Origin of the sequence: Flavobacterium sp. MMS24-S5 (genome assembly GCF_050320125.1) — a bacterium.
GTDB lineage: Bacteria > Bacteroidota > Bacteroidia > Flavobacteriales > Flavobacteriaceae > Flavobacterium > Flavobacterium tyrosinilyticum.
In genome coordinates this window covers 230,686-346,028 of sequence record NZ_CP190016.1, presented here as the reverse complement: position 1 = coordinate 346,028, position 115,343 = coordinate 230,686, and the positions used below count along the sequence as shown (strand labels likewise).

Genomic DNA, 115,343 nt, shown 5'->3' with positions numbered 1-115,343 from the left:
TGTTGCATAACTCGCATCTTCAGCGGCAAGCTGTACATAAATAGAGGCAAGTTCAGCTGGCTGTCCAGGTCTTCCCATTGGAGTCTGTGAACCAAATTCTTTGAGTTTTTCCATAGTTGCACCGCCGCTTACCTGAAGCGCTGTCCATACAGGACCTGGAGCCACACCATTAACCCGGATTCCTTTAGGTTCCGAGCTGTTTCGCCAGTGATTTTATATAATTTGTTGTGGCAGCTTTAGTCTGAGCGTAATCATACAAATCTTCTGTTGGAGCATAAGCCTGTACCGAACTGGTTCCGATGATGGATGAGCCCGGCTTGAGATAAGGAAGAGCGGCTTTAATTATCCAGAAAGGAGCATAAATATTGGTTTTCATTGTCCAGTCAAATTCTTCTGAAGAAATATCTAAAATGGACTCATGTGTCTGCTGTCTGGCGGCATTGTTTACTACTATGTCAAGTCCGCCAAGTTCTTCGGCAGCCTGCTTGACAAGCGCTATGCAGAATGCTTCGTCACGGAGATCTCCGGGAATGGCAACAGCCTTTCTTCCTGCAGCTTCAATCAGATGGATTACTTCCTTAGCATCTTCTTCTTCAGTTGGATAATAATTTATGGCAACATCTGCACCTTCTCTTGCATAAGCAATAGCGGCAGCTCTCCCCATACCGGAATCGCCTCCCGTAATAAGTGCTTTACGGCCTTTTAAACGTCCAGTTCCTTTATAACTTTCTTCACCGTGATCCGGTCTCGGATCCATTTTACTGACAAGTCCCGGCCATGGCTGTGATTGCTCATTGAATGGCGGAACTGCATATTTAGTAGTCGGATCCTGTATTTCAGTAGCATTGCTACTTTGTTCTGCGGCTGGATTTACAGTATTTCCGGCATTTAGAGCGCTTTCTCCAAGTGCAGGCGCTACAGCTGTCAGCTCAGCGTTGTGCGGTATATTGTTTTTATTTTCCATAATAATCGGATTTATAATTTATTTTTTTCACTGTTTTATCAAAAATTGATAATAATTCAAATTTAGGTCATGGCTTTGCAGCTGGTATTATAGAATTGCCTCTTTATGCTGCAAAATTTAATTTGAACACTATTTAACATCTATTGGTTTTAAATTGGTCTGAGCTGGCCCGTTGGTGACAGTTCCGTCAGAGGCAAATCGGGAACCATGGCACGGACAGTCAAAAGATTTTTCATCATTATTCCAATGGACAATACAGCCTAAATGGGGACAGACAGCAGAAAAAGCTTTCAGCGAGTCGTCATAGTCACGGTACACCGCAATTTTTTTTAAGCCTTTCGTAATGACACCGCCTTCTCCCGCGCGAACATCAGCCGTATTTTTCAAATCAGAAGAAGAAATCCAGTCCAGATACTGGGAAGCCATATTTACGGCTTCTTTTGCAAAGTCAAGAGTTGTTTTCAGCGTAATTCGAGAAGGGCTGTACAGATCTTCCCATTTATTTTTAATGCCCATAATGGCATCAGTAATAATGGCAGCGCCAATAGTGGCATGCGTCATCCCGTTTCCTGAATCTCCTGTAATGATATAAATATTCTCATCTCCGGGATTTTTTCCCATAAATCCCAATGAATCTACAGGCTCCATTACCTGTCCCGACCATCTGTATGTAATGTCTTCCAATATAGGGAAATAAGTGCGCGTCCACTCTTCCAGTTTTTCATATCGCTCAGGCTCCGCAATATTTTCCTGATCGGATTGGCCTGTTTTATGGTCTTCACCGCCTGAAATGAGCAGATCGTAATTCTCATCGAAATTTTCCACCCGTACATAATGGTAAGGCTGGGAAACCCATTTGGAATCCGCATCTCCCGTATCCCACCAGAGAGCATAAGGAAGCTTTCCTTTAGGGATTTTACCGGCTATAACATAAGTCCTGTAAGCGGCCTGTTTGGTATGCACGGTAACCAGATCGTTAATTGGGGAGTTGGTTGCCACTACGATATGGTCTGCCGTAAATTTGTGATTATTGACAAGAGCGCCTTCCTTTGTAATCTGTTCTGCATGCGATTGCGTGTAAATGCGGCCTCCCAAAGATACTACAGCAGCTGCGAGTCCGTCAAGATAGCGCAGTATATGAAATTGGGCCTGGTTGTAAAATGCTAAACAGGATGTCTGGTCTCCATTGCATATCGAAGGAGTGCTTTTTAAAAGACCGATATTAAGTCCTGCATTTTGTGTGGCTTCAAATTCTTTCTGCAGATTTTTTTCGTCGTCGCTGGGATGAAGGAACAGATAGCCGTTGACTCTTTTAAAGGAACAGTCTATATTTAAATCATTGACATTTTTCTCAATGGCGGCAATGGCTGCAGTATGGCTTTCAGCGGCCAATTTAGCGCCTTCTTCTCCGAAGGTATCTTCGAGAAAATAATAACGGTCATCCAGTGCGCTCGTAAGATGCGCCGTTGTACGTCCCGTTTCGCCGCTGCCTATAAAACCATCTTCTGCCAACACCACTTTTTTTCCTTGTTTGACTAAATTATAAGCAGTTGTAAGTCCCGCTATACCTCCGCCGATGATGAGAACTTCAGTATGTGCATCACCAGTGGGTTTTTCAAATGCAGTAATAGGAGCAGAATCAATCCAGAATGAAACATTCTCGCCCGAAGAGATGCTCCCATCATTTAATTTATCTTGATTTTCCATTTTTGTATTTTTTAGAATTGACTTTTGAAGTATTGCTGTTTAAAGTTAAACATTTGATTGTAAATGGTTTTATAGCTTTAAACGAGGGCGTTATATCATTGCCAGTTAACTGGATTATAAAACTTTGTCTGCAGTGAATGTAAAAGCCCCAGCACAGTAATAACTTAGTGGCTGGGGCTTATAATTCATACATTCTTTTTGAAATATGCTATTATATTATTCTGCTGCCGCAGTATTTACAGCATTCAGCGCTACGTCATTTAGCAGACAATCGGCTTCTTTTTCCTCAGCAAGAGTCTGCTTTAGCAACTTTGCCGCATCATTATCGCCAAGTGTTTTGGCAAATGCAGCAAGAGTTCCATCAGTGGCAATCTCATAATGTTCGATTTTTTTGTGAAGCCGCAATAATTCCGGCATCTCGAACCGGTTCAGGCTGCGTTTCTTCCAATGTCTTTACGGTTTTGGAGCTCGCAAAATTACAGCTTGGCTAAAGGATTCAAATTCATATTGTTTTGAATGTGCCGGAACTTAATTTTCTATTTCCATGCCTTCGGCAACAAGCCGGAACAGCGGTTCGTATTTCTGTATGTGAATATCCAGGTTGTGATTCAGGGCAACCGGGCCAATACTGCCCTGAAGGCAGTACAGTTTCTGTTTATCAGTGCACATAAACTGGAGCATGCGCACTTTCATTTTTTTTAAAGCTAGTTCCAGAGTCTCTTCGATTTCAACCATCATTCCGGGCATGCCGTCAATTTTGATATTTTCAGTCCGAATGAGCCTGCTTTGCGGGGGTATCATTTCTGAGACAGAGTGTTCGGTAAGAATCATGTTTTGATCTTCTTCAGAAAGTTCATATATTACGATAAGTATTTTTTCGTTTCCTTTGCCGTCGAAGCTGGTGAACTCTTGGACAGTTCCGGGCATCTCTGCTTCATCCGCCGCTCTCCAGCTTTTAGGTATGGGAAGCCTGAGCACTGCGTCTTCTGCTTTTGGATAGTTCGTCTGTGCTGAAGTTTATGATATGCCCATCGGTAACTTCCTCATGCGGCGCATCATGATAGGCAAAAGAGATAATGCCTTTTGGAACAGCGGCATTACTGCTGAATGCTATTTTGTCCTTGACCTGCTCCAGAAAACTTCCGGCATATTCTTTCTTTTCAATGGGGTTTTTCAGCTGTTCGTTAATAAGAGAATCGACATGCTTCTCCACAGCATTAAATTGAGAATCGTTGAGCTCCTGCTGCAGAAAATCTTCTATATTTCTTTCAGCCCTGCCAAAAACAGGATGCGCATTTTTCTGCAGTTCACTGACTTGTTTTGTAAATGATGGGAACTGTCCGGCCACTTTTTTCAGGGCGGCATTCTGTCCTTTTAAATAAGCGTATGTTTCAATGGCAAGCTGCACTTTTTCGGAGGGATAGCGTGTTTGCGAGCAGCAGTGCACGGCAGACAGGCAGTAAATAAAAAGCAACATGGTTTTCATTGTGTTATTCTGTTTTTTAATTTACATTCCATAGGATAATTACTTACAAAAAAAACAAAAATAATGGAGGGACTGGAATGTCGTTTATATCATTTCTTTATCTTGTTATAAAATTTTCATCTGATTTCTGAAAGATGTAAAAAATCTGGATCAAAATTCTGAAATCAAAGATTTGTGCTGCTGTCAGAATTGGAGAACTGTGAAAATTGCCTTATCTTCGATGCACCAAATCAATTAGAAGTGTATTTAGAAGACCCAGTGCCAGAACATCTATTTTTAACCAATGGAGGAGAAACAGGATCCATGATGGCAAAGCGGGACTGGAGCAGTTCGCCTTTGGGAGCTGTAGAGCAATGGCCTGAGAGGTTTCGAGCCACACTTGCAATAATGCTTTCTTCCCCTGTTCCCCTGTTTGTAGTGTGGGGTAAGGCAGCCGCTTTTTTTTACAATGATGCCTTTCGTCCTTTTCTTGGGGACAGCAGCGCACAGCCTGACTATCTGGGAAAAGAATTCAATAAAGCACTGCCTTCAGAATGGAGATCAGTTTCTGATTCATTAGCGGAGATATTGAAAGGCGGCTCAGTTAAATCAGAGTCAAACATTGTGCTTTCTCTCAATAGAAGCGGAAAAGCCCATCAGGCTTACATTACTATCGGATACAGCATAATTTCAAGTCAGAGCAATGGCATTGAGGGGGTTTTCGCGACCTGCATTGAAAATTCGGCCGTAATCCCTGATATAATAGCATCTAATTCTGTGAGATCGCAGCTTAACAGCGTTTTAATGCAGTCCAATGCCGGAATTGCGCAGGCCGATATAAAAGGGCGCGTGGTGGAAGTGAACGACCGCTACTGCCAGATGCTGGGCTACAGCCGCGAAGAAATACTGAAAATGAATTTGGGCGAACTCACGCATCCCGATGATCTGGATCGGAATATGAAAATGCTTCAGGACTGCATGGAAAATGGAAATGACTTTTTGATAACGAAGCGCTACGTGTGCGGCGACGGATCCATAATCTGGGTCAACAACAGCATTTCGATAGTCATGGATGGGCATGGGCAGAAATACATTACCGCAATAGCCATTGATATTACTGCAGAAAAAGAAAAAGAAGAGAAGCTTTTGGCCAGTGAGGCCGATCTGCAGCTTTTGAGAGATACGGTGCCGGCGATGATTTTCTATCTCGATCAGCACCAGAGATATGTTACATATAATACGGTTTTTAAAGACTGGTTTTCGATCCAGGGTGAAGAAGCAGTCGGGAAGACAGTCAGGGAGTTTCTGGGGAAGCAGCTTACGCCAAAACATTTCCTCATCTCGAAATAGCTTACGCAGGACAGCAGGAGAAATATGGGTAGTGTTACAGATTAGGTGTTTTGATAACATACGCGTGTAACTAACTGAAAAAGAATATTGAAATTAAATTATTGAATAGAAAAGAGACGGCCAGCAGGTCGTCTCTTTCGTTTTTTGTCTTTTAATAAGCTTCAAAATGCTTTTGCCTTACCTTAGTGTTTCAAATTAGGTCATGAAAATAAAATGTAATTTTTGCAATGGTAAATGCATAAAGAATGGATTTCAATCTAACGGTAATCAGCGTTATAAATGTACTATTTGTCAAAAACGACAGCAGATTACCTATAGATATAACGCTTACAAAGGAGATATCAATCAGGAAATAGTGCTGTTGACCAAAGAAGGTTTGGGAATAAGGAGCACGGCAAGAATACTGAAAATATCAACGACAACCTTATTGAAAAGAATTGTCTGCATTGCGAGGAATATAACAAGACCAATTGTCAGCAGAGGCAAAACTTACGAAGTAGATGAACTGTGCACTTATATCAGACACAAGAAAAATTATATCTGGCTGGTTTATGCTTTGGAAAAGAATTCTAAAAATGTGGTTAGTTTTAATGTTGGCAAACGAACCAATAAAACTCTGAATCGTGTTTTGGAAACTCTGAAATTGGCAGAAGCAAAAAAGATATTTACGGACAGGCTTAAAAACTACAGGTATTTGATTGATAAGAAAATGCATTCAGTAAAACGTTTCGGGACAAATCATATTGAAAGAAAGAATCTGACACTGAGAACACATCTGAAAAGGCTCAACAGACGTACAATCTGTTTTAGCAGAAGTTTAGCTGTTTTTACTGCTGTTTTGAAGATTTATTTTTGGATTTGAATTTGAGTCTTTTATTTGACTAAACAGGATTCGAACCAATTTTCCCTGAAAACACTGGTGGTTTTTATTTAAAAAAAATGAAACGAGATTTTTCGAACCACAAAAAAAGCCTAAGAAATCTAGATTTCTCAGACTTTACCTTTTTTATAGTAGCGGGAACGGGACTCGAACCTGATAACGAAATTGAATGAATAAAATAAAATAAAAACAGCCTTCAATATAGTTTTACATCTTAGATTTTGATTTTACTGGATTCTTGATTGTTCAAAATTTCTTGTGCCATGATTATGCCACAAAACTTAAGAAGGAAAAAAATCTATTAAACTCGCCTTAGATTTTTGTGGCACTTCTGGAGGCAACTCCAGTATTCTAGTACTTATTAAAAAACTGTATCTGTATCCATAAAATATATATTTACGGATCTTTATCAAAAGCTTGAATAAATGTATTTCTATTAAATGATCTGCAGGTGCGGACGGATCTGCATCGTAACGATATCGCATCTTTTTGGCTGCGAGAGACAAAACAAAGTGCTCATTGCAATATCGTAAGCTTCCAGCATCTCCAGTTTTTCGACTTTCTCGTGCTGTACTTTCTTCGGATCGGTTTGCATGTCGCTTGACACAGCGCCCGGTTCAATAAGGGTAACCTTGATGCCCAGTGGATTAAGTTCCTTTCGCAGTGAGGTGCTGAATCCGCGAATGGCTGTTTTTGTGGCTACATAAATGGTGCTTTCCGCCGTGCGGCTCTCCGCGCTCATTGACCCGATATTGATGATATGTCCTGATTTGTGTTTTTTCATTCGTGCAGCAGCTGCCTGGGCAAAGGCAAGATAACCGGTAATGTTGGTATCAATCGCGTATTTGTAATCCTCATAAGTTTCCTCTGTTAGTCCCGGGGCTGCAACGGCCGCATTATTGATTAGGATGTCTATTCCACCGAGCTTGGTATCTGCTATTGAAAGTATTTTGTCAATGTCCTCCTTTTTGGTAACATCGGCGGGAGTGCCGTAAAGTTCACTGTCCGGGAACTGCTTTTTTATATCTGCAACGGCTTTTTCAAAATCTTCCTTGTCCCTTCCAAAAATAAGTACGCGCCCGCCGAGAGAAACCAAGACGTCGGCAATTGCTTTTCCTATTCCGGTTGTTCCCCCCGTTATAACTATTTTTTTATCCTTGATGTTCTGCCCAAAGTAATTTGTTAATTTTTCCATGTTTTTTTTTTATAGTTATTATTTCCTATTCTGTCCGCATACCAAATTGAAATGTCACGGTAATACAGTGTCTTAGTATGAAAATTAGTCCGCAAATCTGGTATTATCTATGCCATTTTACTATAGGCAGATGCGCATATTAAAAAAAAAAACCGTATTTGCGATCATCCTTTCCTGTAGATCTTTATGTTCATTTTCCACATTCTGAGCCTTTAAACTGCAGGATCAAGAATTACCACTGAATTTTTATGGTACCCCGACCTGAAATTTTATACTCGTGTATATTCGCATCTGCTGTAAAAGGTTTTTGTGTTTGCTTATCCTGAAAGACCTCCATTTTAATGCTGCTGTTTTTAATTTTTATAATTTTCAAATTGCAGTTCAAGTCTTTATCACCATCTAATTTTATGGTGACTGTATTTCCCCTTTTACTTTGGTGAATAATGGGATAATCAACAAAAAGCAGAAACTCACCGCCAATTTTGATGTACTGTCTTGGCACGACACCAAAGGCCATTCCGGCGCCATAGACTTCCTGGCCTACTTGGCCGCTTTTCTCCCAGCCGTTATATAAATCTTCTAAAGGAACCCACAAATCTGCCTGTATTTCTCCTGTTTTGACTTGTTCCGACAGCATTTCTTTTGGCAGCAGCGGGGGATAATAAAAGGCAATTCTGCCGATAGCGTATTTGACGAATTCGGCAATCAATGTTTTTACAGCTGGTAAAATTGCCACATCTCGCGCCTGAATCAGATATTCTGATAAAGCGGCATAGACTTCCAATTCTTCATAGGCAGCCGTATATGGCGCATCATTTAAAGGAAATATGGAGAAGAAATTGGTGTAATTTTTGCCAAACCCGTATCTGCAGTCATAAAGCTGAATGTTTTTAAACAATCCCGCCAGACAGACATAACTTAAATCGAGATATAGCTTTTTATTGGTGATTTTGAACAATTCCAATAAAGCGCCGGCTGCAAAAGCAGTATTATTGGCCTGATATAGAATGTTCAATCCAAGGTCTTCCAGTTTCTTTGCTGCTTTTTCTGCTTCATTAAGGTAGCATTTTTCCTTGGTTATCTTAAAAAGCAGCAGCATCAAGTGCGCGTATGCACCAGGAACATCCCTTTCTCCGCCGGCTCCGGGAGCCGTTTCTTTTTTGATGACCTCAAGGGTTTCCATATTATAAAATACCGGCCACTCATAATTAAAATGATGTGCCGTCTTTATAACATATTCGATTGAATCCAGCACCAGTTTCTCTGCAGTTTTGTCGCCCTGTAAAGCAAGTCTTGCCAGATTCATCAATGGATGGTGCAGATACCAGGAATCCATCACCATTTCTTTTTTCTGCTCTTCTGATTCGTCCAGCTTGTCGGTCATTGAGGGAAGCCAGCGGTTAATGCAGTTTATTTTTTTATCATAGAATGCAGAAAGCCCCTTTATTAGATCTTCGCAGACAGGCTGTTTTTCCCCGCTCCATTTTTCATATTCTTTCAATGGAGCCAGTACTGCAAGCTGTACCATGCTTTCTGGCGGCGTTTCATAATCGCATAAATAGGCATTTAAATACGAAAGGCCATCTTTTTGCGTCCATGCACCTTTATTTTGGGTTAGATCTGCTATAACTTTTTGGGCAATATCAGGCCAGTGATTATATTCAATTATGGGCTGATGCAGGACTTTATAAATTTTTACGAGATTGTTTAAAAAGTACTCACAAATTGTGGCTGCTTCTTCAAATATCTCAGCATGAAAAATAATATAAGCATCTGAAATGATGAAAGCCCTGTCCGGCGGCAGAGGAAGCTTATCAGTTATTGGAAGCTGAAAACCGATTTCTGGCCAGTTTCCCCCGACTGTATTTTTGGATTCTGTTTTCGTGGATTCACAGTAGTCGGATAAGGAGGTAAGGTTTTGAAAATAAAAAAATGAGCCTGTCTGCGGTTTTGTTATGCTTGCAAACAGCAGTCCTGAACGGGATCCGAATTGTTCCATGTGAATTTTGCCGGCAGTATTGGCTATATTTCCATTCTGTGTCAGCGGAATTATATCACGCGGCCAAAACGGCATCATCAGCGGAACGTTTGCTGTAAAAGAGGTCGTATAATGTAAGACTGGAGTTACTGTATCGGGAAAATCCACACGCACTTCGTAATTCCCAAGCCTTGAATTCAACAAAATAATAACGCTGTCCTGATCATCAAAAAGATTGGAAACTTCAAAACAGCTGTTCATGGCAAACGCAGCCCTGAAGGCTATCTGCCCGCTGCCAGGAAGAACCGCCACAATCCAAAGCGAATCGCCCGTGTTGTAAAATTGATAGGTGTAGGCAAGAACTTTTCTTTCTAAAAGTATTTCACTATTTTCAATATCTGCGTGTGCAGTTGCGCTCCAAGGTGTAATTGTATTCATTATGATCATTTTTAATTTATACAAAAGCCAGTTGATAATTTATGGACGATGTGGCTGCAATTCCACAGCCTATATGGGATTAGGCTTTTGCTCAAGAGTATTACACTCTTTGCTGCTTTTCCCAGCCAGAGCGGAAGCAAATAAATGAATAAGCCGTATTTTTGTAAAGATTCCTCTGTCATCAGATTGATTTACAGCAAATTTCTGCAAAATGTCGCCATTTTTTCTTATATAATTTATACAAGTTTTTATAGATTTTCCGCACTGCATGAAAAAGTTAATCATATTATAGCCGTTTTTTCTAAACAGTTTGACAAGGCAGTGAATAAAAATTCGTGAGCAGCATTTCATGCGCTCACATGCGGTAACGCATAAAAGTTATGCGCTTCATCATCGCAATTTCCTGCATTTCAATATTTAAATGCTGTAAGAATTGGTTGGAAAGCTGTAAGGCATCGTTGGCACGCTCATTGTAAATTTGGCTTATTAACTAAAAAAAATAATTATGAAAACTGCAATAAAAAAAACAGCTGACTCAAAAAGCAAAACCGGAGCCGCATCGGCTAAATCCACCGCCGCTAAGACGTCTTCAAAAGGAACTGTAAAAGCCAAATCTTCTGCTGCAGAAGGCCTCAGAGAATTATTTGTGGATTCTCTGAAAGATATTTACTGGGCTGAAAAGGCGCTGGTTAAAGCACTTCCTAAAATGGCCAAAAATGCGACTTCTGAAAATCTGATCAGCGCTATCAATGAGCATCTATTGGTAACTCAGGAGCAGGTTGCAAGACTTGAAAAAGTTTTTACATCGGTAGGCGAGAAGGCGGCGGCTAAAAAGTGCGACGCCATGGAAGGACTTATCAAAGAGGGAGAAAGCATTATGGAGGAAACTGAAAAATGACCCGTAAGAGATGCCGGAATTATTGCCGCATCACAAAAAATTGAGCATTACGAAATTGCGAGCTACGGCACGCTGGCTGCCTTTGCTGCAACGCTGGGAGAGGATGATGCGGTGCTGCTGCTGGAGAAAACCTTGTCTGAAGAAAAACAGGCGGATGTGACACTGACGGAAGCTGCTTATAATACGATCAACTTCGATGCTAAAGAAGAAGATCAAAAATAATTTCAAATTGCAATTCCAAGATTAGATTTGCTTTTTTAAGGAACCTGTACCGTTTTCTTATGGTGCAGGTTTTTTTTTTAGGCCTTTGCGTAAAAGTAGTCCGTGTCGACGCTAATTTTGCCATTTTTGCCGTCATGGCGGCTGGTAAGCCTGTTGCCCAATCAGTTGGGATCCAGCGAATACAAGGGATAAGAATTTAAATGATGCAATCTGCCGCTGCTCTGTATTTTCTGTATGGATCCGCCACGCCAGTGCCTGCAATAATTGCATTTTCAATGGATAGGCTGGATGGGGCCACGAGTTGTTTTCACGTAATAAATAGAGCAGCCAATAACCGGGAGCTGCTAGTCAATGCCTTTTATTTTGGATCGGGCAAATTCATCCAGCATATCCTGGGTAGAACGTTCCGCATCCCTTGCGATCAGGGGAGATTCCAAAAGATAATTATCCACGTAATCCAAAACTGTTTTTTCGGTCTGGCCCAGCCTTTTGATATCATCAGGCTCTGTGGAAGCGTTATATGCACATTCCATGTGCGCTTTCAGATCTTTTTCGAACTGCTTTATTAAATCTTCCATAGGATTTGTTTCTTATGGTAAAAGGTTACTTTTTAGTTTCAGTAATCTCTCTTACAGAGGATCAATTTCAATCCATACCGGAGCGTGGTCACTGGTTTTTTCCCATCCGCGCACGTGGCGGTCACCGAGGCTGATTTCAGTTTTTTAGCTACTTGAGGGCTCAAGAGGAAATGGTCGATCCGAAGCCCTGCATTGCGGGTGTAGGCATTTCTGAAATAGTCCCAGAAGGTGTAGATGACCTCATCGGGATATAAGCTGCGGATGGCATCAGTCCATCCCTGTGCGGCAAGCTCAGCAAATGATTTTCGGACCTCGGGCAGGAAAAGCGCATCTTTTACCCAGCGTTCGGGCTTATAAACATCAAGCTCTGCGGGCATCACATTGAAATCTCCCGCAAGTATGACCGGGGTGTTTAAACTCAACAGTATAGCGGCCCGCTTGGCCAGCCTCTTAAACCACAGCATTTTATATTCGAGTTTAGGGCCAGGCGCCGGATTGCCGTTGGGCAGGTAAAGACAGGCAATTACAATGCCGCCTATCAGCACTTCTATATACCTGCTCTGGCTGTCGTCCTCATCTCCTGGAAGCGTTCGTGTTATTTCCTCAATTTCCATGTTACGTGCCAGTATGGCCACGCCATTCCATTGCTTCTGCCCGTGCCAGACGGCATTGTAGCCTGCATCATTAATGGCTTTTAGCGGGAATTTGCCCTGCGGTGCCTTGAGCTCCTGCAGGCAAACAACATCGGGAGCTGTTTCCTCCAGCCAACGGAGAAGGACATTAAGCCTCCCATTAACCCCGTTTACATTATAAGTAGCTATTTTCATGTAGTTTGCGTATTGATTGGGATGCATTTAAAAAAGATGCTTTTCGCGATAGCGGGCGCTTTTATCTATGTATGTATGTTTACGGGTCAGCTTAAAAGTCATTGACTGCCACAACTATATAATGCGCATATTTTGATGCAGCATTTTATTTAGTATGTAATATAAATTTTTAAGGCATTTGCTTTTGAATTCAAATTACAGGATGAAATTTCTTCAAGAAGAAAATGGGCAGGTGCGCTTGCCTGTCATTGGAGGAGGCGGCTTAACGCGGTTGTGCGAATTATTGCACCGCGGTAAAGCGGATTATTCCCAGGACTGCATAAAAAAAAACGTTATCAAGGTTTTAAAATTTTCGCTGCGAAGGTTTGTTCCTGCCGGGCGCGCCATTACCTGTTGCATTTCTGATGATTTCGTCTTCTTTAAGCTCTTCATTTCCAAGCTGCCCGATTTCGAATTCCCTGTTTATGGGATTATCAAGATCAGGCTCAATTGTTTGAAAGGCGCCGTTTTCACGCTCCTTGTTTCCAGCAGTGCCAATGTCAGTTTCAAAACCTTCAGAGGGATCATTTTCTATAAGATCCTCTTCAATGTCCTTCTCGGTAATGTCTTTGGATTCACTGTCCGATTCGTTGTCAAGATTCTCTGAATCATAAGGGTTGCTGATCTCACTGGTGCTCAGATCATCTGCGTCAGCCGGTTCAGTATTGTCTGCAATGGGATTCGCTGAAGAGAGGGAAGCTTTCTGCAGCTGCTTGCCTGGGTCTGTATTCTGAAAATTCTTGTCATCCTGACCGTAATTTTCATGTTTATCTGCCTTCATCATTTTATATTTTTAAATTGACTTTTCAATGTCGTTTTCAATAAGCGACCGTTCACCAGTTGTTCCGCGGCTTTTTGTCGTTTTATTTCTCCTTTAACAAAAGTAAAGAGGATAGGCAGTTTTTTTTTTACAGAATAATGGATTCGATTTATAAAATAGCTATCACACAGACAGGCAGATAGATGCAGCATTGCAAAACAAAATGCTGCAGGCATTGTTATTCAAATGCAAGCTGATAAGCTGGGAAAGCTCTAAAGCCATTTTGGAGATCCGTACAATAATGTCCCTCGCTCTTTATTATTGCTTCACCAGGGGCTGCATTGTGTACTGTAATAAAAGGTCTGATAGTAGTTTTCACTCTTTTCATCTTAAATTAAAATTAAAATTAAATGATGCACTAGTGCTATAGAGTGTGAAAATAATAAATAGCACTGCAGGTTTTACATTGCTGATAATAAAGCAGATTTGGCAGAAATAGCTATAGTTAGTTAGTTAGTTAGTTAGTTAGTTAGTTAGTTAGTTAGTTAGTTAGTTAGTTAGTTAGTTAGTTAGTTAGTTAGTTAGTTAGTTAGTTAGTTAGTTAGTTAGTTAGTTAGTTAGTTAGTTAGTTAGTTAGTTAGCTTTGTGTTTATTTTATTTTTGTTTTGACCGGCGATTGTGGAGTTGCGAAAAGAGTGTGGTTGATTTTACTATCAGATGTATTTGATAGTTGTCAAATTGCGAATAATTTAATTTGATTTGTTTGGTGCTGGTTCGAGTCCTCTTGCCGCTAATAAGTAAAGGACTTATCTTTTTTAAAGATAGTTCGTTTATGTCTTTTCAACAAGAACAAAGTTTTACCATACAATAAGAAAATGATTCGCAAATCCTTTTAAGTGACCTTGGCGGGTTTCGAACCAGTGCTTTTCGCTGGAGATTTGAGCCTTCTGCTGTAAAGCTTTGTTTGTTTGTTTGTTTGTTTGTTTGTTTGTTTGTTTCAAAAGCTACGGTAAAACTGACATTTTTTCGCCCATGAAAACTGAAAAATTGTCATTTTTTTTCTCTGGCATAATTTTGGTTTTTTTGTCCCTGGCACTGCAAAGGCAGTGTATGTTCAAAAATATTGTATAACAATTAAAAGTAAAATGTTATGAATCTTATCAAAAGAAATGCAAACCAGCATCGTGGCCTGCCGCATACGTTTTTTGATGACGTTTTTGGCCGCGAGCTTTTCAATTGGGAAAACAAAAATTTTTCTACAACAAGCACCACCCTGCCATCGGTAAACATTAGAGAGACTGCAGAGCATTTTGAAGTCGAAGTGGCTGCTCCCGGCCTGGAGAAAGCCGATTTCAAAGTTACCCTTGACGGAAACCTGCTGACTATTTCTTCGGAAAAGGAAAATAAGCAGACCATCGAGCAGGAGAATTTTACCCGCAGGGAATTCAGCTACCAGTCGTTCCAGAGAAGCTTTGAGCTGCCTAAAAATGTGGTGGACGAAGAAAAGATAAGCGCCCGCTATGTGAATGGCCTGCTTCATCTTTCCATACCCAAAAAAGAGCAAGCGAAGCAGAAGCCGCCTAGAATGATTGAAATCGCCTAATTTTTAATCGATTATTTTACCTTTTTTTATTTTAAAGCTGCCCCGAGGGGCAGCTTTAATCATTGCAAAAAGCTATAATCATGTTTTCGGACTTATTTTCTGCCCTGGTTGTGCTCTGCTTTGCTGTGCTGTTCCTGATACTGGTGCTGCGCCGCTTCAGACAGCCGTATTTTATTGCCTATATAGCTGCGGGCGTGCTTTTGGGCCAAAACTGCTGAATACAATTCCTGATCCTGAAATGGTCGCGGAATTGGGCGAAATCGGCATTGTTCTTCTGATGTTTTCCATTGGAACCGAGATAGACCTGCACCATTTAAGCCAGCATTTCTGCAGGCCCTTTGCAATAGCGCTGGTCCAGATCCTCTTAAGCGCCTTATGCATGTATGCCTTGGGAATGCAGTTGGGATGGCCAGCCAGCAGGATTATATTATTATCTTTTATCATAAGCCTCAGCAGTTCGGCCATTGTATTTCAGTACTTGCAGAGAACCGGCGAGATTAAAAGCCAATTGGGCATCATAACATGCGGTGTGCTGCTGATGCAGGACATGCTGGTTGTGCCCATGGTCTTATCGCTAAATTTTATTTCAGGCAGCAATGCCTCTTTTTTTGAGCTTGCCAAGGTCTGCATAGGCGGCATGCTCATACTGCTTTTTTTGCGGTCAGCCGTCAATAGGAGGATTTTTAATATTCCCATGAGAAGAGAGCTTGTTGCCGACCATGATCTGCAGGTATTCATCGGCTTCTGCATATGTTTTGGGATGGCTTGGTTTAGTTTCTGGTTTGGGCTCTCGCCAGCCTTTGGGGCCTTTGCAGCAGGAATTGTGATCGGGCAGGATAAGGCGACGCGCTGGCTTGGAAAATCGCTGATTCCCTTTAGGGTCTTTTTTATGGCATTTTTTTTTCTGGCCATAGGGCTGCAGCTTGATGTTGGGTTTTTTGCAGCCAATGCCGGCACAATTGTCTTGGTGGCTGTAAGCGTTCTGATAATCAATAGCTTGATCAATAGCCTGCTTTTTAAGCTAAGCGGAAACAGCTGGAGGGACAGCATATATGCCGGTGCGCTATTGTCGCAGATTGGCGAATTCAGCTTTGTGCTGCTTACGCTTGCCGCTTCTCTTGGGCTGGTTGGAGATTACATGCGTCAGATTACTCTTGCAGTGATTACCTCCACCATGCTTCTGTCAAGCATCTGGCTGGCCATCATACAGAAGCTGATCTATAAGCTGCCTGCCAAAGGACTGAACTGGCCAACTGATTGATGGCTCAAACCTCTTTAGGATTGCAGGACAGCATTGCGATAAAGCCTGAAAGCTCTCAGAAATGAGGGCTTTTTTTATTTTTAGTTAGTTTCTTTTTTGATTGTTTTTAGTTTTTTTGATTTGGGCCGGCGATGGTGGAGGCTGGTTTGGGTGAAAATTTTTTTAAAGTGCAGGCTATTTTTGAATATGCCGTAAAAGAGCTAATGAGCTACTAGTGGGACAGGAGTTGGATGTTCAATAGTACAGTTTCGAACCTAAGTTTCTTGGATATTGGTTTTGCCGGCTTTCTGTTTTCAAAAAACTCAATGTGCCGCGATTTGCCGCAAAACTTTGAAATTAGAGATGTCTTTAAAAAACAGCCTTAAATTTTGTTGCAGATATAGTATTGCGTTCAATCAAAAGGACTCTCAGATAATAGCCAATTGTTGAAGGCAGTTGTGTATATGCGCAGCTGGCTCATGATGAATATTTTGTAAGGTATTATTTTATAAAAAAAAAGAAAGGTGTTTTTTGAAATCATAAAGATTGTATATTTGGACTCAAATTTTAATGCCCAAATAAAAAAAGTATAATAAGCCTATGAGAAAAATTTTACAATTATTAATGCTGGCTTTAACAGTATGTGGTTTCGCCCAGGATGGATCTTTAGATTCAAGTTTTAATCCTCCCACAGGAGCTAAGAATGGAGATGTAAAGGCGGCATCGATACAATCAGACGGAAAAATTCTGGTTGGAGGCGATTTTACGCTTATAAATAATGCAAGTTCTAATAAATTAGCGCGGCTAAATGCAGATGGAACCATTGATGTAACATTTAATTTGGGTTCAGGATTTAACAATAGCGTTAATGGAATCAGTACTCAGTCTGATGGGAAAATTTTAGTTGCCGGCAATTTTACGGCGTATAACGGAATTTTAAAGAATAGAATTATCAGGTTAAATATTGATGGAACTGTTGATTCGACCTTTGAGATTGGTGCGGGATTCAACAATACAGTCAACGGAGTAAATATCCAATCCGACGGAAAGATAGTAGTTTTTGGCAATTTCACAACATATAACGGAATTTCAAAAAATAGGATTATAAGGTTAAATACAGATGGAACTGTTGATTCAGCATTTAATCCGACGGCAGGAGCAAATAATAGTATTAATTCATGTGCCGTACAATCTGATGGTAAAATTATAATAGGAGGAGATTTTGGAGCATTTAATGGAGTTGCAAGAACCAGACTGGCAAGGCTGAATGCGGACGGATCCTTAGATGCCGCATTTATTTCTGGCATCACCTCTTATATGTCTAACAGTATAAAAACAGTCTGCATACAGCCAGACGGAAAAATAATAATTGGCGGTAATTTTAATTCTTATAATGGCACGCTTGCTAATTATATAGCAAGATTAAATTCTGACAGCACATTGGATGCCACATTCAGCATAGGTGATGGCTTCGACTCTTCTGTAAATTCTATCGCTATTCAAGCTGATGGAAAATTAGTTGTCGCGGGAAATTTTTCCGCATATAATGGAACTTATTCTCAGCGGGTAGTCCGATTAAATATGGATGGGGCAATAGATTCGCCTTTCAGCTCAAGAAGCAATTTTGGAACTGATGGATCGGTTAACGCTATCGCAATCCAATCCAATGGAAGAATAATGATCGGAGGTTCTTTTTCAAAATGTAATAATTTCTCACGAAACAGGATAGCAAGTTTAGACAGTAACGGCAACATTGATAATGGTATTTATCCTTTCTTCGAGAATGGCATTTCCGCTGATGGCCATGTGAGGGCTGTCGCTGTGCAGCCAGACGGAAAGATACTTATAGGCGGAGGATTTTTAACTTATAGAGGCATATCCCGCAAAAGTATTGCAAGATTAAACCCTGACGGAACGCTTGATGCTGCTTTTAATGTCGGTACAGGAGCTGATGGCCTAGTAAAAAAGATTGTAGTGGCGCCAAATAATAAAATTATTATTGCGGGAGATTTTAAAAGTTACAATGGCGCAGCGGCTAATGGCGTAGTGCAGCTAAATGCTGATGGAACTTTAGACACTGCTTTTAACGCCGGTGGCTCTGGCGCTAACAATATGGTCAATGCCCTTGCACTGCAGGCGGATGGGAAAATCATTATTGGAGGAACTTTCAGCATGGTCAACGGAACCCCAAGAAACCTATTGGCCAGACTAAATGCAAATGGCACATTAGATGCTTCTTTTATCCCTAAATTAACGGCGGGAAATGTCTGGACCATTTCAGTGCAGGCGGATGGCAAAATCGTTATTGCAGGACTGCTGCTGCAATATAATTATGCGGGCAATGGGGAAATTCTAAGACTAAATGCCAACGGAAGTTTAGATACGATTTTTAATCTTGGCGGGGTAGGCACTGATTATTTTGTCTATTCCAGTGCAGTACAAACTGATGGCAAAATTATTTTAGGCGGTTCGTTCAGCAAATTTAATAATATTCCCGCCAAAGGAGTAGTTCGTCTTAATGCCAACGGAAGTTTAGACTCCTCATTCAAGGTTCCTGAATTATATGGAAATGTTACTATCAATGACATTGCAATTCAGAATGATGGAAAAATTATTTTGGGCGGATCTTTCGATTCATTTGGCGCCGCTGTTGGCAATAGCATAATGCGAATAGATATGGACGGCACTTTAGATCCTGCTTTCGCAACAGGCACAGGATTCGCTTACATTTCAGCGCTGGCTTTGCAAAAGGACGGCAAATTGCTGGTTGGAGGAAATTATGTTTCTTATAATGGCAGCAGTGATGTAAAATATATTGCACGATTGAATAGTTCAAACAATTTAAGTATAGAACATTTTATTACTGATATTAAAATTAATGCATATCCCAACCCGGTAACTGATTACCTTAAGTTCAATGTTCAAAACAATGTCAATATCTCAGGGTTTGAAGTATTCGACGTCACAGGAAAAAAAATTGATTCGAATATTCTTAGCACAAATTTTATAGATGTTAAAAATTACCTCGCAGGGATTTATTTCCTTCGAATAAAAACAGATAGCGGTATTTTGGCTTGTAAATTCATAAAAAAATAATTGGGTTTCAGGCGTCGCTGCTAGATATATAATAGCCGATCTACTCAAGTCAAAAAAATGCAAGAATCTATGATGAAGGGTCAGAAACTAAAAAAGAATTCAGAGCAGGCCTTATTGCTTCGTCAATTTTAGTGTTTGCTCTAATAATATGGCCAGGAAATAAAATAGATGCTTGACAAGATGATTTCATTAGAGAAACCGTAATCCTCCGGTCAAAGCCGGTAGTGTTTCAAAGTTAGTGATAGGAGATTTTGAAATTCTAACCTTTTGAAATTGAATAAATTTTAGAAATAAATAATTTAAAGATGAGCGGCAATGCTCATCTTTTTTGTTTTAATACTGCCGTAAATGGGCTAAACATATTGAAATAAAGAATTTGACGCTCGGCCATCTGAAGAGACTCACCAGACGTAGAATCTGCTTCCGTAAAAGTTTAGATGTCTTTACTGCTGTTTTGAAGATTTGCTTTTGGATTTAAGCAATAAAACAGCAAATTTCTTTGGCTTTGTTTCCAGCATGATTTTGGCCGGTGGGGGAAGATGGCTGCAAAGGCCAGTTTGCTAAATGGGGAGATTATTAAAAAGTTAGTTAGTTAGTTAGTTAGTTAGTTAGTTAGTTAGTTAGTTAGTTAGTTAGTTAGTTAGTTAGTTAGTTAGTTAGTTAGTTAGTTAGTTAGTTAGTTAGTTAGTTAGTTAGTTAGTTAGTTAGTTAGTTAGTTAGTCGTATTTCTTTTTATTCGTATACACAGTTTCGAGCCTAAGTTCGTTAGGGATTGATTTTGCTGAATTTTTGTTTTTCAAAAACGTATTTTGCCACGATTCTGTCACAAAATTTGAATTGCTAAATATTTATAAAAAACTGCTCTAATTTTTGCAGCCCAAAAAATAGCAGCTCCGCTTTTAAACAAGAAAATAAATGACGCTTTTCTGGTTTCTGTTTTTTTTGGGGATATAGTTTATATAACCGTATTCATTTAAATCCTTTATGCACCTGTGATACGTGGCAGGGCCGGTTATCTTTGCTGTTTTCATAATTTCGTGCCTGCAGGCTTTAATAGGATTGATGTTGCCTTCATTTGCCCTGAACTGGAGCAGTGCCGCAGAAATTCCAATATGGGTGGTCTTTGCGGGCTTTCCTTTATGAGATTTAAAGCGGGCAGGGGCGGTTTTTTTTGGGCATAAAGGGCTGTGTTTACAGGACTGCAGTGAGGTGATCATGGGGGGCTTTTTTTTGCTGTACGCTGCACTGAGCCCCAGTGAACTGTCGAAGCAATCTTTTATGACCGGCCCTGGCAATTGTAAATAATATTATTTTTTTGGAGCTATTCCCGCTATCCGCTGTAATCTTTTGTGCCGAACCCGGCACAAAAGGATTTCCGCTTCTGTCGGGGCTGGGGCTGCTGCTGAGACAGCAGAAGCTTCAGGCAAATCTGCATCAACTGCAAAGCACGATTAATAAACATTGATAAAAGTGGTTCTAATATCGCAGCGATCAAAGTCTATAAAAAGCGCTCATTCTCAAAGATTAAAATCCGACAATGTAAATATATTAGCCATATTGCAGAACAAGATCATCGTTTTATTAAGTGGCGAATACAAAACGGATTGGGTTTTAAAAGTTTTGAATCGGCAAAACGGCAACCTTAAGCGGAATTGAAGCTGTCAATATGCTTAGAAAGAATCAGATGATTGGACGGGGATCTTTATATCATTCTGTAAACTGGCGGACTAAATTTTAAATTGCTTAAATTTTTATATTTGATTCTGCGAGATGCTTCATGCTCTAAAGTTAATATTTGGTTCTTAACAGCAGCTTCATGCTAAGCAGGTACATCCAATGCTTTATCAATTGCATTAGGTGCATACAGCGAAATATTACTTATTGACAGTTCTCAATGCCTTTTTGACAATGTGCCTTGTTTCTTTTGTACCGCTTTCTGTTTCCCAACGCTTACAAAGCTCCTTTACAAAATCGGGCTGTGTTTTACTTGCATCATTTAACCAATTTCCAACACTGTCTTGCACATATTTTGCTGAATCGGATTTTAGAGGTTCTAAAATTGGCAAAGCCAATTCGGGATTTTGTTTTAGCTCTTCGATATGAGCGCACCAAACGCCTCGGGCCGTGTCGTCTCTGTGGTAAACCGTCTGATGTTTTCATCTTGGTTTGTCGTCCATTTGGAAAGTATTTCAATGCTTTTGGTAAGATTTTGAGCGACTTTCGCTCTTACAGCCAGCCAGCATATTTCCCTTACTCCAAAATGTTTATCGGCCGAAAAAGGCTTAATTTGATTAAGGGTTTCTTTTATGTCTAGATTTTCATTTCTGCCAATGGCATAAGCTGCCCAGCAGCGGACTAAATCAGCTTTGTGATGGGATAATGCTGTTAGGAAATCGCTGTCATTATTCTTTATTGCCTGCTCAAGAATCCCTGTTCCTACAGCTTCGTTTATGGTGTTTACAGTCTGCTTTTTGAGTTGGTCGATTTTAGAGAGAATGGGGTTTAAATAATCCATTCTTTGATTCTCTGCAAGTAAATTTTCCAATAAAAGCCGCTGGTCAACTGCTAACCATTCCACAAGGCTGGCAGTTTCAATTTCACCACTATTGAGCTGCGCTAAAATATCTGTCGGAATATCCTTTGCGCTTCTTGCTCCTTTTCTTTTTATCTCGTTCATAATTGTTTAATCAACTCCTGAATATCCATCCTGTTCATATAATCGGCATCAGCAAATTTGTACGTAATGCTGCCATTTGTATCTATTACAAAAACGGCGGGCACAGGCAATTCGCTGCTCCCGTTTTCGTTGTATTCCGACAGGTCAATGCCTAAACTGCTGTAAGTGGGAAGGACATAGTCCTGAAGCCTGAATGAAATGCCAAGCTGTTTAGCCAAAGCATTGTTTTTATCTGTCAATAATTCAAAATCCAAATTGTAACTGCTCTTTAATTCTTGGCTATAATCGAGCTTTTGCGGTGAGATAGCCACAAGGGTTGCTTTTCTGTCTGCAATCTGTTTTAGGCTGTCTTGCAGTGCTTTTAATTCAAGGCTGCTATAAGGGCACCAGCTGCCGCGAAAAAGCTGCAATCACTTTTCCATTTTTTAGAATTTCTTTTAACTGCACCGTTTCATCATTTGTATTTGGCAGTTTGAAATCGGGAAACATATCCCCTGTGCCGATGCTGTTTCCTTCAATGTTGCTGGCTCTCAAATCCTGAATGGATCTGCCGAATGCTTCTAAGGCTTCTCTGGGAAGCTGATGCGCTAAACTTTCATTCAGTTCCTGAATCTGCTGTGCTAAATTTTTCATATATTGTTTTATATTTTTGCAAAGTTTTGAAAGTAAATTCAGAACTGCAATACCGCATATAATTATCCCTAGGAGAGAAAAAAGTCAATTTTATGAAAACAAAGCAGCGAGCGATAGAAGAAAAAATTTGCCCATTGGAATTTGCTGTAAATGCTATTAGCGGAAAATGGAAAATCCCGATTGTGTGGCGTATAAACGAAGGCGAGAAACGTCCGAGCGAAATGCTTCGGGGCATCGCAAAAGTGGATAGGCGGGTTTTAAATCAACAGCTCAATGAATTAGTTGCTGATGGAATTTTAGTTAAAGAAAGTTTTAATGAATTGCCTCCTCGTGTTGAATATTCGCTTACACCGCTGGGCGAGAAATTGGTAGATGTGCTTTGGAAATTGAACCATTGGGGTGAAATCCTTTTGTCTGAAAAGCATGAATTGGCTAATTCAGATAGCGGCGTGTAACAAATATTTTTTGTTTCTGTTTTTTCAAACAAAGCATTGAAGGACTGTTCTTTTGGAACAGCCGACTGCTCGGGAAATTGAACGTTGGTTTTTATTTGACGATTGTATGGCATAGTTTGCATTTTAGTTTATTCCTGTTTTAGCGGTTTTACTTTTGCAATCATGCAGCCGGGCCTTTCTGAAAGCGCTTTTTCTCCCAAATCAAGTCATATTCCCGCTGCTGGTGATGATCCAATAATTAATTTGGGGTGTGGGCCGCATGCGGAAATTGCATTATTTCGATAATTTCGATCTTTAAGCTTCATTTTAAAACTATGTCAGAACCTGCCTTTTAAACGAGAAAATAAATGACGCTTTTCTGGTTTCTATTTCTTTTGGGGACATAGTTTATATAACCGTATTCATTTAAATCCTTTATGCACCTGTGATACGTGGCAGGGGAGTTTTTTTTACATCATAAGGGGCTGGATTTATAGAACAGCGGTCAGGTGATCGAGTGTGTGTAAGGGGGGACGGTTACATTATTTTAGGTTTAAATGTTGTTTTTCAGGAGCTTTTTTCCGCTATCTGCTGCACCCGAGCGCTAGCGAACTGGCGAAGCAATCTTCTGCGCCGAACCCCGGCGCAGAAGGATTTCCGCTTCACACGAGCGAAGCGAACTGGCGAAGCAATCGGGGCTAAAAAAATGCTAACGGCTGTTAGAGATAAATCAATTTTAAAGCTCAGTAGAATAACAGTAAAACTGCGTAATACAGTTTCAAACCTAAGCTCATCATCAATTGATTTGCTGGGTTTCTGTTTTTCAAAAACGCAATGTGCCACGATTTTGCCGCAAAACTCAGATTAATGATTTTTTATAACAATTTTGATGTAGTAATGTTTCGAACTTGGGTATTTAAATAGTTTTAATACAGTGTTTTAAAATAGTTTTAAATCTAAATGCACCGATTCTGCATCTTACATCCGACGTATGTAATTGGAAATTTTATCAGTCCAAAGTATTATTCTAATACAGTTTCGAACCTATCCTCCTTAGACCTTAATTTTTCGAACTTTTTGGATTTCAAAAACATTATGTGCCACTATTTCGCCACAAAACTTAGAATGGTAAAATATCTTTAAAACCGCTTTAATCTTTTGTGGCAAAATTAAAGGCAGCTCCAGTCTGTATTTTGTAATATGATCTCTTTATTTTTTATAGGTTTAGGAATTAATCAGTTGTATAAAGCATATCAGAAATATTTCAAATCTCATCAGATTAATTTAATGGATTGATAGAAGTGCCCTTTGAGGATTATTCAGACCAGTCCCGAATCCATTTACTCACTGTCCGGCACCATTGGTCGTCGTCATTCAAACATGGAATTGCCAAAAACTCTTCTCCTCCTTTTGCTTCAAAATCTTCTTTGGCACGCATAGCGATTTCTTCGAGTGTTTCTAAACAGTCTGAAACAAAAGCCGGAGTAACAACTGCCAATTTCTTGATTCCTTTTGCCGGCATGCTGTCAATTTCAACATCAGTATAAGGTTCTAACCATTTATCTCCCGCTAAACGCGATTGAAATGTCAGACTGTATTGATCTTCGGAAAGACCTAATAATTTAACGACTTGTCTTGTAGTTTCATAACATTGGTGGCGATAGCAGAATTCGTGCGCCGGAGATGGCGTGGTGCAGCAGGATCCGTCAATTTTACAATGCGATTTTGTTACGTCGGTTTTGCGGATATGACGTTCTGGAATTCCGTGATAGGAGAACAACAAATGATCATATTCAAAACCAACTACATGTTTCTGGATTGAATCGGCCAAATTCTTGATGTAATCCGGTTTATTATAAAATGCCGGAACATCAGTAAATGTCATGTGCGGGAATTTCTTCTTGCGAATTTTTTCAGCCTTTACCAAAATAGTCAAAGTCGAAGCCATCGCATATTGTGGATACAGTGGAAAAAGCATTACATCTGTAACTCCTTTATCGCTCAATTCCTGAAGTCCTTTTTCGATGGTCATGCTTCCGTAACGCATTGCTAAGGAAACGGGAACATTTACTAAAGGCTGTAGTTTTTTCTGCATTCTTTCTGAAAGAACAACTAATGGCGAACCTTCTTCCCACCAGATTTTTGCGTAAGCGTGCGCAGATTCTTCTGGTCTTTTTCTTAAAATAATGCCGCGAACTAGTAAAGCTCTTAATAAATACGGAACATCGATCACGTATTTATCCATTAAAAATTCATCTAAATACGGTTTGACATCTTTTGGCGCGGGACTTTCGGGAGATCCTAAATTTACTAATAATACTCCTTTCATTATCTTTTTTGTTTTAAGATTTGTTCTAATTTTTGCTCAAACTCAGTGCTTGCCGCTTCTTAGAAATTAATTAATATATTTTTATTTATGCTCTAATCTATAAAAGCGATACTGTTTTTATGATTGGTATTAATGGACATCAGATATCTTTTTGGGGTTGTGGAAAATTTCTTCTTGAATCCCGCAATAAAGTGGCTTCCGGTGCTATATCCTATTTTCAGGCTGACTTCATTTACATTGTAAGAACCGCTGTCCAATAGTTTTAGAGCAAAATCCATTTTGTAATCAAAGAGAAAACCATAAACCGTATCACCATAAATTTGTTTGAAGCCTATTTTTAATTTTTTCATATTCAGTCCAATTTCATCTGCCAACTGCTGCAGCCCTGGCGGTTCGGCCATATTGGCGATAAGTATTTCTCTGGCTTTTTTGATTTTCAGAACGTTATCTTCATCAATCAAAAAAGGACATTGCACTGCGTTTGGATCTTCCATTTTATTGAAATACAAGCTCAATAATTCATATCCTTTTCCTTTATAATAAAGGTTCTTTAGGGAAGGATGAAGGCTGTAATGAAACAGCTGGCTCAAAACAACAGCCATAGAAGGACTGATGTTCCCTTCGGTATAATACTTTTTTTTCTTCTTATCGGGGCTTAAAATAGAAATATAATCTGCCTGAACGGAAAATAACGAGTGAAATTTATTAATCGAAACAATAACAGAAATAACCCATGAATTTGGAGAAAGTTTTAACTTAAGCAATGACTGCTGCTGCAGATTGCACAAAATCAGTGATTTTTCCTCTTTCAATTCTAAAGTGCAATGATCCTGACTGGACAAAAAAAATGCATTGCCTTTTAGTCCGAAATGAAACTGTATCAGGCCGGCATCTATTTCGTGCTGTGCAGAAAAAGATTCTGAGCTGTCGTTCTGGAAACGAATAAGGGTAAGACCGTCCTCAATTTGTATTTCTTCCTCCATTTTTTTGATATAAAAATTACTGACTTTTCAAGATAGTGTTTAGGAGGTTATTGTCTTTTTGTACCTAAGACCGCGGCAACCTGGATATTTATTTTATTGGAAAGCTTGCTTTTAACCAAATTTGGGATTTCAATATTAAAATCACTGGCATTTACGCTGAAATTACATGAAATGCTGACACCTGATGGTGATCTGCTTATCTTCGCAGCTGCATTTATATCCCTGGATTTACCGTGAAGTTCTAATTTGCCTTTAATGATAAAATCCTTAGCATCTTCGCTTAAACTTTGAAGATCAAATCCTTCTATTTTTCCTTTAAATATGGCTTTTGGATATTGGTCACTTTCGATGTAATTTTCATTAAAGTGTTCTTCCATTAAAGCAACCTTAAACTGGAAACCTTTCATCAGAGCTAAACTTGCAATCTCTCCTGTTGCTGAATTCAAAACAAGAGTAACATTCCGATTTACTGCTTTAACTTCTTCAAAAGAAGGAACGGAAGCTTCAAAAATGACTTTTGCCGATTTACTGACCATTTTTTCTTGTGATACGCCAATGGCGCAGACAAATAGCATTGCAATAAGTATTGTTTTTTTCATTATTTCGCCTTTATTTTTTTATAAAATCATCCTGTTTTGCGCAGTCTTATTTTAAAACTGCAATAATTTGAATTTTGACTTTATTATCCAGTTTATATTTAATAAGCGCTGGAATTGGAATGTTAAAATCACTTGCATTTATTTCAAAATCAGATATAAGGGTGACTCTGGAACCCGATCTTGTAATTTTTGCATCGGCACTTATATCCTTGGATTTTCCATGCACTTCTAATTTTCCTTTTATGATATAATCTTTATAATCTTCAGTTAGATTTTTAATGTCGAATCCTTCTATTTGCCCTCTAAAAATAGCTTTTGGATATTTATCGGTTTCCATGTAATTTTCATTAAAATGTTCTTCCATTAATGCCATTTCAAATTCAAATCCTTTCATTAAAGCCAGACTTGCCACTTCTCCAGTTGCGGGATTCAAAACAAAAGTTACATTGCTGTTAGTTCCTGCAACCGGCTGAAAAGAAGGTACTGAAGCTTCCAGAGTTATTGCTGCAGATTTAGTTACTATTTTTTCCTGTGAAAAAACAATAAAAGAAGCCAATAGCATTGGCATTATTATGATTTTCTTCATGTTGCTGTTATAGATTATTTTTCTAATAATCCATCCTGATTCCATTTTTTTATAATGTCGATAGTAGCTTGAGGCAATCTTGGTTCACCCTGTGGCATTAAGGAACTATCTCCATTTTCTAAAGAAATTCGTGTAAGCAATCCTCGGTTTAAAACTGCATTTTTCACCTGTTCATAAGTAACTAAAGACATTGGCGCGCCATTTTTAGGAACTGCCGCATGGCATACAACACAGTTATTATCAATAATAGATTTTACATTTTGGTTGTATGTTACCAAACCATTAATTGGTGTAGAGTCAATTAAAGTACTTGGATCATCGTTGGCACAACTTACAAAAATTGATGCTAATGATGAAATGGCGAAAAGGGTTTTTAAATTCATAAGATTGGTTTTTAGTTATAAATAAATGCATGATTTTTTTAAGGATCATCAGGCATTTCAAAATCATATACGTTGAAAAGAATAATACAGATTTGGCAAGAGGCATATTTAATGTTTTAAATCCAATAGGTATTTTTTAACGTAGATAATTTGAAATACTAAAAACCAGTTATGAGAAAAAAAATACTAATTACAATTTTCCTTTTTATAATAATCGGAATTTCAGCGTACCTCTACATCTACAAAGGGCATAGAAATATAGAATCAGAAACTGCCGATTATGTTGTAACCGTTAACGAACTAGAAAGAGAGTTTACTTCAAACGACAGCCTGGCTTACATCAAATATCAGGACAAAACAATTGAACTATCTGCACGAGTAACAAGTATTGATAAAGCCAGTAATGGAATTGTTATGGGCGAAAAAGTATTTGTGACATTCAAAGACCGTATGCCGCAAAATATTATATCTGGAAAAACCCTAAAAATTAAAGGGCGTTTTTTAGGATATGACGAATTGCTCCAGGAATTTAAAATAGACCAATCTTCAGTTGTGCACTAATACAAATAACAATTTAAAACTAACCTCATGAAAAACTTTATTCTACTACTTTTTTTATTTCCGCTGTTAACCTTCGCTCAAACCGATTTATTGTCTGGAGTAGAAACTCCTTCTGCAAAAGAAAAAGTGACATCTGCATTCAAAGCCTTAAAAATTGTTAATCTTGAGTCTACAAAATTGGCCGCAAAAGGGGATTTGTATTTTGTTGTCGCACACCGATTCGGTTCTATTAAAGATGGTTTTGAAGGTTTCTACGGATTGGATAATGCCAATACACAAATAAAATTTATTTACGGTTTAACAAATGGACTTAATGTAAGTGCAGCCCGAAGTGAATTTGCTTATGACTTTGCAACAAAATATATGCTGTTTCCTCAAATAAAAGACGGCTTTCCTGTTACTATTGCCGGATTTAATAGTTTGTCTATTAATAACACATTAAAAGAAAGCCTTTATCCGAAGCTTCAATTTAAAGACAGGCTGACTTATGTAGCACAGCTGTTAATTTCCAGAAAATTTTCTGAAAAGCTGTCTTTAGAAATTGTGCCGTCATTCTTTCATCAAAACTTTGTTGATGATGTAGACCAAAGCAATTCCCAATATGCCATAGGATTTGGAGGAAGATATAAATTCGCTAAGCGCTGGTCCTTAAATATGGATTATGCGGCGCATTTAAACAGAGCGCCAAATTCACTTTATAAAAATCCGCTGTCTATAGGTTTTGATTTAGAAACCGGCGGACATGTTTTCCAAATGCATTTTACCAGTTCACAGGCAATTGATGAGGCTGGGTATCTGGGAAGAACCACTGGCGACTGGACAAAAGGAGATATATTTTTTGGATTTAATCTTGCAAGGGTTTTCTAGTATCTTCTTTATAATTAAATTATTAGGTAATTTCTGTATTTAAAATGATTCTAAATTGATTGTTTTTCTATTATTTCTAAAACCGCAGCGATGAAGTGCACGTAGATAATTTTAAAACCATAAAAATTATGAAAACTAATAAAATAATCAAAAAAGGACTTTTAATTCTCAGCGGCATATTTGTACTGTTTGCCGCGATTTTGCTTTTTCACATTATAACGGCCAAACCCCCAGTTTATGATACTCCAAATCTGCAAGTAAGCAGAATCGATTTTAAATCAGACATCGATTCTCTGCAGGCCAGAAAAATCTGTGCCGACCTGAGAAGCATAAAAGGCCTCACATCAGATTCTATCATCGTTAAAAGAAATGTTGTGGTGTACTTCCACAATAATAAAATTACAAACTCTGAGAAAGTTTTCAACGAGCTGATGGCTAAAGGACGTTATGATGCGCAGCGTTATATTTTACCAGCAAATTTAGCAGACAAAGAAGTGTGTCCAATGAATCAAAATAGTTTGAGCTATAGACTGTCTCAAAAGATAAATCGTTTTTTTAATTAACCCTTTAATACTTTAAATTTATGAAAGTTTATTCAAAACTTACACTTAGTGTACTAATTGCTGCATCGGCAGCTATGATTTCCTGCAGCAGTAATGACGACGAAACCCCAGCACCGGTTAAGGCTTCTATCTACGAGCGATTAGGCGGAACTAAAATGGTTTCTGATCCTGATAATTGGGCCAGATGATCGAGCAGGGACGTTTGAGTTTCCGCAAAGTGGTAAATTCAACTATCGGATTGATTGTTGCTGATATCCAATCGAACGCGTCAGGTAATCTGCAGGCACATTTTGCCCCTTTATTAGCAGAAACGGGAACTACCCAGTCTACCAATATTGCTAAATTATCAGATAACCTTACTGATTTCTTTTCGTTTAATACGGGAGGAACAAATGCTGTAAATACATATTCTGGTTTGAGTATGTCTGCTGCGCATGATCCTGCGAAAAATCCTCGTATGGGAACAAAATCCAGTAATGCAGATTATACAAAATTCGAAGGATATGTTGGAGCTGCGGCCAATGCGAATGGTGTTGCTTCAAATACAGAACTTTATACTGATATTGTTGCTGTTTTGGAATCATTGAGAACTCCTATAGTTCAAAAATAAATTTCTTCTCAAAACGCTGCCTGAAAAGGCAGCGTTTTATATTTCAATACTATTTGAAGTATATAAATATTTTTCAAAACCTGTCAGCTTTATAATACCTGGAAATTATATAAAACCGCAGTTTAAATCCATTTATTCCATAGTGATGTAAAAAGCACTTCCGGCGCTGTTATATAAATTCTGCAGGCAATAATTTTTGAACCTTTTAAGGAAACCATAAATATGGAAAATTTTAATATGTCCAGATCCTCCACTTTTTATGCATTGGGGTTAAGCTACAAGAAAGCAGATGCAGTTATAAGAGGAAAATTTAGTCTAGATGCTAAAGCACAATCTGATTTATTGCTGCAGGCCAAGGCAGAAGGCATAGAATCATTGGTTGTTACTTCTACCTGCAATAGAACTGAAATTTATGGTTTTGCCCATCATCCTTATGAACTCATCAAACTGCTTTGCGAAAACAGCAATGGTTCTGTAGAAGATTTTCAGCAGGCTGCTTATATTTATAAGAATGAAGAAGCTGTCAGCCACATGTTCCGGGTAGGGACAGGTTTAGACAGTCAGATTCTGGGTGATTTTGAAATCATCAGCCAGATTAAAACCGCCTTCAACAATAGTAAACGGGAAGGTTTGGTCAATACATTTCTGGACCGGTTGGTCAATACTGTTATCCAGGCGAGCAAAAAAGTTAAGACGGAGACGAAAATTTCTTCCGGTGCAACTTCAGTTTCTTTTGCATCAGTGCAGTATATTATGCGTAATGTGGCGGATATTGGAAACAAAAATATTTTGTTATTCGGAACTGGGAAAATAGGAAGAAATACGTGCGAAAACTTAGTAAAACATACTAAAAACAGCCATATTGCCCTTATAAACAGAACAAAAAACAAAGCCGAATTACTGGCTGGCAAGCTGAATGTTATTGTAAAAGATTATGCTGATTTAAAACAGGAACTGCAGCAGGCCGATGTGCTGGTTGTAGCTACAGGAGCACAAAATCCGACTATTGACAAAGCATTGCTTGCGTTACAGAAACCCTTATTGATCTTGGATTTATCCATCCCGCGCAATGTAGATACCAATGTAGAAGAAATCCCCGGTGTAACTTTGATACATCTGGATGATTTATCTCAAATTACTGATGACACGCTGGAAAAGAGAAAACAGCATATTCCTGCTGCGGAAGCCATTATTGATGATCTAAAATTAGAACTGAATACCTGGGTGAACGGCCGAAAATGTGCTCCGACTATTCATGCCTTAAAATCCAAGCTAAATGATATTGTATCAGCAGAATTTGCTTTTCAAAAAAAGAAAACAACCCATTTTGATGATGCACAGATGGATTTAATCTGTTCAAGAATTATTCAAAAATTAACAAACCATTTTGCCAGCCATTTAAAAAATGAAAACACTTCAGTGGATCAAAGCATTGAATTCATTGAAAAAGTATTTCAGATAGGGCATCTTGCGCCGAATAAGGCTTCTTCACCAATAGAAGAAAAATACAAAATCAATCTATCATAACTGCTTAATCAGCTTCAGTTTGAAACCTACAACAAAGTTCTGAGCAAGCTATACAAAAATAGAACCCGTCAGCTGCGCTGCACGCTGCGACGGGCTTGTCCATAAACATAATCTTCCAAAAAATGTTTACTTAATTCTGCATGGGAGTAATCAATTCCTCATTTTGTAAAGTTAGACTAATTAATTTAGTGATAATTAGATGATTATTAATTAATTTTATAATTAGCTTTTTTACTATAAACTGCCTCACATCATTGATCGATGTTATAAAAGAAGCGGCGTACCAAACGCTTGAGCAGTAAACTAATTTTCTGCCTCAGCTGAGCAACAATTGATAATCAGAGAATGAGAGCGGAAAATTCAATAAATGATAAATAGTGAACCATTTTTAATTGGTTGTCATTATTTCAATTAATAGAAATTTAAAAAAAAGGAGGATGTAGGCTATTCCATTTTTGGTGTTCGAATCCTGTTAACTTTTAACTTACGGTAAGCTACAATTTATCTTATTTTTCAAGTCGATTAAGAGATGATTATTTGAAATTGTTAGTCAAAAACAGTTTATAAACATCCTCGAGGGTTAAACACTAAAAAAAAAACTTAAGCTTAAACTTTTTAATCAAATAAAGTATCAGTCGAAAGTATCTAATTATTGAAAACATGCTTTAAAATTCTACTTTGGCGGCACAGATTTAAACTATTATCATGAGAGAATATTCAAATCAAAATTTGACGATGATTTTAGATTTTTTTACTACGGCTAAGGGGTTTGGATAACGTTCCGCCAGAGTATAGTTATAGTATTGAATCCCAAAAAGCGCATATTGAATAGGATCAATATGCGCTTTTTAGTTTGGACTTTTTATGGAATTAGACTTTTCCTAAAGTATAAAGCTGCTCCATTGTAGGTGTCGGGCTTCCCCCTGCAGGTTCCAGCGTGATGCCAAAAGCTTCAGCGGAATCGGTTTGGCTTACAGCGAAGATTTTTTGAGAGTTTTCTTCAAAATTATCCAGCAGACCAATACTTGTCGGGGTAAGCACCGGACTTAGTTTTAAAGACCAAACCTGGTAAACCATTCCTTTTGGAGGGTTTGGCAGACCTGCCGCGTCGATATAAGTCGTTTTTGCTTCCTTGTTCCAGTACACTTTTGCAAATGATGCCGGAGATACAGATTGTCCGCCCAGAGTAACGCTTGTGTTTTTAATGTCTCTCACAATGCTTAGGTTTTTCTCAGTCTGTTTATTCTGCTGGTCTAAAAAAGCATATTCTCTTTCAATTTTATTTTTTTCGCCTCCGGCCTCAGAGACTGCCTGTTTGGATTTTGCCAGTTCTAAAGTCTGATATCCAAAACCTAGCAATAATAATACTGCAGCTGCCCAGCCCAAGTATTGCGGCAGGTTTGATGCTGGTTTTATAGTGACAACTTTAGTATGTTTAAGCTCTAATAGCGCTTTTGTTTTTTCGAAATTGGCAACCGAATGGAAAGGTGAGAAGCTTGATGATAAGGCTGAAACAGCTTTTTCTATAGCAATGATTTCACTTTCAACCTCGGGGCTTTCTCTGGCCAGTGCGGCAATTTCCAGGTTCTCATTTTCTGTCAGCAGGCCGTAAACGTACAGTTCTAAAATGCCTGATTCAATATATTGCTTCGCTTCCATTTATATCTTTAAATAATTTCTTAAATCGTTGATACAGTTTCTATTTTGTGTCTTTACAGTTCCCAGAGGTATAGCTAGCTCTTCTGAAGCTTCCTGCTGGGTATATCCTTTAAAGAACAGCAGATCAATAATCTCAATGCATTTTGGTTTCAGTTTTTTAACGAACTCCTGAATACCAATTGCATCTAGTTTATTAGCTAATTTATTGCTGTCATCTAACAGATTTACGAAATTATCCGAAGAAAGGTTTTTTTGGGTGTTGTTGAAATTTTTGGATCGCAGCTTATCAATCGATGTATTCCTTGCAATATTAAGGATCCATGTGTAGAACCTGCCTTTGCTTTCACTGTAGCTATCGATGTTTTTCCAGATTTTCACAAAGACTTCCTGCAGGACATCTTCGGCTTCTTCCCGGTTTTTTACCAGAACATTTATGACCGAAAACAAGCTTTTTGAGTACATATCGTAGAGATGGGTGAAAGCTCTTTCATCTTTTTTGCGGATTAATACCAATAATTCTTCTTGGCTCATAGGATTGGATTTAAAGCTTAAATAAATTTTAATTTCTTATAAAGTGGTAATGCCGGATAAAGGTAATTTATTTTTTATGCAAATAATCCAAAAGCAGAAATAAAGGGCATCACTTTAAAAAATCCCAATTTTAAGGGTGTATGCTGTGCTGCTGTTTTAATCTTGCAGAAATCGATAATTTTGCCTCTTTCTTAATGCAGGATGCAGAACTTTTGTCTTGTTTGGCTGCATTCATTTTTTTGCGGCTCCTTTCAGTAGAGAGTTACATTCCATTAGAGATTGATTTTTTTTCATGCAAATAGGATTATTGCTTTTAGAGATGCACAACGGCATTGAACTGATCTCCTTCTTATATTTTGAGGACATCCTTTGAATTGCTGATTTTTTGAGCCGCTTCCGCTGTTTTTAGAGTTGGAATAACAGTTTTTAAGTTTTAAATTTGTAAATATGACAAAACTGATAAACTTAAAACTATTTATGCATTTTTTCCGCTCATCTTCGGCAGGCGGCATTTTTTTGATAATCTCGTTATTGGTATCACTGCTGATTGCCAATTCAGGCTGGTCGGAAGGTTTTAAAGAGATCCTTAACTTTAAATTGGGATTCAATGCAGCTTGGTCCATTTACAATACCCTATTGTGCTGTGGATTAATGACGGGCTGATGGCGGTTTTCTTCCTGCTTGTCGGACTTGAGATTAAACGGGAGGTGATAGAAGGAGAGCTGTCATCATTCTCCCATGCAGCGCTTCCTGTTCTAGCGGCTGTAGGTGGTGTAGTGGTCCCCGCTTTTATCTACGCATCTTTTAACAGTCCAGATCCGGTTGCAGCTAAAGGCTGGGGCATACCCATGGCTACAGATATTGCTTTTGCACTTGGCATTTTATCTCTTTTAGGGACCAGAGTGCCGTCAGGGCTTAAAATTTTTCTGGCTGCTCTGGCCATTGTCGATGATCTGATTGCTATTCTGGTGATAGCGCTGTTTTATTCCTCAGAGCTTAATTTCATCTATCTTGGATACGCGTGCGCATTGTTTGTTTTATTAATTGTCTTTAATCGGGCAGGAATTAAAAACCTGCTGTTTTATCTGCTTCCCGGGATTATAATTTGGTATTTTATCCATCATTCCGGGATCCATGCCACCATAGCGGGCGTATTGGTCGCGATGACCGTACCCACCAATGAGGACGCTACCGAGTCACCGCTTGAAAAGCTGGAGCATTTCCTGACAAGGCCTGTTAATTTTGTCATTATGCCCATCTTTGCGCTTGCCAATACCAATATTACTTTTGAATCTGCCATGATAGAAGGGCTTGTCAGCAATCTGGGCCTTGGCATCATGCTGGGATTATTTCTTGGAAAACCGATTGGGATTTTTGCTATGTCCTGGCTTTCTGTAAAATTAAAGATAGCAGAGCTGCCGGAATCCGTCTCCTGGGTGCATGTTCTCGGGCTGGGCCTGCTGGGAGGAATCGGCTTTACTATGTCCATATTTATTGCACTATTGTCTTTTGAAGATCCGCTGCTGCAGAATGGAGCCAAATTTGCCATACTGGCAGCATCAACGCTGGCAGGTATTCTCGGGTACTGCATTCTGAGCCTGTATAACAAAAGAAAAAGCAGGACTTTTCAGGAGCGTTAACGTTTCCTGAAGAGTTCAACGTTGTTTACCAATAATCTTTCGTTAAGCCATTTCTGTAATTTTTCAGCATCCGTTTTAGAAAGGTCTTTTTCTGCATCATAGATAACGGCCGTAACAGCAGTTATGCTGTCTTTTTGATTGATTAAAGCGGTTCTGCTTACCGATAATGAGGTGATGGCAGGATAAAGCACTCTGGATTCTTTTAAGATCTGGCGGCTGTCAAATTTATTTCTGCTTAGTTCTTTCTCCAGCTGCATGATTTTAACATCCTTTAAATTCATTTCATTTTCGCTGCTTTTGATCTGGTTCAGGATGTCTCCCTTCAGGGCATTCAGACGATCGGTGCTGTCCTGCCTGATAATCAGCCGGGTGTCTGAAAGGTATTTGTTTTGGTTGAGTCTCTTTGTGAGAGCTGTAATTTCTGCCTTGGAAAAACGTCTTGAAAGAAAAGCCAGCTCTAGTTTTCTTATTTTGGGCCGAAGTCGGTTTTTTTATAAACGATGGTATAGCCTTTATCGGTGAATTCATTCTCAATGAAAAGATCTGCATTTTTTTTAAACTGCTGTTCCCTGTAAAGCGAGTAGGCCAGATAGCTGCTGGGCAGCAGCATGACAGTGATCAGAAAAGCAATGATGTATTTTACGCGCTTCTGATGGGTTTCATCAATCTGCTTAACGGCAGGGTAATTCAGGTATTTTATGATTAAAAATGTGGCGATGCCTATAAAGACGCAGTTGATGCTGTAGAGGTAGAAGGCCCGAGAAAAAATTTCCATTGTCCGGTTGCCAGTCCATAGCCGGCGGTGCACAGCGGCGGCATGAGCGCTGTTGCAATGGCAACGCCGGGAATCGGGTTTCCTTTTTCAGATCGTGTGACGGCTATAACGCCGACCACGCCGCCAAAAAAAGCTATAAGGATATCATAGATATTGGGAGAAGTTCTGGCCAGCAGTTCAGACTGCACATCCTTGAAAGGGCTTAGGTAAAAATAAAGGGTGGAAACCGCCAGACTCACCACAGTTGCCGTAAGCAGGTTGTTTAGTGATTTTTTGAACAGTGAAAAATCGTAAATGCCCAATGCAAACCCGGCGCCTACTATTGGTCCCATCAGCGGGGAAATAAGCATTGCCCCGATAATCACGGCAGTGGAATTTACATTCAGGCCAACCGAAGCCACAATAATGGCACAGGCAAGGATCCAGAGGTTTGCGCCTTTAAAGGTTATGTTTTTCTTAACGGCTTCCAGCGTTCTGGCCCTGTCATCTTCTCCGTCTCGAAGATTGAGCAGATCAGTAATTTTTCCCATTGTCTTTAAAATTAGTGTGGTACAAAGTGCCTGTTCAGGGCATGTACTGCTAAGATAAGACTATTTCGGCACATTCGGAAACAAGCCCGCACAGGATCCTGTCTGAATCAGCTTAAGAAAAGACTTTATTCAAAAATCATTGATTTGAGCCTGTTTCGGTAAGATTCCAGCACATCTGATTTGGTAATGAAGCCGTAGTATTTTCCATTTTTGAGCACGGGGAGATAAGCCCTGCCGCTTTTCTCAAATTTTTTCATCACGGTTTCCATGCTGTCAAACAGATGTACGGTCTGCATGGGCTGGGCCATTATATCTCTGACCAGGATGTTTTTTGATTTTTGATTATCGAAAATCACTTCCCTTATATCATTAAAGTAAACCAGTCCTTCGAGTTCATTTTGATTATCGACTGCCGCAAAAATTACCTGATCCGAATGGGCTAACAGTCCTGCTACATCTTCAAGCTGCCTGTCCGCTGCCGACAGTGAGATAATCTTTTCTGATAAGCTCTTCAATTTCCAGTGTGCAGAGAATATTAGCGTCCTTGTTGCTGGTAAAGGCATTTCCTTTTCTGGCCAGGTTCTTTACATCCAGGGAGTGCTTTTCAAAACGTTTGGAGACGGCAAAACTTACTGATGCCACTATCATCAGGGGGATCATCAAATCATAGCCGCCCGTTATTTCAGCAATAAGGAATATGGCAGTCAGCGGCGCATGAAAAAGACCGCTCAGTATTCCGGCCATGCCCACCAGGGTAAAATTGCCTACAGGCAGATCGGTCAGCCCGGTGAGGTTTAAAAATTTTGAAAAGAAATAGCCTGCATAAGAGCCCAGAAACAGGGAAGGTGCAAAGTTTCCGCCGTTCCCGCCGCTTCCCAGCGTAATTCCCGAGGCAAAAGCCTTGAGCAGCATTGAAGTGCCGACAAAAAGCAGCAGCATCCAGTCATTGGAAGCGAAATCTGAAAACAGCGTATTTTCCAGCAGTTTTCCGGGATCTTTATCGGCCAGGGTTTTGATGCTTTCATAGCCTTCGCCAAAAAGGGTGGGGAATATAAAAATCATCAGCCCCAGAATAGAGGCGCCTATTACGGCTTTTTTATACGCCGTACTTCAAGTGCGCAAAAGTGTGTTCTGTCTTTAAAAAATTACGGGCGTAGAACACGGCGGTAAAACCGGTAAAAAGCCCCATCAGTACGTAGAAGGGAATATTGTGGTAATCAAAGCTCTGCTTTTCGCGGAAAGCCAGCAGTATGTTTTCATTCAGTACAACGGCAGAAACCAGGGCGCCTGTGGCGGCAGCGATCATAATGGGGGTGAAAGCCGAAATGGTCACATCGACAAGCAGCACTTCTATGGCAAATAAAACCCCGGCAATCGGCGCATTAAAAGCGGCTGCGATACCCGCTGCGACCCCGCATCCGATAAGCAACGTGCGTTCCTGGTAGCTCAGCCGGAACTGCTGGGCATAGTTGGATCCGAAAGCGGCGCCTGTGATTACAATAGGGCTTTCCAGTCCGGCAGAGCCGCCAAGTCCGACTGTCAGTGAGCTTGTCATTATCTGGGCATACATCTGTTTTTTAGGGATAATGCTTGCCTTTCTGGCCACTGTATGTAAAATTTGGGAGGTTCCTTTTTCAAGGCTTCCTCCCAGTATTTTCTTTACTACCAAAACAGTCAGCAGAATGCCGATAACAGGCAGTATGCTGTTAATGAAACTTAATTTTAATGTTCCATTGATGTAGGTAGCAGATGAATAGACCCAGTGCGCGAAGGCTTTTAAAAAGATTACGGCAAAGGCCGCAGTAATTCCAATGAGTACGCTTGAGAGAAATATAAACTGTTTTCGGGACAGCTTCTGCTGGCCCAGCAGTAAAAGCTGTTTTGTTTTTAAAAATTGTTTTTTGAGCATTGTCCTGAATGGAATGGTGTGGAAATGCAAAGTTAAACCGCCAATGCGGTTCACTCTAGAATAAATTGTTAATATAATGCCAATTTTGAAAAACCTTTACAGGTATGCCGGCAGAACCACCGGCAGTTCAGCAATAAGCTGATGCATTTTCATAAAGTGCTCAAGGTGGCTGCAGGAAAGCAGTGCCCAGATTTATTGGATAAAAGCAGCCTGAGCCATATGAGGCTGCTTTTATCCAAAGGTAAGGCTTAAAGATATTAGCGGTATGGCCGGCCTTGAACATTCCAGCTAAATTTTAGAAAATGGGGTTTTTAATTTTTTGGCCTTTTTCGAATATCAATATCGCCTGGAAAAATAGAAGAAAAATATTTTTTTTTATAAGCCTAAGGGGCAGTCTTTAAGGCTTTTGTGCTTTTTTATTTTATTTTTTTCAATACTCATTTTTTTTCATGAAAACCAGAAAGCAGTTTAAAGCGTAGATGACTTTATAACTTTATAAAAAATGTAATTATGAAAACTAGAAAATTTTTAGCTTTGGCAGTTTTAACATTGGGATTCGGATTTACGATGAACGCCCAGAAAACCGTGATGGTGGGAGGGGCAGCAATGTATCCAAATAAAAACATAATAGAAAATGCAGTCAACTCTAACGACCATACCACACTTGTGGCGGCGGTAAAAGCGGCGGGACTGGTAGAGACGCTTCAGGGAAAAGGCCTTTCACCGTATTTGCGCCGACAAATGAAGCCTTCGGCAAACTTCCTGCAGGAACAGTAGACAATTTACTGAAACCGGAAAACATGAAAATGCTGCAGACTATTCTGACCTACCATGTGGTTGCAGGAAAGATGAACAGTTCCGATATTGCAAAAGCGATAAAAGCAGGAAAAGGAAAAGCAGTGCTGAAAACAGTAAGCGGCGGTACGCTGACAGCCTGGATGGAGGGTAAGGATTTATATATCAGCGATGAGAACGGCAATAAGTCTAAAGTTAGCATAGCGGACGTAAACCAGTCAAACGGTGTAATCCATGTGGTTGATGCTGTCCTGCTTCCAAAGATGTAATACTGTAAAGAGATTGTATGTGATAAGCCCCTTTTTTAAAGGGGCTTTTTTATGCTTTTCAGTGTTTGGATTTCCCGGCGGAAAGAAGTGAAGACCGGCAGGCTTTAAATGATGCCGCTTTTTTAATTTTATGCAGTTCTAAAGCCTGCGGCTGGAGATCATGTTTCTTATCTGAAAAGGTAGAAATCAAAAAAGACATATCAATTGAAATATTTTTATTTTATAATCCGACTGACTCGTTTTCCAGCAGGTATTCTTTCCTTATTTTCTGGTTCATTTTACTTAGCACCGATGTAAACAGATCATCGGACTCTTCAGGTCTGGTTTCTTTTAGTATTTTAGCTTTTACCAGAGAAAAATAGATATGTTCGGCCGGAAGCTCTTTTTCAATCTGAGAAAGAATCTGCAGCGCCTGCTGCGTTTTTCCAATTTTAGCCAGACAAAAGCAATAGTTCAGTCTTGCAACAGGAGACAGGCAGACCTGCTGCATGATTTCATGTAATTTCACAATATCAAGCCAGTCATTTTGTGTTAGCTCCGCAATGGACATGTACCTGCTGATAATAACCGCTTCAAGATAAAAACGGTTTAAGGTTTTGGGTTTTTTAAGATAATGAAAGCCTAAAGCGATCAATTCCGTATTCCATTTTTCGCGGTCATGGCTGAAAAAAGAAATGAGCCTGCCATTGACAACCCGGGCTGCACTTCTTGCGGCATGAAAGCAGAAAAGGGCCAGCAGACTGCCTGTGGAGCCATACTTATAGCGGCCGTATAAAAGTTTAGTCAGAGCCATTGCGTCCAGGCATAAATCTTCATTGAAAACCCCTTGGGCCTTTTCATCAAAACAGTCGTAGCCTATATTAAAAACAGCGTAAAATATTTCTTCTGCCCTTGCGATATCTTCCCTGACGGCTGCTATTGAATCCAGTTCGACAGTTTTGCCCTTAAATTGGGACTGGATATTTTTCTTTGTCCTGGCAATACTTTTGTAAACGGCTTCTTTACCCATCAGGGTGCAGCCGCTTATTTCAGATATGCTTAGTCCAAAAATATCCTTAAGAGCAAAGAGTATTTTGGCTTGGCTGGAAATATTTTCTACAGCAGATATAAAGAGAACGGTCTGAAGCCGCAGGTCAGTCTGGCAGCTTTCCGCCGCAGAACCTTCCATATGTTGCGCAGAAAAACTGTTTTTTTCTTTATCCTTTTTGATCTGGTTCAGCAGGTCATTTCGGGCAACGATGAAAAGCCAGTTTTCCATATTGTTCAGGATGGTATTCTGGCTGCGTATTTTTAAGGATTTTAATAAGGAATTATGAATGGCATCCTCAATTTCAGAAATATAATCTGCACCAAACTTATTTAATAACGCTGCAAACAGCTTTCCGTACAAGGCCCGGTAATTCCTTTCTTCCCCGAAAAACATTTCATTGCCCATAATCTTCCATTTCCATTATCTGGCGGATTTCGGTAGTGCCTCCGTAAAGATGCGTGGGACATTCCTTGGCCAGTTCGACAGCCGTTTTTAAATCCTCTGCCTGCAGTAAGTAATATCCCCCAATAATTTCTTTGGATTCCAGATGAGGCCCGTCTTTGATGATGCAGTCTTTCCCGCTGATCAAAACACTTTTTTCCTGCAGTCCGTCGCCTGAAATCAAATGTCCTGCCGCGGCTAATCTCTCTGCCCACCTCATATGCGCATCAGCCAGCTGCTGCATTTCTTTTGAAGAGAGCTCGTTTAGTTTTTCAATGTCTTCATGAAGTAATAATAGGAACTTTTTCATAATAAATTATTTTTAAAATTTCATTAAAGACATCTGGGTGTTCCGGTTTTGGACATTTATTTGTTTTTTTTTCAAAATAAAAAGCCATTTGGCCCTTGTGTGTGATGGATGTACAATTCCAGCTGTTAATTGGCTGCATTTGAATTCAAAAAAAACTAATAAAACTAAGGAGATTTTTTTAAATCTACTTAGTTTTTATGCTTTAGTTATGAATCTGCTTTTAAATTTCTTTGAATCGGTAAACTCAAATAGGATAGGATGAATTCTTGCTTTTAGGCCGCTGAAAAAACAGCTTTAACTTTTTGCCGCAAAGTTGAGAGAAGCTTTCCGCTGTTCGGCTTGCAGCAGAGAAGAGTCTGCATTTAATGAATTAAACCCCATGTGAAGAGTTCAAAATTTAAAAAAGGGCATGTTTTATAAAAAACAATCCCTTTTTAATAGTTGTAAGCAATGCAATGGAAATCTGCAATTTAGAAATTCTTTATGGCTGCCATAATATCCTTTCGCTGCTGCTGCAGCGAATATTGTTTGGTCAGGAAAAAGGCGGCCTTGTTTTCCATGGCAAAATTCCTGTCCAGATCACTTGAGGATGTCGTATATATGATAACCGGTATATCCTTCAGGTCGGGATCCATTTTAATGTGCTGCAAGAAGGTACGCCCGTCCATTATGGGCATATTGAGGTCCAGAAAAATCAAATCCGGCTTTGTAAAGTTTTCTGATTTAAGTTTTTCAAAGGCATCTGCGCCATTTATGGCTTGCTGCAAAACAATTGAGGGATGGTCTTCGGCCAGCAGTTCAGCAAAGATTTCGCGGTCGTCTGGATCATCATCAATTAAAAAAATGGTCGTCATATGTATAATAATGGAGTGTAAATATACTATTTTCCCTCCTAATTTTTTATCATCCCCCCATTTTTTTCGCGCAGTTCAGGCATAATAATAGTAAAAACAGTGCCTGAGCCTTCCTGCGATGCGGCAGTAATTTCACCATTGTGGTTCTGCATGATCTTGCGGCACATGGCAAGGCCGATTCCGGTGCCTGAATACTGGTCGTTTCCATGCAGGCGCTGGAAGATATTGAAAATCTGTTCGGCGTACTGCTGTGAGAATCCAATGCCGTTATCGCGCACTTCTATTTTGATATAGGGAAGTTCCAGATCCAGTGCATGCAGCCTGAGTTGAGCTTCTGGAACAGGCTGTGCGTTAATGCTGATTTCGGGCCTGTTGCCGGGCTTGGTATATTTCAGGGCATTGGAGAGCAGATTGCCGAAAAGCTGTGACATCTGAAGCGGTATGGCCTGCACGAGGGGAAGCTGCCCGATGCTTACCTGGGCATTTTTCTGTTCGATGACCAGGTCAAAATCTGCCAATATTTCGCTGAGCACTGTATTGAGGTTTACCGGTACAAATTGATGTGAAATATGGGTGAGCTTTGAAAACTGCAGCACATCCTTAATGAGGTTCTCCATCCTTCTGGAAGAAGAGCTGATCTTGTCGATATAAGTATTTACCTTCTCGGGGTTCTTTCCCAGATTGTTCTGCAGCAGATCGGTAAAAACGCTGATCTTTCTTATAGGTTCCTGCAGGTCGTGGGAGGCGATATAGGCAAACTGCGAAAGCTCGCGGTTGTTGGCCTCCAGTTCGGCATTTTTAGTCTGCAGCTCGGCGGTCTGTTCCTTTACCTTGAAGGTAAGCTCCTGCTGGAGTTCCTTTTCTTTGGTCACGTCCTGTGCCGTGCCGCTGAGTGATTTTACCACACCATCCTTGCCGTACTGCACCTGGGCGTTGGCATGGATAATGCGCTGCTGTCCTGTTATTTTGTTTACAATCTGAAATTCATAATCATAAAATTGTTCGGCCGAACCGCTGACGGCTCTTCCAGGCCACGGCAACTTTATGCCTGTAGGGTTCGCTGATGCGCTGCAGGAACTCTTCCCGGTCTGCGGTGCCGGCGCTTAAACCGAGCCACTCCTTGAAACGGTCCGAACAGGTAATGGTTTTAGTTTCGGCGTCGAGCGTCCAAGTGGAGAGTTCGGCCAGTTCAATAGCCCCTGCGAGCGCCATCCTTGTCTCTTCGAGTTTTTTGGTGGCGATGACCTGATCGGTAACGTCAATGGCAATGTCCATAACCCCGTAAATCGTGCCTTTGGAGTCGCGGATCGGGGTATAGGTAAACTCAAAATAGTAGGTGCTGATTTTTCCGTTGAGCTTCAGGTTCGCCGGTACGGAATGGCCGTAATAGGTTTCGCCTGTGCTGTAGACCTGCTGCAGGATATCCATAAAAGGCTGCCCCCTTAATTCGGGAACAGCTTCTTCCATGGGAAGCCCTATCACGGAGCTGTCCTTGCCCCAGTATCCAATCATGATATCATTGGCAATTTCGATCTTCATATCCAATCCTGTAAAGAGGCAGATCCCCACGGGGGACTGCTGGATCATCGAGGTGAGCTGGTTCTGGCTTTCAATAACGGCCTGGCGCACGGAAATTATTTCATCGATGTCCATGCAAAACCCGGCGTACCCGCCGTACTGTCCTTCGGCATCATAAAAAGGGTCGCCGGCGGCGCGGCACCAGATCAGCTGCCCATTGTTTTTCCTTGCCCGGAAAAGCACATCGAAATGGCTTTTCTGCTCCAGGGCCTTAAGGTATGCTTCTTTGGTTTTTTTATAGTCCTGCTCGGCAATGACCCAGGTTACATTTTCCCTCCAGCAGTTCCTGGTAGGGCACCCCTGTGAAATCAATAAGGGTTTTGTTGAAATAGGTAAACATTCCCTGCGGATTGGAAAGCCATAACCCGGTAGGGGAGCTGTCGGTTACATTTGAAAAATGGCGGTCTGCCTCCCGCTTGGTCATCTCAAGTCGTGACTGTGCCTGCTCAAGGGCCAGACGGCTGTTTTCCTTCTCGGTGATGTCGGCGACCGTTCCGGAGAACATCGGTGCTTTTGCTTCGGAATTGATGATGCGTGCCGCTGATATGGCAATGTGGTGTATGCTGCCGTCGTCCCAAATAACCCTTGGGGCATAGTTAAAGGTGCCATTTTCCATGCCGCTTTTGATGGCGCCGGTCATCAGATGCAGGTCATCGGGATGCACGTATTTGAGGAAATCCTTCCTGCCCAGGCCGGGTTTAAAATTCCCGGTGAGTATCCTGCTGAATTCATCGGAATATTCCAGGGTATCAGCGGCATAATCCACGCTGAAAAGTCCCAGAGCCATGCTCTGTATGGTAAGATCGGTGAGCTGTCTTGATTTTTGAAGCTCTTGAGACGCTTTGCGGTGCTCGGTGATATCCTGCAGAATGCCGTTAAAGCGGTAAGCGGTTTTAGTATTGTCAAACCATGCCTTTCCAAGGGCATGCACAATCCGCGGTATTTTGGTAATGGGGTGGATGATGGTATACTCAATATCGTATCGCCCGCCTGATTCGTATCGGAGTGCATAATTAATTGATTCAGTGACACGCTGACGGTCATTCTCTGCGACTGCCCCCAGGGCATGTTCGAGTTTCACCTGCTGATCGGCTTTGAGCCCGAACCAGTCCTTGAGCCTTGCATTTGAAGAAAAGCGCCGTGTCCTTGGATCCAGATCATAAGTCCCAAATTCGGCTGCGTTGATGGCAAATTCCAGCTCGTCGCTGCTTTGCTGCAGATGAAGTCTGCTGTTTACTTTTTCAGTGGTTTCATTGCAGATTACCAATACACCCTTGATCTGGCGGCGGTCGTCCCTTATCGGGCTATAGCTGAAAGTCCAGTATACGTCTTCCATTTTGCCGTTTCGGAATATTGGCAGCAGCAGGTCGTCGTACCAGATGCTTTCTCCCGTTGATAGCACTTTTTGAATCAGCGGATGGATAAAATCCCATATTTCAGGCCAGCAGTCCACGGCTTTCTGTCCCATGGCTTTGGGATGTCTGCCCTCATTTCCGAAACTGGGACGATAGGCATCATTGTAGAACTGTATCAGCTGATCACCCCACCAGAGAAACATCGGAAATTTTGAGCACACGATTGTGGCAATGGTGTTTTTGAGGTTCTCCGGCCAGGTGTCCGGAGTGCCCAAAGTATGGCTTTCCCAGTCAATATTTTCAATTAGCTCGGCGGCTTCACCTCCATTTTGAAGAAAGTAAAAGTCTGAAGTATTTGGGTCTTGATTCAATTTTCTAGTTTTAGGAAGGGCTGCTGCATACAGGATAACAGTTTTGGTTTTTGTAAAAGTAAGCAATTTTATTTTTTGTTGCGGTTCCGATGGAACGGACTTCTTCATCCGGTATGCTGTTTCTGCCTAACAGGCAGCGTAAAAAAATAGTTTTTGTCTTGCGTAAAATTAATTTTTCCGCTGTGGCAGCTTTTATACAATTTTTATGGAAAATTTTAAAATTGTCACTTTTAAGGCTTTAGTTTTTCAACTGCATTTGCGGCATAAAACTTTAGTTAAATAATGCCAAACACTACATCTGCATACTGCAATGGCATTTTTAAGGTTTTGTCTGTGGGAAGCCGGAGCCGACTATTTTTTTAAACCATTTTTTTTGGATGTGTTAATTTAGAATCCTGGCTGTTTTAAAAACATTGATCCGCATCGCTTTTAAAGAGTGTCTGATGTCTTACTGCTTATTTATTTCTAAAAAAACGCATGGCGGATGCTGTTAGATTTTTTATCTTTGAAATATTCAATTTTTATTTAGGCCTTTAGCTGAAACTTTTAATAAAAATTGTGATGATTTCAACTAAATTAGAAGCCCTGTAATTTGGTTAAGCATGATGGGATACTATGGCAGAAAATATAAATAATACAGCGTTTATTGAAGCGGATTTAATCAGCGAGTTATCCCGTCTTGCCGAACAGACCCAACAGCAGGCTAACGGTTCTTCAGTGCTGCTTTTTTGGGAAATTGGATTTAAAATTAATGAAACAATACTTGATAAAAAACTATCAGAAAACGCACGACAGATCGTGACTGCCTTGTCGTTGGAAATAAAGAATAAATTCGGCAGCAATTTTGAAGAAAAAAATCTTCGGACAATGATGCGGTTTGCTGATGAGTTTGCAGACAAAGAAATTGTCGCGAGACTGTCCCGGCAATTAACATGGTCCCACTTTTTAGCTATTCTGCCTATCAACAATACAGAGGCTAAACTCTTCTATGCCAATCAGATTAACGACCTGCTGATGAGCGTCAATGATTTAGGAGAGCAGATAGCGGCGAAAACTTTTAAACGTACTGAAACAGGAAAATATTAACAGAATCATCTCCATTTGATGGACAGTACTCTTTTAAAGAACCTCTTGGGATGTTTTTTAAAATATAGGAAATGTTTTTTTAGAAAAGATTTGTTACAGGAATACTTGGTTAGGTGAAAAATATGGAGAAGATTTAATTTAGTTTTACTTTTTATCATCGAAAATCAAATCGCCAGCAGATAGAATTGCATTATCTCATTATCAGTCTCTGATAGCTTTTATAAAAAATAGAGTATTTTAAGGTAAATTTTTATTACAGTCAATAAAAACCTCTGCAGACTGCTATTGCAGAGGTTTTGTACTTTATAAATCCTCTCTCTGATTGATTATGGATTGCCTTCACCGCCGCTTGAGCCATAAATCTGCCCAGTTGCATAGCTGGCATCTTCAGCGGCGAGCTGTACATAAATGGAAGCCAGTTCGGCCGGCTGTCCTGGTCTCCCCAAAGGAGTTTGGGATCCAAATTCTTTGAGTTTTTCCATACTGGCACCTCCGCTTACCTGCAATGCAGTCCACACTGGTCCTGGGGCTACACCGTTGACTCTGATTCCTTTTGGTGCCAGCTGTCTGGCCAGTGATTTGATGTAATTTGTAGTGGCGGCTTTTGTCTGGGCATAATCGTATAAATCTTCGGTGGGAGCATAGGCCTGCACAGAACTTGTTCCGATGATGGATGATCCCGGTTTCAGGTAAGGCAGCGCCGCTTTGATAATCCAGAAAGGAGCATAAATATTGGTTTTCATGGTCCAGTCAAATTCTTCTGAGGAAATATCTAAGATGGAGTGGTGAGCCTGCTGTCTTGCCGCGTTGTTGACTACTATATCTAATCAGCCAAGGGCTTGGGCTGCCTGATCGACAAGAGATCTGCAGAACGTCTCATCGCGGAGATCCCCGGGAATGGCAGCAGCCTTTCTTCCTGCGGCTTCAATGAGCTGGATCACTTCCTTTGCATCTTCCTCCTCGGTAGGGTAATAGTTTATGGCAACATCAGCTCCTTCTCTTGCATAAGCAATTGCGGCGGCTCTTCCCAAACCGGAATCGCCTCCTGTAATGATGGGCCTTACGGCCTTTTAATCGTCCTGTGCCTTTGTAGCTTTCTTCACCATGATCCGGTCTGGGATCCATTTTACTGACAAGACCCGGCCATGGCTGCGACTGCTCATTGAAGGGCGGTACTGCATATTTGGTGACAGGGTCTTGCATTTCAGCAGCATGGCTGTTTTGCTGTGCGGCTGGATTTAAGGTGTTTTCGCTGTGCAGCGCGCTTTCTCCAAGTGCAGGTGCCACACCGGTCTGCTCAGCATTCTGCGGTATATTGTTTTTGCTTTCCATAATCATTTACTTTTTGCATTTTTAAAAATCATCTTCTTTTTTCCTAAAAAAATGGAATCAAATTTAAAAAACGAACCAGCCTTCATTTTTATAAGATTACAGCAATTTTTTGCAAGATATAGAGTATCGAATGGTAATCTGCGGTTTTCAGCTGTGCATTGCGATCTGGCGCTTCTTGGGAAGCTCAAAATTTAGATGGTCCTCTTTTACAGCGTTTTGTGTTTTTTGTCCCGCTTTTTAATTCTCTATCCGGGCAGCTTGGGCCACCATTCGAAACAGAGGTTCGTATTTTCTCAGCTGGTGATCCAGATTATGGTGCGCAGCAGCAGGGCCGATGCTGCCCTGCAGGCAGTATAGCTTGCCCCCGCTTGCCGCCATAAACTGGAGCATGCGCACTTTCATATTTTTTTGGGGCTCGTCCAAAATTTCCTCTATTTCCGCCATTATGCCCGGCATATCATCGATGGTAACCGGCTCTGTGCGGATCAGCCTGCTTTGCGGGGGTATCATTTCCTGCATGGATTTTTCATTAAGTGCAAGGTTTTGGTATTCTTGGGGCAGATCATGAATTACGATCAGTATCTTTTCATTTCCTTTTCCCTCACAGCTGGTAAACTGCTGCACGGCTGCGGGCATTTGGGCTTCCTGCGCCTCCCAGCTTTTGGGTATCGGCAGTACAACCACGCTTTGGTCTGCTTTGGGATGGCCCTTTGTGGAGAATTTTACCGTATGGCCGTCGATTATTTCCTGATGGGGCGCGTCATGGTAGGCAAAGGCGAGCAGGCCTTTGGGAAGAGGGGCAGCCGGGCTGAACCCTATTTTGTCTTTGACGGCCTGAAGAAATTTGGCCGCATATTCTTTCTTTTCAATAGGCTGCCGCAGCTGCTGGTTTATCAGGGAGTCAATGTGTTTTTGAAAGCTGCTGAACTGCGGATCAGCGAGCTGCTGCCGCAGAAAGAGTTCCGCATTTTTCTCTGCCCTTCCAAATACCGCCTGAGCCTTTTGCTGAAGGTCGGCCGCTTCTTTTGCAAAGGCAGGGAATTGGCTGGCGGCCTTTTTCAAGGCGGCGCCCTGTCCTTTCAAAAAAGCATAGGTTTCCATGGCAAGAAGCACTTTAGGATCATGGTGCTGCTGCGGATAACAGCCCCAGACAGCCAGTGCACAAAAAAGGAACAGTAGGGGTCTCATAGTCTGCAGTTCTAATTTAAAACCAAAATAAAACAGATAGGCAAGGATGAAAAATCCTATAAAAACGCAAAAATAATCTTCATGGCGGCATTGTTTTTATATAATTCCAAAATAGAGTTGTAAAATTTCCACATCTGGCGGCCAGCGTCCATTTGCCGCAGAAAATCGCCGTACCTTTAAGGGCGGCTGTATAGGTGATTTATCTTTTTTTGCCTGCCGCGCCAAACCGCATCGGGCTAAAAACCGTATTTAACTGCAGCCGAGGAGCTTAAAAATGTATGTGCCATGTTATATAGAAGTATTCTGCTTATCGATGATGACCGTGAAGATGCCGAGCTGTTTATGGAAGCGGTAGACCAGCTCAATAAAAACATACTGCTGCGATGGGAGAGCAGTCCGCAGACTGCCTTGGAAGAACTCAGGGGGTCTGATAAGCTGCCCGAACTGATTTTTCTAGATTATAATATGCCCAGAATCAATGGGCTGGAGCTGCTGGTCTCTTTAAAAAATGACGCAAGGCTGAAGGATATTCCTGTAGTGATGATCTCGACCCCCTCGGCGGATTTCATGAAGAGCAAAATCGGGCAGCACAACATCCTTGCCTATATCAGCAAGCCCAACAGTTTTGGCGAGCTGCTTTCCCAGCTGGATTCGCTTTTGCAGCCAAAGCCATTTTGATGTTTCGAGCAAGAAAAAAAATAGAAAGCCGCAACAGATTTTACCTGAAGTTCAGCGGGCGGATTCGTACAATATAAATAAAGCAGAGGTGTTTTTTACAGTGCTGATCCCGGAGTAAGGCTTAGGCGCCAGTATTCCACAATGTTTTTTATCATGGCTTGATAGACTGAGAAGTCTTCTTCTTTCCTAAAGTATCCCTGTACTTGGCAGCGGTACGCCCTGAGCACATTTTCCGGGTTTTTCGAGGTGGAAAGAAAGATGTAAGGAGTACATTTCTCGCGGATTTCCGCCAGGGCAAGTATCTGTTCGCGGAGTTCAAAGCCATTAATCTTGGGCATATTGATATCTGACAAAATAAGGAAAGGCCTTACCTTCGAATTGGAAAGGTAAGAAAGGGCATCCATTGGGTCTTCAATGAATTTTATTTTGTTAGGATAGTCCAGGCTTTCAAAAATATCCTTAAGGAAGAGCCTGTCATCCTCGTCATCTTCGATTATTATTATTTCTCCGTTTCTTCTCATGTCTTAAAGATACGCTTTAAATTGGGTAATTTAGCTTTGTCCAGTTTTGATTTTCCATTGTGAGGGCTAAAAGTTTTTAAGATTCTGCCTCCCTAAAATTAAATCATTTTATTGTTTTTTTCTTACAGTAAATTTTATTTTTCTTACTAAATTAACATGTGAGGTAAAATGCTGCTTGTCTTTTTTTAACAGTACCCGGTGCTGCGGCTGCGGTCTTAATTGCTATATTTGATAGGAGAATTACAACTACCCTAACATACAGATCTTTCACAATGGAAAAAGCAATACAATTAAAGGTGAGAAAAGATTTAGACCCGCACCAGCAGCTCACCGTGATCAAACTCAAAGGGAGCCTGATTTCGAAAGGCTATACCGAGATTATCCATATTCTGGACCAGGACGAGGAGTATCATCTCAATACCTTTGAAACGGATCTGGAGAAGCGCGGTGAAGCCCGGCAGTATATAACGGCCTTTATCGATCAGGAAAACCTTGCCGATGCGATTACCTTAAAGTAATGCGGCTTTGGCAGGCATTGGAATCCAGAGCCCGCCGTCCAGGAGGACGGCGGGCTTTCGGGCTTTGATTTCACTGCATAAAAAAAGCCGATATGCTTATCGGCTTATAATTTTGGGTTTTCTTTTTTTCATGCGCTCCTTTATCTGATACAAGTTTTGGCTCAGCAGCTGCAGGATCTGTCTGTGATGTCTGGAGGGCTTGTTTTTCATTCCCCTGCACTGCAGGATTTCCATACGGCTGAGTGAAATTTCGATGGTTTCTACGGACTTATCGCAGACCTTTGCCGAGAATATCAGCGAATCTTTTCTAACATAATACTCATTGGTGAACACGCAATGCCCCAAGTCGTCGCCCTCGGCCATAAAATCTTTTACTTCTTCAATAACGGAAATGCTGAGCTGCCCATCGCGGAAAGACAGCCCGAAAAAGCGCTTTTTGTCGCTTGCGTATCTTTTCTGCGCCTTTTCGATTTCAAGGCGCAGGTCGCGGAGTTTTTTCTTGCGAAGCAAGTCCCTTTTCTTTTTTACTAAATGGTCGTGCGCTTCACTGAGGTTATCGGGGCATACATAGAGCGCACACGAAAGGTCTTTTTTGAAATACCGCAGCAGTTCGAGATAATCCTCCCAAACGGGGACATCTGAAATTTTGTAATGGTTTCGGATGACGGTCTTGACCGCCTGCCAGTTGCGGCGGATGTTCTGCCGTGATGCGCAGAGGTAATACTGCAAAAGGTGCAGCTGTTTTGCCTTTAGCAGGGTCTCGGCGATGGGGTCGCTTAGAAGCGATGAAAACAATAAGTGCGGTGCAATGTCATATACCGAAGTCTTGAATCCGTTGCGTTTTAAAATCGGAAGCACTTTCATCTGCGGATAGACCTTGAAAGGATTGATATAGAATCGGGCGTTGCGGACGAAGTCCTTTGGCTTTATTTCAAGCGGGGAATAGAATTTCCAAGCATCTAGCGTGCCTGCAAATGCATTGGTGCTGCGTGCAAGGGTGCGCACTTCGCCCGCAGGACTAATCCAATGCTGCATAACCTCTTTATGGAAATAAGTCGGGATGAAATTCTTTTTCATATGCTTGCGGCTGATTATCATGCGCACCACCTGAAACCCCGCACAGCGCTCGAAAAGGGCGAAATATTCTGTTTCCTTAAAATGCACCTGATTATAAGGCATCATTTTGAGTCTGCCTGCGCAGGCAGGGCAGGAAGTGAACCTGGCGCAGGTGGTTGGATAGGAAGGTTTCCAAACGTGGGCGCAGTCCAGGCAGTAGAACCTGCTGCGGGACAACACACCCCATTTGAGAAAAATAGTCTGCTCTGCCCAAGTAAATACCTCTTCTCTGATAGGCGCAAGCGAGGCGCTCAGCGCCGTCAGCTGCTTTTCGATGATGGTTTTGGGTGTCATAGGTCAAAGAGTGTCAGGGCGGTCTGCGCCGCAGGTTTTACGTCTTTTTTTACGGTTGGAACAGGTTCGGTTTTGACAGGCGCAGCAGGGATTTCAGGCTGCGTAAAAAGGTCGGCGGCGGCAGGGGTCTGCACTATGGCTTTGCAAGCCACAGATGCGGGCAAGCCGATGGAATCATCGGTGTAGTACTTGACTGCCATGTCGAAGATTTCCTGATTGTCAAAGGCGCACAAGCCTGTTTTTTTGACCTCCCCGAAAATGTAATTCAGACAGCTGTCCAAGTTTTTAGAAGCTTTGGCAAGCATAGGCGCAAAGGCGGTATCGCCCTGCGCCAAAGTGCTCAGATAGTTCCCTATGGCATTTTTAAAATTTTCAGAAGCTTTCATAAGAAGATATTTAAGGTTGAAAATTTCTATTCAAAGAGCCTAGAATAGAGGTCGTAACAGTATTCCTCAAAGCAGAGCCAGCAGACAAAGGTGTAATGCGGGGCTTGAAATCGGTTTTCGATCGGCTCGCCGATAGCTTCTTCCAATTCAGTACGTATATTTTCAAGGTCATCGATATGTTCGATGTAAAATTCCCTGCAGTCGTCGTGATAGATAAATTCCGAAATCATTCCGCTGATGCACCCGCCCGTCTGCAGGTCAAGAAAAAAGGATTTCAGCTGTTCCCTGCGCTTGCCGTCATAGGAAGTGATGCTTCGCAGGATAATCTGATTAAAGGCACCGCTTACACGATACCCGCAATAAGAAGATTTTTGTAAGGCTTTCATAATGTTGTGTTTAGGCGTGTATAAAAATTAAAAGGAGATAGGATTTAGAAAGGCAGGTCGTCGGGATTCTCAGAATCCTCCTGCTTTTTGAGGGCGGGTGCAGGCGCACTATTCTGCGCTTGCGCAAATACGAGTATCTTGATGTCCGAGGTGTGAAAGGTCAATGACCCGTGCGCCTGAGCGTCATTTCCGATATAGACATTCAATCCGATGCGCCCGAAGAGCTGCACCAAAGCCCCTTTTTTGAGCCACTGCGCCAATCCTGCGCTCAGCCAATAGGAACAGTCGATATAGGTTAAAATCTTTTTGGTTTCGGTGCTTCCTTTGGGCTTGTAGCTGTCGTTGACCGCTATGGAGAAGTTCACCACCTCACGGTTTTCTTTTACCTTAAAAACTGAGGCATCTTTTACAATTCGTCCTGTGATTTCCATGACATAAAATTTTTAGTGAATACTTGTTTGAGTTTTCTTTCCCCGTAACCCGCAAATGCAATTTTTCAAAAGAAAAAACGGGAAAAAAGAAAGCAAAGAACCAGTGGGCGCAAGGAGCCGGAGTGCTATAAGTCCCGAAGGGCGGCGGGGAGCCGTTATGCGCATGCAGGTGAGGGCGGACACTACTTTGGCTGCCCTTTTAACCCGTTTTGAATTGAAAATCAATCCCTATTTTTTTGTGTTTTTGAGATTCCGCTCCAGAATAGCTACCTTAGCGGTAAAGAAGAAAAAACAAACAGCAGCAGACCCTAAAAATATATGGGACCCGAACAGTATATCAGACTCTCACAGCTCAACGACCAGATTCAGGACACGATCAATTCCCGCTTCAGGGGACAGACGTACTGGGTGGTGGCTGATATCACCAATCATTCCTTCAAGGCCGACAAGAAGATTCATTACTTTGAGCTGGTGGAAAAATCAGCGAACAGCAGTGCGATAACAGCCAAGATACTGGGCAAGAGCTGGGGAGCCGGAGCACTGAAGATCCTTGATTTTGAAATCACAACCGGACAGCGTTTCACCAACAACCTGCATGTGCTGGTGCAGGTGAGCGTGGATTTCCATCCACTGTACGGCCTGTCGGTAAACCTTCTGGACATCGACAGCAATTTCATGCTCGGCATATTGGAGCAGCAGCGCAATGCCACGCTGGCAAGACTTGTAAGGGATAATGATTTCATACACAAAGAGGGAGAACTGTATTCCACGCTGAACAGCCGCCTGAAGCTTCCTGCGGTCATCCAGAGGGTTGCGGTGATCTCTTCGAGCAGTTCAGCCGGTAATGAGGATTTCCGCCATACGATGCAGCATAACGATTTCGGATATGTTTTCCAGATTGATGACTATTATACAGTCGTCCAGGGCGATAACAACGCCAAGCTGTTCCTAAACAAGCTTATTGAGGTCTACAACACGGACATTCCCTATGATGCCATTGTCATTACAAGGGGAGGCGGTTCGCAGTCGGATTTCCTGATTTTTGACAACTACAATATCGGAAGGGCTGTCGCCAAATTCCCCATTCCAGTAATAACCGGCATCGGTCACCAGAAAAACGTCAGCATCACCGATCTGATGGCGCATACCCATACCAAGACCCCGACCAAGGCGGCGGAGTTCATCATAGCGCACAACCGCAGCTTCGAGCAGCATATACTTTCCCTGCAAAGGACCGATAGCCATGAAATCGCAGCAGCTTTTCCTCGGGTATTACAAAGAGCTCAGCGAGCTTAAAAGCACAATCAGCCACAATGCAAGGGAACTGATTGCCGCGCAGAAAGAAGAGCTGCTATTGCAAAAGCAGCATATTTTGCAGTCAAGCCGAAGCATGCTGGCAAAAGAAAAGCAGAACCTGCTGCTGAGTGCCCAGAAAACACTGCAAAGGCCGCAGAGCATCATCCAGCAGAAAAAAAGCGACCTGGAATATTTAAAAGGCAATTTGAAGATCTTTACCGGCCAGTACCTGCGCAGCCGCAGACTGCAATTGGAAGAGCCACCGGAAAACCATAAAACTGCTGTCCCCGCAGAATGTGCTTAAAAGAGGGTATGCCGTGATACGGAAAAACAGCAAAATTGCAAACGGGGCGGAGAACATACAGGAAGGAGAGGAGATAGAAATAGTAGTAAAGGATGCCATACTGAAAAGTACGGTCAATGAAAAAATACAATACGATGGAAAACACACTGACTTATGAGGCTGCAGCCAAGGAACTGGCTTTGATTGCAAAAGAAATGGAAGATGAGAGCATCTCTGTGGACGAGCTGGCGGCCAAAGTGAAAAGGGCATCAGAGCTCATCGAGTTCTGTCAAGCCAAGCTTAAATCGACGGAGGCTGAAGTGGCCAAAATCATCAGCGGGATGGAGAGCCCAAAGGAGTAAAATCGGCTCCTGCATACTAAAAAGGCATTTTCCGGCGTTATAGTATCAGATACAAGCCGATCAAGCGCCTGCATAATTACTATTGTGCAGAACCGATACAAGCCGAAAAACGTACAAAAGCCCAGTCGCCGATAACAGCACTGGGCTTTTGCATTGATAATGATCAAAAAAATAAACAAAAAAGCTAAAATAGAAACAAAGAAGCTAAATGATAAACAAAGAAGCTCAAAATAAATAAAAGCCAATCTTAAGGTTTCTTAAAGCTTCCACCACTTTTTTGTGTCCTTCTTCTCTTTTTCAGTATTTTCATCCGGCTCCGCATCAAAAACAGTATCAGGGGAAAATTCCGGATTGTCTTGCATTTCCACTGCAGGGTCATGCCCAAAAGGGTCAGGAGCTGTTTTCAGATGCTCAGCAAGCTCCAGAAGCTCCTTCGGCCTTTCAGAATCCCCACTGTCCTCGGAAAAGGCGGTCAGATGCCTGAAGCCGAAATCGATGGGCTTTACTTTTCCAATATCTAAAAAATCCACCAGATATTCCTTTTTCTCCAGATTCACCGTCTGTATTCTTCCCTTGTTCCAGACTGGGTGCATGACCAAATCACCTTCGCTGAAGGCTATGTTTTCCGAAGGCTGTGCAGCGCCCAGACTGTTTCTGCTGTTTTCTATGATCTGCTGGGAGAGCACTCCTTTTCGGACATAGAATTCCTCCTTGATTTCAAAAAGAAACCTTGAAGGGTATTTGTTGAGTCCCGTAGTGAAATTAAAGCCTTCCGAATCGGTCATATAAAATCTTTTTTCTGCGCGCGTAACGGCCACATACATGAGCCTTCTTTCCTCTTCAATGGCGCGTGCCCTTCTTTCCTTGACGGACAGCGCGCTTGGCAGCACGCCTTCCGTGAAGCCGCACAGGAATACATACGGGAATTCAAGCCCTTTGGAAATGTGGATGGTCATCAGTTTGACCTTGTCCTGATTGTCGGTATCGGCGTCCAGATCGGTATACAGCGATACTTCCTGCAGGTATTCGACAATATCCACCGGAGCGTTGTTTTCCTTTTCGAGCAGCAGCATTGAATTTACAAGCTCCTTGATGTTCTCCAGCCTGTCCTCGTCGCCGTCTTTGCGGTAGAGCTCGGAAAGCCCGCTTTTATCGAGTATGATCTTCACAAGGTGCCGATATGGATTTTGTTTTGGCTGTCTCACGCAGCCCTTCGATCAGCTCCAGTAATTCAACAGCGCCTTTTTTTGCCAGTTCCCTGTCTGTGATATTGTTTTCAAGCGCCTGCAGGAGCGAGAGGTTCTGTTCGCCAGCCAGAAGGCTCAGCCTTTCAAGGAATTTTTTGCCCAATCCCCTTGAAGGATGGTTGTGCATGCGCAGGAAAGAGAAATTGTCCCCCTGTACGATGAGCCTTAAAAGGGAGAGCACGTCCTTGATCTCTTTTCTTTCAAAGAAACGGATGCCCCCAAAAATGGCGTAGGGAATATTGTCCTTGATCAGCGCCTGCTCAATATTTCTGGAAAGATGATTGGAGCGGTACAGTATGGTTATATCGGAGTACGAAGCCTGCTCGGCCTGCAGTATCTCTTTGATTTCACCCGCTATCCACCGGCTCTCCTCAAAGTCATTCTTTCCGTGGAAGTGCACCACTTCAAAGCCTTCAGGCTTGTCGGTGACCATGTCCTTGTCCACCCTTACCGTATTGTTCTTGATGATGTGGTTCCCGATCTTCAGGATGTTCGGCGTGGAGCGGTAATTGCGGTTCATGATGATGGTCTGCGTATCGGGGAACATGCTGTCAAACTCCACCAGATATTCGGGTTTGGCGCCGCGCCATTCGTAGATGGTCTGGTCGGGATCTCCGACAAGGAAAAGATTCTGGTGCAGTCGCGAGAGCATTTCCACCAGATGGAACTGGTTCTCTGAGCTGTCCTGCGCCTCATCCACTTGGATGTAATGCAGGTTTTCCTGCCATTTCAAAAGCACATCGTGATTATTGTCCAGAATAAAAGCCGTGAAATGGATCAGATCGTCAAAATCCAAGGCATAATTGCGTTTGAGCTTGTCCAGATAGATCTGGAAGATGCGGCTGGAAAGCGAATCGCTCTGATCGGGTTCAAAGCCTTTGTTTTCAAGGATGTAGCCCAGGTAATTTGAAGTGCTTTTCTGCTTGGATATAAAGCGGAGCACCTGTTTGAAGGTCAGGTGTTTGGAATTGATCTGCAGCTCGTTGAAAATATCACGCAGTATGCTCTTCTGGTCTTCGGCGTCCAGTATGATAAAGTTCTTCGGGTAATGTATCTTGTTGATCTCCTCGCGCAGGAACCTAACGCAGAATCCGTGATAGGTAGTGATGAAAGCCAGGTCATAGGTATCGCCTATGAGCGTCTTGACACGTCTTTTCATTTCCTGGGCGGCCTTGTTGGTAAAGGTCACGCAGAGGATGTTGGAGGAGTTTATTCCAAGCCTGTCCACAATATAGGCAAAGCGGGAGGTAAGCGCCTTTGTTTTTCCGGATCCCGCACCTGCAATAACACGCACGTATCCTTCTGTGGTCTTCACGGCCTGAAGCTGGCTGGGATTAAGGTTTTCTAGAATCGGGTCGTTCATTTTCTGCAAGCAATAATTTTTTTGGTCTCGTTGATTAAAACAGGCAGACCAATACCTGTTATGCAAATTTAGGCAATTATTTCCAAGCTGTGCCCGGAGGCTTTAAGGCAATCGTGATTTTGGATAAAACCCACATATGTACAATTGTAAAGTATTTATGTAAAGTGGTTTATGTTGTTTTATCTAAACTGTCAGTTTATTATATGATATATAGCAGCATCCTAAAAAAGGAAAAGACAAACGTAATACAAAATAAAATCCTGAAGGGAACCTGCAGCCCATAAGGCCGGTAAATTCTCTTCAAGATTTTATCTGGTGTTTAAATTTTCCAATCGTTACGATCTTGTTTTCTTAAGCCATATCCATGCGATTTGCGCTGCTTATTTGTCATCAGCCTGATTCCTGTTCAAAAAATAGTTTTATGTCCATCACAGGACGTAAAAAACGCTTTAACCTGAATGACATCCAAAATTCAGGGAATCAATTATCCTCATCGTCATCCTCAACAGCTTTTTCTTCGTCAAGGGTTCTTCTGTCGGCATCAGGATCACGCTCATCCGGACGTGGATTGTGATGTTCTGAATCTTCGCTGTGAATTCCGGTGGTATCATTTTCATGCTGGTTGATGGCCGGATCTTTTTTTTCCAAAAGTTCTGAGTTTATGGAATCATCTGCTGCCTGATAGCTATGTTCGTCCCGATCATAGCTGTCGTAATTTTCTCTAGACATAATCTTCTTTTTTAGTGTTGTATTAAAATTCGGTAAATCACTCAATATGTTGATTCATAATGTATTGGTTTTTTATTGTTCATTTAAAGCTTTAATATGAATAATTAAAAAAAATGAAACTATAAATCAATTAATACTGCTTTTAAAAAGCTTAAAGCTGCGATAATTTTGAAGGGTCTGTAGCTTCTTCAATGCTTTTTCCTTCGGGATTATGGTGATGGTCATCATGCCACTGGCTGTCTTTCAGGCGCTAACGATTCCGAGGCGCTTTCCCTTGAAGGGGGATTTTCGCTAAGATGATCCACAACTTCCACTACTGTTGTGCCTGCAGCCCTAACGGCATCTTTTAAGATCTCTTCAGGCACATTGAGCTTTTCTGCCCACTGCTGTATTTCGTTTTGATCGGAGATATCAACATGGGCATTTTCCTCTTGCCCCGTTCTGTTTATATTTTCCATGATTCTTAATTTTAATGGTTTATCCAAAGTTACTATCAGCAGACCCAAAGCTGTTATATTATAAAACAGGATTTTTATAGGATTGCTATGATTTTCAATGAATTATAATCGCTATGTAAACCAATGAATCAATGGTAGCAAAATGGAAAAATAAGAGCGCTGAACATAAAACACTAAAAAAACGTTAGACTTCCCTGATCTGGCGGAAGGTCAGATTGATCCTTGGCAGCACAGGACGGGCGGTTTTGGGCACCTGGTGCTCCCAGCAGCTATTGGTATGGCCTGCCATGAGCAGAAAGGTGCCCGTGGTGCAGGGGAATTTCTATCGGCGCAATATGTTTGAGGGTTTTATGGCGCAGGCGGAACAGGCGCGTTTCCCCGAAAGTCACAGAAGCGATATTCATGTCCTTGTTGCTCGATGAAGTCTTGTCGCTGTGCCATCCCACGCCGTCAGTGCCGTCCCTGTAGAGGTTCAGCAGCACGGCGTTAAAGTTTATGCGGGTTTCCTTTTCCACACGCTCCCTGATCTGGAGCAGCTCCAAGGGCCAGTCGGGATTGGATCTGCGCTCGGGCCTGCCCGAATCCCCATACCATGAGATCATGCGCGGAGCCGTGACCACCTTGTCATACATCGGCATTTCATATTCCCTCCACTGTGTGCCATGGTATAAGACATTGTAATAATGATCGGACTCGGCTTTGCTGAAAAAATTATCAATCAGCAGCAGGTCGGCATCGGGGACGTCAAATATTCTTCTGCCGCCATTGCCCGATGAAAAAATTTCGGTATCATCAAAAAGCATCATGTTCTTTATTTTTTTAGTTCATACTCAGTGCAGGCCTAAAGTCTAAGCTGAAAGGAGTCTGTCAATTGCTCATTCTAAGCCTTGGAATATTGATTTCATGTTCCTGCGGATAGGGTGCGCGATGGGTCATGCTCACATCTTCGCGTATTTTCTGCTGCGTCCTGTATTTCCAGTCGTTCTCGTGCTCGTAGCGCGGATCGGGTATAAAGGGCATCTTGGCCATCTTGGTGACCGTTATGGTCGGGAAATGGTAATCCACCTCGACACTGCCCAAGAGCAGGTAGCATCCTCCTCCCTGAAAAGGATACGACGCTAGGCTGTCTGTAAAATGCGCCGTATCAAAAAGCTGCCCTTCAGCATCTATCCAGGTCCCGAAATACATGGCGCCCATCTTTGTGGGCACATGCTTGCGCGAGATCAGATAGGCCAGCATGCGAACCTGTTTTTTATGATGGTCAGAAAGTGCCCTTTGCCATGACATTTCCCCTGAAAGGAGTCTGCAGCAGGTCAAAAGGGGAGCAGGAGACCGGAAAGCCCAGCAGCTCGATCTCATCAAAGGCATCCTCAAAAGGGGAGCGTTCCAGCTCGGGTAGCACAAATTCCTTTACAGGCTCCTGAAGCAGCATCGGGGTGCGGTTCTCGGGCTTGAAGTTCACTAGGATAAGGCGGGCAATGACCAGCAGCTGGTTTTTTGTTTTTTCCGTGAACCGGAATGCGCCTATGAAAATCAGAATCTGTATAGCCTCAATTCCAATGGGGATGCGGTTGATGAAATCCTCCAGGGATCTGTAAAGCCCGTTCCTTTCGCGTTCCTGCTGGATCAGAAGGGCTGTTTTGGATTCAAGGCTCTGCAGGTGCATGAAACCCAAGTATACATCAGACCCATACAGGGTGGTTTCAAATTCGCTTCTGTTCACGCAAGGGTTGTGCACTTGAGCCCCCGACATCTTCGCCTCATGCACATACACTTCAGTACGGTAGAAACCGCCCTGATTGTTGATCACCGCCACCATAAACTCGATGGGATAATGCACTTTCAGATACAGGCTCTGGTAGCTTTCCACGGCATAGGAGGCCGAGTGAGCCTTGCAGAACGAATAGCCGGCAAAGGACTCGATCTGGCGGTATATTTCCTGGCTCAGCGCCATGGAATGCCCCTGTGCCGCGCAGGATGCAAAGAAGTTGTCCTTTACTTTCTGCAGGGCGGCCTTTGAACGCCCTTTTCCCGACATGGCACGGCGCAGGATATCCCCGTCGGCGGCCGGAAGCCCGCCGTAATGCAGGGCAATCTTGATCACATCTTCCTGGTAGACCATAATGCCATAGGTTTCCCCGAGCTGCTCTTCGAACACCGGATGGAAATATTCAAACCTGTCGGGATGATTGTGCCTGAAGATATATTCCTTCATCATTCCCGACTGCGCCACACCGGGACGGATAATGGAGGAGGCGGCCACAAGGGTTTTGTAATTGTCGCATTTCAGGCGCCGCAGCAGACCCCGCATGGCAGGGCTCTCGATATAGAAACAGCCTATGGTCTTTCCCATTGAGAGATAGCTGTTGCAGCTTTTCTCGTCCTTTGAAATCGTGGTATCACGGATATTGAGACGCAGCCCACGGTTTTTCTCAATCAGCTTGACGCTGTCATCGATATGTCCGATGCCGCGCTGGCTCAGGATATCAAACTTCTCAAGGCCGATATCTTCCGCCGTATGCATATCAAAAAGCACTATGGGAAAGCCCTTGGGAGGCATCTCCAGTACGGAATAATGGGTGATGGGCTCTTCGGAAATCAGGATCCCGCAGGAGTGCATGCTTCTCTGGTTGGGGTATTTCTCCAGCATCATTCCATAGCGCTGCACCTCTCGGACCACTTCATTTGTCGGATGCAGCGTCATTGGGTTTTTGGCCAAGGCATCGAGCTCTTCCTTTGGAAGCCCGAAAACCTTGCCGACCTCACGGAAGATGGATCGGTATTTGAACTCCACATTGGTGCCGCAGAAAGCCACATGCTCATAGCCATAGCGGGAAAAAATGTATTCGAGGATCACATCGCGTTCCTTCCAGCTCCAGTCGATATCAAAATCGGGAGGGCTTTTTCGGTTCAGGTTCAGAAAACGCTCAAAATACAGGCTCAGCTCCAAGGGGCAGATATCGGTAATGCCAAGGCAGTAGGCGATTATGCTGTTTGCGCCGCTTCCTCTCCCGATATGCAGGAACCCCTGAGAGTTGCTGAAACGGATGATATCCCATGTGATGAGGAAATAGCCGCTGAATTCCAGCTGGTCAATCACCTTGAGCTCGCGGAACATCCTTGATTTTGCTTCTGCATTATTTTTTCCATAGCGCCATTCCAGCCCCTGCTGGGCAAGGGTTGTGAGCAGCTGCAAGTCATCTTTTTTATTGTTGGTATAGTATTTCTTGTTTTTCGGCGTTTTGAAATCAAACTCAAAATGGCATTCTTCAATGATTTTTTCCGTATTGGAAATGATCTGCGGATATCCTTCGTAACATTTAAGGATCCTGCGGGAATCCACCATAACCTCCGTCTGCCTGCAATAGTCTGTGGCAGAAAGGCGCGAAAGGATCACATTCAGGTCAACAGCCCTCAGTATCTTATGGAGCTTGTATTCCGTTTTGGTGCGGAAGGTTACCGGCTGGAGCACGACCATCTTGTCTGTTTTGTCCTTCCAGCTGCTCAGCACGAGCATCGGGTGCTGTTCGGGGCGCAGGCCGATGAATTCATGTCCCTTTAGAACGGCGGGCACATTCTCCAAGGGATAAACCACAAAAACATTTTCAAAGTCCGGAGCGGACAAAGGAAGCGGGGTATTTTCAAAATTATGTCGGGTCAGAAAACGGTTCATTTCTGCAAGGCCTGCGGCATTTTTCGCCAGTCCGATATAGCGAAGCTGATGTTCTGAGCGGAATTCGATCCCCACAACAGGCTTGATGCCCGCAGCCTGGCATCCTTTCATAAAGTCATAAATCCCAGTAATGGTATTAATATCAGTGAGTGCCATAGCCTTGACACCCAAGGCCGCAGCCTTGGATATCAGGTCTTCCAGCGGTATGGTGCCATAACGCAGGGAGTGGAAGGAATGGCAGTTGAGATACATGACTTATTTTTTGCGTTTTAAGATTTCATTTTTGGTATTGGGTTTGAAGGATGCTCCTGCGCAGCGCATCACCGCATCAAAGCCGTAGCGGTTTTTCATGCCGTGTCCATGGCCTGGTAAAGGGCGAGCATTTCTTCGGTATCATTGAAGAGGTCAATCTGGTAGGTTCCCCGCACCAGTCCGCTGAAGCGCACCCCGATAAGGCGCAGCCTCATGCGGCGCTGGTAGAGCTTGTCAAAAAGATCCATTGCGGTCTGGGTCAGGATATGATCGGCCGAGGTGTACTGGACCCTGCACTGCTTGGTTTCGGTATCAAAATTGGCATACCTGATCTTCACCGTTACGGTCGAAGTCAGCCACTGCTCGGAGCGCAGCTGATAGGAAAGCTTCTCGACCATCCCAAGGATAACCCTTCCCAGTTTGTCTATATCGATTGTATCCTGGGAAAAAGTGTGTTCGGTGGAAATCGACTTTCTTTCCGTGTAAGGTTCTACGGGATTGTTGTCAATGCCGTTTGCTTTTTTCCAGAGTTCGATCCCGTTCTGTCCGATCATGCGCTGCAGGGCTTCGGCAGGCATTTCAGAAAGGGTCTTGATGGTGCGTATCCCGATGCGGGACAGCAGCTGGAAGGTCTTGTCGCCCACCATCGGTATTTTGCGCACTGAGAGTGGGTTCAAGAAAGACTGCACCAGATGTTCGGGGATCTCGAGGTTCTGTTTCTGTTTTCCTTCACCGGTTCCGATCTTGGATACGGTTTTATTGACTGAAAGGGCAAAGGTGAGGGGAAGGCCGGTTTCCTTTGTGATGCGCTTTGCGAGCTCATCGGCTGATTTGTAGCTGCCGTAGAACTTGTCCATTCCGGTGATGTCAAGATAAAATTCATCAATGGAAGCTTTTTCCACCACGGGGGCTTTCTCCTGAATGATTTCGGTAACATCATGGGAAAGCTTTGAATAGAGTTCCATATCGCCTTTCATGACTTTGGCCTGCGGACAGAGCCTGAGCGCCATCTGGATCGGCATAGCCGAGCGCACTCCGAAACGGCGCGCCTCATAGGAGCAGGATGCCACAACGCCGCGCTCGCCTCCGCCTATAATGAGAGGAATGCCGTTAAGTTCGGAATTGGTAAGCCTTTCGCAGGAGACGAAAAACGTGTTCATGTCTATGTGTACAATTGCCCGGTTCATAATCTTGATCATTTTATACAAACCAAAATTAGTACAGGTAATAACAATTTTTAAAAATAAAATGTTCTAAATAGTAACAAAATTTAAAACCCCTTATTTTTCAGGACATCCAAAAAACAGCTTTCTGACTCATAAACCTCTTTATTCAGAATTTTCAGAAGGCAATGATAATTTGAAAAGAACCATTTATATTTTCAAAATACTGCGCGGGCTTTTTGATTTTTATTCAATGGAATTGGCAAATTGTCTTATTATGCTTATTAATCAGTCTTCCATTTTGGCTTTTTAAATATAATTCGTACATTTATTAGGTATTAACCGCCCTACGGATATAAATCAATCCTTTATAGATTTCCGAAGACTCATAAGTTTGATTGTCATTTGGAGATTCTTAAATTTTGTTTTCTGTTGCTGCAAAAACTATTTAAAGATGTCCAAACTCACCGATTCTAAGAAAGTTATTTTTATAGCTGACGATGATGAAGATGACAGACTGCTGTTTTTGGATGCTGTCGAGGATCTGGATCTGCCGGCCGCCGTCCAGGCTGCGCGTGACGGGCAGGAACTTCTCCACACACTTGATAATAATAAAGACCGCCTGCCTGATATCATTTTTCTGGATATCAATATGCCGATCAAAAACGGGTTTGACTGCCTGGAGGAAATCCGAAGCAGGGAAGATGCTTTGAAAGAAGTAAAGATCGTTATGCTCTCCACCAGCAAAAGCCCCGATAATATAGAGCTTTGCTATAAGCTCGGCGCTGACTTCTATGCCGTGAAGCCAAGCACTTTTCAGGGACTGAAAGATCTTCTTAAAAAAGTATTTGAAATAGACTGGAGCAGTTTCCAAAAAAGCAGCAATAAATTTCTGCTTGCCTAAGCAGAATATCCGCATTATACCTAAGGAAACAAAAACTTTAATCGTTCGGAAATTCCTGCTAAGACTGAAAATGTATGCATCCATTTTTTTAACCTGGTTACCTACTCTTGTTTTGATTTCCTAAAGCGAAACAAAGACAAGGGTGAATTCCAGCTTCGCTTAATTTCAACAATCAGAAAATCATAAGCTCCTGCTTAGATAAAATTTGAATTATGATAAATGAAAAAGTAAAACTGTAAATGTTTTTCCAGCGTACGCAATAATTTTGCGCTATTCAAATAATTTAAAATTGCAGATAATGAAAACGCACGAAAAGAAAAGAACCAATGAAATAGAGAAAGCGCAGGATTCAGTAAAAAGAAAAAGCATAATCATCAATGCAATGGTTTTTTCAATACTCTCTTTCATAGCAGTCCTTCTGATTACACAAATCGCCTAAAGCATTTCCCTGCCAATTAAAAACTAAAAAGAATAAACTTTATGACTCTTGCTTCTGTTCTTCAGTAGCGGTTCGCTTAATCAGGAGATAAAAATCTTTAAGATGCCACCAGGCAGGGCACATTTCCAATCGGCCGTTGAAAGTCCTGATCCCTGTATAGCAGCTTTTTAAAAAAAGCTGGGAATCGGTAATCTTTGCCCAAGGCTTCCAATCCACCTGTAAAGGAGGCGGCGTATTGTCAAAATATCGTTTAATTTCTTCGTGATTCATAAGGCAAAATTAGCCAAAAAGCAGAAGTCTGTCAAGGTGTAAAACCTATTATGGCTGCAATATCTTTAACGTTTCGGCGACGATTTTATATAGCAGACTGAGCGCCACAGATTTGTCGCTATTGAGATAAATGATACTTTTTGTAATCCCAAATAAAATAATTTAAATTGGAGTAAAATCATGTCTGAGTTTTTTGTTTTTTTATTATCAGGTGGACTAGAGATGGATTATGAAACATACGCTGAAGCTCTGAATCTATAAGTTCTGAGATGTCCTGTTTTACCTGAATGTAATTACGCTCTACCATTGTCCTGTTGATGGTCCTTATAGGAGCGATATCTTCAAAAGAATCCTGTTCTTTTTTAAGCGCTTCATGGTCATTTATGATATCGCAATGAAACGCTTTAAGGTCTATCCTGCAGTCCGGATCATCTGCAACAATTCCCACAAATTCTCCAGAGCTTAAAGTGGAAATGGTAGAAGCGGGAACTGCGGATTCCAGTTGTTTGGAACCTGCTGATGGAAGTATCGGACCTGTTGATGGAAAGGCTTTCACGATCCTGCATTATTTTGCCAAATCGCTCCGACAGCTGTTTTGCAGTATCGCCAGTCACCTGTCCGCTTATGATATTTCCTGTAATGTTCAGTATTACATCTGCCTGCTCTCGCCCGTAATCCTTACGGAGCTGGCTGAAGTCCTGAATGCCCAGGCAAGTGCTTACTTTGTTACTTCTAGCAGTGGCAATAAGACTGTCCATATTATTGAGGTAAATAGTCGGGAATTCGTCGAAAACCAAACTGCTTTTCAATTTCCCTTTCTGGTTAACCTGTTTGATAAGCCTGCTGACAAATAAAGAAAGAACTGCTCCATAGGTCTGTACTTTCTGTGGGTTGTTTCCCATACATACTATTTTGGGTTCTAATGGATTATTGATATCCAATGTGAAATCATTTCCAGATAGCACATAATACAGCTGGGCGGAGGAGAGCCTTGCCATTGAAATCTTTGCAGAAGCTATTTGTCCCTCAAGCTGCTCCATCACATCGTTAAGGTAGGCGCTGACAAATGGATTGATGAGCACCTCAATTTCCTTTTCAGTACGCAGCAGTGTAAAAAGACTGTCATAATCTGCCTGCATGAGTTCAATTACATGCGGCAAGGTACAGAATTCCCCGTCATTATACCTACGCAGGTACCAGATAACAGCAGTAAGGAAATTAATGGGGGATTCCACAAAAAAATCGCCCTGCTTTTTGATCCATTCCCGATTCAGCCCTAAGAGAATGGTACGGGCTGATTCGGCGGCATCGGTTATATCGTTCATAGATTTCGGATCAAGAGGATTGCAGCGGTGCGAGCGGCTCAGGTCATCAAAATTGATGATGTAAAATTTTGGCTCAATAGCATAAAGATGTTTGAATTTCTTCCAGGTGTTCCATGCAATAAGGGTAAGGTCATCAAACTTAAAATCATACACGAACATACTGAACTTTTTCCGGATATGCTGGGTGATGATATGGCGGATTACAAAGTAGGATTTGCCAGAACCGGGTGTACCCGCAACCAATATGCTTCGGAAAGGATTTATGATATTAATCCAGCTTTTGCGAAGCTTATTCTTCAGATAATACTGGGCAGGAAGATTGATGGAGTATTCATTTTCCAACAGCCGTTCTTCCTGTGGGAAAGTCTCATTCTCCTTATTGAAAATATCTTTGGAATTGAGCTTTCTCTTTATCAGACGTGATAGGAGCGTGCCGCCTGATAAGATCAGGAGAAATCCCGCCGAAGTGATAATGATATACCAGACAAAATCAGTGAATGCAATTAATATGAAATAACTGCTAAAGTATAACATTAAACCTAAAGCAAGATAGTAAACTGCGCCTCTAAAGGTCAGCTTTTCATTTTTTCTGCCCTTTGCACCTAAAAGCGAAATGAAGAGAAAAATAAGGGAAAGCAGTTTTGAGATATGAAAGCTGCCAAATAATCCCGTACGGAAAACATTTCCCAGCAGTTTATCGCTGAAGGTAAATGCAAGGTTCCATTCTTTAAAAATGTCATATCCATAATAATAGAAGTGCAGGCCTAAAAGCACAATAGCTATTAGTCTTGTCATATCTAAAATCTTTCTAAGTGCCTGTTCGTTCTCTCCCGTCTGCATGCTTTCCCGCTTTAGAATTATTTAGAAAAACTAAAATTAGAAAAGAGCTATAGAGAATCCTAACCCCGTTAAATTTTGCATAGAAAGGATTATTGAATTTCGCTGTTTTTTAATGGATAAAATGATCTAAGAAAGATTTAGAACTGATATTAGGATATGCAGCTATTTTAATTCTTATCTGAATTCCCTGTGAACTTATCGATTTCAGATGAAGTAGAAACAGTCTTTGCATTTCCCTTAACCATAGTCTCGGTAACGAAAATTACTTCTCCCTTTTTATTGGCAAAGTAATCGGAGTGAAGTACTCTAAAATGTCCTTTCCTAAAGTGAGGTATTTTTGATAGTGGTGAGTTTTGATTTTCTTTAATCTTTTCTGATGATTGAAAAGTAAAGTTTTTTGCCAACTTATTTTCGTTTTTTTCTAATAGGTTTTGTGGCACTCCATTAGACACACAATCCGGGAAGCACTTCATATAAGCAATCGTATTGATGGCAAGACGAAATACTTTTGCTTGAGTTAGAGAAATTGCATCATTTTTTTTATTGACATCTGCATAGAATCTATCCGACATACGACCGCCATTTTCTCCCAGCGCAAAGTACAGGTCTACACCGCCATCATCTTCAATGCTTAAAGAAAAAGCATAACCATCAGCTTCATAAGGTAAATGCAAAGCAAATTTATACACTACCGTCTCCCTTTTTTCATTGGAGTATAAATGAAGAATTTCTCTTTTCTTTCCATTTTCGTAAAGGAATTTTTTAATGCCTTCTATATCCGATAATGGAGTTTTTTCAAGGAAGTCACGCAATTCCCTATCCAGAAAGAAAATATGCAAAAGTTCTCCCATATAATCATCCCTCCACAATTCCAGCCCTGATATTATGAGTCCTCTAGACTGCGGAGTTTCAGATAGACCTAAAGGGGCGTTTAAAATATTTCGCCGAAGTACAGTAAATATCTGGTCATTGGTAAAATCAGGGGTGAATTTTTTTTGAGTCCCATAGTAATGATGCCAAAAATATTTTAATGGTTTGCTGTAATAGATTTTTTTCCCCATATCAATTTACTTAGTTTAGTAATTAGAAATATTTAGCTGGCAAATGTGATGTTAGAATGAAATATCATTCCAATCAGTTTTGTTTTCATCCTTTGATTTATTTATGCGATTTTCTAAGGCTTCAATAAATTTTATCATACTCGAAATACTATTGAAAACTAGTACACTTTCTTCATAATTAAGGATAGGATTGTCGTGAGCGAAACTCTTGTTATTTCTTATATCATTAAAAGAATCCAAATTACTAATTGAAGTTTTGAGAATTCTTTTGGACATTTCAGTTTCGAGGAAGCCCGTTTCAATTAAAAATTTGATATACTTTCCAAAGATACTATGTAAAGCTTCATCAGCTGTATATTTGATTCCGTGCTTTTTACATAACTCTCTTATATATTTCATTACAAAAGTATGTAGTCGATCTAACGCAATTTCAGGCAAATTTTTTTCTATACTCTCTCTAATTGATTCAGAAAGTTTTTTAAAATCCACATCGTCTGAATTGGGTTTTATGGCACCTATGTCATCCACTATATTACCTTGTAGCCTTTGAGTTATTTTTAGGGATTCCTGATAAAGCTCTTCACTATTTTTAAATTCTTTCTCATCTTTTTGATACCATGAGGTTGATTGTTGTTCTTTCAGCTTTTCAAAATAGTGATGAGACATTTCTTGAAGAAGCTTTCCAACAGTATTATCGTTTTCAACTTTAATAAACTGTCTTAATCTATTTGCCTTTGAGTTAGATGAATAGTGGTATTTTGGATTGTCAATATCTAACCCTGTAACTGCCCCAACAAATTCTTGAAAAGTTCGGTCTGAAAAATCGGCAACATATCCGCTACCCATTCCTAAAAATTTTTCAATTTTAGCTTTTTCTTGAATGCTTAAATCTGCCATAATTTGTTTATTTGAATTATCGACGGTGTTCCTGTCATAAATGGTTTATAATTATGGATTTGTTGATTGACAAACAAATCTATAAACAATATTTTTATTACAAATTAAATGATTTTTGCTCTATTAAATGTATTTAATTCAATAGATTCATAGTACAAAATTTGGTGTAATGTTTTATAGAAGTGAGGAATTTTAGTCTAATTTATAAATTTGAGAAAGCAGAAAAAGACTTATAGATAATATTTCGAAAAAAATTGAATCCTATTATATTTTTCTTCTATTTCGTTTTTTCTTTTTAAACTGCTTAGGCAAATACTCAAGAGTCATTTCAGGTTTAAGTATTGAATCTAATAATTGTATAATAACAGAGGAATCGAAAGTTTTTACAGAAGCATTTTCAGAAGAGAATGTTTCCAGCCGTTTATTAATCCAATCTCTTTTATCCAGATTGAATTTATTTCCACAGCGTCCTATTATTGCCTTTGCACTATACTTTTTACCTAAACTTGATCCATTAAAAACATTTTTTGTAGTATGGTCGATGTAGGTAATGCCATAAACTAATCCTTCACTACTTGTTCTAAAAACGGTTTTTATTCCTTCCTTTTCCAAAAATAGGGAAAGCTGATTTACATTATTAATGTTTTCGCGTAAAATGGCCATGTCAATTACATTTTTCAGTCTTGCTTTATCGGATTCTTTTCTGGGTTTATTGCTTATAAATTTAGACTCCAAAAATTTTAATGTAGGCTTAAAATAAAAATCGCTGGCTTTAATCGGAACACCAGTCGGAATTCCTTTTTCATTGAGTATGCGGTACACTATTCCCTTATTCAAAAACACTTTTGAATTCTCACTGCCACGATCGGCCAATACATTATAACATTGCAATACAGCATTAAGTTCGGCAAGACTTGAATATCTATAACTGTATAAGACTTGATTGAGAACTGCTGCAAGAGCTTTTTTTGATTCAATTTTTCCATAACAGACTTTTCCCATTGAGATAGGCAGTAAGTTAAACTGTTTATTTTTATTGAGACTTTCAGCTTTAATAAGTCTGAAAGTTTCCTCAATTTCTTTTCTTGCCGGTTCAGATTTTCTTATCCCTAAATGGTGCAGGTCAATCCTTTTTCCGTCCCTTTCAATATTAATGGTTATTACATGGATGTGCGGATGCCCTGCGTCAAAATGCTGATAGACAAGGTAGGGCTGTTTCCCAAAACCTATCTTGTACATGTAGGTATTTGCAATTGCCATCAGTTTTTCTTTTGAATGATTTTCTGATGGGTCAAAATTCAGAGAAATATGTACGCTGTTGCGCTTGGTATTATCATTTAATTGAATCCTTTCAGTAAAGCGGCTCAGCTTCATTGCATCGCTCATTTGAGATATGTCTAAAAGAAAATTTGCTGCCCCGATGCATTCAGCCTTGCCAGTTTTAACTTTGTTTTCATTGTAGTTAAAAATACTTCTTATAGAATTACCTGTTTTGATTATTGAAACCATTGTTCGGAGATTTTTTGAATATGATTATGAATCTCATTTATCTTTTCAAAGAGCTTTCTCTGCTTTAATTCAAAGCCAATTGTCCATTCTTTTGCATCGTAAATCTGACTTAATGTGTGAAGTTTTCTGGTGGTCTGATTTAGGTTGTTTCCTATAGCATTAAGCTCATTTCTAAGGACGATTAGCTCTTCAACAAAATCATCTAATGACCTGTTTCGGTAAGTACTAATAATTGCTTTCCCAAACAATTGTTTGCGCATGTATTCACTTAATTTCCGGCAGGTTGTCGTCCTAAATTTTGACTCTAATACTGTATATTCCGAGGGTGTCAAACGAATAGTGATTTTTCGTGTTTTGTTTGAATTTTCTCTTTCCATTCTCGCTGTCATAATTATTCATCAATCTCATTTTCTAATAAGAAATCTGCTGTATTTTTTTTTGTATATGGATTTCATTTTTAAACTTCCAGCAGCTTTCATGTATCTCTGATCCCGAGTTCCGAGGATAGATCAGCCAGATCCGGTTGTCCGACAATCGTTCATCTGGCCGATTGCAGGAACGTGGCAATCCTGAACCCTTTTTAAGAAAAACTAAATTAGAAAAGGCTTTAGCAATAAGCAATCCCCGCTAAATTATGACTGGGCTTAATTCTTTAAAGCTTTTTACATTTACTATTTCTAATTATTAATTAAAAACGTGGAAGTTATGATTACAAAAAATGAAGTGTCCAAGGTTTATGATACGGTATTGAGTATCCCTGGAATGAATGAAATGGTGAAGATTGATTTGAGGATTTCACGAAAAAATGTTTTACTGTTGTGCCGTCTTATAGAGCAAGGACTCTTGGCTGAAAAAGATGCCGCAAGTCTGATAGGTATTCTTTCGAATGAAAGTGTCAATGAGCTTAGAAATTTTTCAGACGACTGCCTGCAGAAATCTGGTCTTGTCGAGCTGAACCAAAAGCTTTTGGAATTAAGCGCCGGCCTCAAAGATTGATTTTAAAAATAATTTTTTGTGCTTTACAGATCTGCAAGATTTGTAAAGCACATTTTTTTTGCAGGAAATTGGCTTGATTTTGAAAACTTTTGGCTTGATTTTGTCAACAGTTTTTTTTAGTGAACGATTTAAATTTGTGTAAGCATTTTCAGTAAATGAATTACGATACAAAATTTCAATTATGAAACTACAGGAAAATTATAAGAAGCTGATTATTGAATTGATATGTTTTCTATATGCACTTTTGTTTGTCTATGCCGCGATGAGTAAACTTGTTGATTTTGAAAGGTTTAAGGTGCAGTTGGCACAGTCTCCCGTACTTAGTATTTATGCTGAATGGATTTCCTATTTTGTAATTGGTTTTGAGCTGATTATTTCGGGGATGCTTTTATTTTCGGCTACCAGAATCATCGGTTTGTATGCAGCATTTGTTTTAATGAGCATGTTTACCAGCTATATTTTTATCGTACTTCATTACAGTTCTTTTATACCCTGTTCATGTGGAGGCATCCTGGAGAAAATGAGCTGGAATACCCATTTGATATTTAACTCGCTTTTTGTCATGCTGGCTATCGTTGCAATTATAATTCATAAAAATAAGCGTCAAGATGATTTTCCAATAACAAAAAACAGCAGTAAAATCTGGATTCTATTGGCTTCTGCTATAATGGCTACAACAGCTGTTGTTATCTTATTCCTTTCCTCAGAGCAGGCTATTCATCATAAAAATCCCTTTGTCAGAAGATATCCAAAAAAAGCAATCGAACTTGATAAGACTATTGATCTAAGATGGAATTCCTATTATTTTGCAGGTTATGAAAAAAATATCCTTTATCTGGCAAATTATACAGATCCCCTGCATCTTCTTTCCATTGACAGTGATGGAAAACAAAAGAGGATAAAACTGTATTTAGATTATCGTAACCAATCTTTTAAATCAATAAAAATTGTAGTTCAAGACGGCTGGTTCTACTTGTTTGATGGTACACTGCCGTGCATATACAGAGGAAATACCAAAGATTGGAAATTAACGGCAGAATTGAAAAGAACCCCAAAATTTAGCCTGGCGCAGCCCATGGACAGCGTTACTATTGCATTTCGGAATAACACTGGTAATGACAGAGCGAATGTAATAGGAATTTTTAGTGCAGAAAAAGATACCGTTTTGTATTCGCAAAACCTTCTTACAAGGCAGATTGACGGAATATTTGATACAGACGGCATACTGCTCTACAACCAGAACAGGAAGCAGATCCATTACATTTATTATTATCGCAATGAGTTTATCACAGCTGACCGAAATGGGGAGCTTATGAGAAGAAGCAATACTATTGATACCAATAAACAGGCTAAAATTAAAGTAGCATATCTCAAAAATAATACAGAAAGGCAGATGGCAGCTCCTCCCTTAAAAGTGAACTCGATCAGTGCAGTTAGAAATAATCTTTTGTTCATCAATTCGAAAGTGCCCGGAAGATTTGAAGATGAGAAATTTTGGAAAAAATCTTCAGTAGTAGATGTTTATAATTTGGATAACAATAGTTATGTCCTTAGTTTTTATGTCCAGGAAATTCCAAACCAGAAAATCCAGAACATTTTTGTAACCGATGATCATCTTTATGTTACAGCAGGTACAAATCTGATGGTTTTTAATCTCGGATATTTGTTAAAAAGTGAAATGAAACGCGAATCAGAGCTTAAAACTGACCGCTGAAAAATATATTGGCCGATATCAGGAATTAGATCGAAAACCTGTAGAAAAAAGTAGATCACGTTTAATTTAAATTTATAGTTATGAATACGATATTTTTAAAAAAAATGATGCCATTTGCCATAGTAATGGTGACCGGTACAGCTGGGGCTTTTTTAACCACTTCCATGCAGAAAACTGCCGGTAGTGCTGCTCCTGAAATTGGATATGTTACAGACGATAACAACATCCCTTGTAACAAAGAAGTGGATTGCAGCACAGACTTTAATTTACAACTCTGTCGTGTAAGCTATGCCCCTCCAGGACAACAAGCTAAAGGCAAGGATAATAATTGTGATGAAACGCTTTATCGTCCTTCCAATTGAATCATGTTTAACCAGAAAAGCAATGCAGTTCTTGGAACTGCATTGTTTTTTTGAGATATCAATTTTTATCAATCCATTGCTCGGGTGTTTCATCTTTAAGATAAAACCCAAACCACTGTATTATTTTGCGTGTCAAGTCTCTTTGATTTATGGGATTTGTAATAGTGTGTCCTTCATTTGGAAACAACAGCATTGTGTTTTTTTTGCCAAGTCTGCGAAGTGCCATATGAAATTCTACTGTCTGATGCCAGTCAACATGATTATCTTCCTTTCCTGCATAGGATAGTAGAGGAGTCGTTATATTTTTAACAAATTCAATAGGAGAATTTAGATTATAAATTTCGGGAATTTCAGATGGAGGCTGTATCATTTTCAACTGCCCGTGTATGAAATAATTCATAGTAGGACGGCCAGTGTCCCAGTCTACTGTATGGTAGTAACTTTTAATGTTTGTAATTGCCGCACCTGCTACCGCCGCCGCAAAAATTTTTGTCTGTGTTATGATATAACAAACCTCAAAACCTCCGAAAGAATGCCCCATCAAAGCAATTTTGTCCGGCTTAACAAGTCCTCTGGCGATGATTTCTTTTGTGGCTGAAATTGTATACTTTAAAGCGGAAAGGCCTTCATTCTGTTTTTCGGATATTATATCGGGACAAAGCACAAAATATCCCTGACTGGTTAATACCACAGGATTGAAGCCTGCTTCATTTTCTAAATCCGGTAAAGAGTATTTGTAAAGATTTTGAGTCTGCTTTTCATAGATATTTACAATCATAGGGTATTTTTTATCCGGATTATATGATGCAGGATAGTAAAGCAATGCGCTCATTTTTATTCCATTCTCGTTTTGGAATTGAATTAGTGAGGCGCTTCCCCAATCGTAATCTGCCTGATGCGGACTGCTTTGAAATACAGTACGGGTAACTTTATCCTTTTGGAATATAATTTTTGGAGGTTTGTCAAATCTTTGCTGCTGATAAAACAGTACTTTTCCTTGGTCTGTAGTGTGGAGTTTGTCAATATAACAGCTGTCATAGACAAGGGGTATTTCTCCAGTAATTTTTTTCCATTTAAAAAATCCTGTTCTGCCATCCTCGCCAGTAGCTGTAAGCAAAATTGGATTGGAAAAATTAATTGATTTATATCTATAGCCATCATAGCTTTTCTCAATTTCCGAAAATTTTCCCGGTGCATATATTCTGAATTGGATTTGTTTTTCCCTCCCTCTGGTAAGTCTTTTTAGAGTAAAATTCTCAGGTGAAATTGTCCATATATCATAATTATCATATACTACGAGCTTATTGTCGTTTGCAGTCCATCCAACTGGAGTCAGTATAAAGTTTCTGCTGTTTTTTTGATTGGTCAGCGAAAGGTATTGCGAAATAATTCGGCGGGTAATGTTTGTGCATTTTTTTGAAGCTGTATTATAAATCCAGCAGCTATCATTAAGTATGTAATTTATATATTTACCTTCAGGGGAAGAGATAGGAAGTGGTTCAGATGGACTTATTTTTTTATTTTGAAGCAAGAGTTTTTTTTCCCCTGTCAGCAGATTTAAAATATAAAAATCGCGGGGGGCATCATATTCAAACTGAGGCTCATACTTTTTTGGATCAGAAAGGACTGCATATTTTTCATTGCCGCAAAGCATTACTTTGGATAATTCATCAGAGGTGAGTTCGGAAAACTTTCCCGTTAAAGGGTACCATAAAGCAAGTCTATTTTGCTTTTTAAAACGTAAACTTTTCTGCATAAAAGGGTAGATGTATGTATCGCTGCTTTTCCAAATTTCTACTTTAGATACAGCATCTTCTGTACTGTTAAAAGAATTCTCTTTTTTATGGCTTATTGAAAAAAATACCCGTTGAAAATCATTGCTAATAGTTATAGCATATTCTGCACTTTCATTAATAACTGCTTGAGATGGAAAATTATCTTTCGTCTTTGGATCAAGGACGTAAAGGCTTTTATTCTCCAGTATATAATAATAAAGTTTTTTGTTTTCTGTGCCAGAATTGGGTTCCGTCAAAAAAGATACTGCCCTTTCTTTCTTATCCCATGTCAGCATCTTAAAATTCACAGGTTTTTTCTCATGAATCCATGTGGTTTTAGTTTTTTGCCCTAATTCTAAGACGCCAATCGAACTTAAATTTTGATCTGCAATGGAAAAGAGAATTTTTTTATTGGCAGGCCCATTTTCATGCTGGTAACGTTTTCAATTGTCGATAAAATCTTTCCATTTTGATCAAACACACTAATGGACTGCTTTTTTGTGAGTTGAGATTTTGTCATTACTACTAATCTCTCAGAGTCTGGCGAAGAAAAATAACCAGCAACATTGGCTATTGTTTTTTTGTTGCCATTCTGAAGATCTAGAATATGAATTCTATCAGCATCCTGATAAACAAAACTATTATCTCCCAGAAAATCAGGTTTAGTGCCAAGCGGAAAGGAGTACAGTTTGTTTTTTAATGTATTTTTTACGTATAAGGTATCTTTTCCGTTTTTATAGAACATTGAAAAACCGACCCAGTTTCCATTGCGCGAAGGTTTATGGAATAGAAAATTACCAAATGAATCATAATCTGATGCCGTAAGGCTTTTTTTTTGCAATGCCTGCCCCCGTAGGGGACAGACTACTAATAGCAAAATAAAAAATAAAAATAAAACTGCAGCAGGTACAGCGGTAAAGCCGCCCCTGTTTTTTAGATATGAAATATTCATGTGATGTATCTTTTAATAGCCTTCATTCTGCGGCAGAAGATTTGGATTGAGTTCCAATTCGGTCTGAGGCAGTGGAAATAAGATGTCGGTTGTGTTCCATCCCGGCTTTTGAGCTGATAGAAAGGTGTTTATATCTCCTGAACGTTTAAGGTCAAAAAAGCGATGGGCGTATTCGGTAAAAAGCTCATGTCTGCGCTCTTCGGCTACAGCCTGAAGCAGTTCTTCTTTTGTGGAAATATCCGTACTTGTAAGGCCTGCACGATTTCGTATTTTGTTAAGATCTTCTCTGGCACCGATAATATCGCCCTGCTTTGCACGTGCTTCTGCACGGATGAGATATTGTTCAGCCAGACGCATCACAATTGAATACTCGACAGAAGACGCAGTAGTGCTGTTTTTCTTGTACTTATACGCAAAGTACCACTTAGAGGCACCGCTGGAAACTGAACCCATCCAGTGCGTTTTTCGCAGATCATCCGAAGAAAAGGAATTTACCAGAATGTTGTTCAGACAAACTGTTCTTGGAAGACCGCTGGCAAAAATAAATGCGACCGCTTCATCCGTATTTTTTCCTGAAGCTGAAGGCTGCAGCTGCCAGATTGTTTCTTTTGACTCCTTTAAAAATGCACTATCAATATTTTCAAGTGAAAAAGTTCCAGATTCATTGAGCACGGCAGATGCGCTGTCGGCAGCCTCTGCCCATAAACCAGAATAAAGATATACCCTTGAAAGCAAAGCTCTTACAGTAAACTTAGATGGACGTACCCTTGTACTGCTTAATTCAGCTGTATTTAAATTTACAGCAGCGAGCTGAAGATCAGTCTGAATCAATTTGTAAATTTCTTTAACAGGAAGTTTGCTGACAACAGTATTGATTTTATATTCTGTTGTGGTGACGTATGGGATATCCCCATACAGATTGACCAGATAAAAATGCAGCAGTGCCCTAATAAAAAGAGCTTCCCCTTCAAGCTTTTGTTTATTTGCTGTTGACAGGGATACAGAACTCCTGCTGCCTTCAAGCACGGCATTTGCTGCATATATATTGCTATAGGCTGCTTTCCAGTAATCGTTCACAGAGGAAGTGGAAGGCAGCAGATTATTGGTATAAAAATTTTCAGTAGTACTGAGCGGGTTTCCAAACCATGTCAGTTCATCTCCATAACAGCCTAGCTGGAAAGAGATTCCCACTCCAGAACCGGTCAGTATTCCGGTATCCCTCATTTTGGAGTAAATACTGGTCAAAGCGGCATCTGCGGTCTGATTATCTTCAAAAACACTTTCTTTGGTCAGCTGGTTCTCCGGCAAATCAATATCTAAAAAAGAATCGCAGGAAACAATTAGAAATGCCAATGACAGTACCAATTTATTCATGGATATTCTAGAGTCCCTTGTGAATGAGTTTGTGACTATTTTTTTCATGGTCTATTTTTTAAAAAGTTAGCTGTATGCCAAAAGTCATTATTTTTAATGGCGGAAGAAATCCTGTGCTTATGAATTCGGGATCTCCATCTTTGTATTTGGTAAAGGTGAGCAGGTTCTGGCCCTGGGCAAACAGTCTGCACTGAGTCTTAAATCCTGTCAGCGGAAGATCATAGGATAATGAAATATTTTTAAGCCTTATGAAGGAGGCATCACTTACTGCTGCCGTGCTTTCACTAAATCGTGATCCTGCAGTTACCGCGGCTGCGTTATATCCGGCAGTAAAAATCTGGTAAGAAGCTGTATCTCCGGGATTCTGCCAGCTGTCTTTCAGTTTCTCTGGCTGGTTATACATCTGTCCTGCAGTGGCCTACCCGGATAATTGTAGTTTTTCTGGCTAGCAAATTGAAACAAAAAATCAAGCTTTATGCCTTTATAGCTCAGCTGATTCTGAAGCCCGCCGAAATATTCCGGATTCAGGTCACAGATGATCTGCTTATCACCAGCGGCTGTTATTTTACCGTCGTTATTCAGATCATTAAACTGATAGATGCCAGTGAGGGGATCAATGCCTTTATAGTCGTATAAAAGAACAATGTTCAATGGTTTATTAATGCGGTATCTCTGGCTGTAGGTTGACCCTTCAAGCCCCGGAAAACTAAGCAGTTTGTTTTTTGAAAAGCTGATATTCAGATTTGAAATCCATTGAAAAGCTCCCTTGTTTAGATTTACAGTACGAAGCGTAAATTCTAAACCGGAGTTTTCCACTTCGGCATCAAGGTTTGACTGAAGGCTCTGAAAGCCTGTAGTTGAAGCCATTGGTATACCTACCAGCTGATTAGAAGATCGATTTCTGTACCAGGCAGCCGTCAAAAAAAGCTTATCCTGTAGAAAACCAGTTTCAATTGCTGCTTCCAGTTTTCTATTGGTTTCCCATGCAAAATTCGGGTTATAGAGGCTCGTTGGCTGTAAACCTACATTTCCATTGTATAAGACTCCTGATACAGAATAAGTATCAAGGAATTTGTAATCACCGATTTGATCGCTGCCGGTTGTTCCGTAGCTGGCTCTTAATTTACCAAATGAGAGCCAATGGAGACCTTTGGCAAAGTTCTCTTTTGAAAAAAGCCAAGCAGCTCCTGCGGCTCCAAAAAAGGCAAACTGATTTCCCGAACCAAAACGGCTGGAACCATCGCGACGTGCCGTAAGGTTTAAAATATAACGTTCTTTATAGTTATAATTGGCTCTTCCAAAGAATGCCTGATATTTGTACAGGGTCTCGGTATCTGCAACTGCACGTACTGTGGTAGCAGAAGAGAGGTTATAAATTAGGCTATTGGATGGGAATCCTGTCCCGGACTGTACAAGCTGATCTGTTGACTGGTTCTGAAAAGTAGCTCCAAGGAGAAGTTCCAGTTTTCCTGCACTGAGATTTGAGTTCCAAGCGAGCTGCGGTTCCACAATCCATGAATTCCGGCTGGTATTGTTCAGAAATAGTGTAGAGTACGAACTATTGTAATTAAGTTTAGGGTCATATACTGTAGAAGGCGAAATCCTTGTTTCGGTATGACGCAGATCGCTGTACCCAAAACTGCTTTTTATTAGAAGCTTCTCTGTTATTTCATAAGTAAGTACCGTATTGGCAAGGAAATCATAGCTTTTGGATTCGAATTTTGCCAGTAGATTAGCAAGCGGGTTCTGCCATGTACTGCCTTCCCAATTGAGGCTTCCATCCTTATTGTACAAAGCAGGAGCGTTTGGAGCCAATGTCTGTGCTACAATAGTAAGATCCGAAGACGGCTGGTCATTATCCTGAACTGTATATCCTGTTGAGAATTGTATTTTGAATTTCTGATTTTCTGACCGGTGGTTCAGACTAAACTGTGAACCGCCTTTTTTATACAGGAAATCACCGGGATAAACGGTAGTTTCAGTATGATAGTTTCCGCTGAGAAGAAAATTGGTATTTTGTGATCCTCCAGAAACTGTACCCTGAAGATCTGTAAAAACAGAAGTGCCTCCAAGCAGCTCTTTCTGCCAGTCCGTATATCGGTTCTGATCCCATTTTCCATTAATATCATAGGCAGAGGCAGGATAGGTTGTTATACCGTCATTGGCATAAGCCTGACGGCGCATTGCTAAATACTGGGAAGTATCCATTAGTTTTATAAATTTGGTAACACTCCCGGTTCCTGTGGTCGCATTTACCGTAAATGTCGTTTTTCCGCTTTTTCCTTTTTTTGTAGTAATCAGCACAACACCGTTTGCACCACGTGAACCATAAATAGAGGTTGCATCGGCATCTTTAAGCACTTCTATGCTCTCGATCTGGTCCGGATTGATTCCGTTAAGAGGGCTGGTCAATGTTGGGAAAAGAGTCGCGGTCTGACCGTGACCGACAGTGTCAGAGGAATAGGGCACGCCGTCTATAACATATAGGGGAGCATTTCCTTCAGCCCGCAGACTGTTTTGACCTCTTATTTTTATATCAAAATCTCCGCCGGGCACTCCCGTTGTCTGCGTGATGGAAACCCCTGCCATACGACCCTGCATGGCGGCAAGGAAATTGGTTACCGGCTGTATTTCAATATCCTTGGAAGTAATACGGGCAATGCTTCCCGTGCGTTCGCTTTCCTTTACAGAATAATAACCGGCATTCACCCTGACTTCCTGCAGGGTAGTAGTATCGTATTCCAGCTTAATATCAATTTTATTTCTTCCGTTAACTGGAACCAGTTTCGTTTTGAATCCTATAAAAGATACCATTAGTGTATCGCTGGAAGAAACTGCAATGGAATATTGACCATTGTAATCTGTGATTACGGCATTATTTCCCCGTCCCTTTATAGCAACGGTGACACCGGGAAGGGGAGCAGTTCCATCACTGACGGTTCCATGAACCTGATGCTGCTGATAAGAGAAAGTGAAATGCCGATTCGAATTTCCGGCGATTGATGATGAGAAAGACAGCAGTATGCCAGCAAAAAATAGGCAATAAAGCGCTTTCCCATCCTTGTAAAATGAAAAATAATTCATAATATTGGGATTGGTTAGTTAAATATGATTTGATTAGCTATAAGTCCTCTGTTACAAGTTGATCGCTTTGCAGGGGGCTTTTAACATTAAATAATCAATAGAGATTGAAAATATGTTTTGGGTTTATTGCATATTCTAGATAGTTTAAGTTAGACGTATAATTTTGCAATACAAAAATTGTAGATTTGCTAGAATCGTGAAGAGTTTCGGAAAATAAAAAAAAGGCGTAGAACTCAGCTTATTGCCTTAGAGGTACTGGTATACCGTTGCAACAATAAGTGAGCCCACGCCAGAAGACGTGAGCATCTTACTTATCATCTCGTTGCAAAAATTACCAGTTTTCTAAGGCGAGATTCAAAGCGAATGCTTCAAATATTTTTTATGAAGGATCGCAAAAATAATATATTTAAAATAATATATTGTCGTAAAGATAAAAAATAAAATGACAAATATGTCATTGTTTGTGATTTTTTTTCTTGGTTGCTTTGATATACTATGGGACAAGTTAAAAATGACAAACTACTTATTGCTGTAAAGCTAGTTCTCAAAGAGCTACGTTTAAAGACTGGTTTGACCCAAGAACAAGTATCTAATGATATTAAGGCAAATAAAAATTTGTCTATACATATAGCAAGAAACGAGTCTGCTAATTTGAATATTACCATTAGCACGCTTTATGAATTATGCGATTACTACCAAATATCAGTTTCAGATTTTTTTACTAGAGTTGAAGAGTTGGATAAAGAGTTAAAAATTAAAAAATAATTAGTATCCTAAGTCTTTTTACAATTTTCTTTTGCAAATATTTAAATACCTAATTGCATTTCATTTTTTAATGTTATTAAAATTTAAAAAATGTTTATATTTATTTTAGCTACACTTACTAACTAAAAAAAATTACTTTTGTATGGAAGCAAAATAAACGAGAAAAACTTGTGATTAAAAATAAAACAAAACCATTTTTGAAATGGGCAGGTGGTAAAACACAAATGCTAGATGAACTTACTAACTATATTCCAGAAAAATACAACAAATACATAGAACCATTTCTTGGCGGAGGTGCCATGTTCTTTTATATTCAACCAAAAAATGCAATTTTATCTGATTTGAATCCAGAACTTATTAATTGTTATATCACAGTTAGAGATCGTGTAGAAGAGTTGATAATTGCTCTGAAAAAATATTCTAATGATGAAGAGTTGTTTTATAAGATCAGGTCTCTTAAAGTGGAAAATCTTAATGAATTAGATAGGGCTGCTAGGTTTATTTTTCTCAACAAAACATGCTTTAATGGACTTTATAGAGAGAATAAGAAAGGAGAATTTAATGTCCCTTATGGTAAAAATAAAAATGTAAACATTGCAAATGTAGATGTTCTACGTAATGCTAGTTTAGCACTTGCTAATGCAAAAATAATCTGTGCCGATTACAAATATACTTTAAGAAGATATTCGGAAAAAGATGATTTTGTATTTTTGGATCCTCCATATGATGCAGTAAATGCTACTTCTGATTTCCAAAGGTATACAAAACATTCATTTTATGATGATGATCAAATCAACTTAAGAAATGAAGTAAACAGACTTGTGAAATTTGGTGTAAAAGTTTTGTCTACAAATTCTAATACCGATTTTATTAATGAACTTTATAGTGTTTATAATAGAGATGTTATAGAAACTAAAAGAATGATAAGTAGTAAAGTAGATAAACGTACAGGACAAGATTTAATAATTCATTCACTTTCGTCGAAAAAAAAAGTCAATACTGCTGATGAGCTATTAGAAAATTTTCCCGGAACACGGTATATGGGGAGTAAATACAAAATACTACATTTTTTATGGGATTCTATAAAAGGTTATGATTTTGATAATGTATTAGATGCGTTTTCAGGAAGTGGTTGTGTTTCATATATGTTAAAACAAAAAGGAATTGAAGTTTACAGTAATGACTTTATGACTTTTTCTTCAAATATTACAAAATCGTTAATAGAAAATTCTAACGTTAAACTAACTGACAAGGATTTAGATTTTCTATTGTCTAAAAATAAAAATTCTAAAAATTTTATTTTAAATACATTTGGAGGTTTATACTTTAATGATGAAGACAATAGATTTTTAGACAATTTACTTGAGAATATTAATCTTATAGAAGACGAATTGAAAAAGTCTATTGCATTCTCTTCTATAAGCAGAGCGTGTATGAAAAAAAGAGCAAGAGGTATATTTACATATGTAGGACAAAGATATGATGATGGACGTCGTGATTTACAACTTTCTCTTGAGGAACATTTTATAGAAAATGTTGAAAATTTCAATCAAGCAATTTTTGACAATGGAAGAAAAAATAAATCTTTCAATTCTGACATTTTCGAATTAGATATTAAAGCTGATCTTGTATATTTTGACCCGCCATATTTAACTTCTAACTCAGATAATGATTACGTGAGGAGATATCATTTTGTAGAAGGATTATCTAAGAATTGGAGAGGAGTTGAAATACAGCATGAAACAAAAACTAAGAAATTTAAAAAATATCCATCTCCATTTGATTCGAAAAATACTGTAAATGAAGCTTTAGACAGAATGTTTAATTTGCACAAAAACAGTATATTAGTGGTGTCTTATTCTTCAAATTCGATTCCAACAAAAGAAGAAATGATTCAACTTTTAAAAAAGTATAAAAGTAAAGTGGAATTAAAAGAGATAGATTATAGTTACTCAATTGGTAATCAAAATAAAAATATAGGAAATAACGCCAATAAAGTTAAAGAATATTTATTTATAGCTAGTTAAAAATGAGAATATCGATTACACAAGTACCACAAGCGGATGAATTAAATAAAGTGATCAATACTGTTGAAGCAATATATAATGGCTGTATTACTGACTTACAAATTGCCGATTATGTGGGTTTTACAGACAGACAAGGGAGGTATTATAGACTTGCTGCTGAGATTTTAGGATTAGTTGAAAATAACAAAAACAACGCAAATCTTACACCGCTTGGAACAGAGCTTATAGTTCTCGATGATCAACATAGACAGAAAAAAATTCGAACAATTTTAAAAGAAAATGAGTTATTTAAAAATGTATTGAAATTTATTGAAAGCTCAAATGAGGGAAAAAAACGAAACGAGATTTTAAACTATCTAGGAAATTTAATTGAAGGGGCTGAATCAACAATAGCGCGAAGATTATTTACAATTATTAACTGGCTTTTAAGCTCAGATCTTATTGTGCTCGATATTATAGAGTTGGGCGAAAACGAAAAAGAAACAGTTTATAAAGTTAATGAAGAACTCGAGGAAGATGATTTCATAGAAGATTCTGATTTTAAAGATAGTATTTATCCGGCAAGTTATAATAATGATGACGAACTTGACATTAAAGAAGTTCACATGCAGGTTGTAACTCTTTTGAGAAGAAATGAACAAGATAAAATTGTTATTCCTCCTTTTCAAAGAAATCAGGTTTGGAAGCAGCAACAGAAAAGTAGGTTTATAGAATCATTAATTTTAAATATTCCCATTCCACCTTTTTATATTAGTCAGGATCTGGAAGGTAAAATGATAATTGTTGATGGATTACAGAGATCATCAGCAATTTTTGATTTTCTAAATGGAAAATATGCATTAGTAGGTCTTGAGGCTCTACCATCTTTGAATGGCAAACACTATTCAGAATTAGATGAATTACAAGCCAGAATTGAGGATTGTGAACTATTACTATATATTCTTAAACCTTCCGTACCATTATCAATAGTTTATGATATTTTTAATCGCATAAATTCTAACGGAACGCCATTAACAAGACAAGAAATTAGAAATTGTATATATATAGGCAAAGCCACAAACTTATTGAAAGAACTTTCTGAGAAAGATGAATTTAAGATGGCTATTGACAAAGGAATACCTTCTTTAAGAATGAAAGATAGAGAAGCTATTTTACGTTTTTTTGCCTTTTCGGAAGCCAGTGCACAAGAGGATTATAAAGGAGATCTTGATGACTTTTTGGGTAAAACGATGAGGAAAATTAATAGAATGTCGGATGCTGAAATTAATTCTTTGTCAGATAGATTTTTTAGAGTAATGAAATTAACATTTGATTTTTTTGGATATACTAATTTTAGACTTCCGACTCAAAATAGTCGTGGTAGAATTAATATAGCTTTGATGGAATGTATTTCGGTTTATTTTGATAAAAAAAGTGACAAAGAGCTACTATATAGGAAGTTGAAAATTGTAGAAAATTATAATAATATTCTTTTGCAAGATCATTCATTTAGAGAATCGATAAGAATTTCCACTGGTAGCGTAAGTAATGTGAAAATAAGATATAATAAAACATTTGAAATATTAGACAAATAATGATAAAGCAAGTATCAATAGACAATTTTAAATTATACAAGGAGGATGTAAAAATTCCTTTGTCAAATTTGAATCTGTTTACAGGAATTAATGGTAGAGGAAAATCTACTGTTTTACAAGTTTTTTTACTTTTAAGTCAATCTGCTTTTTCTAATAGAGCGACAAACAGAATATTTCTGAATGGTGAAAATGTCAATCTTGGAAGTTTTGATGATGTGAAAAATAAAGAAGTTTCATTTTCTGAAAAAATTCATTTTGGATTTGAATTTGATAATTTTTCAATTGATTACTATTTATATAATAATTCTACAGATGCTTCTGAAGTTTACATAGACGAGATTAAAACCAAATGTGACAAAACGGAGTTGGTCTTAAAAAGAATAGACGAATGGTATAAAGCGAACTTAAATTCAAAAAATGTAATAAACGGAGCAGGAACAGCTTTGCAGTATCCGCTATTTGATTTATTTATTAGTGACGCAACTATTGAACAATATTTTAAGGCAACAAATATCTCAGAGATAAAGTCAGGAATTAATTTAGTAGGTATTCATTATGTTTCTGCAGATAGAATTGGACCAAAGAATTATTATGAAAACAAATCATTAAGTCATTTTGTTAGTGTAGGAGCATTAGGAGAAAATACTGTAAATGTATTACATCATAAAGGAAGTGATAAAGTTAATGAGATAATGCTTACTCAATATTCAAAATTGTTTAGGGAAAACATTGAAGAACTAAGCTGGACGATACTTGATAATACTAATTATTGGATTAACAAAATTTTTCAAGGTGCTAGTATAGATATTACTAATATTAAAGGAGAAGATTTAATTAAGCTTCGTATTAATTCAGACGGAAAAAGTTCATACTTTAAACCTACGAATGTAGGATATGGGTTTACTTATTCTCTTCCAATTATAGTTGCTGGATTGATAGCTAAACCAGGAGAAATTCTTATAGTTGAAAACCCAGAAGCGCATTTACACCCTTATGCCCAATCTATATTAGCAAAATTTTTAAGTTTAATTTCGCTATGTGGAGTTCAAGTACTAGTTGAAACGCATAGTGAGCATATTTTAAATGGATTTAGAATTGCAATAAAAGATAGTATAATTAAACCTAACTCTACAAACGTTTTGTATTTCGATCATAAAAATGTCGATTTCTTCGAGAAAATTATCATTGATGAAGACGGTGGTGTCGATCGTTGGCCAACTGATTTTTTTGATCAAGCAGTGAAAGATTTGAATTACTTATTAGGGATATAGTTATGGAGCTGTTTATTAATGAATCCTCGCTGCATGGTCAATATAATGATAATAATCAATTTTTCAAAGCTTTTAAAATATTTCTTTCATCTCTGAACAAAATATCTGAAATTAAGAATCATAAAGAAATTTTTAAAAGTGATTATTTTTTCTATTTTTCCGGTATCGAAGGCATTTTTCTCGAATCTTTGATAAAAAGCAATCCAGCGTTAAATCAAACTTTTGCTCAGAATTTACAATTACTTAATCCTAAAAGCTGGCAAAAAAATCAAATACACATTGGCGATTGCAGTTACGAATTTAATAAAGAAAATTTTGTTGGTACAACGGTTGCAGAAATTTCAGAAAGATCTTTAGTGACCAAAGATTTTTTTGGTTTTCTTTTGAATTTTAGTGAGTCAAAGTTTGGGAGTAATGATAATATAAATGTTCTAAAAAATAGGGAAGAAAAGATATTTATTGACTCTGTAGTTTCTTCTGAAGATATAGAGAACTGGCTTATAAATAGAGGGTTTATTATTCCTGCTGAAATATATGATGAAAATTCAAGAAACCCTCCGACAGATTATCAGACCGTTTTAAAAGATAATTTAATTTTTGAAAAGACAAATTATCCTAAAAATAATGGACGTACAGTATATAGGAAGAAGGATTCAAGTGAGCTTTGGGTAGTAGATAGTGCATCAAAACATGCTGGCTCGAAAGCACACATAGAGGTATTTGACGAAGGAACAAGAAAACACTTAGGAACATCTTTATATAATGTTGTAAAATTAAATACAGATTTTAAAGTTGATAATCGAAAAATAGATTTAGGGTAGTATTGACTTATATATTTACACTAAGTTTATTCTACTTATTAATTTCAGCAATAAAAAAATTTACAGGCATTTCAGTCCTTGTTTTAAATGCATTTACAAACTGCTGCGTACTACTAAATCCAGCTTCAAGAGCTAGCGCAGAATTAGTATAGTTGCGAGCCAGTTTATTTTCTTTTAGCATTGAAATAATGAAATCAATTTTCAAATCATTGATGTATTCAACAAACCGTTTATCTTTATAATGTGATATTATTTTATATAAGTATTTTGAATTCGTGTGAAGCATAGTTGCAACGGCTGTCAATCGAACGTCTTTGGCTAGAAATTTCTTCTCTGATTCAAACTTTTCAAGTTCTTTCAATACAAAAGCGATAGTTTCTGCTGGAATGTCCAAAACTTCTGCTTTTTCTTTTTTTAGTTTTGAGGTTGGTTTATCTAATGAAGCAGGACTTAGCATAACTTCGTCGAACTTCTTTTTATAAAACTTTTTGTTTTTATGATAACGATAGGTTAGGAACACTGAGAAAGTAAAAAGTATTAGAATGATTGAGATTAAAATAACATCATAATATTTCTCCTTTTTAAGCTGTTTATGGATTTTTTCCCTCTCAAGAAGCAGTTCTTTGGTATCGTACTGTTTATGGATTTTTGTAATTAGATATTTATTGGTTTCATTTAGCAATGAATCGGCATTTAATAATTGATCAACATATAAAAGCTGGTTTTTTAGGTCTTTTTTACCTTTGTAGTAATTAATCAATATTTCGTAGACCTCACGAATATCAGGCCGCATATAATTTTTCTCCTTAAAAGTTTTGTCAACTTTTAAAAAAAAGGGCAGGGCTTTCTCTTTTTTATTGACTTGCAATAACTTTTGCCGATGAAAAAATTGCCCACGGCCTCATTTGCGAAATCCTTATTTTCGTGGATACTATCAAGAGAAGATTCTATGTTGGATATTGCAGCACCATAATTTTTTTTAAAATATAAATTGATCCCTTCTGAGTGCTTGAAATAAGGAATCATTTCCAAATTTTTTAGTCTTTCGCTCTCAGAAATTCCCTTCTTATTAATTTCTGAGCATAATCCATAATTCCCAATTTTGTTATTAAGGACGCCAAGTGAATGAAGGCAATTCAAATAGGCTCTTGTATCTTCTTTTTTATAATATTCTAAACAATCCCGAAACAGTGAAATTGCCTCATCATAAAAGCCCAAGAAGTATTTGATCTGCGCCATATGATATTTCACCTTATTATGTTGGTATTTATCATCAGTTAGGGAGATGTAACTATTTGCTGTAATGTAATTATCGAAAGCACTTTCATATTTTTTTTGTCCATAAAACACAATCCCTTTTGAAAGGTACGCAGATCCTATTAAAGCATCATCTGTACTTTTTTTTGCTGCATAGACCATACTATCTGCATAAATAACTCTGATTTTATCAGGAGACTGATGCATTATGTTTTGGTACGCATAGACAACTTCCTCCCAGTTTTTTTCATTAATAGCTCTGTTAAGATAGGTGTATAAATACGGCGCAGCCTTGGAACTGTCTTTTCTAAAGCCGTATATCTTATCATCCAGATAAGTATAACTTTTATTTTTAAGGGAGTCAGGAACTCTAAAAGAGTTTTTCTGACTGAAACTAGAATTAGAAGAACACAGTATAGACAATAGGATTAAAAATTGTTTCATATGTTAACGTATGTAGGGGAGATATTTCTTTCGACAGAATTGATCCTGAAAAATAGTTGTCACTAGAGGATAATCTCATAAAAAGCAAACTTCAAATGTAAACTAAATAATTGAATTGTAGGTAATTATGTATGTTTAAAAGTAATATGGAATTCATGGAATTCCATACTATAAATTCATGGAAACCCATAGATATAGGCTTGTGGGAGGATTTTTATCGAAATAGATTTGCTTCGAATTCAAAGGCAAAATGTCTAGCAGGGCGCTGGATAAAAGTTCTGCCAATCCGGATGAAAAGAACTGAGGAACTATTCTCATTTACTTTCAAAACAATTTAATCATGAAAAGTTTATTATTATGCATTGCAATTTCATTTTCAATGTTTTCTTGTACAAATGACCAAGAATCAGCAACTGAATTATCCAAAGATTTTAAACACGAATCTAGTTTTAAAGTGACAGATGTAGCAAATCCAAACAACCCATTTGATCAAATCGGATTGGATTATTATAATCATTTAAAAAATTTTGAGTTGGAAAACGGTACAGTAAAGAGCCAATCACAACTTCTTGAACAATTGCTCTATTTGACCGATAGAGCAGACAAAAAACGTAAAACAAATAAAAGTGTTATTACTATTACACCTGAAATGATAGCGGTAATACTTGCTGACCCTCAAAATAAATTAATTGAGCTTATTGATAATGCATCTATAAGTATTTCGCTTAAAAGTAATTTGACTGCTTTCGTTGGTGAGCTAGTTGATAAACAAAATGATGATTACGACGATGTTTATAACTACATCATTGATTATGAAGACAGCGTTATTTCAGATTCTTTACTAGTAGAGGAGGAAAAAGATACGATTTTGAAGGTTTCTGCCATATCAAGATACTCATTGTATGCAGAAGCGCGTAAGCGAGACAGAGATTGGGAAACTTCTGTAACCAATAAGCCGTCTAAAGAAACTGATCTCAAAGTAAATGAGATTACACTGGCAACACTAGCTGTTATTTTCAATAATCTCTACTAAAGAATTATGTTAAGATCTCTTAATATGAAACTGCAGCTTTTTTATATTCATGTCTGATCTTAATTAATCTGGCAAGCCTCTATTTCATCATAGCTCTGTTCAGATATGATGAAATAGAGCGCCTGCTTCGATCTGCACAGGAGGGTGCAATATCTGTCCGAATCCTGGCTTACCTGTTTTTCATTACCTGTCTGCTTAATCTATATTTATTGTCTTATCTCATGATTAGGATAAGATTTAAGGATTAACAAAAAAGCATCAAACAACTAATCAAGATGATAAAAGATCTCATTAATACTGAATTAAAAAACCTTCCAATAGAAGGGCTAGATGTCCACATTATAAAAAAGTATGAAAAAATAACTTTAAACGATGAATTGTTTAAAGCTGAAAATTTATCGATTTTATTGATTCGATCGGGTAATTTAAAAATTAAGCTTAGGGAAATAACACAAGACTTAACATCTCATGACCTTATTGTTATCCCAAAAGACTCCTATTGCACTTTTTTAGAAGTTCGTGATAATGTACAGCTCTATGTAATATTGTTTTCGTCGGATTTTGTATGTAAGAACTGTCTTAAAAAAGATTTACTAGACTCCTTGTATTTTTTTATAACTAAAGAACCTCTTAAAATTGCATTGGAAGAGAAGGAATATCAGGTTTTGTCACTCATTTACAAGCTTATTTATTATGTAAATCTAGATGTTACTCGAAATGGCAACGAGAGCGATCTGCCTCGAATAAGTTTAAATTTATTTCTCTACGAACTTAAACTAATTTATTCGAAACATTCGGCAAATACAGTAATCAGTTTTAACAGAAAAGAAAATCTTGTGATGCAGTTCTTAACAATTTTGTCAATACATTATAAAAAACAGCATTATGTCAAGTTTTATGCTGGCGCATTGTTTGTTACTGCCGGATATTTAGATAAAGTAGTAAAAGAAATTACCGGAAAAAGCCCTAAAAGTTTAATAATCGATTCACTAATTAGCGAAGCAAAGATCTTACTAGAAAATCCTCATTTTACAATTGCTGAAATAACGCAGGAAATGGAGTTTAGCAGTGTTTCAGTATTTAGTAATTTTTTTAAAAAACATACCTCGACCTCCCCATCTATTTACCGCTCGAAATCTACGGAAGGATTTACTGCTCTATAGTTTTCGTTGTCTTGCCTACATTAAACAAGTGTACTATGAATACTATATATCCTTTAGAATGGTTAGATTATGTTATACTGCAAATCCTAAATCCAAATAAATCAGATGTTACCCTTTTAACTAAAACAGATGTAACATTAATTACAGACAATGTTTTAAAAGAAGCAAATCGCATTCAGGTTCGCATGAAGAATGAAATTTTTTCATTAGTTAAAAAGAGGCAGATACGTTTGCAGGTGCGCAAGTACCATTCTAATTTAATATATCTTCTTGATAGTGCAGTTGAAAACCAACAGTGCAAGGAACTACAAAAAAATGACTTGACGAAAGTTATGGAAATTATCATAAGTACTCTTGATGAACTTCTCTCTTTTGTAGAAAGTAGATTTTCTAATTTTCTAAGTCTTGATGAAAGAGTACCCATAACGTATCTTGTTGTAACAAGAAAAGACTTGATGCATAGAATAAATATGTTAGAAAAATTGTTTTTGCACAAAGAACAGGATAACAGGAAAGTTGCTATTGTTAAAGATGAACTATCTGAATCAGCTAAAATTTCACATAATAAAGCTTCTTTTAGACAAATCTTCTATGAACGCCAGCTTATAAATCGACTATTGGAAACATCATACATTAATCAATCCTCATCAATATTTTCAATATTGGATAAAGTATTGATTGAAGTTAATTTCAACAGCAAGAAATATATAGATTTCCTTATCGACGAATTATCTGAAAATACAATTTTTATAGAAGACCCAATTGAAAGACTGAAATCGCTTATGGAATATTCTAAGGAATTAAATCAGCTATATTCTAATGAGAATGTAACTTTTAATCCTGCGACAAAAAACATTAAAAGTATTCTATTGGACTGGTTTAGTTATGAAATTACACACCTTGAGAGACAGATTAATGTAGGATATTTAGTTCCAGAGCAAATAGGCAAATCTAATGACAAAGTAGAATGCAATCTTTCAACAGATCAGATGGCGTTGATTTTACGAGCAAGTGATGAATCCAGGGTCATAAAAGCACGATCAATGAACTTGGTTTTTAAAACTATTGTGCCTTTTTTATCTACGCCTTTCAAAAAAAATCTTTCATATCAATCTGTACGAAGTAAATCTTATAATGCGGAAGACAGAGATAAGGAGATTGCTATCGAAACGCTTAAAAAAATTATTGAAAAGATTAAGACATACTGAATAATCATTACAAGTAACAAAACTTAGTATTAACGACAAATTACTAAACATTATAGATCATGACATTAATAGCAATATTTTTCCCGTCACTTTCCTTTTTCTTAAGGGGCAAGATTTTTACAGCAATCATTTGTCTCATTCTGCAGATTACTTTGATTGGCTGGATACCAGCGGCAATCTGGGCGGTTTTATCGCTTCAGAATTCAAGAGCTGACAAACGAAATTCCAAATTAATTAAAGCTATGCATTCGAAATAAAATCGACTAATCTTTTTTGAAAGGCTTCTGTAGTTACATTAACCGCAGAAGCCTTTTTTATTTATTAGGGCGAATATATAATTTTTATCTGCTTCGTACCAACAAAATCAGGGGGTACAAGAGGGTACAAGAAAAGTTGTACTTGTAGAAGCCTTATTGTAGTCGTTCCTTTGACATGTAAAAATAAATCATATCTCTAAAGATTTTGATTTGAGTAGATGAATGTTGAATGATAAATGAAGAAGACTATGTTTACAAATGTTTCATGGGGCAGCTACCTTACTGTCATAGGTGTAATTTTAGTACTATGGTATCTAGTAGTACTGCTTAAATTCTATAAAGGTGATTTAAAGGAATTTTTCTCTAGCGAAAAAAGAAACTGCCAGTTTAAAAAATCTGCAAATTCTACATCTTTGCTACAAAGAAAAACTCACACAGGTTTGTCATCATCTTTTTTGGAATCTTTTGACACGTTAGATGATGCAGAAGAACTTTCCTCCAGAATACTTCAAGCTGTGAAGGAGAGTGCCGAGAAAAACTTATTAAAAGAACAATTCCAAAATTACCTGCGAATGGTTCTTGAAGAATATCCTTATGTGAAGATCTCTTCACTGCGTGAAGATATAAACTACTTAATAGTCTCCGAAAGCGAAAAGCACCCTCAGTTTTCTTTAACGTTTGCCGAAGCGGACCTGCTGTGGGAGGAGACTATTTCTTAAAACTCAGCGGAGGAATAATCCCTGTTCTCTCTGGTGCGGTATGGCTTTGTGTGACAAGATGATAGAGCTGTAACGGCGGTGTTCCTCTGCTTTTTAACTATAAATAATTTTTAAAATGATGTGTGATGAAAAAATGTTGGTGGAAGTTAAAGGAATTAAATGAAGAAAAAGTATTGTCCTATTGCATCTTGGTATTACTGCTAGTGTATGAAACTAAAATTCATGCACAAGATGGCGTAGCAGGAATTAACGAAGCAAATCAGAAAGTAAGAAGCTATTTTGATGCCGGTACGGAGCTGATGTATGCAGTAGGCGCAATTCTTGGCCTTATTGGGGCTGTGAAAGTTTATCAAAAGTGGAATGCCGGTGATCCTGATACCGGAAAAGTAGCTGCCGCCTGGTTTGGCAGCTGTGTATTTCTTGTTGTGGTGGCTACTGTTATCAAATCTTTTTTCGGAGTCTAATGAACAGTGTGTATCAGATTAATAAGGGAATCAATCAAAGTATTGAATTTAAGGGCCTCAAAGCGCAATACATCTGGTACCTAGGTGGTGGAGTTGTATGTCTTATGATACTGTTTGCAATTCTCTATATCGTAGGTGTTCCTTCTTTGACATGTGTAGGTATTATTGGTGCGGCAGGTGGATTTATGGTTTTTAAAATCTATAGGATGAGCAATCAATACGGCGAATATGGAATGATGAAAGCACTTGCAAGAAAACAGATTCCAAAATTTTTAAATGTAAAGAGTAGGAAAGTTTTTGTAAAGATATAGCTGTAGAGCGTTAATTATAAAAATAAAGAGAGATGGGGAAGAGGATGGAAGATCTATTGCCAATTATGGCTGTAGAACATGATTGCATATTATCAAAGCAGGGAGATGTCACGGTGGTGTTTAAGGCGGAGCTTCCCGAAATTTTTACGCTCTCGGACCGAAGAGTATGAAGCCTTTCACCAGTCTTGGATAAAGGCATTGAAATTGCTGCCCAAACACTGCATTTTTCACAAACAGGATTGGTTTCTAGAAAAGAAACATGTGGCGGACTTTTCAAGCGATGACAGCAGTTTTTTGACAAGTAGCAGTGAGCGCTTTTTTAATGAAAGACCTTTTCTAGATCATACCTGCTATATCATGCTTACTAAGAAACCGGCAGGGAGGAAAAATTCCAGTTCTTTATTTTCAAGTCTTTTGAGGGATACATTGGTGCCTCAAGAAACATTGAACCCTCAAATACTGCAGGATTTCATTGACTGTACGGGACAGTTTCGCAGGGTTATGGAAGACAGCGGATTTATAAAGCTTGAGCGTCTCAAAAACAAGTCGCTTAAAAGTGAAAGCAGAAAGATCGGTATTATTGAGCGGTACAGTCTTTTATCAGAGAAAGAAGATTCTTTTGTTTTTAACGACATAGTTTTTGATGAAGGGCTAAAGGTTGGGGACAAATACTGCCAGTTGTTTACTTTAGGTGATGCAGCAGACCTGCCCGGTTTATGCGGCTCGAGGATTAATTTTGACCGTTATTCGACCGATAAAACAAAATTCAGCATTGGTTTTGCATCTACACTGGGACAGCTGTTGTCCTGCAATCATATTTATAATCAGTATCTGTTTATTGAAGATGCGCAGAAAACAATTCAGAAACTAGAGAGTAAAAGATTGAGGCTTCAGTCGCTGTCTGCCTACAGCAGGGAGAACATGATTGCCAGAGATGCTACTAATGATTTTCTTAATGAAGCTATATCCCAGCAGAGACTGCCTGTAAAAGCACATTTTAATGTCCTTGCCTGGAGTGCAGATAAAGAAGAACTAAAAGATATTAAAAACAAAGTATCATCAGCATTGGCTCAGATGGATGCGGTTGCAAAGCAGGAAACTATAGGTGCACCGCAGATTTATTGGGCAGGAATGCCAGGGAATGCCGCAGATTTTCCAATGAATGACACTTTCGACACTTTTACAGAACAGGCTGTATGCTTCCTGAATATGGAAACTGGCTACAGATCATCTCTTAGTCCATGCGGAATAAGGCTAGGAGACAGGCTGACGGGAAAACCGGTTCATGTGGATATAAGCGACGAGCCTGTAAAAATGGGAATCTGCACCAATCGGAACAAATTCATTTTAGGGCCTTCAGGAAGCGGTAAATCTTTTTTCACCAACCATATGGTAAGAAGTTATTACGAGCATGGTACACATATTGTTCTGGTAGATGTCGGGCATAGTTATAAGGGGCTTTGCGATATGGTTGGCGGCTATTATTTCACCTACGATGAAAAGAATCCGATTCGTTTTAATCCATTTTACATATCAGAGGGAGATAATCTCGATACTGAAAAAAAAGAAAGCATTAAAACACTGCTGTTGGCTCTTTGGAAGAAAGATGATGAAACTTTTAACCGCAGCGAGTATGTAGCACTTTCTAACGCCCTTCAGCTGTATTATGAGAAGTTAGAAATCAATTCAAATGTCTTTCCCTGCTTTAATAGTTTTTATGAATTTTTAAAAGATGATTTTGTTCCCATTCTGGAAAGCGACAAGGTTAAAGAAAAGGATTTTGATGTCAACAATTTTCTCTACGTACTGCGTCCCTATTATAGAGGAGGTGAGTTTGATTATCTGTTAAATGCCACGGAAAATCTGGAACTTTTAAAAGAGAGGTTTATTGTGTTCGAGCTGGACAACATTAAGGATCATCCTATTTTGTTTCCGGTAGTTACCATCATTATTATGGAGGTCTTCATTAGCAAGATGAGAAAACTGAAAGGGTCCGTAAAATGATTTTAATTGAGGAAGCCTGGAAAGCTATTGCGAAGGAAGGAATGGCGGAATACATAAAGTATCTTTTCAAGACTGTCCGTAAATTTTTTGGTGAAGCTATTGTAGTCACTCAGGAAGTGGAAGATATAATTTCATCACCTGTAGTAAAACAAGCTATCATAAACAACAGTGACTGCAAAATCCTGTTAGACCAAAGCAAGTACCAGAATAAATTTGATCAGATTCAGGAGCTGTTGGGACTGACTGAAAAAGAGAAAGCGCTTGTGCTTTCGGTCAACAAGGCAAACGATCCCAGCAAGAAATATAAAGAAGTGTTTATCTCGCTGGGCGGCATGCTATCAAAAGTGTATAGGACAGAAGTTTCTTTAGAGGAATACTTAGCTTATACAACAGAGGAAAGCGAAAAAGTGAAAATGAATGCCTACGCCAAAAAGTTTGGCGGGGATATTAAAAAAGGGATTGCCGCGATGGCTCAGGAAATTCGAAGTGGAAATTAAATGAAAAAAGAAAATGAAAATAAAATTAGCGGCTTGTTTTATTTGTTTTCTGCTGGTTGCAACTCCAGTCAGACCAGCTGAAAAAACAGCAGTACTGCCAATACTGGAAATCGTTAAAGCAGTGACAAAGAAAGTAATAAAAGCTATTGATCTTCGGATCCAGAAACTGCAGAACAAAACTATTTGGCTTCAAAATGCCCAAAAAAAGGTCGAAAATGTGCTCTCTAAACTTAAACTCGACGAAATCTCAGAATGGACGCAAAAGCAGAAAGACCTGTATAAAGGTTATTATGAAGAGCTCGCGAAAGTGAAATCTATTATTACTTACTATCAGAGGATAAAAGAAATCACTGCGAAGCAGACAAAGTTGGTTCAGGAATATGAAAGAGCATGGGATCTGTTTAGACAGGATAAGAATTTTACAGAAAGTGAGATTCGGTACATGGAGCAGGTCTATACCGGTATTTTAGAAGAAAGCATGAAGAATATCGATCAGATATTTTTGATACTTGATTCGTTCAGTACCCACATGAGTGATTTGAAAAGACTGGAAATTATTAATAAAGCTGCCGACCAGATTGATGCTAATTACGATGATCTTACTATGTTCAATCAGCAGAATGTTTTACTGAGTCTGCAGAGGGTAAAAACAGAAGCAGATGTAAATCGTGTTAAAGAATTTTACGGAATACCATAATTCAGATAAAAATCATGAAAAAATTATTAATACCCTTGTTTCTAATACTTGTATTTCAGCAAGGACTGCAAGCGCAAGCCAAGCAGCGCAAGGAACTGCTTCTGCAGATTGCAGCACTTCAAGTTTATATTGATTATGCTAAAAAAGGTTATTCTGCAGTGTCAAAAGGACTCAATTTTATTGGAGATGCCAAAAGAGGAGAAGTAAACCTTCATGGTAATTATTTTGCATCTCTGGCAAAAGTTAATCCAAAAGTCAGAACCTACTACAAAGCTGCTGAAATTATTTCGCTGCAGTTTCAGATCTTGAAAATCTGTAAAGAGACTTTAGTCAGTTTAAAAACACACGGTTTATTTCATGGAAGTGAGCTCGATTATGTGGAACGTTCTTTTGTAAGACTCCTTCAAAGCTGCGACGACACACTCGAACAGCTTTTAGTCCTCACAACTGATTCGAAACTGGAGCTAAAAGATGACCAGAGAATTGAACGGATTGATATGCTGCATAAAAAAATGACAGATGATTACAATTTCTGCACTTCATTCAGCAATGATGCAAAACTGGTTTCTCTTTCTAAGAGAGCAGATCTAAATGATTCTAAAAGCATAAAAGCCTCATATGGATTAAATTAAAATTCATGAAAAAGATATTAATTCTAGGAATAATCATCATCTTTTTATTTGTACCGGACAAATCAAATGCACAGTCAGCAGAAATCCAGCAGCTGATATTGAATATTGAAAAACTATCGCAGTTCAAAAAGATACTTAGCGATATGAAAAAAGGTTACGAACTTCTATCTAATGGATACAAGAGGGTTAAAGATATGTCCGAGGGAAACTTCAGTCTTCATAAGGCTTTTCTAGATGCCCTGATGCAGGTCAGTCCAATGGTAAAGAATTACAAAAGGGTGGGAGATGTTGTCAATTATCAGATTTTGCTGGTAAAAGAAAGCAGGAACGCACTAGGCAGATTAACAACAAGTGAGAGTTTTAATGAGAAGGAAATAAAATATTTTGATCAAGTTTATGGCTATCTCCTGAGTGAAAGCCTCAGGAACCTTGATGAGCTGACAATGGTTATTACCGCCGACAAGTTGAGAATGTCGGACGACGAAAGATTGGAAGCTATTGATAATATTTATCTGCAGATGCAGGATAAGCTGTTTTTCATGAGAGATTTCACTGCATCTGCAAATCTATTGCTTCTCCAGAGAGCAAAAGAAAAAAAAGATGTTTATGCCTCCAAGGCAATACAGGAACTTAAAAACTAGGGGTATGAAACTTTCAATAAGAAATAAAATCCTTTTCGCTATTCTGGTTATAATTCCTCTTTTTAGTTCTGCTCAGGGATTGGGAGATGAAATGCAGAGTCTTCATTCCGTTTTGGATCGGCTTTATGATGAAATGATGCCCTTGTGCTCAAATCTTATCGGTGTAGGGCAGGGAATTGCGGGTTTTGGTACCATCTGGTACATAGCTTCAAGGGTTTGGCGACATATCGCCAATGCCGAACCAATAGATTTTTATCCCTTGTTCAGACCTTTTGTGATCGGGTTCTGCATTATGATTTTTCCATCTGTACTGGCACTCATCAACGGCGTTATGAAACCGACCGTAACTGCAACGGCTGCCATGGCTGCGGGATCGAATAATGCAATTGCTGTTCTTTTAAAGGAAAAGGAAAAAGCAATCAAAGAAACAGACACATGGAAAATGTATGTCGGCGGGACTGGCAGCGGTGATAGGGACAGATGGTACAAATATACCCACGATGGCGCTGATCCTTCAGATGAGGGTATGCTTGCAGGAATTGGGAACGATGTGAAATTTGCAATGGAAAAAGCATCTTACGGCTTTAGGAATTCAGTTAAAGAATGGATGAGCGAGGTACTTAGGGTATTGTTTGAAGCGGCTGCACTATGTATAGATACGCTAAGAACATTTCAATTGGTAGTTCTTTCGATATTGGGACCGCTTGTTTTTGGAATAGCAGTGTTTGATGGATTCCAGCATACCCTCACAGTATGGCTGGCAAGATATATCAATATCTACTTATGGCTTCCTGTCGCAAATATTTTTGGAAGTATTATCGGAAAGATACAGGAATTAATGCTGAAACTAGATCTTTCACAGGTACAAGCAACTGGAGATACTTTTTTTAGCAGAACAGATATTGCATACCTGATATTTTTGATAATAGGTATTATTGGCTATTTCACTGTACCCTCAGTGGCTAATTATATAGTGCATGCAGGAGGCGGGGGAGCACTGGCGCAAAAGACTACGAGCTTATTTGGCGGTTCAACCAGTTCGGTTATTTCCAAAGCATCACAAGGAACCGCGATGGTTATGGACAGCATGGGAAATGCGGCAGGGAAGATGTCACAGAGTATGTCCACATCTTCAGCTTCCTCCCCCTATTTTCAAGATAAAGGAAATTACATGGGTGACAAGCTCAAAGGAAATTCATAATAAACTTAAAAAAACAGATGATGTTTACTAAAATGAAGAATATTGATTCAGCTTTTAAATATGTAAGAAGCTTTACAATGCTTGTAATTGCAGGCTGTGTTGTTATCTGTTGTTTTGCGCTTTATAAAAGTTTCCAGACTGTAGCCAGAATGCAAGACAAGGTTTACATACTGGCAGCGGGCAAAGCACTCGAAGCGTATGCTTCTGACAGGAAGGATAATGTACCAGTGGAAGCCAGAGATCATGTCAAAACATTTCACAAATTTTTCTTTACTCTTGACCCTGATGACAAGGTAATTAAAACAAATGTGACTAAGGCGTTATATCTGGCTGATGAAAGTGCAAAAAGAATTTACGACGACCTTAAGGAAAATGGATTCTATTCAGGCGTTATATCAGGAAATATCAGCCAGACTATACAAATAGACAGTATCAAAGTCGACACAAAAGATTATCCATATCGATTTAAATGTTTTGCCAGACAAAGTATAATTCGAACTACAAGCATTTTAAAAAGAAGTCTAATCACCGAAGGGAGCCTTCGAAATGTATCAAGAAGTGATAATAATCCTCACGGCTTTTTGATAGAGCGTTTCAATACTATTGAAAACAAAGACCTTGGTGTAGAAAACAGAAAGTAGATGAAATCGCTATTTAAAAAAAGAGAAGCTCCATTTGTATACAACAGATACTATCTGATTGTACAGGAAAAATGGGTGCGAAAGATGGAGATTCTTACGCAAGGATTTTCCAAAAAGCATTTGATTCTTTTCTTGGTATTATTTATTGCTTTTAGTTCTGTTTATTTCCTATTTATCGTTTATGAAGCTTTAAACTGAAATATTTTCAGTCGAGGAAAAGGATGGTAAATACTTCAACAATAATTGAATTCATTTTAAAAAGTAAAAACATGGAACAAAAAAATATTTCTATAAAAGTAGATAAAAAAAGAAAAATGCTTTTAATGCTGCCTTTGATAACTCTTCCCTTCATATCTATTTTGTTTTACACATTAGGTGGAGGAAAGATGAGTACATATGCGGCAGAAAATAAAATTAAAAAAGGTTTCAATTTTAATCTGCCCATTCCAAAGTTTAAGGAAGATTCATCTTTAAATAAAATGAGCTATTATGACCAGGCGGCGGTAGACTCCATTAAACTGCAGGAACAAATTAAAAAAGATCCTAATTACTCTAATAATAAGTTGCTTGAGCAATCTCAGAGTCCATTTGTAGAATCAGATGTGACGTTAAAAGAATTTTTAAGTAACGGTCGAGGGCTAAATTCAGAGCCGCTGCAGAAAAGGAATGAAAAAAAGATATATGAAAAATTGCATTTGTTGCAGAAAGAAATAAGTCAGCCATCTACAGTAGACAAGTATGGGCAAAACATGAGCGAGTTTGAGAATTATGGTTCATCCAACGAAGTTTCTACTCAAATTAAGGACTTAGAAAAAATGATGTCTACGATGGGGGAATCTCAGCCAGATCCCGAACTGCAGCAATTGAGCGGTATGCTTGAGAATATACTCGATATCCAACATCCTTCAAGAGTTGCGGAAAAGATGCTTAAAAATTCAGAAAGCAAGAAAGGAAAAATTTATAACCTAGATAGCAAAAAAGCGTCAGTTAATATTACTTCACTTCAGGAAAATAAAATAGAGAATAATTCTCAACAGAATGCTTTTTATACAGTGGAAGAGGTAACAAATGAAGATTCGCCTCAAAATGCTTTGGAAGCATTTGTGCATGAAACCCAGACTATTGTCAACGGATCAGTTATAAAATTAAGACTCGGAGGTGATGCGACAATTCAGGGTACAGTAATTCCAAAAAATACTTTCCTATATGGTGTTGCCGCTTTGAAAGGGGAAAGACTTGAAATAAAGATAGAAAATCTGCAATACCGAAACTCAATATTTCCTGTTCAGCTTACTGTTTATGATATTGATGGAATTGAAGGGATAAACATTCCAGGTGCAATTGGCAGGGATGTAGCGAAGGCTTCTGCTGACCGTTCAATACAGACTTTAGGATTGACCGGTGTTACAGATTCATGGGGAGCTCAGGCAGCAGGAATGGGTATCGAGGCGGCAAAAAGCCTTTTAAGCAAAAAAGTAAAACTCATCAAAGTAATAGTTAAAGCAGGATATCAGGTACTTCTGTATGATGAAAAACAAAAGAATCTAAAACCTTAAAGTGAAAAAAAATGAAAAGAATTAATTATTTATTTAAAATGAGTTTATTGCTGTTTTCTGTTTTAGCCTATCCTCAGTTGAGTGTAAAAGAGACGATAGCCAACGAAGACGAGTACAAAAGCGTTCAGATCGGATACTCCAAAACAACAAGTATTGTTTTTTCCTACCCAATCAAGAGCATTGATAAAGGTAGTGATGAGGTACTGGTACAGAAAGCCAAAGGTGTGGAGAATATATTACTGATTAAAGCAGCTAAACAGCATTTCATTCAGACCAACCTGACTGTTGTCACTTCTGATGCGAGATTATACGTATTTGTACTGAATTATGATGATGACTGTCCGGATTTGAATGTTAAAGCCGTGAATTCTATAGCAGCCAGTAGAGATGTTTTATTTTCACTTGAGAACGAAAACCAGAAAAAAATAGAACAATGTGCCTCCCTAGCATTATCTAAAAAGAATAAGATCGGCGGTTTTAACAAATCTAAGTATCAGATAAGACTGGAGATAAACGGTATTTTTATTTATCAAGATGTTTTGTATTTGAGGATAGTATTTGAAAATAAATCAAAGATTAACTATGACATTGATCAGTTCCGATTTTTTATCAGGGATCAAAAAAAATCAAAACGAACTGCATCGCAGGAAATAGAAATTGAGCCGCTTTATCAAACTACGTCATCCACTGTGATTCCCTATAAGTCTGTGGTAATAAAGGTCTATGCACTCGAAAAGTTTACTATTCCTGAAAACAAATATCTCACACTTCAGCTAATTGAAAAAAGCGGTGGAAGACATCTGGAACTTGATATCAGCAGTAACCTGACCGATAAAGTTTTTCCAATCGAGGCATTTAACATGGATAAATTTTAAACTAGATATATCATGAAAATAAATGTAGCAGATGCAGAAACGCTGTTATCATATGTGGAAGAGATGGTTTCTTACGGTTATCAATTTGCAGCATATCCTTTGAAATTAATTACTGACAGTGATACTATTCAGTTTTTTAGAACATCGATGGCTGCAGAGGATTATTGCCTTGTGGGTCCTGAATGATGTTGATTATTTTAAGAATATTCCAATAACATCTCTCATCGATGATTTAAACATAATTCTACAGAGTGGTATTGATACTTCTCGAATAGAGACTGTTGATGTAAATGATTTTATGCATCTGTATAAAGAAAAAAATGAATTGAATGAAAACAACTTAAATGCAAATACAATGAACGAGAAAAATTTAGAATATCTAAAGTGACCAGTTAAAATACACTGGAATGGGGGAGACGTTTGAAACAGAACTTAAAGAGAAAATGCAGAAAGGTGATAAGGATTTTAAAATCATCCATAGCGGGATTATGAATAACGGGGTGCCAAACAACGATACTTTGACAGTTGAATTGAATTTCAAGAAATCAGATCAGAGTGACATTTACTTCTTTAATTCTTATAATGTGAATCTGCAGAAAGAGGAGAACAAACCAGGACTGGAGCAAACATTTTATATAAATAATGATGGCACGAGTATAACTCTTAAGGAAGCTTACAACTTGATGGAAGGCCGTTCTGTGAACAAAGATCTTAAAACCAAGGAAGGGGAATCATACAACGCATGGTTAAAAATGGATTTTAAAGAATCAGAGAGCAATGGCAACTTTAAAATAAACCATTTTCATCAAAATTATGGCTATGACTTGGAGGCCAGTCTCGAAAAACATTCTATTAAAGAGCTTCAGACTCCGAACTACAAAGAAAATTTGATGAGCTCACTTAAGAAAGGAAATCTGCAGTCTGTAACTTTTGTTGTCAATGGTGTGGAAACTAAAATGTTTGTGGAGGCCAATCCTCAGTTTAAAACATTAAATGTCTATGAGGGCAGTCTGCAGAGAATCAATCATAGAGAAAGCAAACAGCAAAAACAGTCGGAATCCAAAGATAAAAATGTCAGCAAGGATAGTGATGGTGAACCAGCACAGAAAGAGCAGAACTCAACAGCCCGCAAAAGAAAAGTGGGTAAATCTGTGTAGCATTAATAATCAAAAGTAAAAAATGATGGACAATCAGTCCCTTACCAATAGACTTGCAATTGAAATAAACGATTGGAATAGTAAAGAGGAAAACCTAAAAAAACTTTTCCGTTCCAGTCCTTCAATTGAAACTTCTCTTTTAAAGGAGAAGTTAAAATGGTATGAAAGCGTGCTGGTTAGATATCGTAAGACAAATAGTGTTTATGAAAACCTTATTCTTCAAGTTGTAAAAAGCGAGCACAATAATCTTGTGAATCAGTTATATCCAGAAAAACTAAGAAGGTTTATTTATAAAAACATTGTTCTAAAGATGACTGTGCGATTAAAATCTGCTGTTTACAGCAAAACTGAAGCGAAATCTAACAATGAGCTTAAGGATAAATTGGAAAGAATAGGTTTTAAAGAGGCATTCAAAAAAGTCGAGCGATATATGAATATAGGAGAAACGAAATTTATTGTGCCTGTTTCTTACTATCTAAATGAAAAAGAGAGACTAGATCATTCTCTTAATTTTAAAAAAGATGAGTCCGGCCAATATCAATTCGAAGGATTTAAAACCAGTCTTTATTCACAATCCAAAAATGAAGATAATAGACAGCACTTTTTCGAAGGAGAAGATTTTAATGCCAGACATTCTTATGAATTACTTTCAGGCAGGGCAGTTTTGATAGATGGAATCTGGAAGCAATTAGACTTAAATGATAAAGATGCATCTGGCAGTTATAGAGTAAAAGAATTTCCTCAAGAGTACAACTATGATTTAAAGAAGGCTTTAGAAGAATTACCTTTAAATTCTTTGGATCAATTACAGGTAGGGGAAATGTTGAGATCTTTAAAAAATGGAGGCAGAGAGCTGGTTAAATTAGAAAGAAATGGTAGTTCTCAAAATTTTTATGTAGAAGCTAATCCACAAAACAGAGGGCTTTTGATCCACAATGAGGATTTAAAAAAAGTATTGCTTTCGGATCTTTTAAATCAAAATTCCAAAACTTCAAACAAGCAAACAAAGAATTTAGCAACAAAGTCTTCTCAAAGACAACATAGATCAGCTAAAAGTCAAAGTTTATAAATTATTCAAAATGGAAAATTTAAAACCGCTATCAGATTTTTTTACAGCAATTGAAAATGATTTTCGGATAAGCTCAACGCATATTGCTATTTATATGTCTTTGCTTCAATATAGGACGCAGAATCAGTTTGTAAACCCTATACAGGTTTATAGACATGATATTACTCCGATAGCAAAGATTTCCTCACCGCATACTTATCACAGATGCATCCAGGAATTGAGTGATTATGGATATCTTAAATACGAGCCTTCTTTTAAGAAAACACAGGGAAGCAAGATTTACTTTTACGATTGAACACATAAACATAACCATAAAAGCCCGTAAAAGGGCTTTTATTATTTTAATTAAATGATGATGGAAAATGAAGAAGAAAAAATGAGAGGAAAAATAACTCCAGAGAAAGCTATGCAAATGTTAAACTCTGAGGGGATGAATGTTACAATTGAAGAAGCAACTGAAATTTTGCTATTTTTACGAAAATTGGCCCATGCGGTCGTTTCAAAATTTTTAGAATCATGAGTATTATTGCAGATTTATACATTCGTGTAAGCACAGACGAGCAAGCTGAAAAGGGATATTCACAAAGAAATCAGGAAGAAGTCCTACGTAAGTATTGTTCTATAAATTATATTGAAGTTCGTAATGTTATTTACGAAGATCATTCAGCTAAGACTTTTAATAGACCTCAATGGAATAAACTGCTTCTTAATCTTAAAAAGCAGAAAAACGATTGCGATTTTGTGCTGTTTACAAAGTGGGACAGATTTAGCAGAAATGCTGGAGATGCTTACCAAATGATCAGCATTTTAAGAAAACATGGAGTTGAACCACAAGCAATTGAACAGCCACTTGATTTATCAATACCGGAAAATAAAATGATGCTGGCATTTTATCTTGCTGCACCTGAAGTGGAGAATGACAGAAGAGCACTTAATACTTTTCACGGGATGAGGAGAGCTAAAAAAGAAGGCAGGTATATGGGAATTGCCCCATATGGCTATGCCAATAAATCGAAAGAAGACGGAACTAAATATATAGCTCTTGTTGAACCAGCAGCATCTGTAATGAGATGGATTTTTGAGGAAATTGCAAGAGGTGTATTTAATACTGAACAGGTTTATCATCTTGCATGCAGGAGAGGATTTAAAAGAACTAAAAGCAATATGTGGCTATTAATTAGAAATCCTGTCTATTATGGAAAAATTTTTGTTCCGAAATATAAAGATGAAGAAAGCATGTTCGTTAAGGGACAGCATGAACCTCTGATATCTGAGGGGCTTTTTTATAATGTTCAGGATATTCTGGATGGTAAATCACGCATTTACAGGCCTAAAATAAAAACAATAGTGGAATTTCCCCTTAGAGGATTCTTTGAATGTCCTAAGTGCCAGAAAAAGCTTCAGGGAAGTAAATGTAAAGGAAGGCATAAACATTACTATTATTATCACTGTGAGGCTCAATGCAAGTTCAGGATTAACTCGGAAGTAGCAAATGAACTTTTTATGGAAAATTTTAAAAAGTACCGGCCTTTACCTGAAGTCAAGAAATTATACACCTCTCTTTTGTATGAAACTCATCGAGATTTAGCTAATAATGCCGGCGAGATGAAAAAAAGACTTTTAGAACAGATAAAAGATTATGAACTTCGATTAAGTAATGCAAGAGATCTTCTTTTAACATCCAAAATTGATCCGGATGACTACAAATTAATGAAAGAGGACTATGCAGTACGAATTACAAATCTAGAACGTGAATTATCAAACGTTGTGAAAGACAAGCATAGTATTGAAATGCTACTGGATAAAGGGATTGAGAATCTAATAAAAATAAATAGGGCTTATGCAGACATGGATTTATCGGAAGCTCGAAGCCTAATTGGTTTAGTTTATCCTGAAAATTTTACAATTCGAGAAAATAAAATACAAACCGCTAGAATCAATAAAATCGTTGAGTCTATCTATTTGATTAATAGCGAATTAAGGGCTAAAAAAAACGGGACAAAAGATGATTTTTATCTTTTGTCCCGAGAAGTGAGCCTTACGATACAAATTACAAACCATCATTTTTTGGATGATTTGGAAAGACTTTTAAGTATAAATAAAACATCTGATAATGTGTTGTTATATAGTGAATTAAGTATAGCGGCTTAATTGATTTTTTTTACTTTCAGACAGCTTGAAACCAGCAAAATTAACAGTGATGCAAACCTTTTTGCATCTAGAAAAACTTATGCATATTATGAAACCATATAAATTTGAAGATTTGCCAGATATTTTAGGAACACTTTCTTTACGTATAGAAAATATTGAAAGGATTTTAAAAAATAACGCGAAAGAGGATAAAGAAATTGATGATAATTTACTTACTATCCAGGATGCTTCAAAACTCTTGAAGCTTTCTGTTGCCACTATATATTCTAAAGTATGCAGAAATGAACTGCCAGTAAGTAAAAAGGGTAAACGGCTATATTTCCAAAAGACTGAACTGCTTGACTGGATTAAGTCGGGGCGAATTAAGACGATAGCAGAAATCCAAAAAGAAGTAAATAACAGGTTGGATAAAAGATATTAAAATTAAGAACTGCGAATTTTTTGCAGTTTTTTTATTTGTACCCGATTTGCACCTCTTGTCAATGCATCCCTTACAAATTCTGTAAAGTGAATTTCCGGAACTTTACCAACATCAAAAAATGAATTTAAGGATTTGAAGATTAAAATTAAAAAGTCTGTTTTTGCTGCAATGCTTACGATAATTTATTAATTGTTTTTTTGTTGTCTTGTGTAGATACTTACTTAGATATTAGAAAACCTAATTCCTTTAAAACTACTCTTGGATTAATTTTAACTAGAGATTTACAGCTGTTGTTCATGACAAACAACAGCTGTAAAAATAGAGAGAATAGAACTGACAATTTATTACCAGAACTTAACATAAAGCGCAGCAATAATCAATAATGTAATTACGATTAAGACTGTTGTCTGCGGTTTTACTTTAAACATTTCAGAATCAATTTCAAATGCTTTAGGGTTTACTTTCGGACCAGCGAAACTTATTAGAATCATGGCAATCATTGTAAATAAAAATGATAATCCCATACAGATGTGGAACGGAATTTCGAAAGCTCCTTTTCCGTTATTGTAAGCTGTGTATAAAAGTGTGTCGTTTCCAAATAAAGCTGGAGCATATTCGTTGAATAAAACAGATAATAAGAATCCTAAAATTACCCCAACGATTGCTGCTGTTCCGGTAGTTCTTTTCCAGAACATACCTAAGAAGAACATGGCAAAAACTCCAGGGCTGATGAACCCTGTGTATTTTTGGATGTACGTAAATCCTCCAACACCACCAATTCCTAAAACGTCATTCCATGTAAATAAAACTGCTAAAAGCATGGCAGCAAAAATGGCAAGTCTACCAATGTTTACCTGCTGTTTTTCGCCAGCATCTTTTTGGATGTATTTTTTATGAACATCTAATGTATAGATTGTAGAAATACTGTTTACTTTTCCAGCTAAAGAAGCTACGATCGCGGCAGTAAGAGCGGCAACAGAAAGACCTTTTAATCCAGTTGGAAGGAATGTTAATACAGCAGAATATGCTTCATCTTTTACTCCTCCCTCCAATTGTGGCAAATGTCCGTTTGTATATAAAACATAAGCAGCTATACCAGGAAGCATTACGATAAGCGGCATTAATAATTTAAGCATACCCGCAAACAAAATACCTGTACGAGCGGTTTGCAAATCTGCTCCAAGTGCTCTTTGTGTAATGTATTGGTTACATCCCCAATAATTTAGGTTGATAATCCAGATACCAGCGGCATAAGATAACAATCCAGGGAAAGTTAAATATTTATCGATTTCAAGTTGAGAAGAGGTCGCAGTTGGTTTTGGAATAATCATTTTGAAATGTTCTGGAGCCTGCTGCATTAGAACTTTGAAACCGGCAATTGCGTTTTGGCCAACACCAAAAGCTTCTGCAACTGTTGTTAAGGCAATATAAGAAGTTACCAAACCTCCAATAATCAATACAGCAACCTGAATAACGTCTGTATAAGCTACAACCTTCATTCCGCCAAGAGAAATAAACAAAGCAAAAATAGCCAATCCAAGCATGATTACGTGAAGATATTCTCCACCAGCAAGTTTGTTAATCGCAACTGCTCCTAAATAAAGAATAGAAGTTAAGTTTACAAATACATATAAAAACAGCCAGAATACTGCCATGATAAGTGCAGTGGATTCGTTGTAACGTGTTTTTAAAAATTGCGGCATCGTGTAAATCTTGTTTTTAAGATAAACAGGAATAAACCATACAGCCACAATAATAAGTGCAACGGCAGCAAGCCATTCGTAAGCAGCAACAGCAATTCCTAAAAAGAAACCTTCCCCGCTCATCCCGATGAATTGCTCTGCCGAGATGTTAGAAGCTATAAGAGAAGCTCCAATTGCCCACCAGGTTAAATTTCCTTCAGCCAAAAAGTAAGCTTTAGCATCATGTTCGTCCTGTTTACGTTTGCGGTAAACCGTGTAACCGTAGACAGAGACTACGATAAAGTAAATAATAAAAACCGCATAGTCTGCGAAAGCGAGGTTTTAGTTCATTGTAAATAATAAGAATGGTTAATAGTTCGTTTTATAGTTTGTAAAATCTATTTTTCAAGAGTTATGGTTTTTCCGATGAAATTTATTCTTCCGCTTTGAATGTCACTAAATCCGTCCGGCTGTTTTCCTCCGACGAAAATAGTAAACCAGCCAGGTTCTACAACTCTCTGTTTTTTCTTATTGATCATAGAAAGCTGTCTTGGAGCAATGGTAAAAGTAACGGTCTTTGTTTCTCCTTTTTTAAGATGGATTCGCTCAAAACCTTCTAATTGGCATATTGGACGAGGAGTAGTGGCTTTTTCGTCTTTAATGTACAATTCAGCCACTTCATCTCCATCGCGTTCCCCTGTATTGGTTATGTCAACAGAGACTTTAAAATCTGCATCAGAATTGAAATCTTTGGGAAGCTGTAAATTGGAGTATTTAAAAGTCGTATAGCTTAAACCAAATCCGAAAGGATACAGAGGCGTTTTATGGAAATATCTATACGTTCTGCCTTCCATGTCATAATTTTCAAATTTAGGAAGCTGATCTACAGATTTGTAATATGTTACCGGAAGCCTTCCAGCTGGATTGTAATCTCCAAAAAGAACATCTGCAATCGCATTGCCGCCTTGCTGCCCTGGATATCCTGCCGTTAAAATAGCAGGCAGATTATCATTTGCCCAATTTACAGAAAGCGCGCTTCCATTAATTAAAACTAAAATAACAGGTTTTCCGGTAGCTTTAACGGCTTTCATAAGCTCTTCCTGATTGGCTGGAAGATCCAAACTTGTTCGGTCTCCGCCATTAAAACCATCCGCTTCCACTTTCATTTCTTCGCCTTCAAGACGCTCATTAAGCCCTAAGACAAGAACCACGGCATCTGATTGCTCTGCTGTCTGGACTGCCTTTTGCAATATGTCTTCTTCAGATTCTGCCCATAACAGCTGTGCAATGGCGTCTCCATAGAAGTTCTGGTATTTAACTTCTATTTTATATTTTTTTCCCGATTCTAAATCTATTTTCTGCGGACGAAAACGCGGATGATGGTTGTTTTTTCCTCCAGTAGTTTTTCCCCCTTCAATTTCGACAGTCATAAAAGGTTTCGACCATTCTGAAATATTATAAGTTCCCGTTTTAGGAACCGTTAGATAACCAGTCCATTTCACGCTGTAACTGCCCATTTTCAAACGGGGATCCGGCGTGTTGATGTCCCAATGAAAATCAACATTGTCATCTATACGGGTGAAAAGAGGTTTTCCGTTCCATTCGCGGTTGTCGTAGTATTCTCCAGTTAAACCCTGCGTTCCGTTTTCATTCTGAAAATATATTGACGGTATGATTTTCATTTCAGGAACCCCTTTTGCCAAATCGGTTCCTTTAGCATATAAAACTTTTGCATTTGGCTCCAGTTTATTCTGAATTCCTTTTAAAACAGTAATCGGATTGCTTGGAACTCCGCTGTAATTCCCCCATAAGGACTGAATGTCATCAGCATTCGGTCCAATAACGGCAATTGTTTTGATGTCTTTAGAAAGCGGCAGTGCGCTATTTTGGTTTTTCAAAAGAACAATGCTTTTTTGCGAAGCCGTTCTGGCCAGAAAATCGTTCGCTGCATTATTATTGGTTGAAAACGGAATCTGTGCAAAAGGGACAATCTCATCCGGATCAAACATTCCTAACTTAAAACGAGCTGTAAATAAACGTTTTACAGCAATATCAATGTCTGCTTCAGCAATTAATTTGCGGTCAACAGCTTCTTTTAAAGACTTGAAGCTGCTTCCGCATTCCAAATCTAAACCATTTTTTACTGCCAGTGCCGAAGCGCTTGCAGCATCATTTGTTATTTTATGGTATTTCCAAATATCCGTGACAGCGCCGCAGTCTGATACGATATAGCCATTAAATCCCCAGACATTTCTCAAAATATTGAAAAGAAAAGGGCTTGCACTGGCCGACTCCCCTCTAAAACGGTTGTACGCGCCCATTACAGAATAAACATGTCCCTCTTTTACCAAAGTTCTAAAGGCAGGAAGATAGGTTTCATAAAGATCAATATCGCTTGTATTCGCATCAAAAAAATGGCGGGACGGTTCCGGACCGGAATGCACGGCATAGTGTTTGGCCGTTGCAACCACTTTCAAATATTTTTCGTTATTGCCTTGAAGTCCGTTTACATAATTAAGGCCTAACTGGCTTGTCAGAAACGGATCTTCCCCATAAGTTTCATGTCCGCGCCCCCAGCGTGGATCGCGAAAGATGTTCACATTAGGTGACCAAAAAGTCAATCCTTGATACATTCCGTGCTGTCCTCTTCGCAGATATTCATGATGTTTGGCACGAGCTTCATCAGAAATTGCGCTTGCAACATCCAATATCAGCTGGCGGTGCCAAGAGGAAGCAATTGAAATGGATTGGGGAAAGACAGTCGCATATCCTGCGCGAGCAACGCCATGCAGCGATTCGTTCCACCAGTTGTATTCCGGAATCCCTAAACGGTCAATTGCGGGAGCAGAATCCATTAATTGGTTTATTTTTTCATCTAATGACATTCTCGATACCAAGTCATTGACACGCTGTTCGGTTGGCAGATTTGGATTTTTGTACGGAAAATTTTCTTGCGCAAAGGTGGTTAAAGCAAAAAAATGTAACGCAATCACTATGGATTTTCTTTTCATAGGTTTTGGATAGTGTTAGATTTATTATTTTTTGATTCGCTGTTTCTAAAACAGGAATGCAAATGAGCAAACATCAATAGTAAAGTAAAAAGCTATTTTGTTTTCTGCTGACTTGCAAAATTAGATTTTTATACCTCTCAAGTTGGGATAAATTGCTATTTAAAGTATGTTATAAAGCTTTACATTAATATTTTATGATTTTTGCTCAAAATGAAGAAGGGAGACAAATTACTATTTTTATGGTGTCATTTTGCTGCAATAGTCAATTCTCCTAGGTTAGGAAAAGAATTTTGATATTTTTGTGATCCACTTAATTTTATAAAGTTTTAAATGAAAAGAAATCTACTCGCATTCTTTTTTTGCTGGATAGGCGTTTTGTGCGGTGCACAGCCTTCCGGTACGCTGACTCATTTTGCAAACGATTTAAAATTAAGGCAATCCCGCATTCTTGATATTCAGCAGGACAAAAAGGGATTTATCTGGCTCTCTACTTTTAACGGATTGATACGTTATGACGGAAGCACATTTCAGAAATTTAGAGTAAAACAAAACAGTTCGCTGAATTTGATTTCAAATCGTGTTTTTAAATTTAAGTTTGACAATAGCGACCGAATTTGGATCCAGTCTGAGAAAAATGATATTTATTATTTTGATACTCGAGAGCTGAGTTTTCATTATCCAATAGAAGAAGGAACTTTAAAGAATGCTAATATTGCCTTTGTAGATTTCAAAGTAATGCCTTCAGGAAGAGTTTGGCTTTTTCCCGAAGAAAAAAATTACGCGATTGCTTTTGAAAAAAATAAAAAAGTTAGAAAAATTGCCTTTGATCCGGCAAAGCGCTGTGGAAAAATCAGTGATATTTATGAGGATAAACAGGGAGCTACCTGGTTTTTTACCGAAGCAGGCACGTGCAGATTAGACAAGTCTGGTAAAGATCCCCAATATTTCTTTTTTAATGGAAAACCTTGCGTGTATAATTCATTTTTAGAAACTAAAGAAGATATCATTTTTGGAGGAAACAATGGAGAACTGGCACGTTATAATAAAAAAGCAAGCACATTTTTTGACTTTCTGCTTGATATTAAAGAAGATATTATTTATACCGAACTTGTTGCCAATACAAAAATGCTTATAATAACGGCAGGGCAGGTTTTTTATTTTTATGATCTGAAAACAGGAAAGTTAGATGCATATAATGGCAAAACTTTAGCGGGATTTCCAAACAAAAAAATCAATTATTTGGGCTCAACACGTTCCAGACAATTTTGGTTTGAAGCTCAGGGCGAAGGGGTGTTTCAGTTTGATCTTCTGAGCAAGAAAATTAAACGCATGCCTGTTGATTATAGCGATTCAGCAACAGCTGGCGGACAAAGGAAGAGTTTTATGATTACTTCTCCAAATGGAACGGTGTGGATACAATCTGGAAACGCTCCATTTTCTTATTGGGACGAAAAAAACAATAAACTTTCTTCTGTAATCAGATGCATTAAC

At 38.9% G+C, this 115,343-nt stretch carries 104 protein-coding genes and 12 pseudogenes (2 of these 116 only partly in view); 56 read left to right on the top strand and 60 right to left on the bottom strand.

Going from position 1 to position 115,343, the window contains the following annotated elements; translation table 11 throughout:
• The 6 genes and pseudogenes from ACPWTF_RS01620 to ACPWTF_RS01595 all read right to left on the bottom strand — a co-directional run.
• A protein-coding gene (locus ACPWTF_RS01620; protein WP_427874116.1) for an SDR family oxidoreductase crosses the window boundary here: on the bottom strand, positions 1 to 165 show its 5' portion. 42 nt of this gene lie to the left of the window's left edge; only the first 165 of its 207 coding nucleotides appear in the window; it begins with the start codon at positions 163 to 165; the stop codon falls past the left edge of the window.
• A 19-nt stretch (positions 166 to 184) separates the two neighbouring features.
• A complete protein-coding gene (locus tag ACPWTF_RS01615; RefSeq protein ID WP_427874115.1) occupies positions 185 to 964 on the bottom strand; it encodes an SDR family NAD(P)-dependent oxidoreductase in 780 nt (259 codons plus the stop codon).
• A gap of 129 nt (positions 965 to 1,093) precedes the next feature.
• Positions 1,094 to 2,671, bottom strand: a complete 1,578-nt coding sequence (locus ACPWTF_RS01610) for an FAD-dependent oxidoreductase (protein WP_427874114.1) — start codon at positions 2,669 to 2,671, stop codon at positions 1,094 to 1,096.
• A gap of 216 nt (positions 2,672 to 2,887) precedes the next feature.
• Positions 2,888 to 3,119: pseudogene (locus tag ACPWTF_RS01605) on the bottom strand (ferritin-like domain-containing protein); the annotation flags it as partial.
• Between the two features lie 80 nt (positions 3,120 to 3,199).
• On the bottom strand, positions 3,200 to 3,649 hold the full coding sequence (locus ACPWTF_RS01600; RefSeq protein ID WP_427874113.1) for a hypothetical protein: 450 nt from the start codon (positions 3,647 to 3,649) through the stop codon (positions 3,200 to 3,202).
• The gene (locus tag ACPWTF_RS01595; RefSeq protein ID WP_427874112.1) at positions 3,627 to 4,157 is read right to left on the bottom strand and encodes a hypothetical protein; all 531 of its coding nucleotides are present in this window, start codon (positions 4,155 to 4,157) and stop codon (positions 3,627 to 3,629) included. Before ACPWTF_RS01595 ends, ACPWTF_RS01600 begins: the two co-directional genes overlap by 23 nt.
• Before the next feature lie 174 nt (positions 4,158 to 4,331).
• Here ACPWTF_RS01595 and ACPWTF_RS01590 point away from each other — a divergent pair, with 174 nt between their 5' ends.
• Positions 4,332 to 5,486: a PAS domain-containing protein gene (locus tag ACPWTF_RS01590; RefSeq protein WP_427874111.1), complete on the top strand. Its 1,155-nt coding sequence runs from the start codon at positions 4,332 to 4,334 to the stop codon at positions 5,484 to 5,486.
• Positions 5,487 to 5,688: 202 nt separating this feature from the next.
• Complete coding sequence (locus ACPWTF_RS01585) at positions 5,689 to 6,348, top strand: IS1 family transposase (protein ID WP_379799528.1); 660 nt, start codon at positions 5,689 to 5,691, stop codon at positions 6,346 to 6,348.
• 454 nt (positions 6,349 to 6,802) lie between these two features.
• Here ACPWTF_RS01585 and ACPWTF_RS01580 read toward each other — a convergent pair whose 3' ends face one another.
• Entirely contained in the window at positions 6,803 to 7,561 is a 759-nt protein-coding gene (locus ACPWTF_RS01580) for an SDR family oxidoreductase (RefSeq protein WP_379799533.1), read from the bottom strand.
• 232 nt (positions 7,562 to 7,793) lie between these two features.
• Positions 7,794 to 9,977, bottom strand: a complete 2,184-nt coding sequence (locus ACPWTF_RS01575) for a hypothetical protein (protein WP_427874110.1) — start codon at positions 9,975 to 9,977, stop codon at positions 7,794 to 7,796.
• 505 nt (positions 9,978 to 10,482) lie between these two features.
• On the opposite strand from ACPWTF_RS01575, the pseudogene ACPWTF_RS01570 reads away from it, so the two are divergent.
• Positions 10,483 to 11,097 (top strand): annotated as a pseudogene (locus ACPWTF_RS01570) (ferritin-like domain-containing protein).
• 344 nt (positions 11,098 to 11,441) lie between these two features.
• Here ACPWTF_RS01570 and ACPWTF_RS01565 read toward each other — a convergent pair.
• From ACPWTF_RS01565 to ACPWTF_RS01555, 3 genes are all read right to left on the bottom strand, one after another.
• Positions 11,442 to 11,675 (bottom strand): hypothetical protein, encoded by a 234-nt coding sequence (locus ACPWTF_RS01565; RefSeq protein ID WP_427874109.1) that lies wholly within the window; start codon positions 11,673 to 11,675, stop codon positions 11,442 to 11,444.
• Positions 11,676 to 11,713: 38 nt separating this feature from the next.
• Positions 11,714 to 12,502, bottom strand: coding sequence for an exodeoxyribonuclease III (locus ACPWTF_RS01560; protein ID WP_427874108.1), 789 nt, complete (start codon positions 12,500 to 12,502; stop codon positions 11,714 to 11,716).
• 343 nt (positions 12,503 to 12,845) lie between these two features.
• The gene (locus ACPWTF_RS01555; protein ID WP_379799545.1) at positions 12,846 to 13,325 is read right to left on the bottom strand and encodes a hypothetical protein; all 480 of its coding nucleotides are present in this window, start codon (positions 13,323 to 13,325) and stop codon (positions 12,846 to 12,848) included.
• A 1,126-nt stretch (positions 13,326 to 14,451) separates the two neighbouring features.
• Between ACPWTF_RS01555 and ACPWTF_RS01550 the strand changes: the two genes are divergently transcribed.
• The 4 genes and pseudogenes from ACPWTF_RS01550 to ACPWTF_RS01535 form a co-directional block, all read left to right on the top strand.
• Positions 14,452 to 14,904: an Hsp20/alpha crystallin family protein gene (locus ACPWTF_RS01550; RefSeq protein WP_379799946.1), complete on the top strand. Its 453-nt coding sequence runs from the start codon at positions 14,452 to 14,454 to the stop codon at positions 14,902 to 14,904.
• Positions 14,905 to 15,142: 238 nt separating this feature from the next.
• Positions 15,143 to 16,165, top strand: a complete 1,023-nt coding sequence (locus ACPWTF_RS01545; protein WP_427874107.1) for a cation:proton antiporter — start codon at positions 15,143 to 15,145, stop codon at positions 16,163 to 16,165.
• Positions 16,166 to 16,768: 603 nt separating this feature from the next.
• Complete coding sequence (locus ACPWTF_RS01540; protein WP_427874106.1) at positions 16,769 to 19,240, top strand: T9SS type A sorting domain-containing protein; 2,472 nt, start codon at positions 16,769 to 16,771, stop codon at positions 19,238 to 19,240.
• 358 nt (positions 19,241 to 19,598) lie between these two features.
• Positions 19,599 to 19,718, top strand: a pseudogene (locus tag ACPWTF_RS01535) (IS1 family transposase); the annotation flags it as partial.
• Between the two features lie 421 nt (positions 19,719 to 20,139).
• Here ACPWTF_RS01535 and ACPWTF_RS01530 read toward each other — a convergent pair.
• From ACPWTF_RS01530 to ACPWTF_RS01515, 4 genes and pseudogenes are all read right to left on the bottom strand, one after another.
• Entirely contained in the window at positions 20,140 to 20,457 is a 318-nt protein-coding gene (locus ACPWTF_RS01530; protein ID WP_427874105.1) for a hypothetical protein, read from the bottom strand.
• Positions 20,458 to 21,114: 657 nt separating this feature from the next.
• Positions 21,115 to 21,917, bottom strand: a pseudogene (locus ACPWTF_RS01525) (DNA alkylation repair protein).
• Entirely contained in the window at positions 21,914 to 22,327 is a 414-nt protein-coding gene (locus ACPWTF_RS01520) for a peroxiredoxin-like family protein (RefSeq protein ID WP_427874104.1), read from the bottom strand. The pseudogene ACPWTF_RS01525 and the gene ACPWTF_RS01520 overlap by 4 nt, the downstream one beginning before the upstream one ends.
• On the bottom strand, positions 22,293 to 22,550 hold the full coding sequence (locus ACPWTF_RS01515; RefSeq protein WP_427874103.1) for a hypothetical protein: 258 nt from the start codon (positions 22,548 to 22,550) through the stop codon (positions 22,293 to 22,295). The genes ACPWTF_RS01520 and ACPWTF_RS01515 overlap by 35 nt, the downstream gene beginning before the upstream one ends.
• Positions 22,551 to 22,642: 92 nt before the next feature.
• On the opposite strand from ACPWTF_RS01515, the gene ACPWTF_RS01510 reads away from it, so the two are divergent.
• A complete protein-coding gene (locus tag ACPWTF_RS01510; RefSeq protein WP_427874102.1) occupies positions 22,643 to 23,005 on the top strand; it encodes a winged helix-turn-helix transcriptional regulator in 363 nt (120 codons plus the stop codon).
• A 1,294-nt stretch (positions 23,006 to 24,299) separates the two neighbouring features.
• On the opposite strand, the gene hemH is transcribed toward ACPWTF_RS01510, so the two are convergent.
• From hemH to ACPWTF_RS01485, 5 genes are all read right to left on the bottom strand, one after another.
• A complete protein-coding gene (hemH, locus tag ACPWTF_RS01505) occupies positions 24,300 to 25,313 on the bottom strand; it encodes a ferrochelatase (RefSeq protein ID WP_427874101.1) in 1,014 nt (337 codons plus the stop codon).
• Between the two features lie 92 nt (positions 25,314 to 25,405).
• Positions 25,406 to 26,296, bottom strand: a complete 891-nt coding sequence (locus ACPWTF_RS01500; RefSeq protein WP_427874100.1) for a helix-turn-helix transcriptional regulator — start codon at positions 26,294 to 26,296, stop codon at positions 25,406 to 25,408.
• 47 nt (positions 26,297 to 26,343) lie between these two features.
• Entirely contained in the window at positions 26,344 to 26,895 is a 552-nt protein-coding gene (locus ACPWTF_RS01495) for a YceI family protein (RefSeq protein ID WP_427874099.1), read from the bottom strand.
• A 46-nt stretch (positions 26,896 to 26,941) separates the two neighbouring features.
• On the bottom strand, positions 26,942 to 27,526 hold the full coding sequence (locus ACPWTF_RS01490) for a YceI family protein (protein ID WP_427874098.1): 585 nt from the start codon (positions 27,524 to 27,526) through the stop codon (positions 26,942 to 26,944).
• The gene (locus ACPWTF_RS01485) at positions 27,496 to 27,864 is read right to left on the bottom strand and encodes a hypothetical protein (protein ID WP_427874097.1); all 369 of its coding nucleotides are present in this window, start codon (positions 27,862 to 27,864) and stop codon (positions 27,496 to 27,498) included. Before ACPWTF_RS01485 ends, ACPWTF_RS01490 begins: the two co-directional genes overlap by 31 nt.
• 171 nt (positions 27,865 to 28,035) lie before the next feature.
• Between ACPWTF_RS01485 and ACPWTF_RS01480 the strand changes: the two genes are divergently transcribed.
• From ACPWTF_RS01480 to hemA, 6 genes are all read left to right on the top strand, one after another.
• Positions 28,036 to 28,425, top strand: a complete 390-nt coding sequence (locus ACPWTF_RS01480) for an OB-fold protein (protein WP_427874096.1) — start codon at positions 28,036 to 28,038, stop codon at positions 28,423 to 28,425.
• A gap of 27 nt (positions 28,426 to 28,452) precedes the next feature.
• Positions 28,453 to 29,292: a DUF5777 family beta-barrel protein gene (locus ACPWTF_RS01475; RefSeq protein ID WP_427874095.1), complete on the top strand. Its 840-nt coding sequence runs from the start codon at positions 28,453 to 28,455 to the stop codon at positions 29,290 to 29,292.
• Positions 29,293 to 29,420: 128 nt separating this feature from the next.
• Positions 29,421 to 29,855: a hypothetical protein gene (locus ACPWTF_RS01470; protein WP_111290880.1), complete on the top strand. Its 435-nt coding sequence runs from the start codon at positions 29,421 to 29,423 to the stop codon at positions 29,853 to 29,855.
• A 20-nt stretch (positions 29,856 to 29,875) separates the two neighbouring features.
• Complete coding sequence (locus ACPWTF_RS01465; RefSeq protein ID WP_427874094.1) at positions 29,876 to 30,043, top strand: hypothetical protein; 168 nt, start codon at positions 29,876 to 29,878, stop codon at positions 30,041 to 30,043.
• Positions 30,040 to 30,465, top strand: a complete 426-nt coding sequence (locus ACPWTF_RS01460) for a hypothetical protein (protein ID WP_427874093.1) — start codon at positions 30,040 to 30,042, stop codon at positions 30,463 to 30,465. The genes ACPWTF_RS01465 and ACPWTF_RS01460 overlap by 4 nt, the downstream gene beginning before the upstream one ends.
• A gap of 222 nt (positions 30,466 to 30,687) precedes the next feature.
• Positions 30,688 to 31,992, top strand: a complete 1,305-nt coding sequence (hemA, locus tag ACPWTF_RS01455) for a glutamyl-tRNA reductase (protein ID WP_427874092.1) — start codon at positions 30,688 to 30,690, stop codon at positions 31,990 to 31,992.
• An 870-nt stretch (positions 31,993 to 32,862) separates the two neighbouring features.
• On the opposite strand, the gene ACPWTF_RS01450 is transcribed toward hemA, so the two are convergent.
• A complete protein-coding gene (locus ACPWTF_RS01450; RefSeq protein ID WP_427874091.1) occupies positions 32,863 to 33,651 on the bottom strand; it encodes an anti-sigma factor in 789 nt (262 codons plus the stop codon).
• Positions 33,652 to 34,182 (bottom strand): RNA polymerase sigma factor, encoded by a 531-nt coding sequence (locus ACPWTF_RS01445; RefSeq protein WP_109193296.1) that lies wholly within the window; start codon positions 34,180 to 34,182, stop codon positions 33,652 to 33,654. It abuts the gene before it with no gap.
• Positions 34,183 to 34,629: 447 nt separating this feature from the next.
• Between ACPWTF_RS01445 and nhaA the strand changes: the two are divergent.
• Positions 34,630 to 35,822, top strand: a pseudogene (gene nhaA / locus ACPWTF_RS01440) (Na+/H+ antiporter NhaA).
• Here the strand turns inward: nhaA and ACPWTF_RS01435 are convergent.
• Both ACPWTF_RS01435 and ACPWTF_RS01430 read right to left on the bottom strand, forming a co-directional pair.
• Positions 35,819 to 37,127, bottom strand: a pseudogene (locus tag ACPWTF_RS01435) (DUF389 domain-containing protein). The pseudogenes nhaA and ACPWTF_RS01435 overlap by 4 nt on opposite strands.
• A 125-nt stretch (positions 37,128 to 37,252) precedes the next feature.
• Positions 37,253 to 39,036 (bottom strand): annotated as a pseudogene (locus ACPWTF_RS01430) (chloride channel protein).
• 510 nt (positions 39,037 to 39,546) lie between these two features.
• Here ACPWTF_RS01430 and ACPWTF_RS01425 point away from each other — a divergent pair.
• Positions 39,547 to 40,100 (top strand): annotated as a pseudogene (locus ACPWTF_RS01425) (fasciclin domain-containing protein).
• 220 nt (positions 40,101 to 40,320) lie between these two features.
• Here the strand turns inward: ACPWTF_RS01425 and ACPWTF_RS01420 are convergent.
• From ACPWTF_RS01420 to ACPWTF_RS01395, 6 genes are all read right to left on the bottom strand, one after another.
• Positions 40,321 to 41,535: a DUF6596 domain-containing protein gene (locus tag ACPWTF_RS01420; protein WP_427874090.1), complete on the bottom strand. Its 1,215-nt coding sequence runs from the start codon at positions 41,533 to 41,535 to the stop codon at positions 40,321 to 40,323.
• Positions 41,525 to 41,881 carry a YciI family protein gene (locus tag ACPWTF_RS01415; protein WP_149207815.1) on the bottom strand — a complete coding sequence of 119 codons (357 nt, stop codon included), beginning with the start codon at positions 41,879 to 41,881 and terminating at the stop codon, positions 41,525 to 41,527. Before ACPWTF_RS01415 ends, ACPWTF_RS01420 begins: the two co-directional genes overlap by 11 nt.
• 470 nt (positions 41,882 to 42,351) lie before the next feature.
• Positions 42,352 to 42,735, bottom strand: a complete 384-nt coding sequence (locus ACPWTF_RS01410; protein ID WP_149208524.1) for a response regulator — start codon at positions 42,733 to 42,735, stop codon at positions 42,352 to 42,354.
• 38 nt (positions 42,736 to 42,773) lie between these two features.
• Positions 42,774 to 43,775 (bottom strand): ATP-binding protein, encoded by a 1,002-nt coding sequence (locus tag ACPWTF_RS01405; RefSeq protein WP_427874089.1) that lies wholly within the window; start codon positions 43,773 to 43,775, stop codon positions 42,774 to 42,776.
• Positions 43,726 to 44,625 (bottom strand): PAS domain-containing protein, encoded by a 900-nt coding sequence (locus tag ACPWTF_RS01400; RefSeq protein ID WP_427874088.1) that lies wholly within the window; start codon positions 44,623 to 44,625, stop codon positions 43,726 to 43,728. Before ACPWTF_RS01400 ends, ACPWTF_RS01405 begins: the two co-directional genes overlap by 50 nt.
• Complete coding sequence (locus ACPWTF_RS01395) at positions 44,549 to 46,147, bottom strand: PAS domain-containing protein (RefSeq protein WP_427874087.1); 1,599 nt, start codon at positions 46,145 to 46,147, stop codon at positions 44,549 to 44,551. The genes ACPWTF_RS01400 and ACPWTF_RS01395 overlap by 77 nt, the downstream gene beginning before the upstream one ends.
• Positions 46,148 to 46,654: 507 nt before the next feature.
• Here ACPWTF_RS01395 and ACPWTF_RS01390 point away from each other — a divergent pair.
• Positions 46,655 to 47,125 carry a DUF1016 N-terminal domain-containing protein gene (locus tag ACPWTF_RS01390; protein ID WP_427874086.1) on the top strand — a complete coding sequence of 157 codons (471 nt, stop codon included), beginning with the start codon at positions 46,655 to 46,657 and terminating at the stop codon, positions 47,123 to 47,125.
• Positions 47,126 to 47,451: 326 nt separating this feature from the next.
• Here ACPWTF_RS01390 and ACPWTF_RS01385 read toward each other — a convergent pair.
• The 3 genes and pseudogenes from ACPWTF_RS01385 to ACPWTF_RS01375 all read right to left on the bottom strand — a co-directional run bounded on the left by ACPWTF_RS01385 (position 47,452) and on the right by ACPWTF_RS01375 (position 49,645).
• Positions 47,452 to 48,156, bottom strand: a pseudogene (locus ACPWTF_RS01385) (SDR family oxidoreductase).
• On the bottom strand, positions 48,113 to 48,457 hold the full coding sequence (locus ACPWTF_RS01380; protein WP_427874085.1) for a hypothetical protein: 345 nt from the start codon (positions 48,455 to 48,457) through the stop codon (positions 48,113 to 48,115). The pseudogene ACPWTF_RS01385 and the gene ACPWTF_RS01380 overlap by 44 nt, the downstream one beginning before the upstream one ends.
• A 237-nt stretch (positions 48,458 to 48,694) precedes the next feature.
• Positions 48,695 to 49,645: a hypothetical protein gene (locus ACPWTF_RS01375; RefSeq protein WP_427874084.1), complete on the bottom strand. Its 951-nt coding sequence runs from the start codon at positions 49,643 to 49,645 to the stop codon at positions 48,695 to 48,697.
• Between the two features lie 285 nt (positions 49,646 to 49,930).
• Between ACPWTF_RS01375 and ACPWTF_RS01370 the strand changes: the two genes are divergently transcribed.
• Positions 49,931 to 50,323: a response regulator gene (locus tag ACPWTF_RS01370; protein ID WP_179005241.1), complete on the top strand. Its 393-nt coding sequence runs from the start codon at positions 49,931 to 49,933 to the stop codon at positions 50,321 to 50,323.
• Positions 50,324 to 50,418: 95 nt separating this feature from the next.
• Here ACPWTF_RS01370 and ACPWTF_RS01365 read toward each other — a convergent pair whose 3' ends face one another.
• Positions 50,419 to 50,844 carry a response regulator gene (locus tag ACPWTF_RS01365; protein ID WP_179005243.1) on the bottom strand — a complete coding sequence of 142 codons (426 nt, stop codon included), beginning with the start codon at positions 50,842 to 50,844 and terminating at the stop codon, positions 50,419 to 50,421.
• A gap of 272 nt (positions 50,845 to 51,116) precedes the next feature.
• Between ACPWTF_RS01365 and ACPWTF_RS01360 the strand changes: the two genes are divergently transcribed.
• Entirely contained in the window at positions 51,117 to 51,362 is a 246-nt protein-coding gene (locus tag ACPWTF_RS01360; RefSeq protein ID WP_149207808.1) for a hypothetical protein, read from the top strand.
• A gap of 96 nt (positions 51,363 to 51,458) precedes the next feature.
• Here ACPWTF_RS01360 and ACPWTF_RS01355 read toward each other — a convergent pair whose 3' ends face one another.
• The 4 genes from ACPWTF_RS01355 to ACPWTF_RS01340 are packed head-to-tail and all read right to left on the bottom strand — an operon-like array spanning position 51,459 to position 53,975.
• Complete coding sequence (locus tag ACPWTF_RS01355) at positions 51,459 to 52,772, bottom strand: PcfJ domain-containing protein (RefSeq protein ID WP_427874083.1); 1,314 nt, start codon at positions 52,770 to 52,772, stop codon at positions 51,459 to 51,461.
• The gene (locus tag ACPWTF_RS01350; RefSeq protein WP_427874082.1) at positions 52,769 to 53,158 is read right to left on the bottom strand and encodes a PcfK-like family protein; all 390 of its coding nucleotides are present in this window, start codon (positions 53,156 to 53,158) and stop codon (positions 52,769 to 52,771) included. Before ACPWTF_RS01350 ends, ACPWTF_RS01355 begins: the two co-directional genes overlap by 4 nt.
• Positions 53,159 to 53,184: 26 nt before the next feature.
• A complete protein-coding gene (locus ACPWTF_RS01345) occupies positions 53,185 to 53,544 on the bottom strand; it encodes a DUF7222 domain-containing protein (protein ID WP_427874081.1) in 360 nt (119 codons plus the stop codon).
• A gap of 44 nt (positions 53,545 to 53,588) precedes the next feature.
• The gene (locus ACPWTF_RS01340; protein ID WP_427874080.1) at positions 53,589 to 53,975 is read right to left on the bottom strand and encodes a single-stranded DNA-binding protein; all 387 of its coding nucleotides are present in this window, start codon (positions 53,973 to 53,975) and stop codon (positions 53,589 to 53,591) included.
• Positions 53,976 to 54,293: 318 nt separating this feature from the next.
• On the opposite strand from ACPWTF_RS01340, the gene xseA reads away from it, so the two are divergent.
• The 3 genes from xseA to xseB all read left to right on the top strand — a co-directional run bounded on the left by xseA (position 54,294) and on the right by xseB (position 55,916).
• Positions 54,294 to 55,271: an exodeoxyribonuclease VII large subunit gene (gene xseA / locus ACPWTF_RS01335; RefSeq protein ID WP_427874079.1), complete on the top strand. Its 978-nt coding sequence runs from the start codon at positions 54,294 to 54,296 to the stop codon at positions 55,269 to 55,271.
• Positions 55,219 to 55,575: a hypothetical protein gene (locus tag ACPWTF_RS01330; protein WP_427874078.1), complete on the top strand. Its 357-nt coding sequence runs from the start codon at positions 55,219 to 55,221 to the stop codon at positions 55,573 to 55,575. Before xseA ends, ACPWTF_RS01330 begins: the two co-directional genes overlap by 53 nt.
• A gap of 116 nt (positions 55,576 to 55,691) precedes the next feature.
• Entirely contained in the window at positions 55,692 to 55,916 is a 225-nt protein-coding gene (gene xseB, locus ACPWTF_RS01325; RefSeq protein ID WP_427874077.1) for an exodeoxyribonuclease VII small subunit, read from the top strand.
• A gap of 257 nt (positions 55,917 to 56,173) precedes the next feature.
• Here xseB and ACPWTF_RS01320 read toward each other — a convergent pair whose 3' ends face one another.
• From ACPWTF_RS01320 to dinB, 7 genes and pseudogenes are all read right to left on the bottom strand, one after another.
• Complete coding sequence (locus ACPWTF_RS01320) at positions 56,174 to 57,085, bottom strand: 3'-5' exonuclease (protein ID WP_427874076.1); 912 nt, start codon at positions 57,083 to 57,085, stop codon at positions 56,174 to 56,176.
• Complete coding sequence (locus ACPWTF_RS01315; protein ID WP_427874075.1) at positions 57,066 to 58,526, bottom strand: ATP-dependent helicase; 1,461 nt, start codon at positions 58,524 to 58,526, stop codon at positions 57,066 to 57,068. The genes ACPWTF_RS01320 and ACPWTF_RS01315 overlap by 20 nt, the downstream gene beginning before the upstream one ends.
• Positions 58,527 to 59,006: 480 nt before the next feature.
• Positions 59,007 to 59,255 carry a hypothetical protein gene (locus tag ACPWTF_RS01310; protein ID WP_427874074.1) on the bottom strand — a complete coding sequence of 83 codons (249 nt, stop codon included), beginning with the start codon at positions 59,253 to 59,255 and terminating at the stop codon, positions 59,007 to 59,009.
• Positions 59,256 to 59,479: 224 nt separating this feature from the next.
• Positions 59,480 to 59,713, bottom strand: coding sequence for a DUF3606 domain-containing protein (locus tag ACPWTF_RS01305; protein ID WP_427874073.1), 234 nt, complete (start codon positions 59,711 to 59,713; stop codon positions 59,480 to 59,482).
• A gap of 269 nt (positions 59,714 to 59,982) precedes the next feature.
• Positions 59,983 to 60,519 (bottom strand): alpha-ketoglutarate-dependent dioxygenase AlkB family protein, encoded by a 537-nt coding sequence (locus tag ACPWTF_RS01300; protein WP_427874072.1) that lies wholly within the window; start codon positions 60,517 to 60,519, stop codon positions 59,983 to 59,985.
• Positions 60,520 to 60,580: 61 nt separating this feature from the next.
• Positions 60,581 to 63,638: pseudogene (locus tag ACPWTF_RS01295) on the bottom strand (DNA polymerase III subunit alpha).
• Between the two features lie 3 nt (positions 63,639 to 63,641).
• Positions 63,642 to 64,825, bottom strand: a pseudogene (dinB, locus tag ACPWTF_RS01290) (DNA polymerase IV).
• Positions 64,826 to 65,255: 430 nt separating this feature from the next.
• Here dinB and ACPWTF_RS01285 point away from each other — a divergent pair.
• Both ACPWTF_RS01285 and ACPWTF_RS01280 read left to right on the top strand, forming a co-directional pair.
• The gene (locus tag ACPWTF_RS01285) at positions 65,256 to 65,705 is read left to right on the top strand and encodes a response regulator (protein WP_427874071.1); all 450 of its coding nucleotides are present in this window, start codon (positions 65,256 to 65,258) and stop codon (positions 65,703 to 65,705) included.
• A gap of 298 nt (positions 65,706 to 66,003) precedes the next feature.
• Positions 66,004 to 66,144 carry a hypothetical protein gene (locus tag ACPWTF_RS01280; RefSeq protein ID WP_427874070.1) on the top strand — a complete coding sequence of 47 codons (141 nt, stop codon included), beginning with the start codon at positions 66,004 to 66,006 and terminating at the stop codon, positions 66,142 to 66,144.
• A 39-nt stretch (positions 66,145 to 66,183) separates the two neighbouring features.
• On the opposite strand, the gene ACPWTF_RS01275 is transcribed toward ACPWTF_RS01280, so the two are convergent.
• From ACPWTF_RS01275 to ACPWTF_RS01250, 6 genes are all read right to left on the bottom strand, one after another.
• Positions 66,184 to 66,414 (bottom strand): DUF6965 family protein, encoded by a 231-nt coding sequence (locus ACPWTF_RS01275; protein ID WP_427874069.1) that lies wholly within the window; start codon positions 66,412 to 66,414, stop codon positions 66,184 to 66,186.
• A gap of 428 nt (positions 66,415 to 66,842) precedes the next feature.
• Positions 66,843 to 68,579, bottom strand: coding sequence for a conjugal transfer protein MobC (gene mobC / locus ACPWTF_RS01270; RefSeq protein ID WP_427874068.1), 1,737 nt, complete (start codon positions 68,577 to 68,579; stop codon positions 66,843 to 66,845).
• Positions 68,580 to 68,746: 167 nt separating this feature from the next.
• Positions 68,747 to 69,640, bottom strand: a complete 894-nt coding sequence (locus ACPWTF_RS01265; RefSeq protein ID WP_427874067.1) for a hypothetical protein — start codon at positions 69,638 to 69,640, stop codon at positions 68,747 to 68,749.
• Positions 69,641 to 69,691: 51 nt separating this feature from the next.
• Positions 69,692 to 70,537 carry an abortive infection family protein gene (locus ACPWTF_RS01260; protein WP_427874066.1) on the bottom strand — a complete coding sequence of 282 codons (846 nt, stop codon included), beginning with the start codon at positions 70,535 to 70,537 and terminating at the stop codon, positions 69,692 to 69,694.
• 264 nt (positions 70,538 to 70,801) lie between these two features.
• The gene (locus tag ACPWTF_RS01255; protein WP_427874065.1) at positions 70,802 to 72,046 is read right to left on the bottom strand and encodes a relaxase/mobilization nuclease domain-containing protein; all 1,245 of its coding nucleotides are present in this window, start codon (positions 72,044 to 72,046) and stop codon (positions 70,802 to 70,804) included.
• Positions 72,034 to 72,423, bottom strand: a complete 390-nt coding sequence (locus ACPWTF_RS01250) for a plasmid mobilization protein (protein ID WP_427874064.1) — start codon at positions 72,421 to 72,423, stop codon at positions 72,034 to 72,036. Before ACPWTF_RS01250 ends, ACPWTF_RS01255 begins: the two co-directional genes overlap by 13 nt.
• 328 nt (positions 72,424 to 72,751) lie before the next feature.
• Between ACPWTF_RS01250 and ACPWTF_RS01245 the strand changes: the two genes are divergently transcribed.
• The 3 genes from ACPWTF_RS01245 (at position 72,752) to ACPWTF_RS01235 (ending at position 75,118) form a co-directional block, all read left to right on the top strand.
• The gene (locus ACPWTF_RS01245) at positions 72,752 to 73,042 is read left to right on the top strand and encodes a hypothetical protein (RefSeq protein ID WP_113678673.1); all 291 of its coding nucleotides are present in this window, start codon (positions 72,752 to 72,754) and stop codon (positions 73,040 to 73,042) included.
• Positions 73,043 to 73,223: 181 nt separating this feature from the next.
• Entirely contained in the window at positions 73,224 to 74,756 is a 1,533-nt protein-coding gene (locus tag ACPWTF_RS01240) for a DoxX family protein (protein ID WP_427874063.1), read from the top strand.
• 80 nt (positions 74,757 to 74,836) lie between these two features.
• Positions 74,837 to 75,118 (top strand): hypothetical protein, encoded by a 282-nt coding sequence (locus ACPWTF_RS01235; RefSeq protein ID WP_113678676.1) that lies wholly within the window; start codon positions 74,837 to 74,839, stop codon positions 75,116 to 75,118.
• 58 nt (positions 75,119 to 75,176) lie between these two features.
• Here the strand turns inward: ACPWTF_RS01235 and ACPWTF_RS01230 are convergent, their stop codons facing one another.
• The 5 genes from ACPWTF_RS01230 to ACPWTF_RS01210 all read right to left on the bottom strand — a co-directional run bounded on the left by ACPWTF_RS01230 (position 75,177) and on the right by ACPWTF_RS01210 (position 82,303).
• Positions 75,177 to 77,189: an alpha/beta hydrolase family protein gene (locus ACPWTF_RS01230; protein ID WP_427874062.1), complete on the bottom strand. Its 2,013-nt coding sequence runs from the start codon at positions 77,187 to 77,189 to the stop codon at positions 75,177 to 75,179.
• A 77-nt stretch (positions 77,190 to 77,266) separates the two neighbouring features.
• Positions 77,267 to 77,845: a hypothetical protein gene (locus tag ACPWTF_RS01225; protein ID WP_427874061.1), complete on the bottom strand. Its 579-nt coding sequence runs from the start codon at positions 77,843 to 77,845 to the stop codon at positions 77,267 to 77,269.
• Positions 77,846 to 77,857: 12 nt separating this feature from the next.
• A complete protein-coding gene (locus ACPWTF_RS01220) occupies positions 77,858 to 79,267 on the bottom strand; it encodes a RagB/SusD family nutrient uptake outer membrane protein (protein ID WP_427874060.1) in 1,410 nt (469 codons plus the stop codon).
• Between the two features lie 10 nt (positions 79,268 to 79,277).
• Positions 79,278 to 79,622, bottom strand: coding sequence for a hypothetical protein (locus tag ACPWTF_RS01215; RefSeq protein WP_427874059.1), 345 nt, complete (start codon positions 79,620 to 79,622; stop codon positions 79,278 to 79,280).
• Positions 79,598 to 82,303, bottom strand: a complete 2,706-nt coding sequence (locus tag ACPWTF_RS01210; RefSeq protein WP_427874058.1) for a SusC/RagA family TonB-linked outer membrane protein — start codon at positions 82,301 to 82,303, stop codon at positions 79,598 to 79,600. Before ACPWTF_RS01210 ends, ACPWTF_RS01215 begins: the two co-directional genes overlap by 25 nt.
• 495 nt (positions 82,304 to 82,798) lie before the next feature.
• On the opposite strand from ACPWTF_RS01210, the gene ACPWTF_RS01205 reads away from it, so the two are divergent.
• The 5 genes from ACPWTF_RS01205 to ACPWTF_RS01185 all read left to right on the top strand — a co-directional run bounded on the left by ACPWTF_RS01205 (position 82,799) and on the right by ACPWTF_RS01185 (position 88,761).
• Positions 82,799 to 83,068, top strand: a complete 270-nt coding sequence (locus ACPWTF_RS01205) for a helix-turn-helix domain-containing protein (RefSeq protein ID WP_427874057.1) — start codon at positions 82,799 to 82,801, stop codon at positions 83,066 to 83,068.
• 170 nt (positions 83,069 to 83,238) lie between these two features.
• Positions 83,239 to 85,095, top strand: a complete 1,857-nt coding sequence (locus ACPWTF_RS01200; RefSeq protein ID WP_427874056.1) for a Dam family site-specific DNA-(adenine-N6)-methyltransferase — start codon at positions 83,239 to 83,241, stop codon at positions 85,093 to 85,095.
• Positions 85,096 to 85,097: 2 nt separating this feature from the next.
• The gene (locus ACPWTF_RS01195; protein ID WP_427874055.1) at positions 85,098 to 86,669 is read left to right on the top strand and encodes a GmrSD restriction endonuclease domain-containing protein; all 1,572 of its coding nucleotides are present in this window, start codon (positions 85,098 to 85,100) and stop codon (positions 86,667 to 86,669) included.
• Positions 86,669 to 87,940, top strand: a complete 1,272-nt coding sequence (locus ACPWTF_RS01190) for a DUF3696 domain-containing protein (RefSeq protein WP_427874054.1) — start codon at positions 86,669 to 86,671, stop codon at positions 87,938 to 87,940. Before ACPWTF_RS01195 ends, ACPWTF_RS01190 begins: the two co-directional genes overlap by 1 nt.
• 2 nt (positions 87,941 to 87,942) lie before the next feature.
• Positions 87,943 to 88,761 (top strand): hypothetical protein, encoded by an 819-nt coding sequence (locus tag ACPWTF_RS01185; protein WP_427874053.1) that lies wholly within the window; start codon positions 87,943 to 87,945, stop codon positions 88,759 to 88,761.
• Between the two features lie 31 nt (positions 88,762 to 88,792).
• On the opposite strand, the gene ACPWTF_RS01180 is transcribed toward ACPWTF_RS01185, so the two are convergent.
• On the bottom strand, positions 88,793 to 89,554 hold the full coding sequence (locus ACPWTF_RS01180) for a helix-turn-helix domain-containing protein (RefSeq protein WP_427874052.1): 762 nt from the start codon (positions 89,552 to 89,554) through the stop codon (positions 88,793 to 88,795).
• A 32-nt stretch (positions 89,555 to 89,586) separates the two neighbouring features.
• Positions 89,587 to 90,462 carry a tetratricopeptide repeat protein gene (locus tag ACPWTF_RS01175; protein WP_427874051.1) on the bottom strand — a complete coding sequence of 292 codons (876 nt, stop codon included), beginning with the start codon at positions 90,460 to 90,462 and terminating at the stop codon, positions 89,587 to 89,589.
• Between the two features lie 340 nt (positions 90,463 to 90,802).
• Here ACPWTF_RS01175 and ACPWTF_RS01170 point away from each other — a divergent pair, with 340 nt between their 5' ends.
• The 23 genes and pseudogenes from ACPWTF_RS01170 to ACPWTF_RS01060 all read left to right on the top strand — a co-directional run bounded on the left by ACPWTF_RS01170 (position 90,803) and on the right by ACPWTF_RS01060 (position 109,159).
• Positions 90,803 to 91,495 carry a hypothetical protein gene (locus ACPWTF_RS01170; protein ID WP_427874050.1) on the top strand — a complete coding sequence of 231 codons (693 nt, stop codon included), beginning with the start codon at positions 90,803 to 90,805 and terminating at the stop codon, positions 91,493 to 91,495.
• A 275-nt stretch (positions 91,496 to 91,770) separates the two neighbouring features.
• Positions 91,771 to 92,658, top strand: coding sequence for an AraC family transcriptional regulator (locus ACPWTF_RS01165; protein WP_427874049.1), 888 nt, complete (start codon positions 91,771 to 91,773; stop codon positions 92,656 to 92,658).
• Between the two features lie 35 nt (positions 92,659 to 92,693).
• A complete protein-coding gene (locus ACPWTF_RS01160; RefSeq protein WP_427874048.1) occupies positions 92,694 to 93,866 on the top strand; it encodes a hypothetical protein in 1,173 nt (390 codons plus the stop codon).
• Positions 93,867 to 93,925: 59 nt separating this feature from the next.
• Positions 93,926 to 94,123, top strand: coding sequence for a YqaE/Pmp3 family membrane protein (locus ACPWTF_RS01155; RefSeq protein WP_427874047.1), 198 nt, complete (start codon positions 93,926 to 93,928; stop codon positions 94,121 to 94,123).
• Positions 94,124 to 94,371: 248 nt separating this feature from the next.
• Positions 94,372 to 94,842: a hypothetical protein gene (locus tag ACPWTF_RS01150; protein WP_427874046.1), complete on the top strand. Its 471-nt coding sequence runs from the start codon at positions 94,372 to 94,374 to the stop codon at positions 94,840 to 94,842.
• A gap of 125 nt (positions 94,843 to 94,967) precedes the next feature.
• Positions 94,968 to 95,306 carry a DUF4134 domain-containing protein gene (locus ACPWTF_RS01145; protein ID WP_427874045.1) on the top strand — a complete coding sequence of 113 codons (339 nt, stop codon included), beginning with the start codon at positions 94,968 to 94,970 and terminating at the stop codon, positions 95,304 to 95,306.
• Positions 95,306 to 95,617: a DUF4133 domain-containing protein gene (locus ACPWTF_RS01140; protein WP_427874044.1), complete on the top strand. Its 312-nt coding sequence runs from the start codon at positions 95,306 to 95,308 to the stop codon at positions 95,615 to 95,617. Before ACPWTF_RS01145 ends, ACPWTF_RS01140 begins: the two co-directional genes overlap by 1 nt.
• Positions 95,618 to 95,649: 32 nt before the next feature.
• A pseudogene (locus tag ACPWTF_RS01135) lies at positions 95,650 to 98,118 on the top strand (TraG family conjugative transposon ATPase).
• Positions 98,119 to 98,131: 13 nt separating this feature from the next.
• Positions 98,132 to 98,815, top strand: coding sequence for a conjugal transfer protein TraI (locus ACPWTF_RS01130; protein WP_427874043.1), 684 nt, complete (start codon positions 98,132 to 98,134; stop codon positions 98,813 to 98,815).
• 14 nt (positions 98,816 to 98,829) lie between these two features.
• Positions 98,830 to 99,447, top strand: coding sequence for a hypothetical protein (locus tag ACPWTF_RS01125; RefSeq protein ID WP_427874042.1), 618 nt, complete (start codon positions 98,830 to 98,832; stop codon positions 99,445 to 99,447).
• A gap of 5 nt (positions 99,448 to 99,452) precedes the next feature.
• On the top strand, positions 99,453 to 100,088 hold the full coding sequence (locus ACPWTF_RS01120) for a TerB family tellurite resistance protein (protein WP_427874041.1): 636 nt from the start codon (positions 99,453 to 99,455) through the stop codon (positions 100,086 to 100,088).
• Positions 100,089 to 100,092: 4 nt separating this feature from the next.
• Positions 100,093 to 101,289, top strand: a complete 1,197-nt coding sequence (gene traJ, locus ACPWTF_RS01115; protein ID WP_427874040.1) for a conjugative transposon protein TraJ — start codon at positions 100,093 to 100,095, stop codon at positions 101,287 to 101,289.
• A gap of 32 nt (positions 101,290 to 101,321) precedes the next feature.
• Positions 101,322 to 101,930, top strand: coding sequence for a conjugative transposon protein TraK (traK, locus tag ACPWTF_RS01110; protein ID WP_427874039.1), 609 nt, complete (start codon positions 101,322 to 101,324; stop codon positions 101,928 to 101,930).
• Positions 101,931 to 102,128: a hypothetical protein gene (locus ACPWTF_RS01105; protein ID WP_427874038.1), complete on the top strand. Its 198-nt coding sequence runs from the start codon at positions 101,931 to 101,933 to the stop codon at positions 102,126 to 102,128. It begins immediately after the preceding gene.
• Between the two features lie 71 nt (positions 102,129 to 102,199).
• Positions 102,200 to 103,486, top strand: coding sequence for a conjugative transposon protein TraM (traM, locus tag ACPWTF_RS01100; protein WP_427874037.1), 1,287 nt, complete (start codon positions 102,200 to 102,202; stop codon positions 103,484 to 103,486).
• An 11-nt stretch (positions 103,487 to 103,497) separates the two neighbouring features.
• Positions 103,498 to 104,361: a conjugative transposon protein TraN gene (gene traN / locus ACPWTF_RS01095; protein ID WP_427874036.1), complete on the top strand. Its 864-nt coding sequence runs from the start codon at positions 103,498 to 103,500 to the stop codon at positions 104,359 to 104,361.
• Positions 104,362 to 104,373: 12 nt separating this feature from the next.
• Positions 104,374 to 104,547, top strand: a complete 174-nt coding sequence (locus ACPWTF_RS01090; RefSeq protein ID WP_427874035.1) for a hypothetical protein — start codon at positions 104,374 to 104,376, stop codon at positions 104,545 to 104,547.
• 221 nt (positions 104,548 to 104,768) lie between these two features.
• Positions 104,769 to 105,518 carry a hypothetical protein gene (locus tag ACPWTF_RS01085; protein ID WP_427874034.1) on the top strand — a complete coding sequence of 250 codons (750 nt, stop codon included), beginning with the start codon at positions 104,769 to 104,771 and terminating at the stop codon, positions 105,516 to 105,518.
• A gap of 22 nt (positions 105,519 to 105,540) precedes the next feature.
• Positions 105,541 to 106,587, top strand: a complete 1,047-nt coding sequence (locus ACPWTF_RS01080) for a hypothetical protein (RefSeq protein WP_427874033.1) — start codon at positions 105,541 to 105,543, stop codon at positions 106,585 to 106,587.
• A 10-nt stretch (positions 106,588 to 106,597) separates the two neighbouring features.
• On the top strand, positions 106,598 to 106,882 hold the full coding sequence (locus ACPWTF_RS01075; RefSeq protein WP_111425782.1) for a hypothetical protein: 285 nt from the start codon (positions 106,598 to 106,600) through the stop codon (positions 106,880 to 106,882).
• Between the two features lie 60 nt (positions 106,883 to 106,942).
• On the top strand, positions 106,943 to 107,107 hold the full coding sequence (locus tag ACPWTF_RS01070; RefSeq protein WP_180860250.1) for a hypothetical protein: 165 nt from the start codon (positions 106,943 to 106,945) through the stop codon (positions 107,105 to 107,107).
• Positions 107,104 to 108,738: a recombinase family protein gene (locus ACPWTF_RS01065; protein WP_427874032.1), complete on the top strand. Its 1,635-nt coding sequence runs from the start codon at positions 107,104 to 107,106 to the stop codon at positions 108,736 to 108,738. The genes ACPWTF_RS01070 and ACPWTF_RS01065 overlap by 4 nt, the downstream gene beginning before the upstream one ends.
• Positions 108,739 to 108,826: 88 nt before the next feature.
• Complete coding sequence (locus ACPWTF_RS01060; RefSeq protein ID WP_035692342.1) at positions 108,827 to 109,159, top strand: helix-turn-helix domain-containing protein; 333 nt, start codon at positions 108,827 to 108,829, stop codon at positions 109,157 to 109,159.
• Positions 109,160 to 109,503: 344 nt separating this feature from the next.
• Here the strand turns inward: ACPWTF_RS01060 and ACPWTF_RS01055 are convergent, their stop codons facing one another.
• Positions 109,504 to 111,153: a sodium/sugar symporter gene (locus ACPWTF_RS01055; RefSeq protein ID WP_427875722.1), complete on the bottom strand. Its 1,650-nt coding sequence runs from the start codon at positions 111,151 to 111,153 to the stop codon at positions 109,504 to 109,506.
• Positions 111,154 to 111,239: 86 nt separating this feature from the next.
• The gene (locus ACPWTF_RS01050) at positions 111,240 to 113,852 is read right to left on the bottom strand and encodes a glycoside hydrolase family 3 C-terminal domain-containing protein (RefSeq protein WP_427874031.1); all 2,613 of its coding nucleotides are present in this window, start codon (positions 113,850 to 113,852) and stop codon (positions 111,240 to 111,242) included.
• Positions 113,853 to 114,182: 330 nt separating this feature from the next.
• Here ACPWTF_RS01050 and ACPWTF_RS01045 point away from each other — a divergent pair, with 330 nt between their 5' ends.
• On the top strand, positions 114,183 to 115,343 hold the beginning of the coding sequence (locus ACPWTF_RS01045; protein WP_427874030.1) for a two-component regulator propeller domain-containing protein. The gene runs 1,773 nt beyond the window's last position; 1,161 of the gene's 2,934 nt are visible here — the first part of the coding sequence; the start codon lies at positions 114,183 to 114,185; its stop codon lies off the right edge, out of view.

Bases quoted from the DNA above. Each gene is read 5' to 3' on its own strand.
- ACPWTF_RS01615 (WP_427874115.1), bottom strand. From the start codon at position 964: ATGGAAAATAAAAACAATATACCGCACAACGCTGAGCTGACAGCTGTA.
- ACPWTF_RS01610 (WP_427874114.1), bottom strand. From the start codon at position 2,671: ATGGAAAATCAAGATAAATTAAATGATGGGAGCATCTCTTCGGGCGAG.
- ACPWTF_RS01595 (WP_427874112.1), bottom strand. From the start codon at position 4,157: ATGAAAACCATGTTGCTTTTTATTTACTGCCTGTCTGCCGTGCACTGC.
- ACPWTF_RS01585 (WP_379799528.1), top strand. From the start codon at position 5,689: ATGAAAATAAAATGTAATTTTTGCAATGGTAAATGCATAAAGAATGGA.
- ACPWTF_RS01580 (WP_379799533.1), bottom strand. From the start codon at position 7,561: ATGGAAAAATTAACAAATTACTTTGGGCAGAACATCAAGGATAAAAAA.
- ACPWTF_RS01575 (WP_427874110.1), bottom strand. From the start codon at position 9,977: ATGAATACAATTACACCTTGGAGCGCAACTGCACACGCAGATATTGAA.
- ACPWTF_RS01565 (WP_427874109.1), bottom strand. From the start codon at position 11,675: ATGGAAGATTTAATAAAGCAGTTCGAAAAAGATCTGAAAGCGCACATG.
- ACPWTF_RS01560 (WP_427874108.1), bottom strand. From the start codon at position 12,502: ATGAAAATAGCTACTTATAATGTAAACGGGGTTAATGGGAGGCTTAAT.
- ACPWTF_RS01555 (WP_379799545.1), bottom strand. From the start codon at position 13,325: ATGATGAAGGCAGATAAACATGAAAATTACGGTCAGGATGACAAGAAT.
- ACPWTF_RS01550 (WP_379799946.1), top strand. From the start codon at position 14,452: ATGAATCTTATCAAAAGAAATGCAAACCAGCATCGTGGCCTGCCGCAT.
- ACPWTF_RS01545 (WP_427874107.1), top strand. From the start codon at position 15,143: ATGGTCGCGGAATTGGGCGAAATCGGCATTGTTCTTCTGATGTTTTCC.
- ACPWTF_RS01540 (WP_427874106.1), top strand. From the start codon at position 16,769: ATGCTGGCTTTAACAGTATGTGGTTTCGCCCAGGATGGATCTTTAGAT.
- ACPWTF_RS01530 (WP_427874105.1), bottom strand. From the start codon at position 20,457: ATGATCACCTCACTGCAGTCCTGTAAACACAGCCCTTTATGCCCAAAA.
- ACPWTF_RS01515 (WP_427874103.1), bottom strand. From the start codon at position 22,550: ATGAAAAATTTAGCACAGCAGATTCAGGAACTGAATGAAAGTTTAGCG.
- ACPWTF_RS01510 (WP_427874102.1), top strand. From the start codon at position 22,643: ATGAAAACAAAGCAGCGAGCGATAGAAGAAAAAATTTGCCCATTGGAA.
- hemH (WP_427874101.1), bottom strand. From the start codon at position 25,313: ATGAAAGGAGTATTATTAGTAAATTTAGGATCTCCCGAAAGTCCCGCG.
- ACPWTF_RS01500 (WP_427874100.1), bottom strand. From the start codon at position 26,296: ATGGAGGAAGAAATACAAATTGAGGACGGTCTTACCCTTATTCGTTTC.
- ACPWTF_RS01495 (WP_427874099.1), bottom strand. From the start codon at position 26,895: ATGAAAAAAACAATACTTATTGCAATGCTATTTGTCTGCGCCATTGGC.
- ACPWTF_RS01490 (WP_427874098.1), bottom strand. From the start codon at position 27,526: ATGGAATCAGGATGGATTATTAGAAAAATAATCTATAACAGCAACATG.
- ACPWTF_RS01485 (WP_427874097.1), bottom strand. From the start codon at position 27,864: ATGAATTTAAAAACCCTTTTCGCCATTTCATCATTAGCATCAATTTTT.
- ACPWTF_RS01480 (WP_427874096.1), top strand. From the start codon at position 28,036: ATGAGAAAAAAAATACTAATTACAATTTTCCTTTTTATAATAATCGGA.
- ACPWTF_RS01475 (WP_427874095.1), top strand. From the start codon at position 28,453: ATGAAAAACTTTATTCTACTACTTTTTTTATTTCCGCTGTTAACCTTC.
- ACPWTF_RS01470 (WP_111290880.1), top strand. From the start codon at position 29,421: ATGAAAACTAATAAAATAATCAAAAAAGGACTTTTAATTCTCAGCGGC.
- ACPWTF_RS01465 (WP_427874094.1), top strand. From the start codon at position 29,876: ATGAAAGTTTATTCAAAACTTACACTTAGTGTACTAATTGCTGCATCG.
- ACPWTF_RS01460 (WP_427874093.1), top strand. From the start codon at position 30,040: ATGATCGAGCAGGGACGTTTGAGTTTCCGCAAAGTGGTAAATTCAACT.
- hemA (WP_427874092.1), top strand. From the start codon at position 30,688: ATGGAAAATTTTAATATGTCCAGATCCTCCACTTTTTATGCATTGGGG.
- ACPWTF_RS01450 (WP_427874091.1), bottom strand. From the start codon at position 33,651: ATGGAAGCGAAGCAATATATTGAATCAGGCATTTTAGAACTGTACGTT.
- ACPWTF_RS01445 (WP_109193296.1), bottom strand. From the start codon at position 34,182: ATGAGCCAAGAAGAATTATTGGTATTAATCCGCAAAAAAGATGAAAGA.
- ACPWTF_RS01420 (WP_427874090.1), bottom strand. From the start codon at position 41,535: ATGGGCAATGAAATGTTTTTCGGGGAAGAAAGGAATTACCGGGCCTTG.
- ACPWTF_RS01415 (WP_149207815.1), bottom strand. From the start codon at position 41,881: ATGAAAAAGTTCCTATTATTACTTCATGAAGACATTGAAAAACTAAAC.
- ACPWTF_RS01410 (WP_149208524.1), bottom strand. From the start codon at position 42,735: ATGACGACCATTTTTTTAATTGATGATGATCCAGACGACCGCGAAATC.
- ACPWTF_RS01395 (WP_427874087.1), bottom strand. From the start codon at position 46,147: ATGAAGAAGTCCGTTCCATCGGAACCGCAACAAAAAATAAAATTGCTT.
- ACPWTF_RS01390 (WP_427874086.1), top strand. From the start codon at position 46,655: ATGGCAGAAAATATAAATAATACAGCGTTTATTGAAGCGGATTTAATC.
- ACPWTF_RS01380 (WP_427874085.1), bottom strand. From the start codon at position 48,457: ATGGAAAGCAAAAACAATATACCGCAGAATGCTGAGCAGACCGGTGTG.
- ACPWTF_RS01375 (WP_427874084.1), bottom strand. From the start codon at position 49,645: ATGAGACCCCTACTGTTCCTTTTTTGTGCACTGGCTGTCTGGGGCTGT.
- ACPWTF_RS01370 (WP_179005241.1), top strand. From the start codon at position 49,931: ATGTTATATAGAAGTATTCTGCTTATCGATGATGACCGTGAAGATGCC.
- ACPWTF_RS01365 (WP_179005243.1), bottom strand. From the start codon at position 50,844: ATGAGAAGAAACGGAGAAATAATAATAATCGAAGATGACGAGGATGAC.
- ACPWTF_RS01360 (WP_149207808.1), top strand. From the start codon at position 51,117: ATGGAAAAAGCAATACAATTAAAGGTGAGAAAAGATTTAGACCCGCAC.
- ACPWTF_RS01355 (WP_427874083.1), bottom strand. From the start codon at position 52,772: ATGACACCCAAAACCATCATCGAAAAGCAGCTGACGGCGCTGAGCGCC.
- ACPWTF_RS01350 (WP_427874082.1), bottom strand. From the start codon at position 53,158: ATGAAAGCTTCTGAAAATTTTAAAAATGCCATAGGGAACTATCTGAGC.
- ACPWTF_RS01345 (WP_427874081.1), bottom strand. From the start codon at position 53,544: ATGAAAGCCTTACAAAAATCTTCTTATTGCGGGTATCGTGTAAGCGGT.
- ACPWTF_RS01340 (WP_427874080.1), bottom strand. From the start codon at position 53,975: ATGGAAATCACAGGACGAATTGTAAAAGATGCCTCAGTTTTTAAGGTA.
- xseA (WP_427874079.1), top strand. From the start codon at position 54,294: ATGGGACCCGAACAGTATATCAGACTCTCACAGCTCAACGACCAGATT.
- ACPWTF_RS01330 (WP_427874078.1), top strand. From the start codon at position 55,219: ATGAAATCGCAGCAGCTTTTCCTCGGGTATTACAAAGAGCTCAGCGAG.
- xseB (WP_427874077.1), top strand. From the start codon at position 55,692: ATGAAAAAATACAATACGATGGAAAACACACTGACTTATGAGGCTGCA.
- ACPWTF_RS01315 (WP_427874075.1), bottom strand. From the start codon at position 58,526: ATGAACGACCCGATTCTAGAAAACCTTAATCCCAGCCAGCTTCAGGCC.
- ACPWTF_RS01310 (WP_427874074.1), bottom strand. From the start codon at position 59,255: ATGTCTAGAGAAAATTACGACAGCTATGATCGGGACGAACATAGCTAT.
- ACPWTF_RS01305 (WP_427874073.1), bottom strand. From the start codon at position 59,713: ATGGAAAATATAAACAGAACGGGGCAAGAGGAAAATGCCCATGTTGAT.
- ACPWTF_RS01300 (WP_427874072.1), bottom strand. From the start codon at position 60,519: ATGATGCTTTTTGATGATACCGAAATTTTTTCATCGGGCAATGGCGGC.
- ACPWTF_RS01285 (WP_427874071.1), top strand. From the start codon at position 65,256: ATGTCCAAACTCACCGATTCTAAGAAAGTTATTTTTATAGCTGACGAT.
- ACPWTF_RS01280 (WP_427874070.1), top strand. From the start codon at position 66,004: ATGAAAACGCACGAAAAGAAAAGAACCAATGAAATAGAGAAAGCGCAG.
- ACPWTF_RS01275 (WP_427874069.1), bottom strand. From the start codon at position 66,414: ATGAATCACGAAGAAATTAAACGATATTTTGACAATACGCCGCCTCCT.
- mobC (WP_427874068.1), bottom strand. From the start codon at position 68,579: ATGCAGACGGGAGAGAACGAACAGGCACTTAGAAAGATTTTAGATATG.
- ACPWTF_RS01265 (WP_427874067.1), bottom strand. From the start codon at position 69,640: ATGGGGAAAAAAATCTATTACAGCAAACCATTAAAATATTTTTGGCAT.
- ACPWTF_RS01260 (WP_427874066.1), bottom strand. From the start codon at position 70,537: ATGGCAGATTTAAGCATTCAAGAAAAAGCTAAAATTGAAAAATTTTTA.
- ACPWTF_RS01255 (WP_427874065.1), bottom strand. From the start codon at position 72,046: ATGGTTTCAATAATCAAAACAGGTAATTCTATAAGAAGTATTTTTAAC.
- ACPWTF_RS01250 (WP_427874064.1), bottom strand. From the start codon at position 72,423: ATGGAAAGAGAAAATTCAAACAAAACACGAAAAATCACTATTCGTTTG.
- ACPWTF_RS01245 (WP_113678673.1), top strand. From the start codon at position 72,752: ATGATTACAAAAAATGAAGTGTCCAAGGTTTATGATACGGTATTGAGT.
- ACPWTF_RS01240 (WP_427874063.1), top strand. From the start codon at position 73,224: ATGAAACTACAGGAAAATTATAAGAAGCTGATTATTGAATTGATATGT.
- ACPWTF_RS01235 (WP_113678676.1), top strand. From the start codon at position 74,837: ATGAATACGATATTTTTAAAAAAAATGATGCCATTTGCCATAGTAATG.
- ACPWTF_RS01230 (WP_427874062.1), bottom strand. From the start codon at position 77,189: ATGCTGACATGGGATAAGAAAGAAAGGGCAGTATCTTTTTTGACGGAA.
- ACPWTF_RS01225 (WP_427874061.1), bottom strand. From the start codon at position 77,845: ATGAATATTTCATATCTAAAAAACAGGGGCGGCTTTACCGCTGTACCT.
- ACPWTF_RS01220 (WP_427874060.1), bottom strand. From the start codon at position 79,267: ATGAAAAAAATAGTCACAAACTCATTCACAAGGGACTCTAGAATATCC.
- ACPWTF_RS01215 (WP_427874059.1), bottom strand. From the start codon at position 79,622: ATGTATAACCAGCCAGAGAAACTGAAAGACAGCTGGCAGAATCCCGGA.
- ACPWTF_RS01210 (WP_427874058.1), bottom strand. From the start codon at position 82,303: ATGAATTATTTTTCATTTTACAAGGATGGGAAAGCGCTTTATTGCCTA.
- ACPWTF_RS01205 (WP_427874057.1), top strand. From the start codon at position 82,799: ATGGGACAAGTTAAAAATGACAAACTACTTATTGCTGTAAAGCTAGTT.
- ACPWTF_RS01195 (WP_427874055.1), top strand. From the start codon at position 85,098: ATGAGAATATCGATTACACAAGTACCACAAGCGGATGAATTAAATAAA.
- ACPWTF_RS01190 (WP_427874054.1), top strand. From the start codon at position 86,669: ATGATAAAGCAAGTATCAATAGACAATTTTAAATTATACAAGGAGGAT.
- ACPWTF_RS01185 (WP_427874053.1), top strand. From the start codon at position 87,943: ATGGAGCTGTTTATTAATGAATCCTCGCTGCATGGTCAATATAATGAT.
- ACPWTF_RS01180 (WP_427874052.1), bottom strand. From the start codon at position 89,554: ATGCGGCCTGATATTCGTGAGGTCTACGAAATATTGATTAATTACTAC.
- ACPWTF_RS01175 (WP_427874051.1), bottom strand. From the start codon at position 90,462: ATGAAACAATTTTTAATCCTATTGTCTATACTGTGTTCTTCTAATTCT.
- ACPWTF_RS01170 (WP_427874050.1), top strand. From the start codon at position 90,803: ATGAAAAGTTTATTATTATGCATTGCAATTTCATTTTCAATGTTTTCT.
- ACPWTF_RS01165 (WP_427874049.1), top strand. From the start codon at position 91,771: ATGATAAAAGATCTCATTAATACTGAATTAAAAAACCTTCCAATAGAA.
- ACPWTF_RS01160 (WP_427874048.1), top strand. From the start codon at position 92,694: ATGAATACTATATATCCTTTAGAATGGTTAGATTATGTTATACTGCAA.
- ACPWTF_RS01155 (WP_427874047.1), top strand. From the start codon at position 93,926: ATGACATTAATAGCAATATTTTTCCCGTCACTTTCCTTTTTCTTAAGG.
- ACPWTF_RS01150 (WP_427874046.1), top strand. From the start codon at position 94,372: ATGTTTACAAATGTTTCATGGGGCAGCTACCTTACTGTCATAGGTGTA.
- ACPWTF_RS01145 (WP_427874045.1), top strand. From the start codon at position 94,968: ATGAAAAAATGTTGGTGGAAGTTAAAGGAATTAAATGAAGAAAAAGTA.
- ACPWTF_RS01140 (WP_427874044.1), top strand. From the start codon at position 95,306: ATGAACAGTGTGTATCAGATTAATAAGGGAATCAATCAAAGTATTGAA.
- ACPWTF_RS01130 (WP_427874043.1), top strand. From the start codon at position 98,132: ATGAAAATAAAATTAGCGGCTTGTTTTATTTGTTTTCTGCTGGTTGCA.
- ACPWTF_RS01125 (WP_427874042.1), top strand. From the start codon at position 98,830: ATGAAAAAATTATTAATACCCTTGTTTCTAATACTTGTATTTCAGCAA.
- ACPWTF_RS01120 (WP_427874041.1), top strand. From the start codon at position 99,453: ATGAAAAAGATATTAATTCTAGGAATAATCATCATCTTTTTATTTGTA.
- traJ (WP_427874040.1), top strand. From the start codon at position 100,093: ATGAAACTTTCAATAAGAAATAAAATCCTTTTCGCTATTCTGGTTATA.
- traK (WP_427874039.1), top strand. From the start codon at position 101,322: ATGAAGAATATTGATTCAGCTTTTAAATATGTAAGAAGCTTTACAATG.
- ACPWTF_RS01105 (WP_427874038.1), top strand. From the start codon at position 101,931: ATGAAATCGCTATTTAAAAAAAGAGAAGCTCCATTTGTATACAACAGA.
- traM (WP_427874037.1), top strand. From the start codon at position 102,200: ATGGAACAAAAAAATATTTCTATAAAAGTAGATAAAAAAAGAAAAATG.
- traN (WP_427874036.1), top strand. From the start codon at position 103,498: ATGAAAAGAATTAATTATTTATTTAAAATGAGTTTATTGCTGTTTTCT.
- ACPWTF_RS01090 (WP_427874035.1), top strand. From the start codon at position 104,374: ATGAAAATAAATGTAGCAGATGCAGAAACGCTGTTATCATATGTGGAA.
- ACPWTF_RS01085 (WP_427874034.1), top strand. From the start codon at position 104,769: ATGGGGGAGACGTTTGAAACAGAACTTAAAGAGAAAATGCAGAAAGGT.
- ACPWTF_RS01080 (WP_427874033.1), top strand. From the start codon at position 105,541: ATGATGGACAATCAGTCCCTTACCAATAGACTTGCAATTGAAATAAAC.
- ACPWTF_RS01075 (WP_111425782.1), top strand. From the start codon at position 106,598: ATGGAAAATTTAAAACCGCTATCAGATTTTTTTACAGCAATTGAAAAT.
- ACPWTF_RS01070 (WP_180860250.1), top strand. From the start codon at position 106,943: ATGGAAAATGAAGAAGAAAAAATGAGAGGAAAAATAACTCCAGAGAAA.
- ACPWTF_RS01065 (WP_427874032.1), top strand. From the start codon at position 107,104: ATGAGTATTATTGCAGATTTATACATTCGTGTAAGCACAGACGAGCAA.
- ACPWTF_RS01060 (WP_035692342.1), top strand. From the start codon at position 108,827: ATGAAACCATATAAATTTGAAGATTTGCCAGATATTTTAGGAACACTT.
- ACPWTF_RS01050 (WP_427874031.1), bottom strand. From the start codon at position 113,852: ATGAAAAGAAAATCCATAGTGATTGCGTTACATTTTTTTGCTTTAACC.